Origin of the sequence: Chelatococcus daeguensis (assembly GCF_001887265.1) — a bacterium.
Classification (GTDB): domain Bacteria; phylum Pseudomonadota; class Alphaproteobacteria; order Rhizobiales; family Beijerinckiaceae; genus Chelatococcus_A; species Chelatococcus_A sambhunathii.
In genome coordinates this window covers 1,235,233-1,346,807 of sequence record NZ_CP018095.1, presented here as the reverse complement: position 1 = coordinate 1,346,807, position 111,575 = coordinate 1,235,233, and the positions used below count along the sequence as shown (strand labels likewise).

The following is a 111,575-nucleotide window of genomic DNA, read 5'->3' as shown; positions in this document are numbered from 1 at the left end:
TCCGCCGCCAATGCGGTGGCGGCCGAGGCCGACCTCGTGATCGCGGTGGGCACCCGCCTGCAGGACTTCACCACCGGAAGCTGGGCCCTGTTCCGCAATCCCGACCGGCGCATCCTCGCCGTTAACGTGACGCCCTATGATGCCGGCAAGCACCGGGCGATCCCGCTGGTCGCCGACGCCAAGGTGGCGCTCGAAGCGCTGTCGGCAGCGCTCGGCGGGCACAAGGCGGCGGCGCCCGAGCCGCAACTGAAGGCGGAATGGCTGAAGGCGGTCGATGCCGCCACCATGGCGCCCGGCGACAACGTGCTGCCGTCGGACGCGCAGGTCATCGGCGCCGTGCAGCGCAGCGTCGGCGAAGACACCATCCTCGTCTGTGCCGCCGGCGGCCTGCCCGGTGAGTTGCACAAGTTGTGGAAGGCAAGCCGCCCGAACGGCTACCACCTCGAATACGGCTTCTCCTGCATGGGCTACGAGATCGCCGGCGGGCTCGGCGTCAAGATGGCGCGGCCCGACCGAGAGGTCGTCGTCATGGTCGGCGACGGCAGCTACATGATGGCGAATTCGGAGCTCGCGACGGCGGTGATGCTCGGCCAGAAGATCATTGTCGTCGTGCTCGATAACCGCGGCTACGGCTGCATCAACCGCCTGCAACGCGCCACCGGTGGCGAGAGCTTCAACAACCTGCTCGACACGGCCCGCCATGCGGTACCCTCTGCCATCGACTTCGCCGCCCATGCCGCCTCCATGGGCGCGAATGCGCAGAAGGTGGCGAGCATCGCCGAGCTGGAAGAGGCGATGGCCCGCGCCCGCAAGGCGGACAGGCCGAGCGCCATCGTCATCGACACGGACCCGATGCCGACGACGGAGGCCGGCGGCCACTGGTGGGACGTGGCGGTGCCGGAGGTCTCCGTGCGGCCGGAGGTCAACGCCGCCCGTGCCGCCTATGAAAAGAACCTCAAGAACCAGCGCCCGGCGGATTGACGCCAGGCCTTTCCCGGAGCCTGAGATGAGCGGGGCAGGATCGAGACCGATCGGTCGTGGCGGCGAGCCTTCGACACGGCTCCGTGCGCAGCGCGCCGGCTCGCGTTCCGCTTCGCTCAATGCATCCGGGGAACAGGTTTCTTCTCCAAGCACACCCCCGTTTCCCGGCCCGAATGCGCGAAGCGCAGGCGAGAGCCGGGAACCAGCGGACAACCCGATGCCCGAGAGGGCATCGCCGCAACCACCTTCAGCCAAACCAGCCCCCACGCGGATAGCGCAATGATCCTCTACGGCACCAATCCCATCGCCTGGTCCAACGACGACGACCAGAGCCTCGGCGCCAATATCAGCCTCGACCAGTGCCTGAGCGAGGCCGGCAAGATCGGCTTCGACGGTATCGAGAAGGGCCACAAGATGCCCACCGAGCCCGCCGCACTGAAGGCCGCGCTCGCGCCGCACGGGCTTTCCTTCGTCTCCGGCTGGCACTCGCTCAACCTTCTCGCCCATTCGGTGGAGGAGGAGAAGACGGCGATCAGACCGCATCTCGACCTGCTGAAAGCCATGGGAAGCAAGGTCTGCATCGTCTGCGAGACCTCGAACGCCATCCACGGCAACGATAGGGTGGCGCTGCAAGACCGGCCGGTGCTGCCGGCCGGTGACTGGCCCGCCTTCGGCGCCGCCGTGGAACAGATCGCGCAATATTGCGCCGATGAGGGCATCACCCTCGTCTATCACCACCACATGGGCACCGTGGTGCAGGCGGAGGAGGAGATCGACGCGCTGATGGCGCATACGGGGCCGGCGACGCATCTCCTGCTCGATACCGGCCATTGCTGGTTCGGCGGCGGCGACCCGGCGCGCGTCGCGAAGAAATACATGGACCGGGTCGCCCATATCCACGCCAAGAACGTGCGCCCCGCCATCCGCGCCGAGGTCGAGAAGGAGGGTCTCTCCTTCCTCGAAGGCGTGCGCCGCGGCGTCTTCACCGTTCCGGGCGACCCGGAGGGCGGCGTCGACTTTCCGCCCGTACTCAGGATCGCCGCAGAGCACGGCTATCAGGGATGGCTCGTCATCGAGGCCGAGCAGGACCCAGCCGTGCGCAACCCTTACGAATACCAGTCGATGGGGCTGAAGGCGCTGAAAGCCATGGCGCGCGAGGCGGGGCTGGACAAGGCGTGATGGCAGGAAGAGACAGCCCGGAACAGGCGGAGACGATGCAATGACCCAGCTCTTGCGCAAGCCCACCGGCACGACGGGCAAGGTGCACGACATCACCCCGACGAGCGCCGGATGGGGCTATGTCGGCTTCGGCCTCTACCGGCTCGTGCCCGGCGAGACGGCGGCGGAGCCGACCGGCGACACCGAGGTGATCCTGGTGCTCGTCGAGGGCAAGGCCGAGATCGGCGTCGGCGACAAAAGCTTCGGCGAGCTTGGCGAGCGCCTGAACGTCTTCGAGGGCACGCCGCCGCACGGCGTCTATGCGCCGAACGGCACCACCTGGTCGGCGCGGGCGACGACGCCTTGCACGCTCGCCATCTGCACGGCGCCCGGCAAGGGCGGGCACGAGGCCCGCGTGCTGACCGGCATCGAGAAGGTCACGCGCGGCAAGGGCGCCAACACCCGCTACATCCATCCCATCGCCATGGAGGACAGCGACGTCGCCGACAGCCTGCTGGTGACGGAGGTGTTCACGCCGCAGGGCAACTGGTCGAGCTACCCGCCGCACCGGCACGACGAGGACCGCTATCCCGAGATGACCTATCTCGAGGAGACCTATTACCACCGCCTCAACCCGGCGCAGGGCTTCGGCATTCAGCGTGTCTTCACCGAGGACGGCACGCTCGACGAGACCATGGCGGTGAGCGACGGCGACGTGGTGCTGGTGCCGCGCGGCCACCATCCCTGCGGCACGCCCTACGGCTACGAGATGTACTACCTCAACGTCATGGCGGGCCCGATCCGCAAATGGCGTTTCCAGAACCACCCGGACCACGACTGGATTTTCCAGCGCGACAAGTGATGCAAACGGCCCTCGCCTCCACCGTCATGGCCGGGCTTGTCCCGGCCATCCACGCCTCTGACATAGCTCAGGCTTCAGGGCGTGGATGCCCGCGACAAGCGCGGGCATGACGGTGGGGAAACAGGGCCGTTGGTGTGGCGGCGCGCCGCCAAGATAGAAGCCCCCGACCCAAGGACGACACCCATGCTCAATATCGGACTGCTCGGCGCAGGCCGCATCGGCATCACCCACGCCCGGGCCGTGATCGCCCTCCCCGACGCGCGCATCGCGGCCGTTTTCGATCCCGTCGATGCGGCCGCCGACGCGGCGCAGGCGCTGACGGGGGCGCGGCGCGCCAGCGTCGAGGAGATCATGGCGGACAAGGACATCGCCGCCGTCATCGTGGCGACGCCGACGGACCTGCATGCGACGCAGGTGGAAGAAGCGGCGCGCGCAGGCAAGGCGATCTTCTGCGAGAAGCCGATCGACCTTTCCAGCGCCCGCGCCGAGGCCTGCCTCGCCGTGGTGCGCGAGCACAATGCCAGGCTGATGCTCGGCTTCAACCGCCGCTTCGACCCGAGTTTCGCTCGCCTCAAGGCGGAGGTCGAGGCCGGCGCGGTGGGCAAGGTCGAGCTCGTGCAGATCACGAGCCGCGACCCCGCTCCGCCGCCGGTCGACTACATCAAGCGCTCGGGCGGGCTCTTCCGCGACATGATGATCCACGACTTCGACATGGCGCGCTTCCTGCTCGGCGAGGAGGTGACGGAAGTCTTCGCCACCGGCGCCGCCCTCGTTGATCCTGCCATCGGCGCAGCGGGCGATGTCGACACGGCGACCGCGACACTGAAGACGGCGAGCGGGCGCATCGCCGTCATCACCAATTCGCGCCGGGCGAGCTACGGCTACGACCAGCGCCTCGAGGTGCATGGCGAGAAGGGCATGATCCAGGCGGGCAACGAGACGGCTACGACGCTGACGCGCGCCAATGCGTCCGGCTTCACCAGCGACCCGCTGCTCGACTTCTTCATGCAGCGCTATGCCGAGGCCTACCGGCTCGAGCTCGCGGCCTTCTGCCGGCTGGCGGCTGGCGAAGACATCGCGGTGCCGACGGGCGAGGACGGTCTGGCCGCGCTCAGGCTGGCCGATGCCGCGGTGACGTCGCTGGCCTCCGGCCGGTCGGTCAGGCTCTGATGCGCGCCACGCGTGCGACGCGCCGCCGCAAGGCTGCCACGCACGCGGGACGGTGGCCCCCGGCACCTGAGGGCGTTATACAATCGGCGTGACCGATCATCCGGGGGATCGCTTGACCGACGCCAGCGCCCAATCGGCGCTCGCCGCCTCACGGGGCCGGCGCGCCGAACTTCTGATCGACGCCGTCGCCGACATCGCGCTCTTCGTACTCGACACCGGAGGCGTGATCACGACGGTGAATGCCGGCGCTCGCACCATCACAGGCTGGCGCGAGGACGAACTGCTCGACGAGAACTGGGTGAAGCTGTTCCCGGCCGACGCGGCGGCCGCTGGCCTGCCCGCGGAGGCGCTCGCCGCGGCGGCGGCCGAAGGGCGACACGAATTGCGGCGGCCCTTGCAGCGCAAAGACGGTGGCACCTTCGTCGCGCAGGCCAGCCTGACGCCACTCGGCGACCAGGGCACGCCCATGGGCTTTGCGCTCGTCATCCGCGACATCTCTGCCAGCGCCACGGCGGAGGAAACGCTCAAGGCGCGCGAGGCCCATCTGCGTTCCATCCTCGAGACCGTGCCCGACGCGATGATCGTCATCGACGAGCAGGGCCTGATGCAGTCCTTCAGCGTGGCGGCCGAGCGCCTCTTCGGCCTCTCGGCGGCCGAGGTCATCGGCCGCAACGTCAGCATGCTGATGCCCTCGCCCTACCGCGAGCGGCACGACGGCTACATCGAGCGCTACCTGACGACCGGCGAGCGGCGCATCATCGGCATCGGCCGCGTCGTGGTCGGCCAGCGCAGCGACGGCTCGACCTTCCCGATGGAACTCGCGGTGGGCGAGATGGTGTCAGGCGGAGCGCGTTATTTCACGGGCTTCATCCGCGACCTGACGGAGCGGCAGAAGACGGAGACACGGCTGCAGGAGCTGCAGGCCGAGCTCGTCCACATGTCCCGCTACACGGCCCTCGGCGAGATGGCTTCGACGCTGGCGCACGAGATCAACCAGCCGCTCACCGCCATCACCAACTATCTCAAGGGTTGCCACCGCCTGCTCGGGCAGCTGGAGGGCGAGCGCATCGCGCTGCTGCGCGACGGCGTGAACGAGGCCGCCGAGCAGGCGCTGAGGGCGGGACAGATTATCCGCCATCTGCGCGAGTTCGTCGCCCGCGGCGAGAGCGAGCATCGGCTGGAAAGCCTGCCCAAACTCATCGAGGAGGCGAGCGCGCTTGCCCTCGTCGGCGCCCGGGAAAAGGGCGTGCGCGTGACCTTCGGCCTCGACCCGCAGGCCTCCGAGGTCTTCGCCGACCGAATCCAGATCCAGCAGATCCTGCTCAATCTGATCCGCAACGCCATCGAGGCGATGCAGGATGCCCCTGTGCGCGAGCTTTCGGTCACGACCCGCGCGCTGCCCGACGAGCACCTCGTCGAGATCGCCGTGTCCGACACGGGCACGGGCCTGTCGGAAGAGGTGCGCAACCGCCTCTTCGAGCCCTTCGTGACGACCAAGCAGCACGGCATGGGCGTCGGCCTGTCGATCTGCCGCACGATCGTTGCGGCCCATGGGGGTCGGATCTGGGCAGAGACGGAGGCCGGTGCCGGCACCACGTTCCATTTCACATTGCGGACGGCTGGAGAGGAGGAGTTCATCCATGGCACCTGAGGCGGTGGTTCACGTGGTCGACGACGATCTCGCCGTGCGCCAGTCGCTGTCCTTCCTGCTTGCCTCGGACGGCCTGCCGGTACGCCTGCACGAATCGGCTACCGCCTTCCTCGCGAGCGCCGTGCAAGCCCAGGCGGGCTGCATCGTCACGGACGTACGCATGCCCGGGCTCGACGGCATCGCCTTCCTGCAGGAGCTCAGGCGCCGCGGCAGCACCTTGCCGGTCATCGTCATGACCGGGCACGCGGATGTGCCGCTCGCGATATCCGCGATGAAGGCTGGTGCCGTCGACTTTCTCGAGAAGCCGTTCGACGACGACCTGTTCCTCGCCGCCGTCCGCACCGCGCTCGACCGCAATGCCGAAGAGGCGCGCCGCGTGGCAGAGGCGAGCGCCCTCAACGAGCGCCTCTCGACGCTCAGCGAGCGCGAGCGGCAGGTGCTCGCAGGGCTCGTCGACGGCAAGGCCAACAAGGTCATCGCCTTCGAGCTCGGCATCAGCCCGCGCACGGTCGAGATCTATCGCGCCAACGTGATGGCCAAGATGCAGGCGGCGAGCCTGTCCCAACTCGTGCGCATGGTCCTCGTGGGCGAGGGCGCCGGCGAGCGCCGGGATGCGTGAGCCGCGCCGCGGGCGAGGAGGCGAGTAGGTAGATTTCCGTAATTGGAGCATGGCCCGGTCTTGAGGCACATCAAGCCGTTGCTCGCGTCGACGGCGTAGGGTGTTCCCAATCGCCAAGACCATACGGGACGTGTTGATGTCGCTGGTTGGGGGACCTGTCCTCATCGTCGATGACGATGCGGCGGTCCGCGCCTCGCTCAAATTCGCGCTGGAGCTCGAAGGGCTCGATGTGCGCCTCTACGAAAGCGCCCCGCAGCTTCTGGCGGAGAAGGCGCTTCCGCCGCACGGCTGCATCGTGGTCGACTATTCGATGCCCGGCATGAGCGGCCTCGAACTCATCGATGCCCTGCGCCTGCGCCACATCGGCCTGCCCGCCATTCTCATCTCCGGCAAGGTCAATGACGACCTGCGCCGCCAGGCGGAGCGCCACGGCTTCCGCCAGGTGCTGGAGAAGCCGCTCGAAGACAGCCAGCTGCTCGACGGCATCCGCACGGCCCTCGCCGACGCGCCCTGATCCCCCTTCATTCCCTGCGCGAGGCCGGTGCCCGCGTGGCGCTGGCCTGCGCGTGCCATTGGGCTGCGACAGGCGGTCATCAGGGGTTTCCCTTAGGTATCGAGCGGAATTTTCCGCATGCCGCGTCCGGGCTACCCATCATGCAACAAGTCATTTGGGTGCCCTCGAGGAGGTGCAGATGCAGATCGTGATGAACACCCCCGCCGCCAGGCACTTCGACGCAGCCGTCCTGTCCCGCGCCGCGGTCGCGCAGGGCCGGCGCCCGGCCGGCGTCGGCTCCGTGCGGACCCTCGACAAGGACGAGGAGCTGTTCGCCGAGGGCGATCCGGCCGTGTCCTTCTACAGGGTCACCCAGGGGGTCGTGCGCACGTCGAAACTCCTCAGCGACGGCCGGCGGCAGATCGACGCCTTCCACTTCCCGGGCGACGTCTTCGGCGTCGAAGCCGGCGCCGAGCACCGCTTCAGCGCCGAGGCGGCCAGCGCCGCCACCGTCGTCGCCTACCGCCGGCGCGATCTCGACGACCTCCTCTTCGACGAGACCTTCTCGCGCGAGGTGCTCGGCGCGATGATGCATGCGCTCGAGCGGGCCCAGCGCCACATGCTGCTGCTCGGCCGCAAGTCCGCCATCGAGAAGATCGCAACATTCCTCGTCGACATGGCCGAGCGGCTCGCCGGCGCCGATGCCGTCGAGCTCCCCATGTCGCGGCTCGACATCGCCGACCACCTGGGCCTCACCATCGAGACCGTATCGCGCTCGCTGACCGAGCTCGAGCGCAAGGGCATCATCGACGTACCGGCCAGCCGCCGCACGATCGTCCTGCGCGACAAGGCGGCTCTCGCCCGTCTCAACGGTTGACCTCCAGTCCCTCTCGGCTCTGCCGGGCCGGCCCTTGATCGTCCGAAAGGTGGCAGACCCTTTCGGACGATTTTTTTGACTTTCCGGAGCGCTGGCAGCGCGCGGTACCGGCCGCCCACTTTGGAGCCGTGCAGATTACTTTGGAGCCGTGCAGATTCTTGCGCTGGTTCCCGGATCGCATTCCGCTATCGCTGCTGCGTCCGGGAAACGAGGTTGTGCGGCGTAGGCTGCGCATGGTCTGGCCGAAGGGTTGCCCTCCACCACAGAACATCCTCGCCCCCGGACGCACCGCAGCACGAAATGATGCGGTACTGAGCCGGGGTCCACCCGCCGGCGCTTCGCTCAACGCGTCCGGGAAAGGCCTGCGTGCGGGGCGTCCCTCTCCTCACACCGCGCGGCTGTGGGCGCGGCCGCCCTGGCCGAGATAGGCGTCGAAGGCGGCGGCGATGGTGCGCACGAGGAAGCGGGCCTCGTCGGGCACGCGCACGACATGGCCTTCGATACGGGCGAGCCCGTCGCGGACCACGTCGCCGAGCCGCGGCGCGTTCATGAGCGGCGCCGGATCCGTGCCGTGCCGGGCGCAGATGGCACCCACGTCGACGGCCAAATCACACATGAGACGCTCGATGATGTCGGCCCGCAGCCGGTCGTCGGCGGTCAGGGCGTAGCCCTTGACGGTGGCGAGGCCCCTCTCCCCAATCAGCCTGGAATAGCGGCGCGGCAGCGGCTCGTTCTGCACATAGCCCTGGGGCAGGCGGCCGATGGCGGAGGCGCCGAAGCCGACGAGCACGTCGCAGGCGTCGCTCGTATAGCCCTGGAAATTGCGGTGCAGGCGCCCTTCCCGCTCGGCGATGGAGAGTTCGTCGTCCGGCAGGGCATAATGGTCGAAGCCGATGCGGCGGTAGCCGCCCGCGCACAGGACCTCGGCGATCGCCTCTGCCTGCCGCCGCCGCTCGGCGCCGTTCGGCAAAGCCGCCTCGTCGATGAGGCGCTGGTGCGGCTTGAAGGATGGAACGTGCGCATAGCCGAAGACGGATAAGCGCGCCGGCCGCAGCGCCAGGCACTGGCGCGCCGTCTCGCGGCAGGATTGGACGGTCTGGTGCGGCAGGCCGTAGATCAGGTCGAAATTGACGGCCGTGATGCCCGCTTCGTGCAGCATCTCGACCGAGGCGGCCGTGACGGCATAGCTCTGCACACGGTTGATGGCTTGCTGCACCAGGGGGTCGAAGCTCTGCACGCCGAGGCTGGCGCGGTTGACGCCGCCCTCGCCGAGGGCCTGCGCCATCGGCCGCTCGAGGCGTCGCGGGTCGATCTCGACGGCGACTTCCGCATCGGGGCCGAGATCGAAGCGCCGGCGCAGCAATGCCATCAGCGCCAGGAACTCATGCGGCGCGACGATCGTCGGCGTGCCGCCGCCGAAATGCACGTGGCCGACCGTCAGGGGATGCGGCACGCAACCGGCCACCGTGTCGATCTCTCGGCAGAGCTCGGCGACATAGGCCGAGATCGGCGCATCCGAGCGCATCACGGTGGTGTTGCAGCCGCAATACCAGCACATCTGCCGGCAGAACGGCACGTGCAGATAGAGCGAGGCCGACAGATCCGGCGACAGTTCGCCCAGCCAGCGCGCATAGACGTCTGCCGTCACGGCATCCGAGAAATGCGGAGCGGTGGGGTAGCTCGTATAGCGCGGCAGGCGCTCGTCGCCATAGGCGGACGCCTTGTCCTCGTTCATCGACCAACCTCTCGAACGACTTGCCGGCGCGAAGGCCCGGCGTTGCCCGACCATGACGGCACGCCCGGCGGACGTCCTTGCGGTTGATCAAATCTCGGCTTCCGCCTCCGTATGCGCGAGATAGACGAGGAAGCCGAGCACCTGCGACAGCGCGGCAAGGTCGTTGTCGATATGTTCGCTGAGGAAGGCGACGAAGGCCTCGGCCGCCGTCGGCAGCGTGCGGTCCAGCATCGTCTGGATCTCGAAGCGGCGGCGGTGGAGGAGCTCGGAGCGCACCGGGCGGGCGACGAGCCGGCCCGAAACGAGGCCCGAGACCATCGACAAGGGCGAAGCGACGAGCACGCCGCCCTTCGTCTCGACGAAGCGGCGCTGCGCGGAGACGAAATTGGTGATGAGCACCGGCTCCAGCGCCACTCCCTCGTCGGCGCAGGCCATGTCGACGAGCTGGCGCAGCGTCGTGTTCGCCTCCGACAAGGTGATGGGATGGTCGCGCAGGTCCTGCAGCGTCAGGCTCTCGCGGGCGGCGAGCGGATGGTCCGGCGTCATCACGGCAAGGATCGGCGCCGGCCAGGCGCGCTGCACCTTGACGTCCGGCGACGGCGCGAGGCCGAAGGTGACGCCGATGTCGACATCGCCGTTCTGCACGAGGCGCGTCACCGCCGTGAACGGGACGACCGCGAGGTCAAACCGGATGCCCTCGTAGCGGCGGCGGAAGGCGACGATCGCCTCGGGCATCATGTCGAGCGCGAAGCCCTCCGTCGTCGCGATCCGCACCTCGCCGCGGGCGAGGCCCTCGAGCTCGCGGATGCGGCCCACCACCCGCTCGCCTTCCAGCGCCATGCGCCGCGCATAGGTGGCGAGTAGGCGGCCGGCCTCGCTCAGCACCATGCCGCGCGGCCGCCGCTCGAACAGGCGGCTGCCGAGGTCGCGCTCAAGCTTGGCGATCTGCCGCGAGACGGCGGAGGCGGCCACGTTGAGCCGGCTCGACGCCTCGCTCACGGAGCCGGTGCGCACCACCTCCAGAAAATAGCGCAGGGCCGTGCCTTGCATGACGCGTCATCCTCTGCCTTGCCAAATCGGCAATGAAAGTTTCGAAACAATATAATTGCAGAAAGTGTAGTCGTGTTCTGAAAATATGCGCTCGGACCGGCTTGGCCGGCTCGCAACGGAGGAGGGCGAAAATGCCCCCTCCAGCCAAGGGAACGGGGAACAACCGGTCAGAGCCGGTGACGGAGCCGCCGCGCGCGAGAGGCGCAGGCGCTGCGTCATAATTGGCGTCGGGGTTGCCACGTTCCGCCAGAAAGAGGGTGAACATGCGCAACCTGATCAAGCTCACGACCCTTGCCGCGGTCAGCGCCCTGGCGCTCTCCGCGCCGGCCTTCGCCGGCAAGAGCGACAATTCCGTCGTCATGGCCTATGACCAGGCGCCGGAAAGCGTCGATCCGTTCTTCAACAACGTCCGCATCGGCGTGATCATCGGTCAGCACGTCTGGGACACGCTGATCTACCGCGATCCCATCACGAACGACTACAAGGGCCAGCTCGCCAAGAGCTGGAAATGGGTCGACGACCGCACGCTCGAGGTCGAGCTGCGCGAGGGCATCAAGTTCCACAACGGCGAGGAATTCGACGCCGACGACGTCGTCTACACGCTGAACTTCGTCTCGAAGCCCGAGAACAAGGTCACCACCCAGCAGAACGTCAGCTGGATCGAGAAGGCCGAGAAGCTCGACAAATACAAAGTCCGCATCACGACCAAGAAGGTCTTCCCCGCGGCCATCGAATATCTCGCCGGGCCGGTGGTGATCCACCCGAACGAATATTACGAGAAGGTCGGCCCGGCCGGCCAGAACGACAAGCCGGTCGGCTCCGGCCCCTACAAGGTGACGGAATACGTCCCCGGCAAGTCGATCGTGCTCGAGACGAACCCGGATTATTTCGCCGATTCGCCGAAGCCGAAGCCCACGATCGGGAAGGTCGAGATCCGCTTCATCCCGGACCGGCAGACGCAGATGGCCGAGGCCATCTCGGGCGGCGTCGACTTCATCATGCACGTGCCGAAGGACCAGGCCGAGCAGCTCGAGGCCGCGCCCCACCTGCAGGTCGTCTCGGGCGAGACGATGCGCATCGTCTTCATGCAGATGAATTCGCAGGAGGGCACGCCCGCCCCCGCGCTCAAGGACGAGCGCGTGCGCAAGGCCATCATCCACGCCATCGACCGCGAGACGATGGTGAAGGAGATCGTCGGCAAGGGCTCGCGCGTCATCAACACGATCTGCTTCCCCTCGCAGTTCGGCTGCACCGACCACGGCGCGCCGAAGTATCCGTACGACCCGGAGAAGGCCAAGGCGCTCCTCGCCGAAGCGGGCTTTCCCAACGGGCTCGAGCTCGACATCGTCGCCTATCGTGAGCGCAACCAGACGGAAGCCATCATCGGCTACCTGCAGGCGGTCGGCATCAAGGCCAACCTGCGCTTCCTGCAATATGCCGCGATGCGCGAGCAGATCCGCGGCAACAAGGCGATGCTGACGCACCAGACCTGGGGCTCGTTCTCGGTCAACGACGTCTCGGCCTCGACGCCGGTCTATTTCGCCATGGGCGACGACGACATCTCGCGCGATCCTGAAGTGCGTGACGCGCTGAACAAGGGCGACAACTCGGTCGACCCGGCCGTGCGCAACGCCTCCTACAAGGAAGCGCTGACCCGCATCGCCGAGAAGGCCTATGCCGTGCCGCTCTATTCGCTGCCGGTCTATTACGTCGCCACGGCAGACCTCGACTTCCGCGCCTATCCGGACGAGATGCCGCGCTTCTGGGAAATGACCTGGAAGAAGTAAGGACCGCCCGAGTAGCTGGGGACTGTTCCAGCTGAACGTCGGAGCGTGCGCGCCCTGTTCCCTCCCCCCTTGTGGGGAGGGTTAGGGAGGGGGGCGGTGCCAAACGAACGGCGGCACACTCGCCGGTGACGACCCCCACCCCTACCCCTCCCCACAAGGGGAGGGGAGTTGGCGCCCAACCGGAGCAAGAGCCCGGAGAACGGCCCATGATCGGCTATATTCTGAAACGACTGGGGCTGGCGCTGCTCGTCGCGCTCGCCGTCTCGGCCATCGCCTTCTTCCTCTTGCGCATGTCGGGCGATGTCGCCATCGCGATCGCCGGCGAGGGCGCGCGGCAGGAGGACATCGAGCTCGTGCGGCGCACCTACGGCCTCGACCGGCCCCTCGTGGTGCAATATGTCGAGTGGCTGTGGAACACGCTCCGGGGTGACTTCGGCACGTCGATCTACTTCAAGACCGATGTCGCCACGCTCGTCTTCGCCAAGCTGCCGACGACGCTGCTGCTCGGCGTCCTCTCCCTCGGCTTCGCGCTCCTCGTCTCGATCCCGCTCGGCGTGCTCGCCGCCGTCTATGCCAACAGCTGGATCGACCGCCTGGCGCTCGCCATCGCCGTCGTCGGGCAGGCGCTGCCCAACTTCTTCTTCGCCCTCATCCTCGTGATGCTGTTCTCCATCACGCTGCGCTGGCTGCCGGTCTCGGGCTCGAAGACATGGGCGAATTTCATCATGCCGACCATCGCGCTCGGCTATTACGTCGCGCCGGCCTTCATGCGGCTCATCCGCGCCGGCATGATCGAGGTGCTGTCGGCGGACTACATCCGCACCGCCCGCGCCAAGGGCCTGCCGACGCGCAAGGTCATCTTCAAGCACGCCCTGCGCAACGCGGTGGTGCCGGTCGTCGCCCTCACGGCCGTGCAGCTCGGCTTCCTGCTCGGCGGCTCGGTGGTCATCGAGACCATCTTCGCCCTCGATGGGCTCGGCTACCTCGCCTACCAGAGCATCACCTTCAAGGATTTTCCCGTGATGCAGGTGATCGTCCTCATGCTCTCCGTCCTCTACGTTCTGCTGACGCTCGCGGCGGATATCGCGAACGCCTGGCTCGACCCGCGCATCCGGGTGGCATGACATGACGAGCGAACCGCTTTCCCTGCCCGCCGCGGCAGAGCCCACCGCCTACTCCCGCCTCATGCGCCGCGTGCTGGGGCAGAAGGCCTTCGTCATTGGCATCGGTATCGTCGCCGCCATCGTGCTCATCGCGCTCCTTGCGCCGGTGCTCGCGCCGCACGATCCCTATCTGCAGAACCTCAGCGCCCGCAACGTGCCGCCCTTCTGGTACGCCAAGGGCTCCTGGGTCCACCCGCTGGGCACCGACCAGCTCGGGCGCGACTATCTCTCGCGCGTCATCTACGGCGCGCGCATCTCGCTGCTCATCGGCATCAGCGTCGTCATCATCTCCGGCCTCATCGGCACGACGCTGGGGCTCGCGGCCGGCTATTTCGGCGGCAAGGTCGACATGCTCGTCACCTTCCTCGTCACCACGCGCCTGTCGATGCCGGTGATCCTCGTGGCGCTCGCCGTCGTCGCCATGATCGGCGGCTCGCTGTGGATCGTCATCCTGGTGCTCGGCTTCCTGAAATGGGACCGCTTCGCCGTCGTCATGCGCAGCGCGACGCAACAGGTGCGCTCGCTCGACTATGTGGCGGCGGCGGAGGCGGCCGGCGCCTCGACGACGCGCATCGTCCTGGGCGAAGTGCTGCCCAACATCGCCCCGCACCTCATCGTCGTCGCGACTCTGGAGGCGGCGAGCGCCATCCTGCTCGAAGCCGCCCTCTCCTTCCTCGGCCTCGGCGTGCAGCCGCCCCTGCCCTCCTGGGGCCTGATGATCTCGGAGGCGAAGGCCTACATGTTCTTCTCCTTCTGGCTCATCGCCATCCCCGGCACGGCGCTGGCGCTGCTCATCTTCGCCATCAACCTCGCCGGCGACGGCCTGCGCGACATCATCGCCCCCGAAGGACGGAGCTGACGGCATGGCCAATTCCAGCGACATCGTTCTCGAGGTCGACGGCCTCAGCGTCGACATCAGGACCGCGGGCGGCACGCTGCACGCCGTGCGCGACATCTCCTTTTCCGTGAAGCGCGGCGAGACGCTCTGCCTCGTCGGTGAATCGGGCTGCGGCAAGTCCATGACCTCGCTCGCGATCATGGACCTCCTGCCGAAGGCCGCGACGAAGACGGCGCGGCGTCTCGCCTTCGCGGGCGAGGACCTGTCGCGCGCCGGCAAGGGCCGCATCAACGCGCTGCGCGGCAACAGCATGTCGATGATCTTTCAGGAGCCGATGACGGCGCTCAACCCCGCCTACACCATCGGCAATCAGCTTGTCGAAGCCTATTGCCTGCACAAGAAGGCCTCGGAGGTGGAGGCGCGCGAGCGCGCCGTCTTCCTGCTCGGCAAGGTCGGCATCGCCAATGCCGCCGAGCGCCTCGGGCAATATCCGCACCAGCTCTCGGGCGGCCTGCGCCAGCGTGTCATGATCGCCATGGCGCTGATGTGCGGGCCGGAACTGCTCATCGCCGACGAGCCGACGACGGCGCTCGACGTCACCATCCAGGCCCAGATCCTGCGCCTGCTCGCCGACCTGCAGCGGGAGCTCGGCATCGCCATGGTGCTGATCACGCACGACCTCGGCATCGTGGCGCGCATCGCCGACCGGGTGGCGGTGATGTACGCCGGCCAGATCGTGGAGGAGGGCCCGACAGCCTCCCTCTTCAACGCCCCGCGCCATCCCTACACGCAGGGGCTGATCGCGTGTATCCCTGTGCCCGGCCGCACCGAGCCCGGCGGGCGCCTCGGCGTCATTCCCGGCGTCGTGCCCTCGCTCGTCGGGGAGGTGCGCGGCTGCAGCTTCCGTGATCGCTGCACCAAGGCCCAACAGGCCTGCCTCGACGCCCCGCCCGTGCGCGAGACCGCGGACGGCCACCGCTGGCGCTGCATCCTGGAGAACGCGGCATGACGGCTCTCATCGAAGCGCACGACCTCACCCGCTCCTTCGAGGTGAGCCGTGGCATGTTCAAGGGCAAGCGCACGCTCCATGCCGTGAACGGCATCTCGCTCGACATCCGCCAGGGCGAGGTGCTCGCCATCGTCGGAGAATCCGGCTGCGGCAAGTCCACCCTCGCGCGCATGCTGCTCGGCCTCCTGCCGCCGAGTGCCGGCGCGATCACGCTCGAGGGGCAGGACATCCGCAGCCTCGGCCGCAAGGGCATGGCCCGGCGCGTGCAGCCGGTGTTCCAGGATCCCTATTCCTCGCTCAATCCGCGCCGCACCATCGCCTCCATCGTGGCCTTGCCGCTCGAGGTGCACGGCATCGGCACGGCGGCCGAGCGGCGGAAGATGACGATCGAGATGCTCGACAAGGTCGGACTGCCGCAGCGCTTCGCCGACCGCTATCCGCGTGAGCTGTCCGGCGGCCAGCGCCAGCGCGTCGCCATCGCGCGCGCGCTCGTCATGAAGCCCGAGGTGGTCGTCTGCGACGAGCCGACCTCGGCGCTCGACGTGTCGGTGCAGTCGCAGATCCTCAACCTCCTGATGGACCTCAGGCGCGAGCTCAACCTCACCTATGTCTTCATCAGCCACAACCTCGCCGTCGTCGAGCACATCGCGACGCGCGTCGCGGTGATGTATCTTGGCCGCGTCGTCGAGCTCGCCGAGACGGCGGCGCTCTTCAAGGCCCCGCGCCATCCCTACACCAAGGCGCTGCTCGCCTCGGTGCTGACGCCGGAGCCCGGGCTCGGCATCCCGGACACGGGGCTCGGCATCGCCTTTCCCGACCCGCTCAACCCGCCCTCGGGCTGCCCCTTCCACCCGCGCTGCCCCGAGCGGCTGCCGCAATGCGCGAGCGTGGTGCCGCAGATCCTGCGCGACGAGACGGGCGCCGTCGCCTGCCATCTCCACGGGCAAGGCCCGGCGCCCCACTGAAGGAGAGGCGCCATGCGCCTTGCTGCAGCGAACCCGACGGGCGACATCACCGGCAAGGCGCCGGAGCTGTGCCGCCTCGACGCCGGAACGCTCGCCCGTCTCGTAAAGCGGCGGGACGTCTCGGCGCGCGAGGTGATCGGCGCCTTTCTCGACCATATCGCGGCGATCAACCCGACCTACAACGCCATCGTGTCCCTGCGCCCGCGCGCGGACATCCTCGCCGAGGCGGATGCGGCGGACGCTGCGCTCGCCAGGGGCGAGGCGGCGGGTCCGCTACACGGCCTACCGCAGGCCATCAAGGACCTCGCGCCGACGAAGGGCCTCACCACCACCTTCGGCTCGCCGCTCTTCGCCGATTTCGTGCCGCCGGCCGATGCCATCGCGGTGGCCCGCATGCGCGCCGCCGGTGCCATCATCATCGGCAAGACGAACACCCCGGAATTCGGCCTCGGCTCGCACACCTACAACCCCGTCTTCGGCGCGACCCGCAACGCCTATGCGCCCGCCCGCACGGCCGGCGGGTCGAGCGGCGGGGCGGCCGTGGCGCTCGCCACGCGCATGCTGCCCGTCGCCGATGGCAGCGACTTCGGCGGCTCGCTGCGCAACCCGGCTGCCTACAACAACATCTTCGGCTTCCGCCCGTCCCAGGGCCGCGTGCCGAGCCTGCCCGCGCCGGAAGGCTTCTTCACCCAGCTCGGCACCGAGGGGCCGATGGCGCGCAATGCGGCGGACCTCGCGCGGCTCCTTTCCGTCCAGGCGGGGCACGATCCGCGCGCGCCGCTGTCGCTCGACGGCAGCGGGCACGACTACGAAGCCGCGCTCGATACCGACCTCAAGGGCAAGCGCATCGCCTGGCTCGGCGACCTTAGCGGGCACCTTGCCATGGAGGACGGCATCCTCGCCCTGTGCGAGGGCGGCCTGCGGCACCTTGCCGACGCCGGCCTCGTCGTCGAGCCACACGTGCCGGCCTTCGACTTCGAGGCCCTGTGGCAGGCCTTCGTCGCGCTGCGCCATTTCATGGTCGGCGGCAAGCTGAAGGCGCTCTACGACGATCCGGAGAAGCGCGAGAAGCTCAAGTTCTCCGTGCGCTGGGAGATCGAGGGCGGCCAGCGGCTGAGCGCCGATGCGCTCTACGAGGCGAGCACCGTGCGCTCGGCCTGGTACGCGAGCGTGCTCAGGCTCTTCGAGCGCTTCGACTATCTCGCCCTGCCGGCGGCGCAGGTCTTCCCCTTCCCGATCGAGGAGGAATGGCCGAAGGCGATCGCCGGCCGGACGATGGACAGCTACCACCGCTGGATGGAGGTGGTGGCGCCCGTCACCCTCTCCGGCTGCCCGGCCGTTTCCGTCCCCGTCGGCTTCAATGCTGCCGGCCTGCCCATGGGCATGCAGCTCGTCGGGCGGCCGCGCGACGACCTCTCCGTGCTGCAGCTCGTGCGCGCCTACGAGCAGGTCTCTCCCTTTCCGGCAGTGGCGCCGTGAGCCCCGCCGTTCCACCCGCAAGGAGTGCCAGACACCATGACCCGTGAAGCGGCCATCGCCCGCGCCGAAGACTACTTCGATTCTGGAGCCCTCAAGACCGACCTGGCGCGCCTCGTCGCCATGCCGACAGAGAGCCAGAACCCGGAGCGCGCGCCCGTGCTGCGCGACTATCTCGTCAAGGAGATGGTGCCTGCCCTCGAGGCGCTGGGCTTCGCCTGCCGCCTCCTCGAGCACCCGAAGGCGCGCGCCCCCTTCCTCTATGCCGAGCGCATCGAGGATCCCGCCCTGCCGACCATCTTCGGCTACGGCCACGGCGACGTCATCCGCGGCCTCGACAAAGACTGGAAGGAGGGTCTCTCGCCCTGGCAGTTGACGGAGGTGGGCGACCGCTGGTACGGCCGCGGCGTCGTCGACAACAAGGGCCAGCACGTCATCAACATCGCGGCGCTGAAGGCCGTCTTGGAGACGCGCGGCAAGCTGGGCTTCAACGCCAAGTATCTCATCGAGATGGGCGAGGAGATGGGCTCGCCCGGCCTGCGCGAGCTCTGCGCCGAGCAGAAGGAGCTGTTCAGGGCGGACGTGCTCATCGGCTCGGACGGGCCGCGGCTCAACGCCGAGCGGCCAACGGTCTTCCTCGGCTCGCGCGGCGGCGTGACCTTCGACGTGACGATCGACGCCCGCGAGGGCGGCCACCATTCCGGCAACTGGGGCGGCCTCCTGTCGGATCCCGCCATCCAGCTCGCCCACGCCATCTCCACCATCGTCTCGCCGACGGGGCAGATCCGCATCCACGAATGGGTGCCGAAGGAGCTGCCCGAGAGCGTGCGCCGCGTGCTCGCCGACTGTGAGGTGGATGGCGGCCCGGACGGCCCGACCATCGATCCCGAATGGGGCGAGCCCGGCCTCAGCCCGGCCGAGCAGGTCTTCGGCTGGTGCTCCTTCGACGTGCTCGCCATGAAGGCCGGCAATCCCGAGACGCCGGTCAATGCCGTGCCGCCCAAGGCCTGGGCGCGCTGCCAGCTGCGCTTCGTCGTCGGCGTGGATCCCGAGGAGGTGCTGCCGGCCCTGCGGCGCCACCTCGCCCGGCACGGCTTCACGATGGTCAAGGTCGAGAAGAGCCGCGACGAGATCTTCCACGCCACCCGGCTCGATCCGGAGGACCCGTGGGTGACCTGGGCGGTCGGCTCCATCGCGCAGACCACCGGCAAGAAGCCGGCGATCCTGCCCAATCTCGGCGGCTCGCTGCCCAACGACATCTTTTCCGAGGTGCTCGGCCTGCGCACTATCTGGGTGCCGCACTCCTACCCCGGCTGCTCGCAACATGCGCCGAACGAGCACCTGCCGGTCGCGATCGCGCGCGAGGCTCTCGGCCTCATGGCCGGGCTCTACTGGGATCTCGGCACGGGCAAGACGCCGCCGGTGTGAGGCGACCGGCGAGGAGCCGCCGCCGCGTGATGCCCGCGCCCGCCGCGGGCATCCAGGCCGTGACGCTCGCGCGGGATTGAAAGGCGTGGATGGCCGGGACAAGCCCGGCCAAGACGGGTGGAGAGGTTGTGCCACGCTCCCCGCTCCGTTTGCGCAGCCGTCTCCACGTCATGCCCGCGCTCGTCGCGGGCATCCACGCCGCCGACGCTCGCGCAGCGGGGTTGAAAGGCGTGGATGGCCTCCCTCAAGCCCAATCGATGCGATGATGATCTTCATCTCCCCGAACAGCCTTCGGCGATGTCTCCGGGCTGAACAACGAGCCCGGACGTGACGACCGAGGGGCGGCCCGCGCCTGTCGCAACCTCGTTTCCCGCACGCATGCGGCGAAGCGGAATGCGAGCCGCGAATCAACGCAAGAACTTGCCGAAGGCTCCGAATGAAGGGGCCCCGGATCGGCGCCGCATCGTGTCAGGCTGCGGCGCGTCCGGGGCACAAGGTTCTTCTGCTTGGGGAGCCGGGACCCCTCCCCGTCACGCCGCGTTCGCCGCCGGGCGCCGCATGCGCCGCAGCGCCATGCCGATGAGCGGGCTCAGCACCACGAGGATGGTGAAGACGCCGAGCGCGCCGGCAATCGGCCGCTCGAAGAAAGCGAGGAAGCTGCCGTCCGACTTGATCATCGAGGTCACGAAGTTCTCCTCGATCATCGGCCCGAGCACGATGCCGAGGATGCATGGCGCAACGGGAATGTCGTTCTCCTCCATGAGGAAGCCGAGCACGCCGAAGGCGAGCATGATGACGATGCCGTAGGCCGTGTTGTTGACGGCGAAGGCACCAACCATCGAGAAGCCGAGGATGAGCGGCATCAGCACGCGCCGCGGCACGCGCAGGATGACCGTTGCCCCCTTCATGACCGCCCAGCCGAGCGGGATCATGAAGAGATTGGCGAGGATGAAGATGAGGAAGACGGCGTAGATGCTCTCGGGATTGTTGATGAAGAGCGTCGGTCCGGGGTTGAGCCCCTTGATGAAGAGCACACCGATGACAACGGCCGTGATGGAATCGCCCGGAATGCCGAAGACGAGCGCCGGCACCCACGCGCCGCCAAGGGCCGCATTGTTGGCCGACGTGCTCTCGACGATGCCCTCGACATGGCCCTTGCCGAACTTCTCGGGCGTCTTCGAAAACTTCTTCGACATCGCATAGGCGACCCAGGCGGCAATGTCCGCTCCCGCGCCGGGCAGGATGCCGATGGCCGTGCCGAGCGTGTTGCCCCGCACCTGCTGGCGCCAGTAGGTCTTGATCATCCCGCCCCAGTTGCGGAACAGGTTGCCGACCCGGCTCTGCGTCACCTTGAGGTCGGTTGCGCCATGCACCATGGCCCGCAGCACCTCGGAGACCGCGAAGAGGCCGATCATCGCCGGGATGAAGTCGATGCCGCCCATCAGCTCCGTATAGCCGAAGGTGAAGCGCGGCACGCCGGCCGGGTTGTTGAGGCCGACGGTGGCGACCAGCAGGCCGATGAAGAGGCTGATGAGGCCCTTCAGGGGCGAGACCGCGCCGATGAAGATGGCGCAGGTGAGGCCCAGCACCGCGAGCCAGAAATATTCGAAGGACGAGAACCGGAGGGCCACCTCGGCAAGGGCCGGCGCGGCGACGATGAGGACGGCCGTGCCGAACAGGCCGCCGATGGCCGAGAACAGGAGGTTGGCGCCGAGCGCCGTCTCCGCCTCGCCCTTGCGCGTCATGGCGTAGGCCTCGTCCGTATAGGCGGCGGAGGCGGGCGTGCCGGGAATGCGCAGCAGGGTGCTCGGAATGTCGCCGGCGAAGATGGCCATGGCCGAGCAGGCGATCATCGCGCCGACGGCCGGCAGTGGATCCATGAAGAAGGTGATCGGCACGAGCAGCGCGATCGCCATCGTCGCCGTCAGGCCCGGGATGGCGCCGATGACCATGCCGAAGGCCGAGGCGAGCAGGACGGAGATGAGCACGCCCGGCGTGGCGACGAGCCCGAAGGCTTTCTCGATGGCTTGCATGGGCGCCTCAGAGGAACGGTGCGAGCAATCCGCGTGGCAGCGGAACGCGCATCAGAACGACAAAGAGCTGATAGATCACGAGGATCGTTGCCGCACTGACGAGGAGCGCCACCCACCAGCGCACGCCCAGCATGAGCATGCCCACCATCAGCACGATCGCCATCGCGGGAATGAAGCCGATGCGGTCCGCGAACAGGCAATAGCCGACGACGAGCGCTATCGTTGCCAACCCCTTCGTCCAGCCGGCCGACGTGATACCGGCCATGCTGTGCTCCAGATCAACCGCGGCGAGCGAGGCCCTGCGCCGCCAGGCGCCGAAGGCGAGGAGGATGCCGCAGATCGCGAGCGCACCCGCGATCAGCACCGGGAAGACGGCGGCGCCATATTCCTGGCCGGGAATGGCGGGGAAGGACTGCGCGTGCAGGATGACCGCCACCCCGAGCATCGTCAGGATGAAACCGATGATGATGTCCGACTTGACCATGAACGGTAACTCGCGGCGCCTGATGAATGGTGCGGGCCGGATCGAATCGGTTGCCCGTGGCAGGCGCGGGCCATGCCCCGGGCAACCTCGATGACGCGCCTGATTGTGAGGCGCCTGACCCGTCGGGCGCCCTACTTGGCGAGCCCCAGTTCCTTCATGACGGTACCGAGCGATTCGTTGCTCTGCTTCATGAAGGCAACGAACTCGTCCTTGGGCGCCCAGGACACGCCGAAGCCACGGCCCTTCATGAAATCCTGGAACTCGGCGCTCTTGTAGATCTTGTCGAGCGCGGCGACGAGCTTGTCCTGAATGTCGGCCGGCAGCCCCTTGGGAGCGGCGAAGCCGCGCCAGGCGCCGAGCGTCCAGTCGATGCCGGCCGCTTCCTTCAATGTCGGCAGATCGGGGAAGGCGTCGCTGCGCTTGTCGGCCATGATGGCGAGGCTCTTGACGCGGCCTGCGTCGATGAGCGAACGCGCCTCCGGCACTGAGCAGGTGACGACCTCGACGCCGCCGGCCACGAGATCCTGCAGGCCCGGGGCGGCGCCGTTCGAGGGCACCCACGGGGCTGCGTTCGGCGGAATGCCGTCCATTGCCAGCATGCCCGCGAGGGCGAGATGCCAGATGCCACCCTGGCCGGTACCCGAGGCCTTGAACTTGCCCGGGTTCGCCTTGATGGCGGCGAGCAGTTCCTTGACATCCTTGTAGGGCGCGTCGGCACGCACCTGCACGCCGGCGGGGTCGATGTTCATGAGGGCGAGCGGCGTGTAGCTCTCGTAGGTGAGCTGCGTCAGCCCCTGCCAGTGCATCATGCCGATCTCGACGGTGATGATGCCGAGCGTATAGCCGTCCGGCGCAGCGTCGGCGATGGCCGCGTGCCCCACCACGCCCGAGCCGCCCGTGCGGTTGACGACATTGACCGGCTGGCCGAGTTCCTTCTCGAGGAGCGAGCCGACGATGCGGGCCGTCGCATCGGTACCGCCGCCCGCACCCCACGGCACGATCATCGTGATCGGCCGCTCCGGATAGGCCGCCAGCGCCGCGCCCGGCAGGGCGAGCGTTGCCGCGGCCGCCGCGGCGACAAGCGTTTTCAGGAAAGTCCTGCGCATCAAGGTCTCCTCTCTCGAACTGTTTCCGGTCCCGTGGAGCAGCCGCTTACCGGCTCGCCCTTGTCCATCGCCTTCTGGCGAATTGGTTCTTTAAATCGTTACAATAGGGGAGGCGCGAGGTCCTGTTCAAGCGACTTTCGCGAAAATCGCAGCGCCTTGCGTAGGCGTCGTCCCGGCCGCGGCGGTGGCTACCAAAACGCAAGAAGCCGCGCCCGCGGCAGCGGTCACGGCTTCGGCCGAAGGATATTGGAGAAGCTCAGTCAGCAATCTGGCGGAAGGCCAGCCTGTCGAGCGCGGCGACCTTGCCGGCCGCATCCGCCTCGCTTGCCGCCGCAGCTTCCTCGAGCATCTTGAGCGTGTTCTCGCGCGCCGTGCGGGCCACCTCGCTCGTGAAGGGCTCGCCAAAATAGCGGTCGATGAAACCGTCGAGCGCGCAGACGAGGAGCTGTCGCACCGCCGCATCGGGAGCGCCGGGGGCCATGTCCTTGGCACACAACTCGCGCAGGGACGAATAGGTGCGCAGACCCTCATTCTGCTGGCGGAACCACTCAAGCAACGCGCGCGTGTTCATCGCTCCCTCACAGTGCACGTTAAAAAGGGACGCTATCCCAAAAGACGGCACGGATCAAATTTTTTAGACGGCCATCGGCCAGGACGCATGCGCAGCACCCCCAATCGCCCGGGCTGAGCCTTTCCCAGCGTCGTGGCCGGACTTGTCCCGGCCATGACGCGCTAGGGACTGCGCATGGCGTGCTGCATGCGGCGCCTGCCGATCGCGCCCGACCGCCGGTCGCCCAACTGCCGCTCGCCAGACCGCCTATTTCCGACGGCCGACTGCCCACTCCCAACCGCCACTCTTCTCAGAAATCCGACTTGCCGCCGTGCCTTGCCGACCATTCGGCCGGGGCGTGCAGGAACTTCTCCACCTCGTCGAGGGTGCTTGCAGCGAAATAGCCGCGCTCGCGCGCCTCGGCGAGCACGTCCCACCAGGTGGCGAGGGCGTGCATCTTGATGCCGTGCTCCGCGAGCGTCGCCGTGCTTTCCTTGAAGATGCCGTAGTGGAAGACGACGAAGGTGTGCTGCACGTCAGCCCCGGCGCGGCGCAGCGCCTCGGCGAAGGCGAGCTTGGAGCGCCCGTCCGTCGTCAGGTCCTCGACGAGGAGGACGCGCGCGCCTTCCTTGATGTCACCCTCGATCTGCGCATTGCGGCCGAAGCCCTTGGCCTTCTTGCGCACGTAGAGCATCGGCAGCATCAGCCGGTCCGCCAGCCAGGCGGAGAAGGGGATGCCCGCCGTCTCGCCGCCGGCCACAGCGTCCAATGATTCGGTGCCGATCTCGGACAGGATCTGCTCGGCGGCGAAGTCCATCAGCCGCCGGCGCAGGCGCGGGAAGGAAATGAGCTTGCGGCAGTCGACATAGACCGGGCTCGCCCAGCCCGAGGTGAAGATGAAGGGCTTCTCGGCGTTGAACTGGATGGCCTGGACCTCCAGCATCATACGGGCCGTCTGTGAAGCGATGAATGACTTGTCCATGGTCCCTCGGCCCCCGGTTTGGTTGTCCAATCAGGCGACGGCAGCCGCGGCGCTGTCCGCGTCGTCAACCGCCCACGACACCGTCTCGCCACCACGGAAGACGTGCACCGCCTCGCCTGCGGGAAGAGCGACATCCTCGGCGACCATCCGCGGCCGGCGCACGAGGGTGATCGTTCCCTCGTTGGCGGGCAGGCCATAGTGGCGCGGGCCGTTGAGGCTCGCGAAAGCCTCGAACCTGTCGAGAGCGCCCTCCTCCTCAAAAACCTGCGCATAGCACGCAAGCGCGACCGGCGCCACGAACAGCCCGGCGCATCCACAGGCCGCCTCCTTCGCGGTACGGGTATGCGGGGCGGTGTCGGTGCCGAGGAAGAAACGCGGATTGCCCGACGTCGCCGCCTGGCGCAGCGCCTGCCGGTGCACCTCACGCTTGGCGATCGGCAGGCAGTAGTAGTGGGGGCGGATGCCGCCCTGGAAGATGGCATTGCGGTTGAAGATGAGGTGGTGCGGCGTGATGGTGGCGCCCACACGCTCGCGCGCGCCGGTGACGTAGTCCACGCCCTCCTTCGTCGTCACGTGCTCCAGCGTGACCTTGAGACCGGCAAAGCGCTGCACCAGCGGGTCGAGCACCGTGTCGATGAACACCGCCTCGCGGTCGAAGATATCGACGTCCGGCCGCGTCACCTCGCCATGGATGAGCAGCGGCACTCCCGCCTTCTCCATGGCGGCGAGCACGGGATGGATCTTCTCGATATCGGTGACACCGAAATGCGAGTTGGTCGTCGCGTGCTGCGGGTAGAGCTTCACCGCGGCGATGCGCCCGCTCTCGTAGCCGGAGAGGACGTCGGTCGGGTCGGTGTCGTCCGTCATGTACAGCGTCATCAGCGGCTCGAAGCAGCTGCCCGCCGGCAGGGCGGCCATGATGCGCGCGCGATAGGCATCGGCCATCGCCGTCGTCGTCACCGGCGGCACGAGGTTCGGCATGATGATGGCGCGGCCGAACTGCGCGACGGTGAAGGGCAGCACCGCCTTCAGCATGGCGCCGTCGCGCAGGTGCACGTGCCAGTCGTCCGGGCGGCGGATGGTGATGGTCTCGGTCATCTTACGGCTCCTTCGTCAGGGCCTCATAGAGCAGATCGACGCCGGCAAGGAAATCGGCAATCGCCATCGCCTCGTCCGGATTGTGCGAGCCATGCTCGTTGCGCACGAAGACCATGGCCGCCGGAATGCCGGCATTGGCGAAGACGGCCGCATCATGCCCCGCACCGCTCGCGATGGTCTCGGCCGGCAGGCCAAGACGGCGCGAGGCTTCGACGAGGTGCTTCACCCAGCCCTCGTCCATGCGCCCGGGCGCCGCGTCCTGCCGCCGGTCGAAGACGAACTTCACGCCCCGGTCCCGGGCGATGTTGGCGCATTCCGTCTCGAAGAGCACGTAGAAGGCTTCGAGCGTCTCCCGGCTCTGGCTGCGGATCTCGAAGGAGAAGGCGACCTCGCCCGGAATGCGGGTCGAGGCGTGATCCTCGGGGTTCGTCGCAACGATGCCGACGGTGACGACGAGATCGAGGCCGCGCTCCAGGAGAACGCGCCAATGCTCGTCGAGCCGCGAGACGAGCTCCGCGAGCGCGAAGACCGCATCCTTGCGCAGCCAGCGCGGCACGGCGCCGGAATGGCCGGCCTGGCCCTGGCACAGGATGCGCTGGTGGCGGATGTTGCCGCGGATGCCGGTGACGACCGCCGTCGGCCATGCGCGGGCGACCATCACGGGGCCCTGCTCGATATGCAATTCGAGGAAGGCGGCAATATCGCGCTTGTCGACGAGGGGCGTGCCCTCCCTCACCTTCTCGACGTCGATGCCGACACCGGCGAGCGCCTCGGCGAGGCTGCGCGCGCCGTCCCGCTGCCTGAGGTCGAGGTCCTGCGGCTTCAGCGCCCCGAGCAGGGCCAACGAGCCGATGTAAGGCTTGCCGAACCACGGCGATTCCTCGCCGCGCAGGCCGATGACGCGTACGGGCCGCGGTGGTGTGATGCCCTCGCTCTTCATTCGCGCCAGCACCATGAGCCCGGCGAGTACGCCCGCCACACCGTCGAAATTGCCGCCGCGCGGCACGGAATCGAGATGGGAGCCGACAAGGATGTAAGGCCCGGGCGCCTCGTCGGGCAGAGAGACGACAAGATTGTCCCCGGCATCGCGTGTGGCAAGAAGGCCCTCGCGCCCGGCAAGGCGCTCCATGACAGCCATCGCCGCCGCCTCGCCCTCGCCGAAGGCTTGGCGCGTGATGCCGACCCCATCGAAGCCGAGTTGGTGCAGTTCGGCAAAGACCTCCACGGCCAGCGCCTCCCAGTCGCGCTCGTTGCGCGTCGGATGAGCGAGCGGTTTCACAGCACGGCCTCCGCCTCTTCGGGCGCCGTGTTGCCATCAGCGACCGCGCCGACAAGCGCGTTGACATCGGCAATGCCACGGCGGGCGCAGAAGGCCGAGAGCCCCTCGATGACGTCGATCATAGCCGTCGGGCGCACGAAGGTGGTCGTGCCGACCTGCACGGCGCGGGCGCCAGCGAGCAGGAATTCCACCGCGTCCTCAGCGGTGGCGATGCCGCCGCAGCCGATGACGGGAATGGTGAGCTTGTCGGCGCACTGGTAGACCATGCGCAGGGCGATGGGCTTCACCGCCGGCCCCGAGAGGCCACCGAGCACGTTGCCGAGCTTGGGCCGGAAGGTCTCGGTGTCGATGCGCATGGCGAGGATGGTGTTGGCGACCACGACCGCATCCGCACCGCCCACCTCCGCTGCGCGGGCGACGGCGACGATGTCGCCGGTGTTCGGCGTCAGCTTCACCCACAATGGCAGGGCAGTCGCCTTGCGCATGGCGGCCGTCACCGTTTCGGTCAGGCGCGGCTCCATGGCGAAGGAGCGGCCGTCCTCCTCGATGTTGGGGCAGGAGATGTTGGCCTCGATGGCGGCGACACCGGCCACCGTCAGGTCGCGCGCCATGGCGGCGAAGTCGTCCACCGTCGGAGCCGAGATCGAGACGACGAGCGGCGGGGAGAAGGCCCGGTAGAACGGCACCACGTTGTCACGGAAATAGTCGAGCCCCTTCGAGGGGATGCCGATCGAGTTGATCAGGCCCTCGGTGGTCTCGCACACCCGCGGCACGGGATTGCCGGCGCGAAACTCACGCGTGATCGTCTTCGTCACGAAGGCGCCTAGGCGATTGAGGTCGATCACCTTGTCGAGCCCTTCGGCAAAGGTGCCCGAGGCCGGCATGACGGGGTTCGCAAGGCGCAGCCCGCCGACGTCGACGGCAAGGGAGACGGAGGAACCGGCGGGAGACGACATGGCCGTTACCATGAGGTGGCCTCCTTCAGATCGAACACGGGCCCGTCCCAGCACACGCGCTTGTCGACGAGATCCCCGTCGACCTCGAACTTGCGCACGCAGCAGAAGCACATGCCGATGCCGCAGGCCATCTGCTGTTCGAGCGCCACCTGGCCGGCGATGCCCGCCTCGCGGGCAAAGTCCTTGGCGAGGCGGAACAGGCGGTTGGAGCCGCAGGTGAAGATGGCATCCGCCCTTCCCTGGCGGGCCAGCCCGGCGAGAATCTCCCGTACATTCTCGGGCGTACTGGAGCCGTCGCTGTCGAGCACGGGGCGCACGTCGGCACCGACGGCCGCGAAGCGGTCGACAGACATGACGAGATCGGGTCGGCGGGCGCTCAGGATGGCGGTGACGCCGATGCCCTTTTCGGCCGCAGCCTCGGCGAGCGGGGCGAGCGTCGCGAGGCCGACGCCGCGGCCGAGCACGACGATGTGGCGCCAGTCGTCGTCGAGGCTGAAGCCGACGCCGAGCGGGCCGAGCACGCGGAACGGGTCGCCGGGCTTCAAGGTCGCGAGGGCGCGGGTGCCGAGTCCGGCGACCTTGTAGAGGAATTCGAGCGTGCCCGCCTCCGGGTCGGCCTTGTAGGTGCTCATCGGCCGGCGCAGGTAGGGCTTGTCCGCGCCGCTCGCGGGGCACAGGAGGTGGAAGAACTGGCCCGGGGCGGCGAGCGTCGCCGGCCTGCCGGCGCGCAGCACGAGGTGTCGGTACTCGTCGTTGACGGCCGTGTGACTGAGGACCACGGTCTCGGCATCGGCAACGGGGGCATCGTTCGCGGTCCACACGGACCGCGTCTCGAGGCTTTGCAACATGTTTTCTTCTCCCAGGTCTGCCGGGTCAGTAGCCCAGCAGCCGCGGCAGCGCCGTCGATATGGACGGCACGTAGGAGATCACGAGCAGCACGGCGATGTTCGTCAGCACGAACGGCCAGATGCCCGCGATCACCGTCTCAACCGGTTTGCGCAAGGCCGACGACGTCACAAAGAGGTCGAGGCCAAAGGGCGGCGTGATCATGCCGATGCAGATGTTCAGGCAGACCACGAGCCCGAAATGGATGGGGTCGATGCCGAGCGCCGTCGCCACCGGGAAGATGGCGGGCAGCAGGATGACCATGATGGAATTGGGATCGATGAACATCCCCGCGATCAACAGCACGACGTTGATGATCAGCAGGAAGACGATCCAGTTCACCTGCCAGTCGTTGAGCAGCATGAGAAGCTGATCCGGCAGGCGTGCAAGCGTGACGAAATAGGAGAGCAGCGAGCCGACCGCCAGCAGGATGAAGATGGCGACGATGGTGAGCGCGCTCTGTTCGGCAACCTGCATCACGTCCCGCCACCCAAGCTGGCGGTAGATGACCATCTCGACGAGGAGGGCATAGGCGACGGCGACCGCCGCGGCCTCGGTGGCGGTGAAGAAGCCGGAATAGATGCCGCCGAGGATGATGACCGGCATGCCGAGCGCGAGCAGCGAGGCCTTCACCGCCTCGAAGCGCTCCGCGCTGCTCGCCCGCGGGGCGGGCTCGATGCCCGCACGGCGCGTGACGAAGGCGACGTAGAGCATGAAGGCGAGGGCGAGGACCACGCCGACGGCAAGGCCGCCGGCAAACAGCGCCGCGACGGAGGTGCCAGTGAGCCAGGCATAGACGAGGAGCGTGATGCTCGGCGGGATGAGCAGCGCACATTCCGCGCTCGATGCGATGAGGCCGAGCGAGAAGCGCTCCTTGTAGCCGGCGCGCATCAGCTCGGGATGGAGGAAGCGCCCGAGCGCGGCGACGGTGGCCGGCGCGGAGCCGCAGACCGAACCGAAGGCCATGCACGAGACGACCGTGGTGTGACCGATGCCGCCGGCGCGATGGCCGAGGTTCTTCTTGACGAGGTTCATGAGCCGCTCGGCGATGGTGCCGTGGGCCATGAGATCGGCGGCGAAGATGAAGAACGGAATGGCGAGCAGCGTGCCGACATTGACACCGCCGACCATCTTCTGGGCGATGACGATGTCCGGCAGGTTCGGGAATTCCGCAAGGCGGGCGAGCACGCTCGGCACGCCCATGACGAGCAGCATCTCGAACCCGAGAACGAGAAGCAGGGCAGCCAGTATGCAGAGCAGGATCAACACGGGAAAAGCGCCCTCTTCGATACGTCGGACCGTCCGCCGCAGTGGTTGGGTTCAGTGGTCCTGGCCACGGTCGGCGAGCGCGAAGCGGTTCTCGACGCCGACAAGCTCAAGCAGGTAGCGCAGGCCCAGCAGCACGAAACCGACCGGCAGGGCCGCATAGAGCCAGACCATGGACACATCGAGCGTCGGGCTCGTCTGGCCGGAATTGACGATGAAGCGCGCGAAATCGTAGCCGACCTTCGTCAGATAGGCACAGAAGGCAAGGCCGACGGCATTGATGACGAAGGCCACGACGCGCTGCACGCCCGCCGGCATCCGCCGGTAGAGCGCTGTCATGGCGATGTGACGGCCTTTCTCCAGCGTCAGTCCGAGGCCGAGAAAGACGAGCCAGGCGAGCATGAACAGCGCCGCCTCCTCCATCCAGGCGAAATGGAGGGATTGCGAGGGCGCGAAAACACGCACCAGCACGTTGACCACATAGCCGGCCGACATGGCCACGAGCAGAAGGCCGATGATGTTGCGCTCGAAGGTGCGCAGGACGGTCATTGCGGTGCGGAGCATGGGGTCGCGCCCTCGGGTTTCGTCGCAAGGCTCAGTTGGCGAGGCCGAGCTTCTTCGCTTCCGCCTCGTAGACCTCCATGACGGCCTTGCCCTCGGCGCCGGCGCGCTCGAGATAGGCGTCACGGGCGGGCGGGAACATCCTGGCGCGCCAGTCGGCCCGCTCTGCGTCGCCGAGAACGCGCACGTTCACGCCCGCTTCCTTGATCTGGTTGAAGGCCAGCGTCTGCACCTCTTCCTTCAGAGTCTCGACCTGCGGGCGCACCTCGAGAAAGGCCTTGACGATGACGTCTCGGTGGCCTTCCGGCAGGCTGTTCCACCAGGCTGGATTGAAGAGGACGAGGTCCTCCATGGCGCCGTGGTTGGAGACCACGAGGTCCTTCTGCACCTCGTAGTACTTCATGGTCGAGATCGTATCGAGCGGGTTCTCCTGTCCGTCGACGACCCCAGTCTGCAATGCCGTGTAGAGCTCGCCGAAGGGAATGGCGATGGCGGCGGCGCCGACGCCCGCGAACTGCTGGATAAGTATCCGCGAATCCATGACGCGGAACTTCTGGCCCTTGAAGCTGTCGACGCCGGCGAGCGGCTTGGCGGAAGTGACGCTCTTGCGCCCGTTCGGCCAGATGGCGATGGCGACGAGGCCGCGCTTGGTGAACGAATCGAGGATCGCCTGGCCGAAAGGGCCATCGCGCAGCGCCTGCGACTTGGCGCGGTCCTCGGGCATGATGAAGGGGATGTCGAGCACCGAGACGACGGGATTGAAGCCGCCGAGGAAGGCGGCCGGCATCACCGTGCCCTCGGACGAGCCGAGCTGGGCGCCCTCGACCATCTGGCGGGCATTGCCGAGCTGCGAGGCGGGATAGAGCTGGAACTCGACCTCGCCGTTGGTGCGCTCCTTGACGAGCGCAGCGACCTTTTCAAGCCCCTTGTGGCGCGGCTGGGTGGCGGCCTCGAGATGGCCGATCTTGGCGACGTACTTGGCCTGCTGGGCCTGGGCGGCGAAGGTCCCCGCAATGACCAGCCCGGCCGCGAGCAGAACGACTCTGCGCGTGAGCATCCGTTTCTTCCTCCGGCTATACGGAAGTCGAAACGATATCGCTTTTTTGAGTGTTGTCTAATTTTTTTTACGCGTCGCGCACACCGGCCTCGACCCGCTCGACAACGTGTCGCAGGCGCTCCGCACCTTCGCGGCCTTTCGCAGCCCTGCGCCACAGGGAAGCGATGAGGTTGTCGAACAGCTGCACGGCGTCCGGTGCCTCGGTGACCATGGCGACGCCATTGCGGATGTTGGGATGGTCGGCGAAGCGGAAGGGGCTCATGGCGACGAAGGTGCGCTCCTTCTGCCGGAAGATCTGGAAGGTCTGCTGCGGCAGGGTTTCCTCGACGATGCCGATCTGGATGCCGATGGGCTCCTCCTCGAGGAGATCGGCAAGACGCAGGATCTCGCGCCGCGCGATCGCCCGCCGTTCGGCCGCCTCCTCCTCCGGCAGGTCGAAACGGCCGATGACGCCGCTGCGCAAGAGCCGTTCGATGTCCTGCAGCCCGACGATGCTGACGATGCCGGGCCGCCGGCGGCTGGCGTGACCGCGCCGCTCGCGCAGGATGCGCACCAGTGCCTCGACCTCGGGAGCGACCTCCTCCTCGCCGACGTCGCCGACCACCGTCTCGCGGATGGCGAGTTCGACGGCATGGGCATATTCGTCCGACGACAGCAGGTACGAGAACGGCGCGAAATGGGCGAGGATCTGTTCGGCCCCCTCCTCCAGCTGGCGCATGCGCTCGAAATAGGCCACCGCGTTGTCGTAATACTCGACGCTGACGCCCAGCAGCGAGGCAACCGAGACATCGAGGAGGTCGGCGATGCGCTGGATCGTCTCGATCTTGACCACCTCGCCCTTCTCCAGGCGGTAGATGGCTGCACGCGACATCTCAAGACGGTCCGCGACCTGCTCCGCCGTGATGCCACGCCCCAGGCGATAGGCGCGCAGGCGCAGGCCAATCTCCAAAAATCGCGAATTGTTCTCTTTCATGAGACACAATTAGCAAAATTGGATATGCTGCGCCAGTTGCGACGCCCCCGAGTATGGGAAGCCTCCCACGCCGCCGCGTCGACCACCCCGCTACTGGGAGCTGCGCGGCGAGTAGCCGTATTTGCGCTTGAAGTTGCGGTAGAAGGTCGAGACGTCGTTGAAACCGCTGTCGAAGGCGATGTTGATGATTTTCTTCTCAGACGACGACGCCAGCTCCTTGCGTGCCGCCTCGAGCCTGTAGTGCAGGATGGTGTCGCGCAGCGACAGTCCCGATTCCTCGAAGATCTTGTACAGCTTGCGCTGGGAAATGTTGAACTGGCGGGCGATGCGCCCGGCCCCCAGGTCGTGATTGTCGATGTTCTTCTTGATGTATTCGATGATGTCGTTGGCGAGGCGCGCCTTGTTGCCGCCATCGCTGCGCGCCGTCTGGTCGCGGAGGAACGTCTTGAGCATCTCGACGATGTTCTGGCGGATCGAGACATCCACATAGTCCGAGATATGCGAATTACCATACTTCAGGAGGAAGCGGGAGAAGAACTGCATGTATTCGCGCAACGAAACGGATTCGATGCTCGCCGCCTCCCCCTTCAGCGCCCCGGCGAAATCCGTCATCGACGACAGTTCCAGCCACTGGAAGGTGCACCGCCCGTCCTCACCCGCCATCATATCGATCGACAATAGTGCCCGCGCGTCGAACACAACGATGCGTTCGCCACCCACATCGAACGCGCCATGCTCCAGCGTCAGCCGCATGGCACCGTTCTGTACGGCCGTCATGACGATGCAGGGCGCCTTGCCTGCAACCTGCACCACTTCGCGCAGAAGACGCCCCGGCGGCAACGCCATGCTGCAGACGCGCATGTCGTTATACTTTATCCAATCGATGGCTGCCCTGAACTCACCATCCAGCATGAAATCGCATTTGTCGACCCCGACAAGGGCCGACATATCCGACTGAAACTCGCCATCTATTCTATTATAAGTTGTCCTAATTACGACATTAACATCGCTCAATTCATTTTGTTTTATCATTTTATTTCTCTCGACTGACGTCGTAGCGAAAAGTTACCCCTCAAAACTGAACATCAAATGCTCATACAGCAATGCAACCAGCGCGCTAATAATAGCATTTTATGCAACTTTGCATAGAATGCGAGCCTTCTCCGGCGCCATTCGCATACGGCCTGTAGACCGGCTGATGGCCGATGGTCGCGTTGCCAACCGCTCGTGCTACAAGAGCGCCTCGGGTGATCCGAAAGCCGGTCGCCGCATCCCGGTGAGGGCCGAATCAATGACGCAGGCCATTCCCTTCGAAGAGGAGATGGAGGCCCCGATCGGGCGGACCGAGGCGCTCACGCCGCTCGTGCGGCGGCTCGTCGCGCCGAACGGCGGCCCCTTCACCTATCGCGGGACGTGCAGCTACATCGTCGGCCGCGGCCGGGTCGCCATCATCGACCCGGGGCCCGACGACGCCACCCATGTGGCGCGGCTGCTCGATGCCGTGCGGGGCGAGACGGTGACGCACGTCGTCGTCACGCACACTCACCGGGACCACTCCCCGGCTGCGGCCGCGGTGCGCGCAGCCACCGGCGCCCTCGTCGTCGGCTGCGGACCCCATGTCGCGTCGCGCCCGCTGGCGCTCGGCGAGGCCAATGCGCTCGATGCCTCGGCAGACCACGCCTATGCGCCCGATGTCGTCCTCGCGGACGGCGAGGCCGTGGCCGGCCCGCACTGGACACTCACGGCGCTCGCGACGCCCGGCCACACGGCCAATCACCTCGCCTTCGCGCTGCCCGAGGAGAACACCCTGTTCTCGGGTGACCACGTCATGGCCTGGTCCACCACCATCGTCGCGCCGCCGGACGGGTCGATGCAGGCCTACATGGCCTCGCTCGCGAAGCTGAAGATGCGCGAGGAGACGATCTACCGGCCCGGCCACGGCGGCCCCGTGCGCGAGCCGCAGCGCTTCCTGCGCGCCCTCGTCCACCACCGGCGGCAGCGCGAGGCCGCGATCCTCAACCGGCTTGCGGCCGGCGACGAGACCATCGCCGAGATCGTCCCGTCCCTCTACGAGGGGCTGCCGCCGACGCTCTTCGGCGCAGCCGGGCTCTCCGTCTTCGCCCACCTCGAGGACCTGGTGGCGCGCAGACTCGTCGCCTGCGATGGCGCGCCGACGCTCACGGCCCGCTACCGGCTGGCGTGACGGTCAGAACTGCGCCGCCCTCGCCTGCAGCTCGAACTCGGTGATGAAGCGGGCGATGCGCTCGGCATTGACGCCGAAATCGTGCACGCCATAGCGGGAAGCCGAGCGCACATCGACCCTCGTCCCCTCTGCGCGCGGCGTCACCCGGATCACAATGTCGTCCGGAAAGCGCAGCAGGAAGGTGTGGTCGACGGCATCGATCTGGCCGCGCCCGGTACGCCCGCCGGGCTGCCGCACCTCCGCGATGTCCCAGCCGAGCGTGCGTGCCACCCTCTCGGCGACCGACAGCGCATCCTCTGGCGACAGCTCGGCATAGATCGGGACGACGTCCGCATAAGCGTCGCGCTGCGGCAAGCGCTCGTCCGCCGCGATCTCGCGGGGCACGTGGCCCGCGCGGGCGGCAAGCACCTGCGCCGAGCGCGAGAAGGTGGGCGGGTCGAGGATATCGGTGCTGATGTCGTTCATCCGCGGCAGGACGACGGCCTTGAAGCCGAGGAATGCCGGCCAGCCGAGCACAACGAGGGCCAGCACGGCGCCCCGCACGGCGAGGGTAAGCCCCTGCTGCCCCTCCTGCCAGATGAAAACGAAGGCCGCGACCGCGAGGGCGAGAGCAACGAGCGCCAGCGCGACCGCGCTTGCGATGACCGACAGGCCGGCGAACCATTCGACGAGGCCGAGGCGGGTCAGCAGCACGCCCGCCGCCGCCACGAGCAGGGCGAACCAGCCGACCCTGCGGCTCCAGACGGCCGCTTGCGACAAAGGCTCCTCGACGATCAGGCGGCGCATAGGACGGCTCGCGGCAGGAGAGACGACGGCAGGAACGGCCGGGACGACCGCGTAGCCATGGATGGCATCGCATGGCGGCGGGCGCAACGGCATCGGCGTCGCGGCGGCATCATCGTGCAGTCGGGCGGTGTTTTCATCGCCGCGCAGATGGGTTAAGGCCTTGGGGCAAGCATGGGGACGGGCCGACACTGATGACAGAAGGCGTTCAGCAGGGCGACGCGCTGATACGAACCTGGCTGCGCTTCGTCCGCATGAACCAGCGGCTCTATGCGGCCATGAACCAGGAGTTGCGCCGGCTCGACCTGTCGATTCCCCAGTTCGACGTGCTATCCACCCTGACCGAGCGCGAGGGCATCACGCAGCAGGAGCTGGCAGAGCGCCTCTATGTGACGAAGGGCAACGTCTCCGGCCTCGTCGACCGGCTCGCGGCGAGCGGCCTCGTCGTGCGCCAGCCCATTGCCGGGGACCGCCGCTCCTATGCGCTCCATCTGACGGAGAAGGGGCGTGCGCTTGCCGAGCGCGGCATCGCCGCCCAGCGCGCCTATGTTGAGCGGACCCTGGGCGTTCTTCCGCACACCGATATCGCGGAATTGGAACGTGTGCTCCTTGCCTGGCGCGATATCCTGCGCCGCGACGAGGAGGACCGGAGCGACCCTGCCGGCAGGCCGGGGCGCATCCGCTCTCCCGCGGCCGAATGAACGGGCCGCAAGACAAGCTCGTATGAACCCTGGGAGGGGCCGTGGATCTCCTGACGCAACCCGCGCATGCCATCCTCTCCTGCCTCGAGCGCGGCGAATTGTCGAGCGTCGCGCTGCTCGACATGACGCTCACGCGCATTGCCACCGAGAACCCGGCGCTGAACGCCATCGTGACACTCGACACGATCGCGGCACGCAGCGCCGCCGAAGAAAGCGACGCCCGCCGGGCCGCGGGCAAGGCCCGCGCACTCGACGGGCTCGTCATCACCATCAAGGATGCCTTCGACGTCGCCGGCATGGTCTCGACCGCCGGGGCGCCGAGCTTCCGCGACCGGGTGCCCGAAGCGGATGCGGCGGCCGTCGCACGGCTGCGCGAAGCCGGCTGCGTCATCCTCGGCAAGTCGAACGTGCCGCTTTTCTCGGGGGATTTCCAGACGTACAACCCCGTCCACGGCACCACCAACAATCCCTGGGACATCACGCGCTCCACGGGCGGCTCGTCGGGTGGGGCGGCCGCTGCCGTCGCGACCGGCATGAGCGCCTTCGAGCTCGGGTCGGACCTCGGCGGCTCGCTGCGCTGGCCGGCGCATGCCTGCGGCGTCTTCGCCCTCAAGCCGACCTGGTCTCTCGTCTCGACACTCGGCCACGTGCCGCCCGCGCCAGGCACGCCCAAGGAGGGCGACCTCGTCGTCGCCGGCCCCCTCGCCCGCTCGGCGGAAGACCTAGCGCTGATCCTGCCCGTCATCGCGCGCGACGGCCGGCCGATCGACGTGCCGCGTCTCGACGGGCGCGGCCTCAGGGTCGCCGTCTGGCTCGATGAGCCCCTGGCGCCGGTCGATGCCGAGGTGGCGGCCGGGGTCGCCCATGCCGCATCCCTGCTGGCCGAGGCCGGAGCCATCGTCGACGAGCGGGCGCGGCCGGGCTTTTCCTTCGCCGAGACCTTCGAGGTCTACGCGCTTCTCAACCACGCCATCGTGGCGGCCGGCCTGCCGCAGAAGGTGCGCGACAGGCTGGCGGCCGATGCCGCCAGCTACGCTCCCGGCGACCTGTCGCACCGGGCCCTGCAATCGCGCGGAGCACGGCTCGACGTCACCACCTGGCAAAGGCTGCTGGAGCGCCGGCGCGCGCTCAAGGAGCACTGGGCCGTCTTCTTCAGAGACTGGGACGTGGTGCTGATGCCACCGGCGCCGGTGGCGGCCATTCCGCACGACCAAACGCCGGACATCCACGCCCGCACGATCGCCGTCAACGGTACGGAGCGCCCCTACTTCGACTTCCTCCTGTGGTCCTCGCTCGCGAGCGTTGCGCATCTGCCGGCGGCGGTGGTACCCGTGATGCGCACGGCGGCCGGCCTGCCGACGGGGGTACAGATCGTCGCGGCAGAATGGGCCGATGCGACGGCCATTGCCGTCGCCCGCCTCCTGGAGGAACGCGGCTGCCGCTTCGTGCCGCCCGGCCGGAACGCCTGAAAGACAAGTCCCGGCCTGTCGGAGCGCCAGCGCACATCCCGTGCGGCGTCGGCTGGTTAGCGTCTCGATCCGCACGGCGCTGTTAACCCTGTCGCGGAGTCGATCGCGATATAACACGCCTTTGCCGCAGTGCCGCCAAGCGCCCGACGCGATCGGGCGCGATGGTGACGAACGTCGCGCCGCACGGCAGGCGGCGCACCCAGCCGGCCGGCCGCCGGCAGAGCCATGAGACCGAGCAGATGACCGAGATCCCTTCACGTTCCGAAGATAAGGCCGGGAAGACGGCCGTGGCCACCGCCCGGATCACCCCCGCTTGCCAAGGCAAGGCGGATGCGCCAACGTTTCGTGCCATCGGGATTCCGGCGGTGGCGGCCGCGGTGGAGCAATTCCGCCGTGGCAGGCAGAGGAAGGCCGAGCGGCTGCCCGACTATCTGCGCGACGGACCCTTTGCCAGCTGACAGGACCTTCGTGAAATATGCCGACCCGGCGAACTCTTCTCAAAGCCTTCGCCGGGACGGTCGTTGCAGGTGCCGGGTTCGCCTCCTACGCCTTGGCGGTCGAGCCGGGCATGCGGCTCATCGTCAAGCGCTACTGGATTACGCCGCGCGGCTGGCCGTCGGACATGGAGCTGACGCTGGCCGCCATCGCCGACCTGCACGTCTGCGAGCCGCATATGCCCGCCGCCCGCGTCGCGGAGATCGTCGCGGCGACCAATGCGCTCAAGCCGGACGTGACGGTGCTGCTCGGGGATTACATCGGCACGCACCGTTTCGTGACGCGACGTCTCGAACCGGAGGAATGGGCCGAGCCGCTCGGCCGGCTCGCGGCGCCGCTCGGCGTCTATTCGATCCTCGGCAACCACGACTGGTGGCACGCCATCGCGCCTGGCATGCCAGCGGACGGGGCGCGTACCATGCGGCGCACGCTCGAGGGCGTCGGCATCCCGGTGCTCGAGAATGACGCCGTCCGGCTGAAGAAGGACGGCAGGGCCTTCTGGTTGATCGGCCTCGGCGACCAGATCGCCCACATTCTCGGGCCGGACAGATTCCGCGGTGTCGACGACCTGCCCGCGGCGCTCGCCCAGGTCCACGACACCGCGCCCGTCATCCTGCTCGCGCACGAGCCGGACATCTTCCCCACCGTGCCGGCGCGCGTCAGCCTGACGCTGGCCGGCCATACCCACGGGGGGCAAGTGCGCTTACTCGGCTACTCGCCCGTCGTACCGTCCGCTTACGGCAATCGTTATGCCTATGGCCTCGTGGCCGAGCGCGGCCGCACGATGATCGTCTCCGGCGGCCTTGGCACGAGTATCCTGCCCATGCGCCTCGGTGTGCCGCCGGAGATCGTGCTCATCCATCTCGGCGGCCAGCCGGGGCCGCTGACGTGAGCGCCGCTATTTGACGATGACGCGCGCGCCGACCTTGGTGCGGTTGTAGAGGTCGATCACGTCGATGTTGCGCATGCGGATGCAGCCGGAGGACACGGCCTGGCCGATCTTCTCGGGCTCGTTGGTGCCGTGGATGCGGTAAAGCGTGTCGCGACCGTTCTCGTAGAGATAGAGCGCGCGGGCACCGAGCGGGTTGTTCGGCCCGCCCTCGGTAAAGCGCACGTGCGGCCAGCGGGCCTTCATCTCGGCCGGCGGATTCCAGTTGGGCCACTCGGCCTTGCGGGCGACCTCGGCCGTGCCGGTCCAGCCGTAGGCCTCGTCGCCGACGGCGACGCCGTAGCGGATGGCCTTGCGGTCAGGCAAGACGAAGTAAAGCAGGCGCGACTTCTGGTCGACGACGATGGTGCCGGGGGGCTCGCCGGTTGGATCGTCGATCATGTAGCGGCCGAACTGCGGATCGACGTCTGCCTGGGGAACGAGCGACATCCACTCGCGGTCACGCGCCGAGACATCCGGGTCGGGCACACCCTTGAAATTGCAGCCGGCCAGCGACATGCCGATCACCACGACGGCACCCAACATCCTCAAGAACATGCCAATCGCCCCCAAACGATCATCGATCGGGCGTAAGATGCGATTCGACGCGCCCGATTCGCGGTGCTGTATGGCACATGCGAACGGCGTAGCAACGGCCGCCGACAAGAAAACGACCCCGATCGGCAAATACTCGCCAAGCGTGACATGGACACAACGCCCGCCGCCTGCAAAGCTGCATCCTCTCCTGGGATATCGCCGTGACGACGCTCCTCATCTCCCCCCCTTCCTCGATGGCCCACGCGACCCCGCCAGGCCATCCGGAACGGCCGGAGCGCCTGCGGGCCATCGAGCAGGCGCTGGAGCAGGAGAAATTCGCCGATCTCGTGCGCATCCGCGACGTGCCGGCTGCGGATCGGGATGCCATCTGCCGCGCGCATCCGCCAAGGCACGTGGATGCCCTCATCGCCGCCGCGCCGCGCGAGGGAGTGGTCAGCATCGATGCCGACACGACCATGTCGGCAGGCACGCTGGAGGCCGCCGTGCACGCCGCGGGCGCGGCCATCCTCGCGGTGGACGAGGTGGTGGGCGGCTCGGCCACCAATGCCTTCTGCGCCGCCCGCCCGCCCGGCCACCACGCCGAGAAGGCGACGGCGATGGGCTTCTGCTTCTTCAACAATGCAGCCATCGCCGCGCGACACGCGCAGAAACGGCATGGCCTCCAACGCATCGCCATTCTCGACTGGGACGTGCACCACGGCAACGGCACGCAGGACATCTTCTGGGACGACGCGAGCGTGCTTTACTGCTCGACGCACGAGATGCCGCTCTATCCCGGCACCGGTGCCGCCTCCGAGCGCGGGGCGCACGACAACATTGTCAATGCCGTGCTGCATGCGGGCGAAGGGGGCGAGAGCTTCCGCGAGGCGCTCGAAGTCGCCATATTTCCGCGCATCTCCGCTTTCCGGCCGGACCTCATCGTCATTTCCGCCGGCTTCGACGCCCACTGGCGCGACCCGCTCGCCAACATCAACCTGACGGAGGAAGACTTCGCTTGGGCGACGCGCGAGCTCATGGACATCGCCGACCGGCAGTGCGGCGGGCGCATCGTGTCGCTGCTCGAAGGCGGCTACGACCTGCAGGGCCTGGCGGCTTCCGTGGCCGCCCACGTGCAGTGCCTGATGCGAGGGTGAGTTTCGACGTCGCGAGGGACGGCTGTCGGAGCGAGTTGCTTCCCCTCCCCCTTGTGGTCGAGAGGGAGAAGAGCGGTGCCTAGTCCCTCGCCGACGGTCAAAGAAAGGAGACCCGTCATGCGCGCGCCTGTCGCGGGCATCCCTGCCCTGACGTTACGCAAGGCGGAAAAGCGTGGAGGCCGGGACGAGGCCGGCCATGACGCGGGAACGGTGTGTCGTTGTCCTCGCGGGGGAGCCGTGCCCTGCCAGGCCCCTCACCCCTCCAGGATGACCGTATCAGCGATTTCGATGCCGAAGCCGCTGAGGCCGACATAGGCGCGCGAGCTGGAAGCAAGGTTGCGGATCGAGGTGACGCCGAGGTCACGCAGGATCTGCGCGCCGAGGCCGACCTCGCGCCATTGCTGGGTGCGGGCGAACTCGGAGCCGGTCGCATCCTCGCTGACGACGGTCAGCGGCACGCCGGCTGTGCCGTCGCGCAGATAGACGATCACGCCCCGCCCTTCCTTGGCGAACTGGCCGAGCACCTTGTTGAGCGTCCTGCCACCACCAAAGACGTCGGCCACCACATTGGCCCGGTGCAGGCGCGCCGGCACGCCCCGGCCGTCGCCGATGTTGCCGTAGACGAAGGCGAAGTGGTTCACGGTATCGAAAGGCGTGACATAGGCATGGCCGGTCATCTCGCCGATCTCGGTCGTCACCGGGAAGGTGGCGACACGCTCGACCAGCTTTTCGCGCGCCTGGCGATAGGCGATGAGGTCGGCCACAGAAAGGCGCTTCAGGCCGTGCGTCGTGGCGAAATCGTCGATCTCGCGCCCCTTCATCACCGTGCCGTCGTCGTTGGCGAGTTCGCAGATGACGCCCACCTCGGGCAGCCCCGCGAGACGGCAGAGGTCCACCGCCGCCTCCGTGTGGCCCGAGCGGATGAGCACGCCGCCGTCCTTGGCGATGAGCGGGAAGACATGACCGGGGCGCACGAAATCGCCCGCCCCCATGTTGTTGTTGGCGAGGGCGCGCACCGTGTTGCTGCGTTGCTCGGCCGAAATCCCGGTGGTGAGGCCGTGGCGCACGTCGACCGAGACGGTGAAGGCCGTGCCGAGCGGCGCGTCGTTGGCTGCCACCATGGGGTCGAGCCTGAGGCGCCGTGCGTCGGCGCCGGTCAGCGGTGCGCAGACGATGCCGCAGGTGTGGCGAATGATGAAAGCCATTTTCTCCGGCGTGCAGAGCGAGGCGGCGACGACGAGGTCGCCCTCATTCTCACGGTCGTCGTCGTCCGTCACGACGACGATCTCGCCGCGGGCGAAGGCCTCGATCGCCTCGGTCACCGTCTGGGTCATGAAAGCCTCCTCGCGCACCGGAGAACCGCTCCGGGCGTCGATGAAATCGTTGGGAGTGACGGCGCCACGGGTCACCTCGAGAATGAGGCGCGCCGTCTCGCGCGATAGCCAGGCGCCATCGTCGCGGCACAGCTGCGTGACCGCGCCGGGCGTGACGCCGATGCGGCGCGCAAAATCCACGCGCGTCATGTTCTCGCGGATAAGCCAGTCGGCCAGTCTCATAAGGCGACGCTAACGCCGGCGGGATTTTAGTTCAACTAAAATCGCCGAGTTGCGAGATGGCGCCGACTTGGCTCCCGCCCCTGCTCGCCGTCCTGCCGGTTCTCGTCGCACGGCTGTTCGAGTACCGCGGAGCGCAACCTTCCCGCTGTCATGGCCGGGCTTGTCCCGGCCATCCACGCCTTTCGCCCCTGCGCGAGCGTCACGGCGTGGATGCCCGCGACGAGCGCGGGCATGACGTCGGGAAACGGGCTCGCACTATTTAGTTTCACTCAACCGCCCATCGGCCAGGGCGTCGTCTCGCCCACCTGGCCGCGGTGACGCAGGAAGTGGTCGGCAATAACGCAGGCGACCATGGCCTCGCCCACGGGGACGGCGCGGATGCCCACGCAGGGGTCGTGCCGTCCCTTGGTCACCACATCCGTCTCGGCGCCGAAGCGGTCGACCGACAGGCGCGGCTGCAGGATCGAGGAGGTCGGCTTGACGGCGAAGCGCGCCACCACCGCCTGGCCCGTCGAGATGCCGCCGACGACACCGCCGGCATGGTTGGAGAGGAAGAGCGGCTTGCCGTCGTTGCCGAGGCGCATCTCGTCAGCATTCTCTTCGCCCGTCAGCGCCGCGGCCCCGAAGCCTGCGCCGATCTCGACGCCCTTGACCGCGTTGATGCTCATCAATGCCGCGGCGAGGTCGGCATCGAGCTTGCCGTAGATCGGCGCGCCGAGGCCGGGCGGCACGCCCTCGGCCAAGATCTCGATGACGGCGCCGATGGACGAGCCCTTCTTGCGGATGCCGTCGAGATAGTCGGCGAAGAAGGCCGCCGCCTCGGCGTCCGGGCAGAAGAAGGGGTTGCGGCCGGTCTCGTCCCAATCCCAGCGGGAGCGGTCGATCCGGTGCGGGCCCATCTGCACGAGCGCGCCGCGCACGAGGAGCCCCGGCACGACCTTGCGGGCGACGGCACCGGCAGCGACGCGCATCGCCGTCTCGCGCGCCGAGGAGCGGCCGCCGCCGCGGTAGTCGCGGATGCCGTATTTCACGTCATAGGTATAGTCGGCGTGGCCCGGACGATACTTGTTCCGAATCTCGCCATAGTCCTTCGAGCGCTGATCGACGTTCTCGATGGTGAGGCCGATGGGCGTGCCCGTCGTCATCTGCACGCCGGTCTTCTCGTCGGTGAAGACGCCGGAGAGGATGCGCACCTGGTCCGGCTCCTGGCGCTGGGTCGTGTAGCGCGACTGGCCCGGCCGGCGGCGGTCGAGGTCATGCTGGATATCGGCCTCGGTCAACGGAATGCGCGGCGGGCAGCCATCGACGACGCAGCCGATGGCAGGCCCGTGGCTCTCGCCGAAGGTGGTGACACGGAAGAGGTGGCCGAAGCTGTTGTGGGACATGGATCTCGCCGCCGTAATGCTCGGCGCGTCTTACGCGCGCGGGGACGCATCGTCAAACGGCCCGGTCCGGACCACCGGCGCAGCCGGGCCTCCCTCCCCTCGCCTGCGGCGGGGAGGGATTGGGGGCGGGGGGCCTCGCCACCCTCGATGGCGTTTCGGATCTTTCTGCGGGTAACGACTGAACGCCTGCCTGCGGCGCCGCCCCCCACCCCTCCCCCTCCCCGCCACTTCGTGGGGGGAGGGAGAAGAGGGAGCCGACGGTTCATCGTTTCGCGACGTGCCTAACCATCAGCACGGCTTCAGACGCGTTGGCCTAGATGCCAGCCCGCTCAGGCCGGCTCCCAGCGGTGGTCGCCGGCGTCGAAGACGAGGATGCGGCCCTGCCAGATGTCGATGTGCGGCGCCTCGTGCGTCGCGACGCGGGAGAGGAGTGTCAGCACGGCGCGGGCGACGCCGCCGTGCGAGACAACGAGGGTGTCGCGGGTCAGGCTCTCGAGGAGCGGCCGAACCCGAGCCGCGACCGCGGCGTAGCTCTCGCCGCCCGGGGGCGTGAAGTGCCAGCAGTCGCGCTTGCGGGCGGCATAGAGGTCGGGCTCGCTCGTGCGCAGCTCCTTCCACGTCCGCCCTTCCCATTCGCCGAACGAGATCTCGGCGAGGCGCGGCTCGAGATGGTAGCCCTGCCGCGGCAGGCCAATGGCGTGGCGCAGCAGTTCCATCGTCTCGCGCGTGCGCGCGAGGGGGCTCGCGATGAAGTCGAGGCCCTCGCAATCGGGCACGAGACCGCGCAGCAGGCGCCCCGCCGTCTGGGCCTGGCCGCGTCCGGTGTTGTTGAGCGCCGTGTCGCGCTTGCCCTGCAGGCGCCCCTCGGCGTTCCAGTCCGTCTCGCCGTGGCGGACGAAGAAGAGACGCGGCCTTGCCGTCATTCCTTGCCGAGCACGATGTCGGGCGCGTCGGGGTTCTTCATGCCGACGACATGATAGCCGGCATCGACATGGTGAATCTCGCCGGTCACGCCGCGCGACATGTCGGACAGGAGATAAGCCGCCGTCTCGCCCACTTCCTCGATGGTCACCGTGCGGCGCAGAGGCGAGTTGTACTCGTTCCACTTGAGGATGTAGCGGAAGTCGCCGATGCCCGAGGCGGCGAGCGTCTTGATCGGCCCGGCAGAGATGGCGTTGACGCGGATGCCCTGCGGGCCGAGGTCGGCCGCGAGATAGCGCACACTTGCCTCGAGCGCCGCCTTGGCGACGCCCATGACATTGTAGTGCGGCATCCACTTCTCGGCGCCGTAATAGGTCAGCGTCAGCAGGGAGCCGCCGTCCGTCATCAGCTTCTCGGCGCGCTGGGCGACGGCCGTCAGCGAGTAGCAGGAGATCAGCAGGCTCTTGGAAAAGTTCTCCTGGCTCGTATCGACGTAGCGACCGGTAAGCTCGTCCTTGTCTGAGAAAGCGATGGCATGGACGAGGAAGTCGAGCTTGCCCCAGCGCTTCTCCACTTCTGCGAAGACAGCATCGATGGTCGCCCCGTCGGTGACGTCGCAATGCCCGATGACCTCGGCGCCGAGCTCCGCCGCAAGCGGCTCGACGCGCTTTTTCAACGCATCGCCCTGGTAGGTGAAGGCGAGTTCGGCCCCATGGGCGTGCGCGGCCTTGGCAATGCCCCAGGCAATGGAGCGGTTGTTGGCCACTCCCATGATGAGCCCGCGCTTGCCGGACATGATGGACGGGCGTGTCGCTGAGTTGTCTGCCATGGCCGTTCGAAATCTGATCTGTCTGAAAGCCGGATGGTCCGGAGCGGACGCGCATCATTAGCCGAGAGCGACGGCGGACGGAAGCCTCGGCGCGCCACTTCGATGTGACAAGCCTTTCGCCTGGGCATAAGCGGCAGAGCCGCGGGCAGCACACGCCGAACTGATTCGGGTGGCCAGGAGAAGTGGCGATGCCTACGGGCACCGGCGGGTTTTCAAGCTGGGCACGGCCTCCCGTCCCGCTTTGCCGCGTCTGTTCGAGCAACGAGGTCCTCTCGGCGAACGACCTCGCTTCCCGACTGTCGTGCGCGAAGCGCGGGCGAGAGCCGGGAATCAGCACAAAAAGCCGAGCCGAAGGCTTGCCCGTACCGCTCAGCTCTTGGCCGAGGCCGCCTCGCGCCACTTGCGCATGAGCGCGTCGAGCGCCGGGTCGGCGGCATCCGGCAGGATGATGTCGAGCGTGACGATAAGGTCGCCCGGGCCGTCCTTCTGAGGGATGCCCTTGCCGCGCAGGCGGAAGCTCTTGCCGCCGCTCGACATCGGTGGAATCGTCATGCTGACGGCGCCATCGAGGGTCGGCACGCGCACCTTGGCGCCGAGCACCGCATCGGCCAGCGGCACCGGAAGGCGTAGGCGCAGGTTCTTGCCCTCAACCCGGAACTGCGGATGTGGCGCGACATGGACCGTGAGCAGGACATCGCCCGGCTCGCCGCCGAAGGGGCTCGGCTCGCCGAGGCCGCGCAGGCGGATGGTCTTGCCGTCGCTGACACCCTTGGGCAGGTTGACCTCGACCTCGCGGCCGGTGGTGAAGTTGATACGCCGCTTGCCGCCATGAACCGCCTCCTCGAGCGTGACGGTGATGTCGGCCTTCACGTCCTCGCCGCGCGGATGATGGGTCCGGCCGCGACCCGCGCCGGCCGTGCGGCCGGCATTGCGCATCGCCTCGCCGAAAAGGTCCGAGAAAAAGTCCTGCGGGTCGAAACCGGCGCCGGCGCCGGAGCGGCGGAAGTCGAAACCGCCGTGCTGGCCGCGCCCGGCGCCTGCGCCCGAGAACCCGTCGAAACCCTGGAAACGCGGCTTGCCCTCCGCGTCGATCTCACCGCGGTCGAACTGGGCACGCTTCGCCTTGTCGCCGAGGATCTCGTAGGCGGCATTGACCTCGGCGAACTTCTCCTTCGCCTTGGGATCATCCTTGTTCTGGTCGGGATGATAGGCCTTGGCGAGCTTGCGGAACGCCTTCTTGACCTCCGCGTCGCTCGCCGATCTGGCAATACCGAGAATGCTGTATGGATCGCGCATGGATATTCCGTCAGGGAGCGGGGCACCGCAACCAATCCCCTCCCATATGGGGCAACTGTTGCACGGCTGCAACGGTTATTGCGCGATTCCGGGAGCCTCAGGCGGGCTTGCGCCAGGGTTTCACCTCGGTGATGGACCAGCCGCCGCCGGACGGCCGGCAGGCGGTGCCCTGCATGGCTTGCGCGCCGACCTGCAGCGACAGGTCGGCGAGGAAGGCGCGGCACACGTCGCCGTCCTTCACATAGGGTTGCCCGAGCGGCAGGAAGGCCCCCTTGACGCCGGTTTCCGGATTATCCCAGGAGGCGCTGGTGCCGTTGCCGAAGGGGTCGAGCGCGACCTCGAGAGCGCTTCTGGCGCGACGCCAGTCCTCCGCCGTCAGCTCGGGCGAGAGAGGCGATGGCGCGGGCGCGACCGAACTCGTCGTCGCCACGTCCTCGCCAACGAGGGAGCCGAGCGGAAAGGAAATGCTGCAGCCGCCCGCAGCCAGTGCCGCCACGAGCGCGGCAGCGCGTGCGACGCCACGACCCGCGTGAATGCCTTCGCACAACGACGCTGTTCTCTTATAAGAGCTGCGCATATCGCCCCGGGTCACGAGCCGCCTCGCCGATCCATTCGAATCCGTCAGGAATTTAAGCCGTGGAAGCGTTAACGAGCGGTGACTTCGCCAACGAAACCGATCCCTTCGCGCTCTTCGCCCGCTGGCTGGAGGACGCGACGGCGAGCGAGCCGAACGATCCCAACGCCATGGCGCTCGCCACGGTGGACGCGGACGGCCTGCCGGACGCGCGCATGGTGCTGCTGAAGGGCTTCGACGGGCAGGGCTTCGTCTTCTATACCAATGCCGAGAGCGCCAAGGGGCGCGAGCTCGCCGCGGTGCCGAAGGCCGCCCTCCTCTTCCACTGGAAGAGCCTGCGCCGGCAGGTGCGCGTGCGCGGCCCGGTGGAAAACGTCACCGATGCCGAGGCGGACGCCTATTTCGCCTCGCGCCCGCGCGGCAGCCGCATCGGCGCCTGGGCCTCGCAGCAGTCCCGCCCGCTCGAGAGCCGTTTCGCGCTCGAGAAGGCGGTTGCCGTCTACACGGCCAAGTTCGGCGTCGGCGAGATCCCGCGCCCCGACTACTGGCGCGGCTTCCGCGTACGGCCGGTGGCGATCGAATTCTGGCAGGACCGGCCCTTCCGCCTGCACGATCGCATCCGCTTCCACCGGCCGGCGCCCGATAGCGCGTGGCAGCGCGAGCGCCTATATCCCTGAGGGGCGAGCCCCTTCGACGCCCCGATCACCAGCAGGACGAACCGCCATGCCCCCATCCACCAATGCGACCCGGCGCGTGATGCTCCTGACCGGGGCGAGCCGTGGCATCGGCCATGCGACGGTCAAGCGCTTCTCCGCCGCCGGCTGGCGGGTCATCACCTGCTCGCGCCACTCCTTTCCGGAGGAATGTCCGTGGGAGATGGGCCCTGAAGACCACATCCAGGTCGATCTCGCCGATCCCGAGAACACCGTGGAAGCGATCGAGGAGATCAAGCGCCGCCTCGAGCCCGAGGGCGCCGTACTGCACGCGCTCGTCAACAATGCCGGCATCTCGCCGAAGGGGCCGGGCGGCTCGCGGCTCGGCACCATGGACACGCGCCTCGAGGACTGGAAGCAGGTCTTCCAGGTGAATTTCTTCGCCCCCATCATGCTGGCGCGCGGCCTCGTGGAGGAGCTCGCCCGCACGCGCGGCTCCGTCGTCAATGTCACCTCCATCGCCGGCTCGCGCGTCCACCCCTTCGCCGGGGCCGCCTATGCCACGTCCAAGGCGGCGCTCGCCGGACTGACGCGGGAGATGGCAGCGGATTTCGGCCCGCGCGGCATCCGCGTCAACGCCATCTCGCCGGGCGAGATCGACACCGCCATCCTGTCGCCCGGCACGGAGAAGCTCGTTGAGCAGATCCCGCTGCGCCGCCTCGGCACGCCTGACGAGGTGGCCAAGGCCATCTACTTCCTGTGCACGGAGGCTTCCTCCTACGTGAACGGTGCCGAGTTGCACATCAACGGCGGCCAGCACGTCTAGAGCGCTCGGCATGCCCGAAGACCGCCGCTATCCGGCCCGCCCCTTCCTCGCCGCGAGCGTCGCGACCTTCCGCGACGGGCGGGTGCTGATCGCGACGCGGGGCCGCCCGCCGATGGAGGCGTGCTGGAGCCTGCCAGGCGGGCTCGTCGAGCCGGGAGAGAGCCTCCACGAGGCCGCGCTCCGGGAACTGCGCGAGGAGGTGGGCGTCGAGGCCGAGATCGCCGCCTTCGTCGACCATGTCGAGATCATCGAGCGGGACGCGACCGGCGTCGTGCATCATTTCGTCATCGCCGCCTTCGCTGCCCGCTGGCGCGCCGGCGAACCGGCCCCCGGTCCTGAAGCAGGCGCGGTGCGCTGGGCCCTGCCGGACGAGGTGGCGCAGTTGTGGACGACACCCGGTCTTGCCGCCATCGTCACCCGGGCCGCCGCCGTTCTCGACGGGGGGCCGCGATGAAACCGGTCGCGCTCGCCGCCTGCGCCGCCATCGCAGCAAGCCTCGCCACGGCCACCTTCTCCCAGACGCTGCCGCCCGCAGCGCAGCCGGAGAGCGGCGTAGAGACGCCCCCACCCTACGATGCCGACATGCAGCGCCTCGCACGTGTGCTGGGCGTGCTCACCTTCATCGATGGATTGTGCGAAGAAGCCGATGCGCAGCAATGGCGCGAGCGCATGACGGACCTGCTCGATGCCGAAGGCGCGAGCCCGCAGCGGCGCGAACGCCTCGCCGGCGCCTACAATCGCGGCTATCGCAGCTACGCCCTGACCTATCGGCGCTGCACCGATGCGGCGCGGGCGGCGCGCGCTCTGCACGTCGCCGAGGGCCAGCGCCTGACGCGCACCCTGGCGACGCGCTTCGGCCAGTGAGGCGTGATGCTGCCGCCGCCGGGCGCGATCCCGCGCCCAGCCATGTCCCCTGTGGATTGCAGGCATTTTCTCCGCGCTGTTAACCTCGCGTAAAGAAGCCGCTAGAGTGCCGGCCCGCGGCTGCTAGAGTGGGTGGACCGGCGGCAGCGCGCCACGGGTTGCGTAACGGCAGGAACATGGACGAATTCAACCAGCACGATGACGACTTCCTCGGGGCCGCCGAGGAGAAGCGCGCTGCGCTCACCTATCTGAGCGAGGCCTTCGCCGAGGCGCAGCTCGACGGCCTCGACGGAGACTGCGTGGCCCATGCCGCGCTGTTCGCCGCCTTTCAGGAACTCGTGAGCACCTATGGCGAGGAAGCGGTGGCGGATTTTGCGGAGCGCCTGCCGGAGCGCATCCGCGGCGGCGCCTTTTCCACCGCCAGCAAGCACTGATGCGTCCGGCCTGACGGGCATCCTCTCGAAACCGGGTTGAGCGGTGCACGCCCTCCCCCTATCTCTCGAGCGAGATCGGACGGAGGGCTGAATGCCGAGGACTTTTCTGCCGGACAGGGGCGTCGTCAGGGTGACGGGCGAGGACGCCCGCAGCTTCCTCGACGGCATCGTCACCAGCGCCGTCGCGGATCTTGCGCCCGGAACGGCCCGGTGGGCCGCGCTGCTGACGCCGCAGGGCAAGATTCTTTTCGACTTTCTCGTCCTCGCCGTGCCGGAGGGTGACGGCGGCGGCTATCTGCTTGATGCGCCGCGGGCGCTCACGCACGACCTCGTCAAGCGCCTCGCCTTCTACAAGCTGCGCGCCAAGGTGATCATCGCCGACGAAAGCGAGGCGCTCGCCGTCGCCGCCCTGTGGGGCGACGAGACAGCGGCGCCCGGCCAGGTCTACGAAGACCCGCGCCTCACCGCTCTCGGGCGACGTGCCATCGGCCCACGGGCGGAAATCGAGGCCTTCGGTGAGGCAGCGCTCGCCGACTACCACGCCATGCGCATCGCGGCGGGCGTGCCGGAGGGCGGCAAGGATTTCACCTATGGCGAAGCCTTCCCGCACGAGGTGCTGATGGACCAGCTCGGCGGCGTGTCCTTCGACAAGGGCTGCTATGTTGGCCAGGAGGTGGTGTCGCGCATGCAGCACCGCGGCACCGCCCGCACGCGCATCGTACCCGTCGTCTTCACCGGGGGATTCGTGCCGGAGGACGGGGCCGCGGTCGTCGCGGGCGAGAAGACGCTCGGCCACGTCGGCTCCTGCGCCCGCGGGCGCGGCCTCGCCATGCTGCGGCTCGACCGCGTGGCGGATGCGCTCGCCGCGGGCCTGACGCCGACCGCCGGCGGCCTCGCCCTCACCCTCGAGAAGCCGGGATTCGCCACCTTCGCCTTCCCCGGCGAATCGGCTCCTGACCCGGCGCGGGGATGACGGTGACGGAGGGGGCCATGAACGACGTGGCGAAGGCGGATCTCATCCTGCACGAGGACGGAAAATGGCGCTGCCGCTGGCCGGGCGTCGACCCGCTCTACGTCACCTACCACGACACCGAGTGGGGCGTGCCGGAGTATGACGACCGCGCGCTCTTCGAAAAGCTGATCCTCGACGGCTTCCAGGCCGGCCTGTCGTGGATCACCATCCTGCGCAAGCGTGACAATTTCCGCAGAGCCTTCGACGGCTTCGATCCCGCGGCCATCGTGCGCTATGACGAGGCGAAGCTCGCGGCGCTGATGCAGGACGCCGGCATCGTGCGCAACCGGGCCAAGATCGCCGGCACCGTGCAGAGCGCCCGCGCCTGGCTCGCCATCATGGAGCGCGACGGCTTCAGCAATTTCCTGTGGGGCTTCCTCGACGGACGGGCGCGGCAGAACAGCTTCTCCGCCATGGCCCAGGTGCCGGCCGAGACGGCAGAATCACGGGCGATGTCGAAGGCGCTGAAACAGGCCGGCTTCAATTTCTGCGGCCCCACCATCGTCTATGCCTTCATGCAGGCGGTAGGCATGGTGAACGACCATCTCGTCGGCTGCTATCGTCGCGAGGAATGCGCCGCGCTCGCCCGCGACACGCGGTGAGCGGCGCGCCCGACGCACCGCCAGGAGCGGCCGCCGGGCTGCCGTCGCCCTAGGCCGTAGACTCATAACCGCGTAGCCAGATGCGGATGGACGCGAGCTTCACGGCGGCGAGGAAGTTTTCCGCCGTCTTGTCGAAGCGGGTGGCGATACGGCGGAAGTGTTTGATCTTGTTGAAGAAGCGCTCGACGAGGTTGCGCGCCTTGTAGAGGTGCCTGGAGAAGCAGATCGGGTCCTTGCGGTTGCGCTTGGGCGGGATGTTCGCCCATGCGTTCCGCTCGGCGACGGCAGCGCGCAGGTCGTTGGCGTCGTATCCCTTGTCGGCCAGCAGCATTGAGCCCGGCGCGAGATGCCCGATCAGGTCTTTGGCACTCGCGAGGTCGCTGGCTTGGCCTGCCGTGAGCTTGAGGAGGATCGGCCTGCCTCGGCTGTCGACGAGCGCGTGGAGCTTGGTCGTGAGCCCGCCTCGGGAGCGACCCAGACATCGATCGACACCCCCCTTTTTGCCGTCGCCCCGTGCTGGTGGACGCGGACGACAGAGGTGTCGATCATCTGCACGTCACCATCGTAAGCCCTTGTGATCGCGTCCATGAGCCGATCCCAGACGCCCGCCTTCCGCCATCGGTTGAAGCGGTTGTAGATCGTGGTCGGCGGCCCGTAGCGCGCCGGCATGTCCGCCCACGGCGCGCCCGAGCGCAGGCACCAGAAGATGCCATTGAGAACCCGCCGGTCATCCACGCGAGGCACGCCCCGCGACTTGTTGGGAAGGTGAGGCCGGATCGCCTCCCATTCGAAATCCGTCAGATCGTAGCGGCCCATCGCAAAGCTCCCGAAAAGGAGCTTGAATCACAATTGCCACCGTCAGGGAACCCAGAGCCGTTTATGGGTTTACGGCCTAGAACTCCCCCTGCAGGCCGACGCGCGCGGCGTGGGACTTGCCGCCGCCATAGGCATAGCCGGCGGTCAGGGCGATGGGGACCGGTGCGTCGAAGCGATAGGCCAGAGAGCCGCCGAAGGCATATTCGCCCTTGAAGGTGGCGAGGTTCATGGCCCAGCTGGTGCGCCCGGGCGCCGACGGCATGGGCGCGGTCGTCATGGCGACGGCGGCGGCGACACCCTGGCGGGCTTCCCTGCGCGTCTCGAGCACGATCCCCTGAAGGATGTCCATGCGCTCGTTCAACGCCGTTTCCACATCCCGCAACTGGCCGACATTGACCGCATCCGTGCGGTCGACGCCCGCCGCGACATGGACGATGCGCCGCTCGTTCCCGACCGCGCCGACCGACACGGTATTGGCCTGGTCGGCCGCCGAGCCGGCGCCGAGCGCGACCGCTCCTTCCGCCGTCGCTTGCGAACCGGCGCCGAATGCCAGCGCATCGGCCTCGCTCGCCACCGCGCCCGGCCCGATGGCCGCCGCATTGGCGCCGGAGGCCGAGGTCGTGCTGTCCCCGACAGCGAAGTGGTTGGCATAGATCGTCGTGGTCGAATCCGTGTGGCCGGCATCGCCGATCCAGACGTTCGCCTGGTTGGCGTTGTCGGCATTGCCGACGAAATAGTTGCGCACGGGCTGTCCCGACCCGCCGCCGCGCAATACCATGTTCTCATCGGCCACGATGGAATCGGGATTCGCCGTGAGTGTGAGGCCGTTCTTGGATGGCGGCTCGCATGAATAGTTTGCGCCGTTGGTGCAGGCGAGTTGCGCGCGGGATTCCCCGGGGCTCAAGCAGGATAAAATCGCGACCGACACGACAAGATACCTGAGCGCGATTGCCCGAATCCCTATTCCCTCTCTTCTCGGCAGGAGCACCTGCATCGTGGGGACGAATTCGATCGTCCGCGGCGACGAGCCACGGAAACGCATCTCTGAAAGTTTCATTATGTTTCTCGCCTGATCGCTGCTTCTTCGCGCGACCCCGCTCTCCCCGAGAAGAGAAGAAAGGCACCATTGCTTATGGGAATTGAAGCATAGGCGCCACATCGAGCGGCCTTGACCGCCCTGATATATCAATTCTCGGGTTGATCAGGTTCATACGCAAAGTAGTGGCGGGACGATTACAATAATTTTCTATTCGCGCCTCGCAATGTGCGTCGCGGTCGGTGGCAAACGGCGCCCTCTCGTCCGCCTTCGAGGCCGAGCGCCGCCGCCATGCCGCCGCCGGCGTCTTGCCCGCATGCCTCATGGTGCTAGGTAGGGAGCGAGCCGAGCGGTTCCGGCCTGTTTCGGCATGCCTGACGGCAAGGAAGAGGAGATCCCTGTTGCACGGATTGTCGCGAGCGTTTTCTCCGGCCCGCCCGACCGTGGAATGCGTGCCCGCAGCACGTGGTGGGCGATGAGCGGCAAGCCAGCCAAGCCCCCGCGCGCCTGGCAGCGCATGCTGTCCGGGCGGCGGCTCGACCTGCTCGACCCCTCCCCGCTCGATGTCGAGATCGAGGACATCGCCCACGGCCTTGCCCGCGTCGCGCGCTGGAACGGGCAGACCGTCGGTCCCCACATCTTCTCGGTCGCGCAGCATTCGCTTCTGGTCGATGCGATCGCTGGGCACGTCTATCCGGAGCTCGACGCCCGGGCGCGCCTCGTCGTGCTCCTGCACGACGCGCCGGAATATGTCATCGGCGACATGATCTCGCCCTTCAAGGCGGTGCTCGGCGGCAATTACAAGGAGGTGGAGCACCGGCTGGCAGCAGCGATCCACCTGCGCTTCGGCCTGCCGGCGACCACGCCCGCGGCCCTCGTGCGGGTAACGAAGCGCGCCGACAGGATTGCCGCCTTCCTCGAGGCGACGCGCCTTGCCGGCTTTGCCCGGGAGGAGGCGCTGACCTTCTTCGGCCGTCCGGCGCCATTGCCGCCGGCGATCGATGCCCTGCTCGCGCCCTGGTCCGCCGGAGAGGCGGAGACGCGGTTTCTCGCCCGCTTCAACGCCCTTGCTCCCTCGCCCTGATCACTGCGCCGGTCCACAGCTCAGTATCGTCGCCGTCATCGAATCGCCCCACTATCGTTCTGGAGATCGGGGAGCGTTTGCGGAGGTTCGACGACGATGCCGGCCCTTCACGTATGCCCCCTCTCGCGCCTCGCCGAAACGGTCGCTGCCGTGCGCGCGAGCCACGTGCTGACCCTGATCAATGCCGCGACGCCCGTCCCGCGGCCGGACGGCATCCAGCCCGAGCGGCACCTCTTCATCGGCGTCAGTGACATCGTTGAGGCGATGGAGGGGCACATTCTGCCCGGCGAGGAGCACGCCCGGCAGGTCATCGGCTTCGTGCGCGGCTGGGACCGGGCAAGGCCCATGGTCGTGCATTGCTATGCCGGTATCAGCCGCTCCACCGCCGCGGCCTATATCGGCCTGTGCGCGCTGCGACCCGACCTCGACGAGTTTCTCCTCGCCGAGCGCCTGCGCCAGGCGGCGCCGAGTGCGACGCCCAACGCCCGGCTGGTGGCGGCGGCCGACAAACTGCTGGGCCGGCGCGGCCGGATGAGCGAGGCCGTGGCCGCCATCGGCCGCGGCGTGGATGCCTTCGAGGGCACACCCTTCGCCCTCCCCCTCGACCGCTGAACGGTCATGACCGAGGCCAGCCCTCCCCGCCCGCGGCCTGCCATCGAGATCGGCCTCGCCGCAGCCATCGTGGCCGTCGAGGGCGACATGCCGCAGATCCTCGTCGCGCATCGTCCGGACGCGGAGATGCCGGCCCTGCCGGCGGGGCCGTTCGATCCCCTGGCCCACCGCACCTTCGAGGTCGGCCTGCGCGCCTGGGTGCGGGAGCAGACGGGCCTGGCGCTGGGCTATGTCGAGCAGCTCTACACCTTCGGCGATCGGGGGCGCAGCGCGGCTGCCGGCGATATCGGCCCACACGTCGTCTCCGTCGGCTATCTCGCACTCACCCGAGGGCTCGCCGGCACGGCAGCACCTGCAGGCGACGCCGGCTTCATGCCCTGGTACGATTTCTTCCCGTGGGAGGATTGGCGCACCGGTCCGCCCGCCATCCTGGCAGCGCACATTCTGCCGCAGCTCAAGGAATGGGCCCGGACGCCGCATGCCGACGACGGCCAGATCAGAGCACTCACGCGCGAGGAGCGCCTGCGCCTGTGCTTCGGCTGCGACGGTAGCCCGTGGGATGAGGAAAAGGCGCTGGAGCGCTACGAACTCCTCTACGAGGCCGGGCTCGTCGCCGAGGCGGCGCGCGACGGCCGGCCCGCGGCACTGGCGCGCGCCAGCCTGCCGCCGCTCGGCAGGCCGCTTGCCTACGACCACCGGCGCATCCTCGCAACGGCCATCAGCCGTCTCAGAGCCAAGCTCAAGTACCGCCCCGTCGTCTTCGAGCTGATGCCCGAGCGCTTCACCCTGACGGCCCTGCAGACGAGCGTCGAGGCTATCACCGGCCGGCACCTGCACAAGCAGAACTTCCGCCGCCTCGTCGAGGCGACCTCCCTCGTCGAACCCACCGGCGAGATGATGCCGACGGCCGGGCGCCCCGCCGCGCTCTTCCGCTTCCGCCGGGAGGTGCTGCAGGAGCGGCCGGCGCCGGGCCTGCGCCTCGGCACGCGGGCCTGACCCGGAAGCGGCATACGCGCCGCCTGGCCTGAGGTGCGCCTGCGCACAGCGAGCCTTGCTTTGCATCGACGACCATCCCGCGGCAAAGTGCACCGATCTTTCCGGGGGGACCGCCGTGGGCGACGATTCGATCATTGCGCTCATCGTTCTGATCGCGCTTGCGGTACCTGTTGCCGCCATTGCCGGCTTCTTCATGGCGCTCGGGCTACGCGGCCGCACGTCGGCCCTCGAGGCACGGCTGGCGGCGCTGGAACTGAAGCTCGCCGAAGCCGGGATCATGGTGCCGGTTGTCTCCGGCGACGCCTTCTCCGGCGTGGAGCGGCCGGCCCCCGCCCCGGAAGAAAAGGCGCAAGTCGCGCCGCGTCCCGAGCCGGCGACCGAACCCGAAGGTCCGCTCGTGCCGGAAGAGCCTGCGGAAGAACCCGCTCCCCATCTGGCGCCCGCAGCCGCTGCCACGGCTGCGCCACAGGCCGGGCTCGAGGAGCGGCTTGGCTCCCGCTGGGCCGTGTGGGTCGGCGGCGTCGCTCTGGCGCTCGGCGGCGTCCTGCTCGTGCGCTATTCCATCGAGGAGGGCTATTTCGGGCCGGCCGCGCGTATCTTCGCCGGCCTCGCCACGGCGCTAACGCTGATCGCGGGCGGCGAGTGGCTGCGACGGCGCGAGCATGCCGGGGAGGCGTCCACCCTTTCCACCGGAGGCGTCGTCACCGCGCATGTGCCGAGCGTGCTGACTGCCGCCGGCACCATGACGGCCTTCGCCAGCGTCTATGCCGCCCATGCGCTCTACGGCTTCATCGGCCCGGCCTTCGCCTTCGCGCTGCTCGGCCTCATCGGCGTCGCGACCATGGTCGCAGCCGCCCTGCACGGGCCGGCGCTCGCCGCCCTCGGCCTTCTCGGCGCACTTGCGGCGCCGCTCCTCGTCACGAGCGACGATCCGCAGCCGTGGCCGGTGGTGATCTATCTCGTCGCCGTGGTCGCGGCGGCCTATGGCCTCGCGCGGCTGCGTCTGTGGCGGTGGCTGGCGTATTCGACAGCGGGCGGCGCCCTGCTGTGGGGCTGGCTCGTCGTGTCCACGGTCGGCAACGCCGACGCCCTGCCCGCCATGGTGCTGGTGCTGGCGCAGACCGTGCTCGCGGTCGTGTTCCTCGTCGCGCTGCCGCACGGCGGCGCCCTTCCCCTCCCGGCGGATGTGGCCGCGGCCGAGACGGAGGGAGAGCCTCCGGCCGAAACCGGCGAGGACGGCGGTGATGCCGAAGGGGCCGCGCCGGCCGAGCCCAAGGCGGACCCGCCCTTCTGGACCTGGCCGCTCGACATTCCGGCCCTCGCCGTGCTCAGCGCCTTCGGCGCGCTCGCCATTCTCGCGGGCGATCTCGCCGGGGGCGGCGGGCGGGCGACCTTCTCGGGCGCGATGGTCGCCATCCTCCTTGCCACCGGCTTCACCTATGCCGCAGCGGCCGGCGCGGGCCTGATCGCGGCCCTCGTCGCGGCGGGCTGCCTCGCCTTCTGGCCCGTCGCGCGCCTCGCCATGCTCGACCCCGGCGGCGCCTCCCTGCCCGGTGGCCCCGCGCTCGCGCCCGGCGAGCAGCCGGCGGCCCTCAGCCTCTATCTCGCCTTCGCCATCGCGGCGGGGGCGGCGCTCCTTGCGGCAGCCGTGCGGCGTCTCATGCGCGGCGAAGACCTACCGCTCGTCGCGGCGGCGTGCCATGCGGCGGCCGGCACCACCGGCGTCCTCGCCCTGCTCGTCATCGCCTACTGGCGCGTCACCGCCTTCGATACGAGCGTGCCCTTCGCGCTTGGCGCGGCCGTCCTTGCGCTCCTGTTCACAGGGGCCGCCCGGCTGCTGCACGGGGACGGCAGCGAAGCCCGGCCGGTCGCGGCGCTCGGCACCGGGGCGATGGCGGCGGCTGCGCTCGCGGCCCTGGCGCTCGGCCTCACCTTCGCGCTCGAAAAGGGCATGCTCACCGTTGCCTTCGCCCTGTCCACACTCGGCACGGCCTTCGTCTCCCAGCGTATCGCGGTGCCGGTGCTGCGCTACGCGGTCGGTGCCACCGGCCTCCTCGTCCTCGGCCGTGTCGTCTGGGACCCGGCCATCGCGGGCGACGCCCTCGGCACCACGCCGATCTTCAACTGGCTGCTGTGGGGCTATGGCGTGCCCGCGCTCGCCTTCGCGCTGGCCGCCCGGGTGCTCGCCATGAGCGGGCGGGACTGGGTGACGCAGTTGTGCGAGAGTCTCGCCATCCTGTTCTGCGCCCTGCTGGTCTTCTTCGAGATCCGCCACGCGCTGCACGGCGGCGATCCCTTCGCGCCCGATTCCGGCTTCGTCGAGATGGGGCTCATGGCGACGGCGGGCCTTGCCTTCTCGATCGTGCTGATGCGGCTCGAGTTGCACCGTGCCGATCCGGTCTACCACTTCGCTGGGCTCGCCTTCGGCGTGCTGACGCTCATCGTCGCCGGCTTCGGGCTCCTCCTCGCCGAAAACCCGTTGTTCACGGACGAGCCCGTCCTCGGCGGCGCCGTCTTCAACACGCTCGTCCTCGCCTATCTCGTGCCGGCCGTCATCGCCGCCGGCCTCGCCTGGCTCGCGCGGGCGCACCGGCCGACCTGGTACGTGCGCAGCGCGCTGGCGCTGGCGCTGCTTCTGCACCTCGCCTTTACCATCAACATCATCCGCTTCCTCTTCCAGGGGCCGCAGATCGGCCTCTGGCGCCAGATGGGCGAGGCCGAGCTGTGGACCTATTCCGCCGCGCTCGTCGTCATCGGCGTCGCCATCCTCGCCGTCGGGCTGTGGCGCAACTGGCGCTTCGCGCGCCTGGCCTCGGCGCCCTATATCCTCATCGCGGTCGTCAAGGTCTTCGTCGTCGACCTGTCGAGTCTCGAGGGCGTGCTCCGGGCCCTGTCCTTCATCGGCCTCGGCCTGGTGCTCGTCGGCATCGGCCTCGCCTACCAGAAGCTGCTGCGCCGGGGCGGCGGCGGCACGCCGGTCGCCAATGACACGGTTTCGTGAAGCGTTGCGCGGAAGGAGCACCCATCTTCGGCGTGCAACCTGCGGCTGCTTCAACCCTGATGGGGTTGCCTCCAGCCGAAGGGAACGCGATAACCCTCATCTGGAGCACATGTCCCCGAGGAATGCACGATGAGCGACCACGCGCCGTCCGATATCGCGACCCTCCCCTTCGAGCGCGCGCTCAAGGAGCTCGAGGAGATCGTCGACCGGCTCGAGAAGGGCAACGTGCCGCTCGACGAATCGATCGCGATCTACGAACGGGGCGAAGCGCTGAAGAAGCACTGCGAGGCGCTCCTGAAGAAGGCCGAGGCGCGTATCGAGAAGATCACCATCGGGCCGGACGGCAAGCCCGGCAGCGAGCCCCTCGACGTCGAGGGCTGATCCTTCAGGACAGGAGGGTGCGATGAGCTGGCTTGGCGGCAAGGACCCCGTGGCCGGCGACGCGCCGTCCTGCGATGCGGTGGAGCTCGTGGTGGTGCCGCGGGTCTCGGACATCGGCGGCTTTGCCGTGCGCCGCGCCCTGCCGACCGTGCGGCGGCGCATGGTCGGACCCTTCATCTTCTGGGACGAGATGGGGCCGGCCGATTTCGCCGTCGGGGACGGGCTCGACGTGCGGCCGCATCCGCACATCGGCCTTGCCACCCTCACCTATCTCTTCGAGGGGGCGATCGTGCACCGCGACAGCCTCGGCAGCGAGGAGATCATCCGTCCGGGCGCCGTGAACCTGATGTCGGCCGGCCGCGGCATCGTCCATTCCGAACGCACCGGCCTCGAGGAGCGCGTCCGCGGCGGCCGTCTCGCCGGCATCCAGAGCTGGGTCGCCCTGCCCGCGGAGCGGGAGGAGGACACTCCCGCCTTCAGCCATTACGACGAGAACGCCCTGCCCGACATCGTCGGCGAGGGCAAGCACGTGCGCATCGTCGCCGGCACGCTCTTCGGCGCGACCTCGCCCGTCGCCACGGCGAGCGAGGCGGTCTATGCTGATGTCGCGCTCGCCGCCGGTGCCAGCATTCCGTTTGATCCGGTCGCCGAGGAGCGGGCGATCTACACCGTCTCGGGCGCGATCGACATTGCCGGCGACCGTTTCGAGGCTCACCGCCTGCTCGTCTTCAAGCCGGGCGATGCCATCACCATCACCGCCCTGACGCCGGCCCGCTTCCTCATGCTCGGCGGGGCGCCGATGGACGGCAAGCGCTACATCTGGTGGAACTTCGTCTCCTCGCGCAAGGAGCGCATCGAGGAGGCAAAGGAGGACTGGAAGCTGGGCCGCTTCGCCGGCGTGCCGGGCGACGACGAATTCATTCCCCTGCCCGAGATGTGAGGGACGCGGCAGCGGCGCCTTTGACCCGCGCCGGACAAGGCCCTATGTCCGGTTGCAGCCAACCCGTACCACCCGCGCGCGAGGACGATTGCCGTGCCCGTCGATACGCCGCTGCTCGATACCATCAAGACGCCCGCGGACCTGCGCCGCCTGCCCGAGACGGACCTGCGTCAGGTCGCGGACGAGTTGCGCGCCGAGACGATCGACGCCGTCTCGGTGACCGGCGGGCATCTCGGCGCCGGGCTCGGCGTGGTGGAACTGACGGTGGCGCTGCACCACGTCTTCGAGACGCCGCATGACCGGCTCATCTGGGACGTCGGCCACCAGGCCTATCCGCACAAGATCCTGACCGGGCGGCGCGAGCGCATCCGCACCCTGCGCAAGGGCGGCGGCCTGTCCGGCTTCACCAAGCGCGCCGAGAGCGAATACGACCCCTTCGGCGCGGCCCATTCCTCCACCTCCATCTCCGCCGGGCTCGGCATGGCGGTGGCGCGCGACCTCAAGGGCGAGCGGCGCCACGTCGTCGCCGTCATCGGCGACGGGGCGATGTCGGCCGGCATGGCCTACGAGGCCATGAACAACGCCGGTGCGATGAACGAGCGGCTCATCGTCATCCTCAACGACAACGACATGTCCATCGCCCCGCCGGTCGGGGCCATGTCAGCCTATCTCGCCCGCCTCGTCTCGGGCGGCGCCTATCGCACGTTGCGCGAGGCCGGCAAGCAGCTCGCCAGGCGGCTGCCGAAGTTCTTCTACGAGAAGGCGCAGCGCGCCGAGGAATTCGCCCGCGGCTTCTGGACGGGCGGCACGCTCTTCGAGGAGCTCGGCTTCTACTATGTCGGCCCCATCGACGGCCACAACCTCGACCATCTGCTGCCGGTGCTGAAGAACGCGCGCGATGCCGAGGCGGGGCCGATCCTCGTCCATGTCGTGACGCAGAAGGGCAAGGGCTATGCCCCGGCCGAGGCCGCCGCCGACAAGTATCACGGCGTCGTCACCTTCGATGTCGTCACCGGCGCGCAGGCGAAGCCGAAGGCCAATGCACCGAGCTATACGAAGGTCTTCGCCGAGAGCCTCGTGCGCGAGGCCGAGGAGGACGAGCGCATCGTGGCCGTCACCGCGGCCATGCCGTCCGGCACAGGGCTCGACCTCTTCGGCAAGGCCTTTCCGCAACGCACCTTCGACGTCGGCATCGCCGAGCAGCACGCCGTGACCTTTGCGGCGGGGCTCGCGGCCGAGGGCTACAAACCCTTCTGCGCCATCTATTCCACCTTCCTGCAGCGCGCCTACGACCAGATCGTGCACGACGTCGCCATCCAGAACCTGCCGGTGCGCTTCGCGCTCGACCGGGCCGGGCTCGTCGGCGCCGACGGGCCGACCCACGCCGGCTCCTTCGACATTGCCTTTCTCGGCTGCGTGCCGAACATGGTCATGATGGCCGCGGCGGACGAGGCCGAACTCGTGCACATGGTGGCGACGGCCGCGGCCCATGACGCCGGGCCCATCGCCTTTCGCTATCCGCGCGGCGAGGGCGTCGGCATCGACATGCCCGAGCGCGGGGTGCCGCTCGTCATCGGCCGCGGACGCATCCTGCGCGAAGGGGGGCGCGTTGCTCTCCTCTCCCTCGGCACCCGGCTCGCCGAATGCCTCAAGGCGGCCGAGCAACTTGAGGCGCGAGGCCTTGCCACCACCGTGGCGGATGCGCGTTTCGCCAAGCCGATCGATACCGAACTCGTGCTCAGTCTCGCCCGCGAGCACGAATGCCTTGTCACGGTGGAGGAAGGCTCCATTGGCGGTTTCGGCACGCAGGTGCTGCATCTGCTCGCCCGCGCCGGTGTGCTCGACCACGGGCTCAAGGTGCGCCCGATGGTGCTGCCGGACGTTTTCATCGACCACGACAAGCCCGAGCGGATGTATGCCGCGGCCGGTCTCGACGCCGCCGGCATCGTGGCGACGGTCTTTTCCGCACTCGGCACCGATGCAGCTGCGATGAGGGCGTAAGACCGGGACGGCTGGAGCGCCCACGTTCGCCGGACGCCTGAAGCGAAGCGGAAGGCGATCCGGCGTCCAGCGCGCGATGTCGCCGAAGGCGGCCGTCTTGCCGGCCTTTTCCTGGCCGTCCCCGATTCCGGTCTCGCGCGAGCATGGCGCGCCGGCGCGGTGCGCTCCCAAGGCGCAAGCCGGTCCTTGGTCGCAAGCGCCGCTCGCCCAGGCCGCCGAGGGAAGAACCCTTGTAGCGTCTTCCTTGCGCGCCTATTCTCCCTATCCTGAGATAGGAAGAAACGGCCATGGCCCTCAACATCAAATCCGCCGAGACGGAGCGTCTCGCCCGCGAGGTCGCGGCGCTCACCGGCGAGACGATCACCGAAGCCGTGCGCAAGGCGCTCGAGATGCGCCTCGAACAGGCGCGGGAGGAACGGGAGAAGGAAATCGCGCGCCAGATGGCCGCTTTGCGCGTGATTCAGGAGGATGTCCGCCGCCTCGGTCCGCTGCCGAAGATCACAAAGCGTGATTTCGACGAGTTGTGGGGGGAACTTGACGACGGCGAGCAGGAATGATCGTCGTCGATACGTCGGCCTTCATCGCCATGCTCACCAATGAGCCGGAAGCCGAAGCGCTCGCTCTGGCGCTCTATGGCGCCGGCGCCCGCTACGTCTCGGCTGTAACGGTCTATGAAACACGGGTCGTCCTGCTGCGGCGAGGCGATGCTCGCTATTTCATCCCCTTTGGCAATCTGCTCACCAGCGCCAACCTCGTCCTGCACACCTTCGATACGGCTCAGTCCAATCTCGCGAGCGACGCCTACCGTCGCTTCGGCCGCGGCTCGGGCCATCCGGCCAGGCTCAATCTCGGCGATTGCGCATCCTATGCCCTCGCCATGTCGCTCGATGCGCCGCTGCTCTATAAGGGCAACGACTTCTCGCAGACGGACGTGCGCTCGGCGCTCGCCACATAAGCTCAGCCCATGCGTAAACGCGCCGATCTTCTTCTCGTCGAACGCGGCTTTTTCGACAGCCGCGCCAAGGCGCAGGCCGCCATCGCCGCCGGGGGCGTGACGGCCGACGGACGCCCCGTGCGTAAGGCGTCCGATGCCCTGCCGGTCGATGCGGCGATCGCGGCGGAGGCGCCGCACCCCTGGGTGTCGCGCGCCGGCGTCAAGCTGGCGGCGGCGCTCGACGCCTTCGCCATCGATCCCGCCGGGCTCGTCTGCCTCGACATCGGCGCCTCGACCGGCGGCTTCACCGAGGTGCTCGTCGCCCGTGGCGCGGCGAAGGTCTATGCGGTCGACGTGGGTCATGGCCAGTTGCACCCGCGCCTTGCCGCCGATCCGCGCGTCGTCTCGCTCGAAGGGTGCGACGCGCGGGGATTGACGGCGACCGAGGTGCCGGAACCGGTCGGCCTCCTCGTGGCGGATGTCAGCTTCATCTCGCTGAAGCTCGTCCTGCCAGCGGTCACGGACCGCATCGCCGACGGCGGCCATCTCGTCGCGCTCGTCAAGCCGCAGTTCGAGGCCGGCCGAGGGCATCTCAAGAAGGGCATCGTGCGCGAAGAAGCCGTGCGCGAGGCTGTGGTGGAGGATATCGCCACGCTCGCGCGCGATCTCGGGCTCACCGTCCTCGGCACCATGGCTTCCCCCATCGCCGGGGGAGACGGCAACGTGGAATATCTGATCGGGGCACGCCGTGGCTGAAACCTTGACCATCACCCGCCTCGGCGCCCGCGGCGACGGCGTCGCCGAGGGGCCGCGGGGGCCGGTCTACGTGCCCTTCGCGCTGCCCGGCGAGGTCGTCACCGCCGAGGTGGACGGAGAGCGCGGCCGGCTCGTCAGCGTCGAGACCGCATCGCCCGACCGGCAGACGGCCGAATGCCCGCTCTTTGCCCATTGCGGTGGCTGCGCCGGGCAGCACTTGGCGCCGCAACTCTACGGGGCGTGGAAGCGCGACATCGTCGTGCAGGCCCTCGCCCATGCCGGCATCGAGACCGACGTCATGCCGCTCGTCGATGCACACGGCGCCGGGCGGCGGCGCGTGACCTTTCATGCCCGCCTGATCGAGGGCAAGGCCGCCGTCGGCTTCATGGCGGCGCGCAGCCATGCGCTCGTTCCCATAGCCCAATGCCCGGTGCTGGCGCCCGGCCTTGCCGCAGCGCCGGAGAAGGCCCGGGCGCTCGCGGCCCTTCTCCTGCCGCGCGGCAAGCCGCTCGACATCCAGGCCACCGAGACGCTCGGCGGGCTCGACATCGATATCCGCGGCCTCGGCAAGGCCGACGACAGGCTGAGCATGGCGCTCGTCGAGGCGGCCCGCACGCTCGACCTCGCGCGCCTGTCGCTGCACGGCGAGATCCTCATCGAACGCCGCCCGCCCGCCGTCGCGATGGGGCCCGCTGCGGTCGTGCCGCCGCCCGGCGGCTTCCTGCAGGCGACAGCCGCCGGCGAGGCGGCGCTCGCCGCCCTCGTGACCGAGGCCTGCGCCGGCGCGCGCCATGTGGCAGACCTCTTCGCAGGCTGCGGCCCCTTCGCTTTGCGCCTCGCGCAGCAGGCCAAGGTGCACGCCGTGGAGAATGGCGCCGAGGCCCTTGCGGCGCTGCAGCGCGCGGCGCGCAACACGCAGGGGCTGAAGCCGGTCACCACGGAGGTGCGCGACCTCTTCCGCCGCCCGCTGCTGCCGCTGGAGCTCGACCGCTTCGATGCCGTCGTCCTCGATCCGCCCCGGGCGGGGGCAGAGGCGCAGGCGCGGCAGATCGCGCTGTCCAGGGTGCCGCTCGCCGTCTGCGTCTCGTGCGATCCCGGCACCTTCGCGCGCGATGCCCGCATCCTGGTCGAGGCGGGCATGCAGCTGACCCGGGTCGTGCCGGTCGACCAGTTCCGCTACACCCATCATGTGGAGGTCGTCGGCGTCTTCACGCGTCCGGCGAAGCAGAAGCACAAGAACAAAGGCAAGGGAGGGCGCCCGTGAGCAAGGGGACCAACGAGGATTTTCTGGCGGGGCTCGCCGCCGTCATCGGCCCGGGCAACGTGCTCACCGCCCCTGACGACATCCTGCCCTTCCTGCGCGAGCCGCGCGACCTCTTCCGCGGCGAGGCGCTCGCCGTCGTCCGGCCGGGCTCGACGCAGGAGGTGGCCGAGGTGGTGCGCCGTGCCCGCGCGGCGGGCATCGCGGTGGTGCCGCAGGGCGGCAACACCGGCCTCGTCGGCGGGCAGATCCCGGATGCGAGCCGGCCGATGGTTGTGCTCAACCTGCAGAAGCTCGACCGGATCCGCGAGGTCGATGCGCTGACCGACACGATGACGGTGGAGGCGGGCGTCACCCTGCTCAGGGCGCAGGAGGCGGCGGAGGCGGCCGACCGGCTCTTTCCCCTGTCGCTCGCCTCGGAAGGCTCCTGCACCATCGGCGGCAACATCGCCAGCAATGCCGGCGGCACCGCCGTCATCGCCTATGGCAACACGCGCGACCTCGTCATCGGGCTCGAGGTGGTGCTGGCGGACGGCCGCATCTGGAACGGCCTCGGCAAGCTGCGCAAGGACAACACCGGCTACGACCTCAAGAACCTCTTCGTCGGATCGGAGGGCACACTCGGCATCGTCACTGCCGCGGTGCTCAAGCTCTTTCCCCGCCCGCAGGGGCGGGCCACCGCCTTCTGCGGACTTTCCTCGCCGCAGGCGGCGCTCGATCTCCTCGCCCTCGCCAAGGCGGAGGCCGGCGGCGCCGTGACCACCTTCGAGTTCCTGCCCCGCCTCGGGCTCGAATTCGTGCTGCGGCACGCGCCCGGCACGCGCGACCCGCTCGGCGAGCCGCACGCCTGGTATGTGCTGATGGAATTGTCCTCGGCCGCCGAAGCGGGGCTCGACGACGCGATGGAGCGCATCCTGACGGCGGCGCTCGAGCGCGGCCTCGTCGACGACGCGGCGATCGCGGCGAGCCTCGACCAGCGCAACGCCTTCTGGAAGCTGCGCGAGGCGCTCTCCGAGGTGCAGCGGCACGAGGGTGGCTCGATCAAGCACGACATCGCCGTGCCGGTGGCCCTGGTGCCGCAGTTTCTCGAGGAAGCGACGGCTGCCGCCGAGGCGCTGGTGCCGGGCTGCCGCCCCCTGCCCTTCGGCCATCTCGGCGACGGCAACGTGCATTTCAACGTCAGCCAGCCCGTGGGCGCCGACAAACAGGGCTTCCTCGCCCGCTGGGAGGAGATGAACGAGGCCGTGCACGCCATCGTGCTCCGGCACGGCGGCTCGATCTCGGCCGAACACGGCATCGGCCGCCTCAAGCGGGACCTGCTGCCCGCCGTCAAGGACCCGGTCGCGCTCGATCTCATGCGCAAGCTCAAGGCGGCGCTCGACCCCGAAGGCCTCCTCAATCCCGGAGCGATGCTGTGACGACCCCGCTCGCGACCGGCCCGATGGCCGAGGCGGAGCTGCCGGCCGTCATCGCCCTGTGGCAGGCGGCCGGCCTGACGCGGCCGTGGAACGACCCGGCCGAGGACATCGCCTTCTGCCGCTCGTCGGGCCATGGCGAGGTGCTGGTGCTGCGCAGGGCGGACGGCGCCATCGTCGCAGCCTGCATGGTCGGCCATGACGGGCACCGGGGCGTCGTCTACTATGTCGCGGTCGACCCGGCCGAGCGGGGCGCCGGCCATGGCCGCGCCATCATGGCGGCCGCGGAGAACTGGCTGAGGGCGCGCGGCGTGTGGAAGCTCAACCTCCTCGTAAGGGCCGGAAACGAGGCCGTGCAGCGCTTCTACGAGCAGCTCGGCTTCGAGGCCCAGCCGCGCCTCTACATGGAGAAATGGCTCGATCCGGGCCGGCGCCCGACGGAACGACAGGAACGATAGGACAGGAGGCCGACGTACATCGTCCGTTCATCTTGCCAGATGTTTCATGGGCCCCGGCGACAGGCAGAAATGCCCCATGATTCGCGATGCGGAGATTTGTAATGCCGTCTGTTTCCTTCCAGCCCTTTTCCCTGAAACGCTCCTTGTCCTTCGTCCTCGGCGCGGCGGCGGCCGCCTTCGTCACTTTCTCCGGCCCGGCCGTGACATCGGCGGAAGCGCGGACCGTCTGCCGGTCGGAGCGTGTGTGCACCCAGCCGAGGCCGGTGCGCGAGGTCGTCACCAATTGCCGCACGGTGCATCGCCCCGGCGTCGGCCCGCGCCGCGTGTGCGAGAAGGAGGTGCGCTGGGTGCGTCGCGGCCCGCCGCGCTGCACGGTGGAGCGCGTCTGCCGGCGCATCTGACGCGCCTCACACATCCTCGTCGAACAATGACAGCTGGACGTTTGGCGGGCGCTTGCGCCCGCCTTTCTCAGGGCGGCATGCGGGGGTTGACACGGCCTCGCCCGCCGGGCTCTGCACGGTCCCGTCGTCCCGGCGGGCGTCGTTGAGGTTCTGCGACACGGAGCGCATGGTCAGGAGGTCGTCCGGGGCCGGCCGCACGAGGCCGAGCGCGGCGAGGCCGGGCTGGGTGCAGTCGAGCCACAATTCGGCATCGTCCGGGGCGATGATCGCCGGCATGCGCGGATGCAGCGCCGCGAGCGTGCCGTTGGCATCGGTGGTGACGATGGCGACAGTGTCGATCTCGCTGCCGTTCGGGCTCGCATAGGTCTCCCAGATGCCGGCGAAGAGCATGAGACGGCCGTCGGCGCGCTCGATCATGAACGGCGTTCTCTTCGCGCCGTCGCGGCGCCATTCGTAGAAGGCGCTCGCCGGCACGAGGCAGCGGCGATGGCGGGCAGCGGCCCGGAAGGCGGCCTTCTCGCCGATCGTCTCGCCGCGAGCGTTGAAGAGGAGCGGAATCGCCGCCGGATCCTTCGCCCAGGCCGGCACGAAGCCCCAGCGCATCAGCGAAAAATGCCGCCGGCCCGCGGCATCGACCGTGACGACGGCGACGGGCTGCGTGGGGGCGATGTTGTAGCGCGGTGGAAATTCGACCTGTTCCTCATAGCCGCACTGCGACTGCACCTCTTCGGGAAAGAGCGTCAGTGCGAAGCGGCCGCACATGGATCCTGACCGTTACGAATTTGTTTGCCTGATGCTGCCACAGTCTCGTAGCGGCGCCGGCAGGGGCAAGGCGGCTGCGGGCACAATGGCGCGTTGTGCACAGGCAAGACGGGGGTCGGGGGTGGCAGCAGTCATGTCCATGGGCAAGGGGAACGTCGACGGCGGCATGCCCTTCGCGGCGGAGCCCGCGCCGTCGCTGTCCACCGATTTCCTCAACCAGTACAATGAAGTGCTCATGATCGTCGAGCTTGCGGCCGACGATGCCGAGTTGATGGAAACGCTCGACGAATGGCAGCCGCGCAGCTACCGGCAGCACTTCGCCAAACATGCGCAGCTGCGTTTCGCGGACGACGCGCTGAGGGCCTACGAGGCGCTGGCACCCGAGCGGCGCCTCGCCTTCGAGAACCTGCGCCTGGCCATGGACGACGTGGTGACCAGCACCATCCGCGCGTTGAAACAGGCCGGCGAGGCCGAGGAACGCGCGGCGATTGCGGCCGCCTCGTCCTCCCTGCTGCGGCGCATGATCGAGGCCGCCGCCAGCTTCATCCGCACCGAGGGGCGCGACTGGCGCAGCTTCAGCCACACCGAGATGCAGGGCACCATCGACCGGCTCATGGCCCATTGGGGACGAGGCTAGCGGGAACTCTCGCCGCGAGCGGCCCTCACAGCCACCGCTTCCAGCGGAAGAAGAGGTAGGGCGCGATGGCCGCGACCACCATGGCGACGAGCGCGACGGGATAGCCGAACCACAGCTCGAGCTCCGGCATGTCCTTGAAGTTCATGCCGTAGATCGAGGCGATGAGCGTCGGCGGCATGAAGACCACGGCCATGACCGAGAACAGCTTGATGATGTTGTTCTGCTCCAGGTTGACGAGGCCGAGCGTCGCATCGAGCAGGAACTGGATCTTGCCCGACTGGAAGGTCGCGTGCTCCTCCAGCGACTGCAGGTCGCGCAGGGTCGTGCGTACCTGCTCGCGCAACTCCACCGGCACGCGCGTCGCGCGGTAGACAACGGAGAGGAACAGCAGCAGCCGCTCGATGGAGACGAGGCTCTCCCGGCTCATGGAGATGAGCGTGCCGTAACGGCCGAGGTCGCGCAGGGTCTTCTGGTATTCGCCATGGCGGCCGGTCATCTTGTCGGCCACGTCGAAGACGGCGTGGGAAATTCTGTCGATGCTGCTGCCGGCCGCCTGAAGGACCTCGGCCAGCCGGTCGATGATGGTCTCGATGAGGCCGGCGAAGACCTCCTCGGCGCTCGCGCCGCAGCCGCCCTGCTTGCCGGCCCGGTTGGCGAACATGGCGAAGGCGCGCGGCTCGTCATAGCGCACGGTGACGAGGGCAGAACCCTTGAGGATGAAGGTGACGGCCGTGATGTCCGGCTCGTCGCTGTCGGCGGCGAAGAGCAGGCGCACCGTCATGTAGCGCGCGCCGTTCTCGCTGTAGAGCAGCTCGGAGGGCTCGATGTCCTCCATGTCCTCGCGGGTCGGGATCTCGATGCCGAGGTGCTGCTCGACGAGGCGATCCTCCTCGCGGGTCGGCGCCACGAGATCGATCCAGACCGCATCGGCCGGAAGGGTCTCGCCCGGCGGCAGCACCTGCCGCTCGAGCCGGCAGACATTGGCGTCGTCAAGCTTCATGGGATCGACCATGCGGTAGACGACGATCATGTCCTGCGCTCCGAAAGCCTGTTACGGCCGATCTCTATCGCATTTCGGGGCGGAGGCGAAATCCGGCGCGCGCCCTGACTCCCTCCCCCTTGCGGGGAGGGGCCCGGGGTGGTGGTCGTGACAAACGATGAGCGGCTTCCAGGCTGTATCACCCTCGCTACCCTCCCCCACAAGGGGGGAGGGTATGACGAATCGTGTGCTCCATGGCAGGAGCGCCGCTGTGCGCTCAATGCGTCGAGCCCGGCACCGGGGGCGTGTCGTCCGGCACGAAGAAATCCGGCATCAGGGGCTTCGAGGGATCGACGCGGTACTGCTCGAAATCAGTGACGCCCTCGGCGGCGAGCACAAGGTCGTCGATGAGGAACTGGCCCGAGAAGCTGCGTGCGGGCTTGTTGAAGACGGCATAGGCCGCATCGGCCATGATCTCGGGCGTGCGGCTGGCCTCCACCATCGCCTCGCCGCCGAGGAGGTTGCGGACGGCGCTCGTCGCAATGGTCGTGCGCGGCCACAGCGCATTGACCGCGATGCCCTTGGGCCGCAGTTCGCCGGCGAGGCCGAGCACGCACAGGCTCATGCCGTATTTGGCGATGGAATAGGCAAGGTGCGGCGCGAACCATTTCTCCTTCATGTCGAGCGGCGGCGACAACATGAGGATGTGCGGGTTGTCAGCCTTCTCGAGATGGGAAATGGCGTATTTCGACACCATGAAGGTGCCGCGCGTGTTGACCTGGTGCATCAGGTCGAAGCGCTTCATGTCGGTGTCGCGCGTGCCGGTGAGCTGGATGGCGCTGGCGTTGTTGACGACGATGTCGAGGCCGCCGAAGGTCTCAGCCGTCCGGGTGATGGCGGAAGCCACCTCCTCCTCGTTGCGCACGTCGACGACGAGCGGCAGCGCCCGCCCGCCCGCCGCCTCGATCTCGGCGGCGGCGGTGAAGATGGTGCCGGGCAGCTTGGGGTGGGGCGCGGCCGTCTTGGCGGCGATGGCGACATTGGCGCCGTCCCGCGCGGCCTTGAGCGCGATGGCGAGGCCGATGCCACGCGAGGCGCCGGTGATGAACAAGGTCTTGCCCGACAATGACATGGCTCAGGTCTCCCCGTCTTCGGCTTTGTTGTTGATGGAATAGCGCGGCGGGCGGCGGCCGTCCGCATCGGTGAAGCCATAGGCTCCGGCGAGATCCCCGACATGGAGGATGTTGCCCGCATGGCGAACAATGCCGGCATCACATGCGAGCGCCGCCACCGCCCGGCCGGCATAGAGCGGGGTTTCGCCCGCCTCCGCCGCCAGGGGAGAGCCGGCGACGCGCTCCGTGCGCACGAAACCGGGCGACAGGGCGAGCGCGGTCACGCCATGGGGGGCGAGCTCGTTCGCCATGGCGAACGTCAGTCGCGCCATCGATGCCTTGGCGAGGTCATAGAAGACATCGCCGAGATAGGCGCCGCCGTCGTCGAAGAGCACGGTAACGAGAAGGCCGGAGCCGGCGCCCACCATGGCCGGGGCGAAGGCCTTCGCCAGGAGGAGCTGGGCATAGACGCCGGTCTCGAACACGGTGCCGAGGCGCGCCGCTGGCCGGCGCCAGAAGGGCGTGCCCCAGGCCGAGCCGTCGGGATAGCGCTCGCCGTCGTAGCCCTCGTTGCCGCCCCACACCGCATCGACGACGAGATCGACGCGGCCGAAGCGGCGCAGCGTCCAGGCGGCAAGACCGTCGACCTCGCGTTCGACCGTATGGTCGCATTGATAGGGATGGCCCCGGCCGCCGAGCGCCTCGACGAGGCGCGCCGTCTCCTCGATGGTTTCGGGTCGCCCGTCGGTGCGCGGGCCGGCCTCGCTCGAGCGGCCCGTCACGATCACCGTCGCCCCAGCCTCCGCAAGCCCGCGGGCGATGCCGCGCCCCACGCCGCGGGACGCGCCGGCGACGACGCAGATGCGGCCGGAGAGGGGACCGTCCGCCACGCCACTCAGCCCGCGAGGGCGGCCTCGGCGTCGGCGAGCGCGGACGCGCCCGTCATCACGGTCTGCGCCAGGCCGCGGGCGCCGGTGGCGATGTTCTCGGCGAAGAAGCGGGCGAGCGCGATGCGACCGGCGTGGGCCGGGTTGGCGTCGCCGGCGGCGCGCGCCTCGCTTGCGGCGAGCGCGGCCATCGCAAGCGCCGTGCCGCCCTGGGCTATGCCGAAGAGGCGCAGATAGGGCGTCGCCGCGGCGAGTGCGTCAGCCAGGCTGTGGCCGGCTAGCGCCTTGAGGAGGAATGAGGTGGCATCGTCGAGCGCCTCCACAGCCTCGCGCAGCCGCGCCGCCGTGGCGCCGAAGGCCTCGTCGCGACTCGCAACGAGCCGGGTGCCGACCTTGCGCATCTCGGCGATGGCGCCGCGCACGGTGGTGCCGTCGGCCAGGGGCAGCTTGCGCATGACGAGGTCGATGGCCTGGATGCCGTTGGTGCCCTCGTAGATCGGCGCGATACGCGCATCGCGCAGGTGCTGGGCGGCGCCGGTCTCCTCGATGAAGCCCATGCCGCCGTGCACTTGCACGCCGAGCGACGCGACCTCGCAGCCGATGTCGGTGGAGAAGGCCTTCGCGACGGGCGTCAGCAGGGAGGCGAGCTCGTGCGCCTTGCGCCGGGCCTCGGCATCCGGCGCGAGGCGGCTGCGGTCGATGGCGGCCGCCGTCATCAGGCAGATGCCGCGCGCAGCGTGGGTCGTCGCCTTCATGGTGAGCAGCATGCGCTGCACGTCCGGATGGTCGGCGATGGGACTCATGCCCTCCCCTGCGCCGGGTGCCCGCCCCTGCCGGCGCTCGCGGGCATAGGACAAGGCCTGCTGATAGGCCCGGTCGGCGATGGCGACGCCCTGGGCGCCGACCGCGAGGCGGGCATTGTTCATCATGGTGAACATGCAGGCGAGGCCGCGGTTCTCTTCGCCGACGAGCCAGCCGACGGCGCCGCCGGCATCGCCGTAGACCATGGTGCAGGTTGGCGAGGCGTGAATGCCGAGCTTGTGCTCGATGGAATGGCAGCGCACGTCGTTGCGCGCGCCGAGCGAGCCGTCGTCGTTGACGATGAATTTCGGCACGAGAAACAGCGAGATGCCGCGGGTGCCGGGCGGCGCATCCGGCAGGCGGGCGAGAACCAGATGCACGATGTTGTCGGTGAGGTCGTGCTCGCCGTAGGTGATGAAGATCTTCGATCCGGTGATGCGATAGGTGCCGTCGCCCGCCCGTTCGGCGCGCGTCCTGACGGCATTGAGATCGGAGCCCGCCTGCGGCTCCGTCAGGTTCATGGTGCCCATCCACTCGCCGGAGACGAGCTTTTCGAGATAGCGCCGCTTCAGGTCCTCGCTGGCGTGGGCCGTCAGGGCCTCGACAGCGCCGGCGGTGAGCAGCGGGCCGAGGGCGAAGGACATGCAGGAGGCGTTCCAGAATTCGACGCAGGCGGTCTGCACCAGGGTCGGCAGGCCCTGGCCGCCCCATTCGGGATCGCAGGGCAGCGCGTTCCAGCCCGCCTCGGCCCAGGCCCTGTAGACCTCCCTCCAGCCCGGAGCCGTCGTCACCTGCCCGTCGGCGAAGTGGGCACCCGTCCGGTCCGCCGGCGCGTTGAGCGGCGCGATGCGCTCGGAGGCGAAGCGCCCGGCCTCTTCCAGCACCTGCTCCACGAGTTCCACGGAGAGGTCGGGATAGAGCCCCTCGGCGATGCTCTCCTCGAGCCCGGCCACGTGCCGCATGGTGAAGGCCAGATCCTCGACCGGTGCCCGATAGGTCATCGCCGCTCCCTCGTCTTGTCCGTGCGGCCATTTGAGGCCGCGCATTTAGTGCGTGCCACGCGGCCCGTTGACGCGCATCATAAGCCGCGTCAAAGGCAGGCAGGCAAGACCAGAGATAGTTTAAACGTGAACGATGATCGATCAACGCCCGTCGCGTCCCAAGACGGGCATGGGCAACGCGTCACCGAGCTGCTGACGGCCGACGCCGGCGGCCTGTCGCGCGCCGCCGACCTGCTGCGGCTCGGCGGCCTCGTGGCCTTCCCGACGGAGACGGTTTACGGCCTGGGAGCGGACGCGACAAACCCGCGGGCGGTGGCCGGCATCTACGCCGCCAAGGAGCGCCCCTCCTTCAACCCGCTCATATCGCACCTGCCGGATATTGCGGCAGCGGAGCGAGAGGGGGTGTTCGGACCGGATGCGGCGCGGCTCGCGGCGGCCTTCTGGCCCGGGCCGCTGACGTTGGTAGTGCCGCGGGCGGAGATGTCGCGCATCTGCGACCTGGCGACGGCGGGACTCGATTCGGTTGCGCTGCGTGTGCCCGGCCTGCCACTGGCGCGGGATCTGCTCACGCTCGTCGGCCGCCCGGTGGCGGCGCCCTCGGCCAACCGCTCGGGCCGCATCAGCCCCACCCGCGCGGACCATGTGCTCGCCGACCTCATCGACCGCATCGACGCGGTGATCGACGGCGGCGGCACCAATGTCGGGCTCGAATCGACCATCATCTCCTGCCTCGACGGCGAGATGCGCCTACTGCGCCCGGGCGGCGTGCCGCGCGAGGCCATCGAAGAGGTGCTGGGGCGCAAGCTCCTCGACGGAGCCGCCCCGACGGACGAGGAGGCGCCACTCGCGCCGGGCATGCTCGAATCCCACTACGCCCCGCGGGCGATGGTGCGCCTCGATGCCGAGGAGGTGCGGCCGGGAGAAGGCGCCCTCCTCTTCGGGCGCAAGCGGCCGCCGGGAATAGAGACCGCAGGCGCCATCCGCAATCTCAGCGAAAGTGGCGACCTCGTGGAGGCGGCCGCCAATCTCTTCGCCCACCTGCGCGGGCTCGACGATGCCCGGGTGCCGGCCATCGCGGTCGTCCCCATCCCGGCACACGGCCTTGGCGAGGCCATCAACGACCGGCTGCGGCGGGCGGCGGCGCCGCGATAAAAAAGACCCGGCCGAGCCGGGCCTTTTCACGCAGCCTCTGCGAAACGCTCAGCCCTTCAGCTTGGCTGCGATCCCAGCGACATGGCGGCCCTGGAAGCGGGCTCCCTCCAGCTCCACGGCGGAGGGCTGGCGGCTGCCGTCGGCGGCGGCGATGGTGGAAGCGCCGTAGGGCGAGCCGCCCTTGATCTCGTCGAGGCCGCTCTGGCCGGCGAAGGAATAAGGCAGACCGACGACGACCATGCCGTGGTGCATCAGTGTGGGGATGAAGGTCAGGATGGTCGATTCCTGGCCGCCGTGCTGGGTGGCGGAGGAGGTGAAGACCGAGCCGACCTTGCCGATGAGCGCGCCCTTGGCCCACAGGCCGCCGGTCTGGTCGAGGAAGTTCCGCATCTGCGCCGTCATGTTGCCGAAGCGGGTCGGCGTGCCGAAGATGATGGCGTCGTAGTCGGCCAGTTCCTCCACCGTGGCGACCGGCGCCGGCTGGTCGAGCTTGAAACCGGCGTTCTTGGCCACCTCCGCCGGCACCAGTTCCGGCACGCGCTTGACGACGACCTCGGCGCCGGCTGCCCGGGCGCCCTCGGCCACGGCCTGCGCCATCTGCTCAATGTGGCCGTAGGACGAATAATAGAGAACGAGAACCTTGGTCATGGCGACATTCCTCTCATGATTGTCGGACGGGTTTGCACGCGGGGCGGATCAGCGTGCCGCAACGGGCCGCGCCGCGATCGGGGAAGGCGAGGCCTTGAGGGCGAAGGCACCATCACCCGCAAGGGCCTGAACGGCAGCGGCGACGACGAGGAAGGCGGGATATTCCCAGCCGCCGTTCGGCGCCGTGAAGAGCCAGCCGTTCGGCACGTGCACCATCAGCGCGCCGAGCAGGATCGGCACGAGCGCAGCCGAGACATAGCGGGCATAAAGGCCGAGAATGAGGGCGGTGCCGCCGATGAGCTCGGCGAGGAAGACCGGCCAGGCGAAGAAGGTGGGAAAGCCAACCTGGCCGAGAAAGCCGGCGAAGCCGGGGATGGTGAAGACGACATACTTCAGGAGCGCGTGGGCGATGAACATAAGGCCGAGGGAAACGCGCAACAGGAACAGCCCATAGGGCGCGGTGCGGGGATCGATCACGAAGAGGCTCCGGGTCTTTAGGTTTTCTGGTAGTACAACGTGAGGGGGATTTTGGGTTTCCCGCCGCGCAAAGCCAGCAGTATGATCGCAAGCTGAAGATTGCACGGGCGCAAGGATGCCGACCGAAACCACCCTCGTCTCCACGGCCGCCGTCCATCAGATCGCCTGGGACGACATCCGCCTCGTGAAGGCCATCGCCGAAGCGAAAGGCATGGCCGGAGCCGCCGAGCGGCTCGGCATCAACCATTCGACGGTGTTTCGCCGCCTGGGCCAGTTGGAGAACCTGCTCGGCGTCAAGCTGTTCGAGCGGCACCGGGCCGGCTATGCGCCGACGCCGCCGGGCGAGGAGATCACGGCGCTGGCCGAGCGCATCGAGGAGGATCTCGCCGGCGTCTCCATGCGCCTTGCCGGCTGCGCCGTCTCACCGGCCGGCGAATTGCGCGTCACCACCAACGACACGCTGCTGATGCACCTGCTGACGCCGGTCTTTGCCGCTTTCCGCGAAGCCTATCCCAACATCCGGCTCGACATCGTCATCGGCAACCAGGCGCTCAATCTCTCCAAGCGCGATGCCGATATCGCTATCCGCGCCACGGACAATCCGCCGGAGACGCTCGTCGGCCGGCGCCTCGCCTCCATCCACTGGGCGCTCTACGGTCGGCGCGAGGCCTTTCCCGACGGCGGGCGCGATCTCGACCTCCTTTCCCTCTTCGAGCAGCCGTGGGTGGCGCTCGGCGACAACTTCTCCACGATGCACGTCGCGCGCTACGTGCGCGACAAGGTGCCGGCGGACAGGATCGTCTACAAGCTCAACACGGTGCTCGGCCTCGCCGAAGCGGTCGAAGCCGGTATCGGCATCGGCCACCTGCCCTGCTTCATCGCCGATACGCGCCCGGCTCTCGTGCGGCTGACGGCCCCGGCGCCGGAATTCGCCGCCGGACTGTGGCTGCTGACCCATCCGGACCTGCGCCATTCTCCGCGGGTGCGCGCCTTCCTCGATTTCTGCGGCGCCGAGATCGCCCGCCGCCGCATCGTCATCGAGGGCGAGAAGCTGCTGCCGGCGGAATAGCGGAAAGGCCAGGCGCCGTCCTGTTCCCCTCCCCCCACGCAGTGGTGGGGAGGGGCTAGGGGGTGGCTCCGCAGGCAGGCGGCGGTCAAATAAGAGCTTAGCGGCGTTTCGCGTCGCGCGGGCGGCACCGCCCCCCCAGCCCTCGCCACCACAAGCGGGGGAAGGGAGCGTGTCGCGCTTCGCCCTACCCGACGAGACGACCTGCTGCCCCTACCCCATCTCCACCACCAGGCGGCCGCGCACCTTGCCGGCGAGAATCTCCGGGGCGACGCGCATGAGGTCGTCGAAGCCGATGGTCTCGGTCATTGTTGCGAGCTTTGCCTTGTCGAGATCGCGGGCGATGCGGTCCCAGACGGCAATGCGGCGCTCGCGGCTCGCCAGCACGCAATCGACGCCGAGAAGCGCCACGCCGCGCAGGATGAAGGGTGCCACCGTGGTGGGCAGGTCCATGCCGCCGGCGAGGCCACAGGCGGCGATGGCGCCGCCGTAGCGCGTCATGGACAGGACATTGGCGAGCGTGGTGGAACCGACCGAATCGATGCCCGCTGCCCAGCGCTCCTTGGCAAGCGGCTTCACCGGCCCCGACAGCTCCGCCCGCTCGATGATCTCGCTCGCGCCCAGGCCCTTGAGGTAATCGGCCTCCTCGGGCCGGCCGGTGGAGGCGATGACGTGCCAGCCGGCCCTCGCCAGAAAGCTGATGGCCGTCGAGCCGACGCCGCCGGCCGCACCCGTCACGATGGCCGGTCCGTCGGCCGGCGTCGCGCCGTGCTTCTCCAGCGCCATCAGGCACAGCATGGCGGTGAAGCCAGCCGTCCCGACGGCCATGACCTCGGCTGCGGAGAGGCCGGCGGGCAGCGGGATGAGCCAGTCCCCCTTTACCCGCGCCTTGTCGGCATAGGCGCCGTAATGCGTCTCGCCGCAGCCCCAGCCGTTGAGGAGAACCGCGTCGCCCGGCTTGAGCGCCGGGTGCTCTGACCTTTCCACGATGCCGGCGAAATCGACGCCTGGGATCATGGGGAAGCGCCGCACCACCGGCGCGCGGCCGGTGATGGCGAGGCCGTCCTTATAGTTGACCGTGGAATGGGTAATGCGGACCGTGACGTCCCCCTCCATCAGATCGGCCTCGTCGAGCCGCGTCACTGCCGCCCGGTAACCGCCGGCGGCATCCTTGTCGACGAGGATCGCCCTGATTTCACCCATGCTCGCTTCTCCTCCTTGGAACCCGGTCGCCATCAGTGTCGCGGCGGCGGCGGCAACGGGCAAGTGTGCCACGCCTCAGCCCTTCGGCTAGGGCGAGCGGCGTCAATGCCCGCGACGAGCGGCATCACGCGGGAAGCGGCGCCCTCTTGTCACGCCGCCTGCGGCACCGGGCGCTCCACCGGCCGCTCCTTGATGGGCAGGTTGATGATCGCCGAGGCGACGCCGAGCGCGACCGATAGCCACCAGACAAAGGTATAGGAGCCCATGCTCTCGTAGAGGATGCCGCCGAGCCACACGCCGAGGAAGCCGCCGACCTGATGGGAAAAGAACGCGAAGCCGTAGAGCATGGCCATGTAGCGCGTGCCGAACATCAGCATGACGAGCGCCGAGGTGGGCGGCACCGTCGACAGCCACAGGAGGCCGATGGTGATGCCGAAGGCGATCGCCGTCACCGGCGTCGCCGGCAGGAGGATGAAGGCGGCGATGGCGACCGAGCGGCCGAGATAGATGAGCGAGAGAAGCCAGCGCTTCGACATGCGCGAGGACAGGAAGCCCGAATAGAGCGAGCCCACCGCATTGGCGAGGCCGATGACGGCGAGCGTCCAGCCGCCGACCCATACCGGGAGCCCGGTATCCTTCAGATAGGCCGGCATATGCGCCGTGATGAAGGCCAGTTGGAAGCCGCAGGTGAAGAAGCCGAGCACGAGGAAGACATAGCTCGGGTGACGGAAGGCCTCCGCCAGCGCCTGCGCGATGGATTGCGAAGGCCCTGCATTGACCGCCGCCGTCGCCGCCGCGCCTCGGGTTGCGAGCGCCAGCGACAGGGGCAGGACGAGCAGCACGCTCGCCGCAAAGACGATCAGCGCCATCTCGAAGCCGAAGGACTGGATGAGGGCGTTGCCGATGGGCGGGAAGAGGAACTGGCCAAAGGAGCCCGCCGCCGTGCCCGCACCGAAGGCGAGCGGACGCCAGCGTTCCGGCAGGAGCTTGCCGAACGCGCCGAGCACGAGATTGAATGAGCAGCCCGACAGGCCGAAGCCGATCATGATGCCGGCACCGAGGTTGAGCAGGCCCGCGGAGGTTGCATAGGCCATCACCACGAGGCCCGCGGCATAGAGCAGCGCGCCGATGCAGATAACCCGCACGGCGCCAAACTTGTCGGCGACGGCGCCGGCGAATGGCTGGCCGAGACCCCACAGAAGGTTCTGCACGGCAATCGCCAGGCTGAAGACGTCGCGGCCCCAGCCATAGGCCTCCGTCATGGGGATCTGGAACAGGCCCGCCGCCGCGCGCGGCCCGAAGGTGATGAGGGCGATGAGGCAGCCGGCGAGAACGATGATTTCCGGCGGGATGGCACGCTGCCCTTCGCGCAACACGGCACTCGTTTGAGTCATGGAAAGCTCCGGAAGACGGGCGACGCGACGCGCCGCAGCTTGTGCGGCAAGCTAGCGCTTCCGGCATGATAATGATATTGAATGTTTATCATCTTAAACATGATGAAATAGCATGAATCTCGAAGACCTGCGCGCCCTCATCGCCGTGGCCGAAACGGGTTCCCTCGCCCGTGCGGCGAGCCGTCTCAATATCACGCAGCCAGCCGTGACGCGGCGCCTGCAACGGCTGGAGGCGGAGCTCGATGCCCAGTTGCTCGACCGGGAGCAGAAGCCGGCCCGGCTGACGGCGGCAGGCGAGCACGCGTACCGCGAGGGCGTCAAGGTGGTGAGCGCCGCCGACCAGTTCGCCAGCGAGTTGCGCGCGAGCCGCATCAAGCCGCCGCTGCGCATCGGCATCAGCAGCGGCATCGCCGATTCGGTACTGTGTCTCGGCATCGATGCCGTACGGCGGACGGTGCCGCAGGCGAAACTGGTCGTCGTGGTCGACTGGACGGAGCGGCTCATCGGCAAGCTCGCCGCCCAGGAGCTCGACGCCGTCATCGGCATGCGGCGCGGCAGCGCCGCCGATCTGCCGGAGTTGTCGCTGCGGCACATCGCATCCGAGGAGGTGGTCGTCGTGGCGCGGGCCGACCATCCGGCCAGCGGGCGCATTTCCATCGCCGCCCTTGCCGGCGATCCCTGGGTCATCAATCCGGACGGCTGCGGCTTCCGCCATCTGCTCGACAGGGCGCTCGCCGCAACCGGCCACACGCTCGATGTGGCGGTTGAACTGTGGGGCGTCGATGTACAGCTGTCGCTCGTCGCGCGTGGCATCGGCCTAGGCCTCGTTCCGGCCCGCCTCGTCACCGCCAGCCCCTGGCGGGACCAGCTCAAGGTGCTCGACGTCTCCGATTTCAACGCCCGCCTCGCCGTCTGGATGATCGCCCGGCGCAACATCGCCCCTTGCACGGCCCATGCCCTCGCCCGGCTGGAGGAAGCCATCGTCGGCGATCTCGGTCCGGTCGTGGCCGCGGCGGAGTAGAGCGGCGGACAAAATGGGTCGCACGCCGCTACAATTCGGGAACAGACCTCGTGTCCCGGATGCATGCAGCGATGGCGCAATGCGATCCGGGGTACGAGCGTGCGCCCGGGCGACGAACGACCCACGAGCCGCTCTCCCTAGCCAGTCCGGGCCACTTCTGCTAAGATAGTTATGCTCATATTGAGCAAATAAGGAACCGCTTCGGCGGTCATTTGTGTACCATCAATATGCTCAACTTGAGCATATAAGGAGACCTGCCATGCACGCGGAAGTCGCGATCCGGGAGACGATCCGCCACGGTTCACCGCTTGCCTTCACGCCCGAGGTCGAGCGCGCCACGGCCCATCTCTACGAGCGCGTGCGCCACATCGTCACGCCGGCCGAGTGGCCGCTGCATGCGCCCTATGTCAAGGCGATCAACGACCTGAAGCGGGAGCGCGGCGCCGTTATCCTCGCCCACAACTACCAGTCGGCCGAGATCTACAACTGCGTCGCCGACATCGTGGGCGATTCCCTGCAGCTCGCGCGCGAGGCAGCCCGCGTCGAGGCCCGCGTGATCGTGCAGTGCGGCGTGCATTTCATGGCCGAGACCGCGAAGCTGCTGAACCCGGACAAGACGGTGCTGATCCCCGACCGGGAGGCCGGCTGCTCGTTGGCGGAATCAATCACGGCTGCGGACATCCGTCTGCTGCGCCAGCGCTATCCCGGCGTGCCGGTGGTCGCCTATGTCAACACATCGGCCGAGGTGAAGGCGGAAGTCGACATCTGCTGTACCTCTTCCAACGCCGTTCACGTCGTCGAGAGCCTCGGCGCGCCGCGCGTCATCTTCCTGCCCGACCGCTACCTCGCCGCCAATGTGGCGGCGCAGACGAAAGTCGAGATCATCGCCTGGCACGGCGCCTGCGAGGTGCACGAGCGCTTCACCGCCGAGGACATCGGCGCCCTGCGCGAGATGCACGAGGGCGTCCGCATCATCGCCCATCCCGAATGCCCGCCCGATGTGGTCGCGGCCTCGGACTTCGCCGGATCGACGGCGCACATGATCGACTGGGTCAAGCGCGAGCGCCCGCGCCGCGTCGTGCTCGTCACCGAATGCTCGATGGCCGGCAATGTCGAAGCTGAAGTGCCGGACGTCGAATTCGTGCGGCCCTGCCACTTCTGCCCGCACATGCAGCGCATCACTTTGCCGAAGATCCACGCCTGCCTGCGCGATCTGACGGGCGAGGTCACGGTCGATCCCGACATCGCCATGCGCGCGCGTCGCGCCGTGGAGCGCATGGTGGCGCTGGGCGTAAGGCCCGCGGCGGTGGCGCCGTGAGCGCGCCCGTTCTCATCGTCGGCGCCGGCCTTGCCGGGCTCTTCACCGCGCTCAGGCTGGCACCGCGGCCCGTCCTCCTCGTCTCGCCCGGCCCGCTCGGGGAAGGCGCGGCCTCGGCCTGGGCGCAAGGCGGCATCGCCGCGGCTGTTGGTGCGGACGACGGGCCGGAGCTGCACGCCGAGGACACCATCGCCGCCGGAGCCGGGCTCGTCGTCGAAGAAGCGGCCCGTGTCCTCTGCGCGGAGGCCCCGGCGCGCATCGCCGACCTCATCGCGCTCGGGGTGCCCTTCACCCGTTCCGGCGACGGCCGGCTGAAGCCCTCGCGCGAGGCTGCCCACAGCCGCGCGCGCGTTCTCGCCGTCGATGGCGACCGCAGCGGCTTTGCCGTCATGCAGGCGCTCGTCGCCGCCATCCGCCGCACGCCGTCGGTCACGGTCATCGAGGGGCATCTGCTCGACGATCTGATCGTCACGGGCGGGCGCGTGCGCGGGGCGATCCTTCGCGCCCGCGATGGCGGGCCCGGCCTTGCCGTCACCGCCCCGGCCACGGTGCTCGCCACCGGCGGCATCGGCGGCCTCTATGCGGTCACCACCAATCCGCCCGGCGCCATCGGCGCCGGCCTTGCCGTCGCAGCGCGGCACGGGGCGCTCATCGCGGATCCGGAATTCGTGCAGTTCCATCCCACCGCCCTCGCCATCGGCCGCGATCCCGCGCCGCTCGCGACCGAGGCCCTGCGCGGCGAGGGTGCCGTGCTCGTCACCCGGGACGGGCGCCGGCTGATGCAGGGCGTGCACCCGGCCCTCGACCTCGCGCCGCGCGACGTCGTGGCGCGCGCCGTCCAGGCCGCCATCCTCGCCGGCGAGCGCGCCTTCCTCGATGGCCGCACGGCGCCCGGCCCGGGCTTTGCAACGCATTTCCCCACCGTCCATGCCGCCGCTGCCGCCGCCGGGCTCGACCCCGCACGCGACCTGCTGCCCGTTGCGCCCGCCGCCCATTTCCACATGGGTGGTCTCGCGACAGACCTTTCGGGCCGCACCAGCCTGCCCGGTCTGTGGGCCGTCGGCGAGGTGGCGGCGACGGGCGTGCACGGCGCCAACCGCCTCGCCTCCAACTCCCTGCTCGAGGCCGTCGTCTTCGGCGCCCGGGCGGCGGAGGCCATCGGTCGCGCGTTGCACGATGCAGGGCATGCCGACGCCGCCATCACCACTTTGCCGCCGGGCCCGCCGGCAGCGTCCGATCCAGTCGCCATCGCCGCCTTGCGCCGGACGATGCAGGAGCGTGTCGGCGTCGTGCGCGACGGCGAAGGCCTTGCGGCGGCCCTCGCCGAGATCGGCCCCATGCGGGCCGGAGCGGACCCCGTCCTTGCCGCCATGGCCGATTGCGCCTTCCTGATCGCTGCTGCGGCGCTGCTGCGGGAGGAAAGCCGGGGCGGCCACTATCGCGCCGACCGGCCGCTCGCCGGCCGTACTCGGCGCACCCTGACGACGATGACCGCGCTCGACGATGCCCTGGTGCCGCGGCAGCGGCGAGCCGTCTGACGCGCCAACGAGGACACTTCCATGCAATTCGGCAATCCCCTTCTCCTCATCGATATCGTGCGCGCCGCACTCATCGAGGATTTCGGCCGGGCCGGCGACATCACCAGCGCCGCGTGCATTCCCGCGCAGCGCACCGCCACCGCGCAGCTTGTGGCACGCAGGGCCGGCCGCCTCGCCGGGCTCGCGGCAGCCGAGGCCGCCTTCCGGCTGACGGATGAGCGCATCCGCTTCACCGCGCATCGCCATGACGGAGACGCCCTCGCCGCCGGCGAGGCGATCGCCACCGTCGCCGGGCCCGCCCGCGCCGTGCTCGCCGCCGAGCGGGTGGCGCTCAACTTTCTCGGCCGCCTCTCGGGGATCGCCACGCTGACCGCAGCCTATGCGGCCGAGGTGGCGCACACACGTACCCGCATCTGCGATACGCGCAAGACGACGCCAGGGCTGAGGGCGCTGGAAAAACATGCTGTCGCCTGCGGCGGCGGGCTCAACCACCGCTTCGGCCTCGACGACGCCATCCTCATCAAGGACAACCACATCGCCGTCGCCGGCGGGGTACGACCGGCGCTCCGGGCGGCAAAGGCCGCCGCCGGCCATCTCGTCAAGATCGAGATCGAGGTCGATACGCTCGACCAGCTCGCCGAGGTGATCGCGGAAGGGGCGGATGTCGTCATGCTCGACAACATGACGCCCGGCATGCTGGCCGAGGCCGTCGCCATGGTCGGCGGGCGCATGCGCACCGAAGCCTCGGGCGGCGTCGACCTCACAAGCGTCCGCGCCATCGCCGAGACCGGCGTCGACGCCATCTCCGTCGGCGCCCTCACCCATTCGGCGCCGGTGCTCGACATCGGGCTCGATATCGCCGTGGACGCTGCGGGTTGAGGTTTCCCCTCCCCCTTGAGGGAGGGGCCAGGGGGTGGGGGTCGTGACGCAAGAGCACAGCCTCAGGCTTTTTGCGCCCCCCTCCCTACCCTCCCCCACAAGGGGGGAGGGAATGCCGCCGCGGCGCACGACCGGGCAGCGAAGGCAAAAAGCTACCGCGGGCCGTAAATGATCCGCGGCGGTGCCGATTTCGAGACGATGCGATGCCGGTGATACGGGCGGTGTGCCGGCCAATAGTCCTGGGCATAGACCACCCCACCCGAATAATGGACATTGGGACCGCCACCGCGCCACGCGGCAACGGGCCATTCCTCGTCCATCACGACGCAATGGCGGCAGCCGTGCTCATAGAAGCCGCCGGCGAGGGCCGCGCCGGGCGCGGTAAGGCAGACGGCGAGTGCCGCAATTCTCACATGCACGATCATCGACGCCTCCGGCCGGGCCTGGAGCCCGTTGCGCGTTCCTGTTCCCGCAACGAAAGGCCGAAAGCCGCGCCGGCGCAACGATAACGCGCCGTTAAGGTAAAGCCGCTCAGCGCTGGCCGGGCCGGAGCTGGTAGAAGACGTGCCGGCCAATGACGTCCTTCTTCTTCAGGCGCTTGGCCCAATACGGGCGCACGTAATCGGCGTGGTAGTGCGTCGCGCCGCCGACATCGGCGAGATAGGTCGTGCCCTCCGTGACCTCGCGGGCGACGCGCACCGCCCGTCGCCACGGGCCGGCCTCGGTGATGCGCAGGGAGCGGCCCTCGCAGGCGAAGGAGAACTGGCACGCCTTGTAGCGGTGGCGGTTTTGATAGACGACGCCGCAGACGGTGGAGGGGTAGAGGCCCGAGCGCACACGGTTGAGCACAACCTGGGCCACGGCGGCCTGCCCCGCCTCGCTCTCGCCACGGGCCTCGAAATAGATGGCTTCGGCGAGGCAGCGCTGCTCGCTCGACATCCGCTCGGGATCGATCAGATCGGCATATTGCGGACGCTCGTCGTTCTTCTCGACGATCGACAGGCCGTCGCCGACACGCACAGCGGCGTAGGACACCGGCGCCCCGGCGATCTCCATGGGCGTCGCATCCGCCGGTGCCGGCGTCGCAGAGGCGAGGCTCTCGGCGCGGGCGACGGCGGGGGTGGCACCGTCGACGACAGTGATGCCTGTGCCGGCGCTGGCTGCGACCGCGGGCGAGCGGGGCGCGAAGGAGCGCTCGGTCATCGTGTCGCTCTCGCTCGACCACGGCTCGAAAGCCACCATCTCGTCCGGCGAGGGGATGTCGAGCGCGCCTGGCATGAGAATGGTGGCGGGCAGCAGGCGCTCGTCGCGCGACAGCAGCATGCGCGACAGCATGGCGGCGCGCCCTTCCCGCTCGCTGCGGCCGAGGCGGCTGAGGCTCGGCCGCAAGGCGACCGGCGGATCGCCCTTGAGGTTGCGATCGACCTCCGGATAGCCCGGGGGCTCCGCCTTCATCTCGTCGCGCGGCGGAGCCTCGAACGCAGCATCATCCGGCTGCGGATCCGACAGATCGAGAGCGGCGATATCGAAAAGATCGCCCGCGCCGCCGGCCGGCCCGCGCAGCAGCGCCTCGCCGAGCGCAGCGGAGGACGGCACGAGGTTGCCGAGCCTGGGGGCGAGGACGGGCGCGAGCGGAGCGGCGCTGATGCCGCTCGACAGGTCCTGCCCGGCGCTCGCGGTGAAGGAGACGAGCATGCCGCCGGCGAGCGCCCACGGCGCCACCGTGCCGCAGATCCACGCCATTCTCGACCGTCGCCAACGCACACGACGCAAACGCATGTCACCCAACGCCGCTCATGACCACCAGGCAAGGACGGACAAGCGTTGCGGCTCCGCCACAGGCAAATGCCCGCCCCTCTCCCGAAAAGTTATCGCGTCGTAACGTTGAGAGACGGTTAAGCGGCGCCCGAGCGATCTGTGCCAAAGCGGACGGTCAGTCGGAAAAGCCCTCCGAGGCGATGTTGAGGACGCGCCCGCAGTGCTTGCAATGCACCGCGTCGGCATCGTGCCGCTCGAGCCCGCAGGATGGACAGGCGTGATAGACCTTCGTGGGCCGGAACAGAGCCCGCGCGAGGTTCACGAACATGGCGACGCCGACAACCATTGTGACCACGGTCAGCATCCGCCCGACCGTATCGGTCATGATGATGTCGCCGAAGCCGGTCGTCGTCAGCGTTGTGACGGTGAAATAGAGGGCGTCGAGATAGTTGTTGATGCCCGGATTGCGGCCGTATTCCCACACGAAGACGACCGACGTGATCATCAAGATGAAGACGGCGAGGTTGACGCCCGCCCTCACCGCCTCCTCGTTCTCGCGGTAGGCGGGGAAGATCGCCGTGATTTCGCGCGACATGTAGGGCGACTGCAGGAAGCGCGAGATGCGCAGGAGGCGCAGGAACGCGAAGTTGTTGGCGAGCACCGGCACCACGAGCGAGAAGATGACGATCGCGTCGACAAGCGAGGCCCCGCGCAGCGGGAACCGCCAGGGCGTCGGCGCGATCGCCATGCGCGCCGCGTAGTCGACGGTCAGCACCGCCGCCACGAGATAATCGATCCAGTGGCGGTCCCCTTCCGGATAGATGACCGTGGCGATCAGAAAATAAAGGATGGTGACCGCATCGAAGCCGATCAGCCCGAGCCGGAACCAGAAGCTCGGCCGGCTGTCGCCGAAATAGAGGATGGCGAGGCGTCGGCGCCATTTCGCGCGCGGGGGCGAGACGGTTTCGGCGAGGGGACGCCGCCGTGCCACCTCCTGCGGTCGGCCTGCGCCTCTCTTCCTCGCCCCGCCCTGCGCCATGACGCCGTCAGGCCTGGCTCGCCGCCCTCGTGCCGAGCGCCGCCTGCGCCGCCGCAAGGCGAGCGATCGGCACGCGGTAGGGCGAGCAGGAGACGTAGTCGAGCCCGGCGCCCTCGCAGAAGCGGATCGAGTCGGGGTCGCCGCCGTGCTCGCCGCAGATACCGAGCTTGAGGTCGGAGCGCGCCGCCCGGCCGCGCTCGGCCGCGAGCTTCACGAGTTCGCCGACGCCCTCCTGGTCCAGCGTCACGAAGGGATCGGCGGGCAGGATGCCGCCGGCCGTGTAGGTGACGAGGAAGGACGCGGCGTCGTCGCGACTGATGCCGAGTGTCGTCTGGGTGAGGTCGTTGGTGCCGAAGGAGAAGAAGGCCGCCGTTTCGGCGATTTCGCCGGCGCGCAGCGCGGCCCGCGGCAGCTCGATCATGGTACCGACCTGATAGGGCACGGCGACCCCAGTCTCGGCCTTCACAGCCGCGGCCATGGCGTCGATGCGGCCCTTGACGAGGTCGAGCTCGGCCCGCGTCATGACGAGCGGCACCATGACCTCGACGGCGACGGGCTCGCCCGTGCGCTTGCCGGCTTCCACCGCCGCCTCGAAGATGGCCCGCGCCTGCATCTCGGCGATCTCGGGATAGCGCACGGCAAGCCGGCAGCCGCGGAAGCCGAGCATCGGGTTGAATTCGGAGAGTTCGCTGGCGCGGCGGCGCAGCTTGTCCTCGTCCACCTTGAGGCTCGCGGCCACCTCGGCGATTTCCGCGTCGGTATGCGGCAGGAATTCGTGCAGCGGCGGGTCGAGCAGCCGGATCGTCACCGGCAGGCCCTGCATGATGGTGAAGAGCTCGACGAAATCGGCCCGCTGCATGGGCAGGAGCTTGGCGAGGGCGGCGCGGCGGCCGGCCTCGTCATCCGCGAGGATCATCTCGCGCACGGCGACGATGCGGTCGCCGTCGAAGAACATGTGCTCGGTGCGGCACAGGCCGATGCCCTCGGCGCCGAAGTTGCGCGCGGTCTTCGCGTCGAGCGGCGTTTCGGCATTCGCCCGCACCTTCATGCGGCGCACGCCGTCCGCCCAGCTCATGAGGGTAGCGAACTCGCCGGAGAGCTCGGGCTCGAGCATCTTCACCTCGCCCGCGAGCACCTGGCCGGTCGAGCCGTCGATGGTGACGACGTCGCCCTTGCTGAAGGTCTGGCCGGCGGCGAGCATCACACCGTTCCGGTAGTCGACGCGAACGGAGCCGGCGCCCGAGACGCAGGGCTTGCCCATGCCGCGGGCGACGACGGCGGCATGCGAGGTCATGCCGCCGCGGGTCGTGAGAATGCCCTCGGCCGCGTGCATGCCGTGGATGTCCTCCGGGCTCGTCTCGACACGCACGAGGATCACCTTGCGACCGGCCTTCTTCGCCTCCTCCGCGTCTTCGGACGAGAAGACGATCTCGCCGCAAGCCGCGCCGGGCGAAGCCGGCAGGCCGCTCGCGATGACGCGGCGCTCTGCCTTGGGGTCGATGGTCGGGTGCAGCAATTGGTCAAGCGCGAGCGGGTCGATGCGCGTGATCGCTTCCTCGCGCGAGATGAGGCCTTCGCTGGCGAGATCGACCGCGATCTTGAGCGCGGCTTTCGCCGTGCGCTTGCCCGAACGCGTCTGCAGCATCCACAGCTTGCCTTCCTCGACAGTGAACTCGAGATCCTGCATGTCGCGGTAGTGCCGCTCGAGCAGTTCGTAGATACGCACGAGCTCGGCATAGGCGGCCGGCATCGCCTGCTCCATCGACGGCCTGTCGGAGCCGGCGGCGAGGCGCGCCTTCTCGGTGATGTCTTGCGGCGTGCGGATACCCGCCACCACGTCCTCACCCTGGGCGTTGATGAGGAACTCGCCGTAGAGCTCCTTCTCGCCCGTCGACGGGTTGCGGGTGAAGGCGACGCCGGTCGCCGAGGTCTCGCCGCGGTTGCCGAAGACCATGGCCTGCACGTTGACAGCCGTGCCCCAGGAGGCGGGGATGGCGTGCAGCTCGCGGTACTTGATGGCGCGGTTGTTCATCCAGGAGCCGAAGACGGCGCCGATGGCGCCCCACAGCTGTTCCTTCGGATCCTGCGGGAAGGGCTTGCCGAGCTCCTTCGCCACGATCTCCTTGTAGCGGGCGACAAGCACCTGCCAATCCTCGGCGAGGAGATCCGTGTCGAGGTCATAGCCCTTGCGGGCCTTGTAGTCCTCCAGCGCCTCCTCGAAATGGTGGTGCTCCACGCCGAGGACGACGTCCGAATACATGGTGATGAAGCGCCTGTAGCTGTCCCAGGCGAAGCGCGCATCGCCGGCCGCAGCGGCGACGGCAGCGACCGTGACGTCGTTAAGGCCGAGGTTGAGCACGGTGTCCATCATGCCCGGCATCGAGGCGCGGGCGCCGGAGCGGACCGAGACGAGCAGCGGGTTGCGTGCATCGCCGAAGGTCTTGCCGGTCAGGCGGCCGACATGGGCGAGCGCCTCCTCGACCTGGGCCGCGAGGTCGCCGGGATAGCTGCGCTCGTGATCGTAGTAATAGGTGCAGACTTCGGTGGTGATGGTGAAGCCGGGCGGCACCGGCAGCCCGAGGTTCGACATTTCCGCAAGGTTGGCGCCCTTGCCGCCGAGGAGGTTGCGCATCCCCGCCTCGCCTTCGGCCGTGCCATCGCCGAAGGTGTAGACCCATTTCGTCATCACCGACCCCGTTCGTGGTCACTCTTCGCGCCTGCAGCACAGGCGCTGAAGGCTTGGCCCATCCGGGCGCAAAAGGCAATGCGCCGAAGGACGGGTGAGTTCCTGCCGCTGCCCCTCAAATCGATTTTGACGGCGGCTCCGCATTGCGCGCTTTCGCCGCAGGCGCGCCCCCCTCCGCCTGGCCCAGCGCGACGATGAGGCGGGCGAGAAGCTCGGACAGTTGCTCGACCTCTCCGGGCGAGAAGGCGGAAAGGATGCGCCGCTCGTTGGCGACATGGTCGACCACGGCCGCATCGACCGTGGCGAGCCCCTTGTCCGTCAGGCGGACGATCACGGCACGCCGGTCCTGCGGCGACGGCTCGCGCGTGATGAAGCCGTTCTTCTCCAGCCGGTCGAGACGGCTCGTCATGGTGCCGGAGGTGAGCATGAGCTGCGACCACAGCGCCGTCGGCGTCAGCGCATAGGGCGCCCCGGAGCGGCGCAGCGAGGCGAGCACGTCGAAGTCGCCCCGGCCGAGGCCGTGGTCGCGGAACACCGCCGCCAGCCGCTCGGAGAGCAGCTGCGCCGCCTGCGACAGCCGGCCGAGCGGCACCATCGGCGAAGGATCGATGTCCGGCCGCTCCCGCCGCCACTGCTCCGCGATGCGCTCCGCACGCTCTGGCCCGATCGCCTCGTCCATCCCGTTTCACCCGCTTGACAGTTATCTTGAATTCAAGATTATTAACTCAAAGATATTCTGCCGTCCGTGGCCGCCCTGCGCAAGGGCGCCCGATGACGCACTGCTCGAGGAACCCGCATGTCCACCGCACTCGCGCTGCTCGTCAGCGTCGGCTTTCTCATCGCCCTGACGGTCAATCTTGCCAAGGGCGCCGCTGCCATCGGCATCACCGGGCCGGAATTCGCCTTCTGGATGGCGCTCGGCGCGGGCGTCGTGCTGCTTGTGTTCGCCGCCGCCCGCGGCGAACGGCCGGCCCTGACGCGCGAACATCTCGTCTATTACGCGCTCGCCGGCCTTCTCGCCGTCGCGGCACCCAACTATATCGGCTTCGAGGTGGCGGCCCGGGCAGGTGCAGCCTATGCCTCGGTGCCCTATGCCCTGTCGCCGCTGATCACCTACGCCCTCGCCGTGTCCGTCAGGATCGACGCGCCGTCCGGCAAGCGCATCGCGGGACTGGTGCTCGGCTGCCTCGGCACGGCGCTCGTCGTCGCCAACATGATCGCGCGGGCCGACGGCACCTCGCCGGCCTGGCTGTTCGCCGCTTTGCTGGTGCCGCTCTCCGTCGCCTTCGGCAATGTGCATCGCACGCTCTACTGGCCGAAGGGCTCCGCGCCGATGGCGCTCGCCGCCGCCATGCTGCTCGCCGGCGCGCTGTGGCTCTCGCCCTTCGTGGCCGTCAACGGCACGCAACTCCTGGCACGCGGACCGGCGAGCGGGTCCGGCGCCATCATCGCGGCGCAGGTCAGCGTCTCGGCGCTGATGTACGTGCTTTACTTCCAGCTGCAGCGTGTCGCAGGGCCGGTCTATCTCAGCCAGATCGGCTATGTGGCGGCCGGCTTCGGCGTGGCCATCGCGGTCGCGGTCTTCGCCGAGACGGTGACGCTCGCGATGCTCGCCGGCCTCGCGCTCATCGCCGGCGGCGTCTTCCTCGTCACGCCCAGGCGCAGCCCGGCCTGATCAGAGTCGGCCGCCGAAGAGCCCGAGGATGCCGACGAGGATGAGGTAGAGCGCGACGATATAGTTGAGCAAGCGCGGCACGATGAGGATCAGCACGCCGGCGATGAGGGCGACCAGCGGCTGGATGACGATGAGATTGGCGGTCATGGCGCTCTCCTGTCAGGGCGTAGTGTCAAGCCCGACAGGCAACGCCGCGCAATCGCCGGTTGTTCCGGCGGTGGCCTTCAGTCCGCCGAACCGCCCTCACGCATCATGCCCGCGCTCGCGGGCGTTCAGCCCCAGGCGCGCATAAGGCGTGGATGGCAACAGCACAGCGCATGCGCGTTGCGTCTCCTGGAAGGGCCGCAAGTCGGACAAGCCCGCCTTGCGTTGAACAAGCCCGGCCATGCCGGCGGCGATCGAGGGCATTCGGTGATCAGCCCTCGATCCTGGAGAAATCCGCCACCTCGCGGGTCGCCTCGCGGATGGCGTTGAGCAGCTTCAGCCGGTTCTCGCGCAGGGCGGGATCCTCGGCATTGACCGTCACCTTGTCGAAGAAGGCATCGACCGCGGGGCGCAGCGCCGCGAGCGCCCGCATGGCGCCCTCAAAATCCTCACGCGCAACGGCTGCAGAGGCGTCGCGCCGCGCCGCATCGAGCGCCACGGCAAGGCCCTTCTCTTCGATCTGGCCGGCCCGGGCAATGAGCGCAAGGTCGGGCGCCCCGCCGTAGCTGCGCCCGTCCTTCTTCTCCTCGATGCGCAGGATGTTGGCGGCCCGCTTGTAGCCGGCGAGCAGGTTCCTGCCGTCCTCGGTGTCGAGGAAGCGGCCGAGCGCCTCCACGCGCCGGACGATGAGCACGAGGTCGTCCTGGCCCTCGAGCGCGAAGACGGCATCGATGAGGTCGTGCCGCGCACCCTTGTCACGCAGATAGACCTTGAGACGGTCGGCGAAGAAGGCGAGGAGGTCCTCGAGCGTCGAGACCTTCGGCGTGCCGGCCGGCAATTCGTAGCTCGACGTCAGCCGGCCGACGACGACGAGATCGTCGAGGAACTGCACGAGCTTCAGCCGGACGCCATTCTCCAGCACCAGCCGGATGACGCCGAGCGCCGCGCGCCTGAGCGCATACGGGTCCTTCGAGCCGGTCGGCTTCTCGTCGATGGACCAGAAGCCGACGAGGGTGTCGAGCTTGTCGGCGAGGGCCACCGCGATGCTGACCGGCGCGTCCGGCACTCGGTCCGACGGGCCCTGCGGCTTGTAATGGTCCTCGACGGCGGCGGCGACCGCCGCATCCTCGCCCTGCTCGGTGGCATAATAGCGACCCATGAGGCCCTGCAGTTCGGGGAACTCGCCGACCATCTCGCTGACGAGATCAGCCTTGGCGAGGCGTGCGGCCCGCTCGGCCTTGTCCGCATCGGCCCCGACGATCGGGGCAAGCTCGCGCGCCAGCGCGGCGAGGCGCGCGACGCGCTCGCCCTGGGTGCCAAGCTTCTCGTGGAAGACGATCGAATCGAGCTTCGGCAGCCGGTCTTCCAGCCTCGTGCGCTTGTCCGTCTCCCAGAAGAACTTGGCGTCCGACAGGCGGGCGCGCACCACGCGGCCGTTGCCGGCGACGATGGCCGCGCCGCCGTCCTTCGCCTCGACGTTGGACACGAGGATGAAGCGGTTGGCGAGCTTGCCCGTCTTGCCGTCGCGCAGCACGAAACATTTCTGGTTGGCGCGGATGGTGGCGCGGATCACCTCCGGCGGCACGGCGAGAAAGTCCTCGTCGAAGGAGCCCATCAGCACGACCGGCCACTCGACGAGGCCGGCCACCTCTTCCAGCAGCCCCTCGTCCTCGACGAGCTCGAGCCCCTGCGCGAAGGCGAGATTCCTCGCCTCGTTGAGGATGATGTCCTTGCGCCGGTCAAGATCGAGCACGACCTTGGCCTGTTCCAGCGACGTGACGTAGTCGTCGTAGCGGCGCACGAGGATGAGGCCCGGCGCCATGAAGCGGTGGCCGAAGGTCACGTCCGAGGAGGCGATGCCGCCCACCTCGAAGCGCACCACGTCCGGCATCTCGGTCTCGGGGCCGAAGGTGCACAGGATGGAGTGCAGCGGCCGCACCCAGCGCAGCGCGCCCGGCTCCGCGGAGGCTTTGCCCCAGCGCATCGACTTCGGCCAGGGGAAGCTGCGGATGACGTCGGGCACGATCTCGGCGACGACCTCGGGCGTGTCGCGGCCCGGGCGCTCGATGACGGCGACGTAAAACTCGCCCTTCTTCGGGTCGGCGACGACCTTCGCCTCGTCGAGAGAGACGAGGCCGGCGCTGTTCAGGAAACCCTGCACGGCGCTCTCGGGCGCGCCGACGCGAGGGCCCTTCTTCTCCTCGCGCACGTCCGGCTGCCGGGCCGGCAAGCCGACGACCTGCAGGGCGAGCCGGCGCGGCGTCACATAGGCCCTGGCGCCCTCATAGACGAGGCCACGCTCGACGAGCGCGTCGGTGACGAGCTTCTTCAGGTCCTCCGCCGCCTTGCGCTGCATGCGGGCAGGGATTTCTTCGCAGAAGAGTTCGAGGAGAAGATCGGGCATAGTTCCGTCAATCTTGCCGCTTCACGAGGAGGCCATGGGTAACACCACCTTCGGCAGCGAACATGCCGTCGATGACGTCGTAAAATTCACTGTCGTCTTTCTCGTATCTGCGCCAAAGCGCATATGACACGAGATCGGCGAACTGAACGAGACACGAGGCAGCCGAGTCGACGAAAAACGGCACATCTGCAAGGTTGTGTAACTTGCCATTGCGATGCCCGGAAAATCGGAACTCGGTCGTCAGCGCCTGAATGCGCGTCTCCATTGTCGACTTGTCGAAGACGATGAGCCCGCGCTGGGAATTGCCGTCGAGATGCATGCGCCGGAGTGTCTTGTCAAAGCGAGATGCAATCTCTTCAAAAGCATATTCCACCGGATCTTCGGGGCTCACGGCTGCCTTATCGACGACAACACCGAAAAGCGCCCATTGCCCATAGAGCCTGCGAACGCAGGCGAGCGCATCCAGCAGCACGGTGCGGCGACGGCTCTGGGGAAATTTCCGCCAGTAACCGCGCCCGGCAAGAATCTGATTGCCGTGAAATTCGAGCTTCTTCGGCTCGGGGTGGTCGAGCGTCGCGGCGAGCTTGTCGAGCTCGGTTTCAAGATAGAAGGTCTGGCGCTCGAAGACGCTCACCCCCGCCAGAACGAAATGTCGCTCGGCGGCATTCTTGGGTGATCCGGCGTCGTCGAGATAGAGGATGTGCATAAGAAAAGCAGCCGAGTGAACACCTGGTTCAGCGGACCGCATAGGGCAGCCCTCTCGACCGCATGTCTGATATGACGACAGACGGTCGAGAAATCAAGGGACGTTGTATCTCACATTCCGCCCCCTTCCGTCGCCAGCCATGCCGCGCCGCAAGCCTTGGCGAGCTCGCGCACGCGCAAGATGTAGCTCTGGCGCTCGGTGACCGAGATGACGCCGCGAGCGTCGAGCAGATTGAAGACGTGGCTCGCCTTGATGCACTGGTCATAGGCCGGCAGGGCGAGCTTGTGGCGCCTGTCGTTGTCGCCGTCGCCCGCCGTGCCCGCCGCGATCAGGCGGCGGCATTCCTCCTCCGCGTCCTTGAAGTGGCGGAAGAGCATCTCGGTGTCGGCATGTTCGAAGTTGTGGCGCGAATATTCCTGCTCGGCCTGCAGGAAGATCTCGCCATAGGTGACCTTGTTCGCCCCCTCGCCACCGTTGAAGTTGAGGTCGTAGACGTTCTCCACGCCCTGGACATACATGGCGAGGCGCTCGAGCCCGTAGGTCAATTCACCCGCCACCGGCGCGCATTCGAAGCCCGCCACCTGCTGAAAGTAGGTGAACTGGCTCACCTCCATGCCGTCGCACCAGCACTCCCAGCCGAGGCCCCAGGCGCCGAGCGTCGGGCTTTCCCAGTCGTCCTCGACGAAACGGATGTCGTGCAGCGCCGGATCGATGCCGATGGCATAGAGCGACTGCAGGTAGAGGTCCTGCAGGTCCTTCGGGCTCGGCTTCAGGATGACCTGGAACTGATAGTAATGCTGCAGGCGGTTGGGGTTTTCGCCGTAGCGCCCGTCCTTCGGCCGGCGTGAGGGCTGCACGTAGGCCGCCCGCCAGGGCTTGGGGCCGAGCGCCCTCAGCGTCGTCGCCGGATGGAAGGTGCCGGCTCCAACCTCCATGTCGTAGGGCTGCAGGATGACGCAGCCGCGCTCCGCCCAGAAGCGCTGCAGGGTGAGGATCAGCCCCTGGAAGGATCGCGCGGGGCTCATGTGGCTATCAGTCATCCGTTCGGCCGCGCTCATCGCCGCCCCTTCATCGAGAACATCCGTCCGCCCGCAGGCGGGATCGCGGCAACCTAGCCGCCGGGCCTTTCAAGTCAACGGCTTCCTCTGCGCATGAAGGCACCTTCCCCCGGCTCACCCCATGGTTGCAGGCCAGGTGCAGCGGCGCACATCGCCAGGAAGAGGCGCAGGGCATGCTCCTGTCGTCGGCGGAACGAACCGCCTACGGAACCGGAGAACGGCCATGACGACCATGACCAAGACCACGCGGGCCACCATGCTCGCCCTCGCCCTCGCCACAGGTGCCGCCGGGATGTTCACCCTCACCGCCGCATCCCCTACCCTCGCCCAGTCCGCCGGCGGCGGACAGGGCGGTGGCGGCGGTGGCGGAGCCGGCGGCCTGGGCAGCTCCGGCGAGGGCGGCAACGATCATGAGATCTACCGTCGCATCCTGGCGCGAGACCGCCTCACCCGCGCCAGCAGTTCCAATTGCCAGCCGGGCGCGGCCTGCAACAGGCGCGTACCGCCGCGTCGACCGCCGCAGCTGCAGGCCGCAAGCGCCGACGATAGCTGCGGCATGCCGCTGCGCGTCGTCTATGACCGCAACGGCCATGCCCTCTGGTACGCCTGCCAACCTCTCCCGCAGCGCTGAACAATCGGAAATCGGGGCCCCCGCCATGCGCACGTTGCTCGCCATCACCGCCCTTGCCGCGCTTTCCGCGGCGCTGACACCCCTCGCCGTCAGCGCCATGGGCAGGGGGCCAGTCATGACGGAGACCGCCGGCTCGCCGGCGGTCTCCCGCTCCGGACGGTCGCAGACCGCACCGTGCCTCAAGCCGATCCGGGTGGTCTATGGCGGCTACGGGGAGCCGGTGGTCTGCCGCGACCGCTGAGCGGCCTCTAAAGGCCGAAGCGTCCCCAGCGCGCCCGCTCCTCCAGCGCGGCGACAACTTCGGCAGGATCGACGAAGGCCGAGGCCTCAGACCTGCCCAGGAGCCCACGTGAGAACAGCGATCGCCGGTCGGCGACCAGCGGCAGGCGCACGTTGTCGCCGAAGCGCTGGCGCATCACCGAACGGAGATCGCCGATGCCGTCGATGATGCCAAGGTCGAGGGCTTCCTGCGCCGACCAGAAGGCGCCCGAAAAGAGCTCGTCGTCGCTGCCATGGAGGCGGGCGCCGCGCCGCTCGCGCACGATGGCGATGAACTTGCGATGGATCTCGGCCTGGATGTCCTTGAGGCGTGCCACGTCTTCCGGCCGCTCGGGCCGGAACGGGTCGAGGATCATCTTGCGGTCGCCCGCCGTGTAGACGCGCCGCTCTATGCCGAGGCGCTCAATGAGCCTGTCGAAGCCGAATCCAGCCGAGACGACGCCGATGGAGCCGACGAGCGAGAAGGAATCGGCGAAGATCTCGTCGGCCGCGAGCAAAAGCATGTAGCCGCCCGAAGCGGCGATATCCTCGGCGAAGGCGAAGACCGGCACTTCCTTCTCGTCGGCCAGGGCGCGCACACGCTGCATGATGAGATGCGACTGCACCGGTGACCCACCCGGCGAATTGACGATGACGGCCACCGCCGCGACATCGCCGAAGCCGAACGCCGTCTCGAGCGACCTCGCCACGGATTCGAGGGTGATGTTGGAGCGCAGCGGCATGGGCATGCCGATGGTGCCCTGCAGGCGCACGACCGGTACCAGCGGCTGGCGGGCGCGGAAGCGTGCGGGCAGGAAGCGTCTCAGGAACAGGGGCGCTGAAACCATGGCACCTTGCGGGATGGCAGTGCAGGGCCGCCAGCATAGCCGCCCCCCGGGGGGAAACAAGGCGCGGATGTTTCCATACATCGTCGGTTCATGTGCCATCACCCATGATGTCCGGGATTTCGCCGGAAAGGCTCCGCCCGAAGCCGGCGAGGAAGGAGGAAGTGATGTTCCGCATGAGCAGGATCGGTGCAGCGGCGCTGTTTGCCGCTCTTCTCGGCCTGACGGCCGCCCAGCCGGCAGCGGCAAGCCCGCTCGCCACCTCGCAGGGCGCCAGCCAGCTGGCCACGACGGCGACAGGCGTCGAGAAAGTGCAGTACTACTACGGCCCGCCACGCCGCTATTGGGGACACCCGCGATATCACCGCCGCCACTGGCGCGGGCATCGCTGGCGCGACGGCCGCTACTGGGGACCGCCGCCGCGGTCGCGCGTCGTCTGCCGCACCGTCTTCACCGATTGGGGACCGCGCCGCGTTTGCCGCAGGTGGTGACCATCAGCCCATCGCGACGGACGCCCTGCCCCGATGCACGGCGTCCGCCTCCGGCGTGAAGCGTCCATCCGGCTCGTGGAGCACGAAGCCGGGCAGCAGCCGCAGCGGGGCGCGACTGCCCCTGCGGGCAGCGACGAGCAGCCGTACGGCAGGCCTGTCAGGGCGGGGGTGGACCGGGCGCACGACAATGTCACCGAAGCGGCCTGCCAGCGCCGCAAGGAGCCCGGCGAGCCCGTCCGCCCGGTGAATGAGAACGAGGCGTCCGTCCGGCACGAGCACGTCTGCAGCGGCGCGCAACCATCCCACAAGAGCGGCGTCGGCCATGACGTGCGCTGCCCGGCGCGCCGCATCGGGCGAGTTCCGCACCCGCCCCGCGGGCCAGAAGGGCGGATTCGTCGCCACGAGATCGGCCGAACATGCGGACAGTCCGGCCTTCCGCCGCATGGCGGCCGGCGCAAGGATATCGGCCTCGCATACCGAGAAGCGGCCTTCGAACCCGTTGAGCACAACATTGCGCCGCGCCAGCGCAGCGAGCGCCGGATCGTTCTCGACGAGCACGACGCGGCAAGACGGGTGAAGCGCCGCGACCATGAGGCCGACGGCACCGACGCCGGCACCGAAATCGGCCACCGTCTCCGCGCCCACCGCACCGCACGCCGCCGCCAGCAGCACGGCATCCGACCCGGCCCGGTGACCCTTGCGAGGCTGCACGAGCCGCAGGCGCCCGTCGAGCATGGCATCCTCGGTCACGTCGCCGCAAGCGGCCGGCTCCCCGTCATGCATCGCGCAGCTCTGCCGCAAACCCCGCATCGCCGAGAAGGCGGCGCGCCCGGACCTCCTCGTCATCGGCAACGAGCAGGCGCCGCTGGAAGGCGCCGATTGATCCCTCGAGGATGCTCATATGCGCATCGGCGACGAAACAGGGGATGTCGGCGGCCTTGAGAAGCGCCTCGGCAGCCCCCAGAAGCACGATATCGTTGGTGCGCATGAGTTCCTTCATTCCCCCGCCTTCCTGCGCCCGAGAGCCTGGCCGGTCCCGCCTTGCGGCAACGGGGCCCGTTGCGGCCCGTCATTGGTGCGTGCAAGGTGCAGCAAATATCGCTATTTGTCGCGGCTGCTGGTGGCGTCAAGTTGGAGGAAGAGAGCGTGGGTGTCGTCGTCCCCATGGAGGAGCGCACGCGGGAGCAGACCGGTATAGACAGGCTGGTGGCGCTGGTCTCCCCCGGCATGGCCCGCGTCAACCAGATGATCCTGTCGCGGACAGGTTCGGACGTGGCGATGATTCCCGAGGTCGCCAACCATCTCATCTCTTCCGGCGGCAAGCGCCTGCGCCCGATGCTGACGCTCGCCACCGCCCAGCTCTGCGGCTACGAAGGCGACGGCGATGTCAAGCTCGCCGCGAGCGTCGAGTTCATGCATACCGCGACACTGCTGCACGACGACGTGGTGGACGAGAGTGACATGCGCCGCGGCAAGCTCGCCGCCCGCATGCTGTGGGGCAACGAGGCGAGCGTGCTCGTCGGCGATTTCCTGCTCGGCCAGGCCTTCAAGATGATGGTCGAGGTCGGCTCGCTCGATGCGCTCGCCGTGCTCGCCGATGCGGCGGCCGTCATCGCCGAGGGCGAGGTGTGGCAGCTGTCGGCAGCCAAGAACCTTGCCACCACCGAGCAGGGCTATCTTGCCGTGGTGGAGGCGAAGACGGCCGCGCTCTTTGCCGCCGCCTGCGAGGTCGGCCCCATTCTCGCCGCCCGCCCGGCCCACGAACGGGCCGCCTGCCGCAGCTACGGCACCAGCCTCGGCATCGCCTTCCAGCTCATCGACGATGCGCTCGACTACGGCGGCTCCAGCGCCAGCCTCGGTAAGAACGTCGGCGACGACTTCCGCGAGGGCAAGATCACTCTGCCCGTCGTGCTCTCACTCGCGCGGGGCGACGAGGCCGAGCGCGCCTTCTGGCACCGCACGCTGGAGAAGGGCGAGGTGCGCGACGAGGACCTCGCCGAGGCGCAGCGCATCATGCGCCGCCACGGGGCCATCGACGACACCATCGCGCGGGCCCGCACCTATGGCGATGCTGCTTGCGAGGCGCTGTCCACCTTCCCTGACGGGCCGATGAAGACGGCGCTCCTCGACGCCGTCGCCTTCTGCATCGCCCGCGCCTACTGACCGTCAGCGCAGAGAGGTCGCGCGCGCCCACCACGCCGGGCGCGCGGCGGCGATCGCGCGGCGCCCACGCGCTGCGGCACGGCAATCGTCGAACAGGCCGAAGACGGTCGCGCCCGAGCCTGACATGCGGGCGAGCCGGCACTCCGGCAGGCTGCGCAGCAGGGCGAGAGCTTCCGCGATCGCCGGCGACAGCGACCTCGCCGGCGCCTCAAGATCGTTGCGCGCCTTGGCGAGCACGGCGAGAACCTCGCTCCGGCCACATCCGTCAGCCGGCGCCACCGGCTGCAGTGTCGGCTCCCTCATCGTACCGGCACGAAGCCCGAGGCCGCGAAAGACGTCGGCCGTCGCCAGCGGCGTGCGCGGATTGACGAGGACGGCGAAGAGCCGCGGCAGGCCGAGCGGCGGTGCGAGGACATCGCCGATGCCGGCCATGACCCGCGCCCGGCCGTCGAGGCAGACGGGCACGTCCGCGCCCGTCGCAACGGCGGCGGCGCGGATGGCCGGGTCGTCGAGGCCGAGGCCGTTGAGCCGCGCCATGAGGCGCAGCGCCGCCGCCGCGTCGGACGAACCGCCGCCGAGGCCGGCCGCAACCGGCAGGCGCTTGTCGAGATGGAAATGTCCGGCCACGAGGCCCGGCCGCCGGGCCATGAGATGGTGCACGGCCCGCAGCACGAGGTTGTCCTGCCCGCCACCCGCGGCCTCCGCGCCCGGGCCGGAGACCGTGAGACCGAGCGGCCGGACGGGATCGAGCGACAGGCGGTCGCCGCAGCCGGCGAAGGCGACGAGGCTTTCGAGCAGATGATAGCCATCCGCCCGCCGGCCGGTGACGTGCAGCGACAGGTTCACCTTGGCCGGCGCACGCTCGACGAGGAGATGGCCGGCGGGGGCGGGAGGAAGGTGCGGCTGCACGGTCATGAGCGGTTATCGGACTGCAGCCGGGTTCTCATCCTGAGGGAGTGCTGACGCTGGCATCTCCCTCTCCGCCGGCCGGGAGAAGGAGACGTGCCACGGCGCCGTCATCCGAAAGCCCGCCCCTCACCCGCCGTTCTTCGGCTTCTCGACGGCCTCGGCGGCCGCGGGCTTTTCCTCGTCCGGCAGGCCCTTCTCGATCTTCTCGAGGATCTTGACGAGGTCCTCGGGCTCGGGGTCGAGGTCGCGCGCGTGGTTCCACTGGAACTTCGCCTCGAGCTTGCGGCCCGTGCGCCAGTAGGCGTCGCCGAGGTGGTCGTTGATCGTGGGGTCGGACGGGCGCAGCTCGATAGCGCGCTCCAGCTCGCGCACCGCATCGTCGTAGCGTCCGAGGCGGTAATAGGCCCAGCCGAGGCTGTCGACGATATAGCCGTCCCGCGGCCTGAGCTCGACGGCCCGCTTCAGCATCTCGAAGGCCTCGTCGAGGTTCATGTGCCGGTCGACCCACGAATAGCCGAGATAGTTGAGCACGAGCGCCCGGTCGCTGCCGACGCTCTCGGGCGCGAGTTCGAGGGCCTTCTTGAAGTCGGCCTCGGCCTTCGGCCATTCCTTCGAGCGCTCGTAGGCGATGCCGCGGAAGTAGAAGAGCGTCCAGCGCGACTGGTCGGGCGTGCCGATGGCCTCGACGGCGCGGGTGTAGACCTCGGCCGCCGCGGCGAAGTCCTTGCGCGAGCGCAGGAGGTTGCCGAGCGCGATCAGGCCCTCGACATCGTCCGGATTGGCGGCGATCAGTTCCTCGAGATGCTTCTGGGCCCTGTCCTTCTCGCCCATGAGCTCCAGCGAGACGGCAATCTGGATGTCGATGCTCGACCTGAGCGGCGAGTTCGCCGGCATCGTCTCGAAAACCTCGATGGCCGAAGCATATTGCTTGAGCCGCTCCAGCATGTCGCCGAGCGTGACGATGGCAAGCTCGTGCTTCGGTGCGAGGAAGGTCGCAAGGCGCAGATAGATGAGCGCCGCAATCTCATCGCCCTGGCTGTTGCCCGCAGCCCCGAGGCCGTAGAGCACCTCGGCCGCCCCCTCCTGGGTGTTGGCGACGAGGGACGGCAGGCGCTCTCCGGCGTCGAGGCGCTTCAGCGCATCCTGCACGATCGGGTTGCGCGGCAGCAGCCGGTCGAAGGCCTCGTAGACGCGCCGGGCCTCCTCCGCCTCGCCGCGCACGGACAGGAGCCGCCCGTAGGCGTCGACGACGCGCAGCGTCGTGCGCTCGACGTCGTAGGCCGCCTTCAGCCGGTTCTCCGCCTCGCGGCGATTGCCGCCGACAGCGGCGATGAGACCCGCGTGATAGTCGCGGAAGACGTTGTAGGAATTTTCGCCCTTGAGCCGCTCGACCGTGTCGAGCGCGCGGCGCAGGTTGCCCGAGCCGACCCAGGACCAGGCTGACAGCAGGGTCGCCGTCAGGTCCGCCGCGCGGCCGCGCCCGCCGCTGCCGAGATACTTGCGCGCGGTGACATAGCGCCGCGCCTTCATCGCCTCGACACCGAGGGCAAGGCGCGCAAGGCCGTTGTTGGCGTCGCGCTGCAGCAGCTGGCGCGCGGCCGAGAAGGCCTCCTCCATATCGCCGTTGGCGAGCAGCGCGACGAAGGCGCGCTCCAGGAGTTCCGGATTGCGGGGATCGTCCCGCAACGCCTCGCGGAAGTAGAGCGCCGCCGCCCGCGTGTCGCGCGCCGATCCGGCGACCACTGCTGCAAGATAGTTGCCCTCGACGCTCTCGGCCGGCCCGGGCAGGCTGTCGATGGCGAGTTCCACGTCCTCAGCTTTGGCCGAGAGCGTGCCCGGCTGCCCGAAGGCCATGACGGAAAAGATGCAGCAAGCCGAAATGGCAATGCGCGAGAAGCGCCTGAAGGTCATGTGAATCACGTGTTCTCTTGCCGCCCTTGCGCCGCTTGCGGGGGAAGCGCGGCGCCTTCTTCTATCACCGCGCAACATGACCTTTTTGCGGTGCATCGGCAATAGCGGCGGGTAAACGAACGACCCGTCGGCATCGAGCCGGGCGCGACGGCCACGGCTCGATGCCGAACGGCCTCACATATTCGGATAGTTGGGTCCGCCGCCGCCTTCCGGCGTCACCCAGGTGATGTTCTGGGCCGGGTCCTTGATGTCGCAGGTCTTGCAGTGCACGCAATTCTGCGCGTTGATCACAAATCGGGGATTGGTCCGCGCCGCCGCGTCGTCATACACCACCTCGTAGACCGCCGCGGGGCAGTAGAGGCGCGCCGGCTCGCCGTAGAGCGGCAGATTCCGCTCCACCGGAATCGTGGGATCGGCCAGCTTGAGGTGGACCGGCTGGTCCTCCTCGTGATTGGTGTTGGACAGGAAGACGGACGAGAGCTTGTCGAAGGATACGATGCCGTCCGGCTTCGGGTAGGTGATCGGCTTGACCTCGTCGATTCGCTTCAAGGTCGCGTGATCGGGCTTGCCGTGGCCGAGCGTGCCAAAGAGCGAGAAGCCGAGGAGTTCGTTCGTCCACATGTCGATGCCGCCGATGGCGACGCCCGCCATGGTGCCGAAGCGCGACCACAACGGCTTGACGTTGCGCACCTTGTGCAGGTCGCGGCCGATATCGGAGCCGCGCCAGCCGGTCTCGTAGCCGGCGAGTTCGTCGTGCTCCCGCCCCTGGCCGAGCGCCGCGAAGACGTTTTCGGCACAGAGCATGCCGGACAGGATGGCGTTGTGCGAGCCCTTGATGCGCGGCACGTTGACGAAGCCGGCGGCACAGCCGATGAGCGCCCCGCCGGGGAAGACGAGCTTCGGCACCGACTGGAAGCCTCCTTCCGTGATGGCGCGCGCGCCGTAGGCAATGCGCTTGCCACCCTCCAGCATGCCCCGGATCATCGGATGGGTCTTGAAGCGCTGGAACTCGTCGAACGGCGACAGGGTCGGGTTCGAATAGTTGAGGTGCACGACGAAACCGATCGAGACCAGGTTGTCGTCGAAGTGGTAGAGGAAGGAGCCGCCGCCGGTGCTGTTGTCGAGCGGCCAGCCGAAGGAGTGCTGGACGAGGCCGGGCTCAAATTTCTCGGGCGGGATCTGCCACAATTCCTTGAGCCCGATGCCGAATTTCTGCGGCTCGCGGCCCTCGTCCAGCGAGAAGCGCCGGATGACCTGCTTCGACAGCGAGCCGCGCGCGCCCTCGCCGAGGAGAGTATACTTGCCGCGCAGCTCCATGCCGCGGGTGAACTCGGCCTTGGGCTCGCCATTCCGGCCGACGCCCATGTCGCCGGTGGCGATGCCGACGACCTCGCCCTTGTCGCCGTAGAGCACCTCGGCGGCGGCGAAGCCCGGATAGATCTCGACGCCGAGCGCCTCCGCCCGCGCGGCGAGATAGCGCGCCACATTGCCGAGCGAGCCGACGAAATTGCCGTGGTTGTTCATGAGCCGCGGCATCAGGGCATTGGGCAGCCTGACGCCGCCCGCGGGGCCGAGATAGAGGAAGCGGTCGGCTGTAACCTGCGTCTTCAGCGGCCGCTCGGGATCCTCGCGCCAGTCGGGCAGCAGCCGGTCGAGGCCGACGGGGTCGATCACCGCGCCCGAGAGAATGTGGGCGCCGACCTCGGAGCCCTTCTCCACGACGACGACGGAGACGTCCCGATCCGCCTCGGCAGCGAGTTGCTTGAGGCGAATCGCAGCAGCAAGGCCGGCCGGGCCTGCGCCGACGATGACGACGTCGTAGTCCATTCGCTCCCGTTCGGGCAGATCCATCAGGCCACTCCTTGGCTTATCAGCACCCCGGCGGATTTTTTATTTGTATACGAACAATTCCATATGTGCTGCAATCATCGATACGCGAAGTCTTCGACCCGTTCCAGACTGCATGTTGCACTGCGGGCGCGACCTCTCGAAGCGGAGGACGGCGGCGATCCGGCACTGGCAAGGTGCCGGTGGCGCCTCTAGAATGCCGGCATGTCGCATCCTCCCGCCGAGATCGGAGCCCGCGAGGCAGCGCTCGAAGCGCTCCTTGCCTTCTATGTCGATGCCGGCGTCGACCTGGCGCTCGACGAGGCGCCGCACGACCGCTTCGCCGAGCCGGACCGGCCGCAGCCGCGCGGGGAACAGGCGCGCCCGGCCCCCGCGCCGTCGGAGCCGCGGCAGCCGGCCGCTCCGGCCTTTGCCGCTGCGGCCTCGGCGGACGAGACGGCGCTTGCCGCCTGCGCCACGGCCCGCGGGGCGACCAGCCTCGACGAGCTACGCGAGGCGCTCGCGGCCTTCGACGGCTGCGCCCTGAAGGCGACGGCGAAGAACCTCGTCTTCGCCGACGGCACGCCAGGCGCCCGCGTCATGCTGGTCGGCGAGGCGCCGGGGCGCGAGGAGGATATCCAGGGCAAGCCCTTCGTCGGCCGCTCGGGACAATTGCTCGACAGGATGCTCTCGGCGATCGGCCTCGACCGCGGCAGCGTCTACATCGCCAACATCGTGCCGTGGCGCCCGCCCGGCAACCGCACGCCGACGCCGCAGGAGGCGGCGATATGCCGCCCCTTCATCGAGCGCCAGATCGAGCTGTGTGACCCGGACGTGCTCGTCTGCCTCGGCGGCCCGTCGGCCCAGGCGCTGCTCGGAGTGCGCGAAGGCATCCTGCGAACGCGCGGCAAGTGGTTCGACTACGAGACGGGCCGGCGCACCATCCGGGCCCTCGCGACGCTCCATCCCGCCTATCTGCTGCGCCAGCCGGCGCAGAAGCGGCTTGCGTGGCGCGACCTGCGCGCCCTGAGGAAGGTGCTCGACGAGACGGCCGGCGCCGCCCGGAGCTGAAACCGCCCGCCGCGGCGGGCGGCGGCGCTTTCGTGGCGAAACCTGCACAATTGTGATGTAATATCTTGCGTCATTCCGAATCGAGGCACGATCCCCGGAGGTGACGACATGGATCTCGACGCGACGATGTTGGCGCGCATCCAGTTCGCTTTTACGGTCACCTTCCACATCATTTTCCCCGCCTTCACCATCGGCCTTTCCGCCTTCATCACCACTTTGCTGGGCCGCTGGCTCTATACGGGCGACGAGCATTACCGCACCCTCGCCCGCTTCTGGACGAAGATCTTCGCCGTGTCCTTCGCCATGGGCGTCGTGTCCGGCATCGTGCTGTCCTACCAGTTTGGCACCAACTGGAGCCGCTTCTCGGTGGTGGTCGGCAACACCATCGGCCCGCTCATCGGCTACGAGGTGCTGACAGCCTTCTTCCTGGAAGCAACCTTCCTCGGCATCATGCTCTTCGGCTGGAACCGGGTGCCGCCGGCACTGCACTTCTTCGCTGCGCTCATGGTGGCGGTCGGCACCTGCATGTCGGCCTTCTGGATCATCTCGGCCAACAGCTGGATGCAATATCCGACCGGGCACGAGGTGCGCGACGGCATCGCCTATCCGGTCGACTGGCTCGCCATCGTCTTCAGCCCCACCTTTCCGCTGCGTCTCGCGCATATGGTGGCCGCGGCCTATCTCACCACGGCCATCGTCGTTCTCGCCGTCGGCGCACGCTACCTGCTCGCCGGGGTGCACGAGCGTCATGGCCGCACGATGATCGGCATGGGTCTCGGCATGACCTTGATCCTCGCGCCGCTGCAGGCCGTCATCGGTGATGCGCATGGCCTCAAGACGGCCAAATACCAGCCGGTGAAGCTCGCCGCGATGGAGGGACACTGGCCGGAGAGCGAGGTGGCCCCGCTCGTCCTCTTCGCCTGGCCGAACGAGCGGACCGAATCGAACGACTTCGAGATCGCCATTCCCCATCTCGGCAGCCTGATCATCACGCACGACTGGAACGGCATCTACCCCGGCCTGAAGGCCTTCCCGTCCGAGGACCGGCCGCCGGTGGTGCCGGTGTTCTTCTCCTTCCGCGTCATGGTCGGCCTCGGTTTACTCATGATCGGGCTCGCCTTCTGGGGCGGCTATCTCTGGCTGCGCGGCCGGCTGTTCACCTCCCGTACATTCCTCCGGGCAGCGTCATGGGCGTGGCCGACTGGCTTCATCGCCATCATCGCCGGCTGGTTCGTAGCCGAGATCGGCCGCCAGCCGTGGGTCGCGACGGGCATCCTGCGCACGGCCGACGCCCGTTCGCCAGTCGCCATGGAGACCGTCGCCTTCACGCTCGCGCTCTTCGTGGTCGTCTATGGCATCGTCTTCACCATGGGCATCCGCTACATCAATCGGCTCATCGTAAAGGGACCGGCACCGGAGGTCGCCGCCGAGCCGAGGGGGCTGCCCAACCGGCCGCTGTCGGCAGCCGAGGAGGCGGCCCGCGCCGCCATGCAACCCGGACAATGAGGAGCGTGCCATGGAGTGGTATCTGCCGATCATCTGGGCCGGGCTGATCGCCACGGCCGTCGCGCTCTACGTCATCCTCGACGGCTTCGACCTCGGCATGGGCATCCTCTTTCCCACGACGCAGGAGGAGGCGCGCCGCGACGAGATGATGAACTCCGTCGCCCCCTTCTGGGACGGCAACGAGACGTGGCTCGTCCTGGGCGGCGGCGGCCTGTGGGTCGCCTTCCCGCAGGCCTATGCCGTCATCATGCCGGCGCTCTACCTGCCGGTCATCGTGATGCTGCTCGCCCTCATCTTCCGCGGGGTGTCGTTCGAGTTCCGCTGGGTGTCGAAGCCCCGGCACCGCATGTGGGATCTCGCCTTCTCCGGCGGCTCCATCGTCGCGGCCTTCGCCCAGGGCGTCATCCTCGGCGGCCTCCTGCAGGGCATCAGGGTGGAGAACGGGGAGTTCGCCGGCGGCTCCTTCGACTGGCTGGCGCCGTTCCCGCTGCTGTGCGGGGTCGGCGTCGTCGCCGGCTACGGCCTCATCGGCTGCTGCTGGCTGATGATGAAGACGGAGGGCCCGACCGCCGACCATGCCCGCCGGCTGGCGCCCGGCTTCCTCATCGCCGTCGGCATCTGCGCGGCGCTCGTCAGCATCTGGACGCCGGCCTCCTTCGAGCGCATCGCCGACCGCTGGTTCGCGGCGCCGAACATCTACTTCCTCTGGCTCCTGCCGGCAGGGACGGTCGTCCTCGGCTTGCTCGCCTGGCGCGGCATGCGCCAGGGGCGGACGGCGCTGCCGTTCTTCAGCACGATCGGCATCTTCCTCCTGTGCTACGCCGGGCTCGCGATCTCCAACTTCCCCTATCTCGTGCCGCCGACGCTGACGGTGTGGGACACGGCGGCGGTGCCGGCGGCGCAGATCTTCCTCCTCATCGGGACCCTGCCGCTCCTGCCCATGATCCTCGGCTACACGGTCTTCGTGTACTGGACCTTCCGCGGCAAGCTGAAGGAGGGCGAGGGCTACCACTAGCCCGGCGTGTACTGCTGCCACGGCATGCCGCGGCCGGTCGTTGGCCGGCGCGGCGCGGCGGGCTATGCTGGTCGGCCTGCCGCTGCAGGCAAGTGAGGCGTCGACGGAAGGCAAGACATGCGCTGGGGTGATTTCCGCCGGTCCGAGAATGTCGAGGACCGGCGTGGCGGCGGTGGAGGCTTCCACATCCCCGGCGGGGGACGCGGCGGCGGCATCGGCATTGGCACCATCCTCGTGCTCGGCCTCATCGGCTGGGCGCTCGGCATCGATCCGCGCATCCTCATCGGCGGGGCCGAGATGCTGTCGGGCGGCGGCTCCTCCTACGAGCAGTCGCAGCCGGGCACGCGCGGCGCGCCGCAGGACGAGGCCGGCCAGTTCGCCGCCGCCATCCTCGGCAATACGGAGGACGTCTGGACGACCGTCCTGCCGCAGCAGGTGAACGTCGCCTACAAGAACCCGCGCATGGTGCTCTTCTCCGGCGCCACCCGGTCGAACTGCGGCTTCGCGCAGGCGGCCATGGGGCCGTTCTATTGTCCCGTCGACCAGACGGTCTACATCGACCTCAGCTTCTTCGACGACATGCGCCGGCGCTTCCGCGCGGGCGGCGATTTCGCCTATGCCTATGTCATCGCTCACGAGGTCGGACACCATGTGGAGAACCTGCTCGGCATCCTGCCCAAGGTGCAGCAGGCGCAGCGCCAGGCCTCGCAGCGGCAGGCGAACGAATTGTCCGTGCGCGTCGAATTGATGGCCGACTGCCTCGCCGGCGTGTGGGCCAATCACAGCGAGCAGCGCTGGAAGGCGCTGGAGCCTGGCGACGTGGAGGAGGCGATGAACGCGGCCGAGGCCATCGGCGACGACCGCCTGCAGAGGGCCGGCCAGGGCTATGCCGTCCCCGAGACCTTCACCCATGGCTCGTCCGAGCAGCGCGTGCGCTGGTTCATGACCGGGCTCAAGGAAGGCCGCGTGCAGGCGTGCGATACCTTCGGCGCAAGCAGGCCCTGACGGTCCGGCACCACCTCATCAGGCAGACTCATGTCCCGTATCGACGAAACGCGCCCTTTCATTCCGCTCTCCATCGCCGTGCTGACCGTATCCGACACGCGCAGCCTCGCCGACGACAGAGCCGGCGACACGCTGGTTCAGCGTCTCGAAGCGGCCGGCCATCGCCTTGCCGCCCGCGCCATCGTGCCGGACGAGATCGACGAGATCCGCGCCACCGTGAAGGGCTGGATCGCCGATCCCGGCATCGATGCCGTCATCACCACGGGCGGCACGGGCTTCACCGGCCGGGACGTGACGCCCGAGGCCATCGAGCCGCTGTTCGAGAAGCGCATGGACGGCTTCTCGGCCGTCTTCCACCGCATCTCCTACGACAAGATCGGCACCTCGACCCTGCAGTCACGGGCGACCGCGGGCGTCGCGGGCGCAACCTACATCTTCGTGCTGCCGGGCTCCCCCGGCGCCTGCAAGGACGCCTGGGACGGCATCCTCGCCGCGCAGCTCGATTATCGCCAACGGCCGTGCAATTTCGTCGAGATCATGCCGCGGCTCGACGAGCATCTGAGGCGTGGAACCGGCAGCTGAACGGACGGGGATCACGCCCCGGTCTCAACCGGCCGCCTCGAAGGCGACCGGCAGCGCCGGCAGCATCATCGGCCGGCGATGGCCGGCGACGACATGAGCCTTCGACAGCAGCATGCGCGGGCCGAGCGGCGCGCGGCCGAACAGCCCCTGGGCCACATGCCGCAAGCGGCCGAGCGGCACGATGCACGAGCCGCCGAGCCACAAGCCCGTCGTCTGGCCGCCTTCGCGGCGCAGGAAGCGCTCCATCACGGCGATCCAGTTCGCCGTCGGCACGTCGCCGGCCTTGAGCAGCATCAGCCAGGGGCCACGTGCTTCGTGCACGCCCGCGCGCCAGCCGGCTTCGCCATCCCCGGCCCGCACGAGCGAAGCGCCCACCGCCTCCGCGACGCGGGCGGCATCCCGGTCCTCGCCGCAATCGATGATGATGGCCTCGCGCACGACCGCCGCCGCGACGCCGGGCACGAGAGCTGCCAGCGTCGCGCCGAGCCCTTCCGTATCGCCATTGGCCATGATCAGGACGGAAATCATGCCGGAAGCCTAGCGCAGGCACCTCGCCATGACGCTGCGGCACGCTGTCTTAGCGGCAGGACCACGGACGGCCCGAATCCTCGGTGGCAGGCGCGAGCCCGCCGGCGCTGGCCGCGCCCAACATCCCGATGCATGCGGCTTGCCCGCCGGGCGAGCGGTCGATACGCTCGCATCGTGCTGTGTGACTGGCGGGATGAGATGGGGAACCATCGGGGAGCGCAGCACTGTTCCGCCATCCGCCTGGGCCAACTCCAAGATCGCGAGTGGAGGCCCCATGGACGCTGTGCTCCTGTTTCTTCTGACATCGCTCGCGCTCGTCGGGAGCCCCGGACCCAACACGCTCAGCCTGGCGGCGCTCGGAGCTGCCCTCGGCATGCGTCGCGTGGTGCCGTACATGCTCGGGCTCGATCTCGGAATGGTCGCCGTCGTGGCTTTGGTCGGCTCGGGCCTCTGGGCGGCGGTGCTTTCCTCTCCCCGGATCGCGCCGGTCGTGACCTTTGCCGCGAGCGCCTATCTCATCTTCCTGGCCTACCGGATCGCCACGGCGCCGCCGCTGAGGACGGCCGCCGCAGGATCGGCCGCGCGTCCCCCTCGCTGGCATGCGGGCGCGACCCTGTCTCTGGCCAACCCGAAGGCCTATGTCGCCGTGGCGGCTGTATTCTCGCGATATTCCGTCTGGCCC

The 111,575-nt window shown here is 68.6% G+C and carries 110 protein-coding genes, 1 pseudogene and 1 riboswitch (2 of these 112 only partly in view); of the genes and pseudogenes, 60 read left to right on the top strand and 51 right to left on the bottom strand.

All coding sequences use genetic code 11. From position 1 onward, the window contains the following. The 8 genes from iolD to BOQ54_RS06400 all read left to right on the top strand — a co-directional run. Positions 1–981: the 3' portion of a 3D-(3,5/4)-trihydroxycyclohexane-1,2-dione acylhydrolase (decyclizing) gene (iolD, locus tag BOQ54_RS06435; RefSeq protein ID WP_063187583.1), read on the top strand. It extends 849 nt beyond the left edge of the window; the window shows 981 of its 1,830 coding nt (coding positions 850–1,830); its start codon lies beyond the left edge, outside the window; the stop codon is at positions 979–981. Positions 982–1,260: 279 nt separating this feature from the next. After that, a complete protein-coding gene (iolE, locus tag BOQ54_RS06430; protein ID WP_071923547.1) occupies positions 1,261–2,160 on the top strand; it encodes a myo-inosose-2 dehydratase in 900 nt (299 codons plus the stop codon). Between the two features lie 40 nt (positions 2,161–2,200). Then, positions 2,201–3,001, top strand: a complete 801-nt coding sequence (gene iolB / locus BOQ54_RS06425; protein ID WP_055459137.1) for a 5-deoxy-glucuronate isomerase — start codon at positions 2,201–2,203, stop codon at positions 2,999–3,001. 183 nt (positions 3,002–3,184) lie between these two features. Next, a complete protein-coding gene (gene iolG, locus BOQ54_RS06420) occupies positions 3,185–4,171 on the top strand; it encodes an inositol 2-dehydrogenase (RefSeq protein ID WP_055459138.1) in 987 nt (328 codons plus the stop codon). Positions 4,172–4,283: 112 nt separating this feature from the next. Beyond that, positions 4,284–5,822 (top strand): PAS domain-containing sensor histidine kinase, encoded by a 1,539-nt coding sequence (locus BOQ54_RS06415; RefSeq protein WP_055459139.1) that lies wholly within the window; start codon positions 4,284–4,286, stop codon positions 5,820–5,822. Further along, positions 5,812–6,441 carry a response regulator FixJ gene (gene fixJ / locus BOQ54_RS06410; RefSeq protein WP_063187593.1) on the top strand — a complete coding sequence of 210 codons (630 nt, stop codon included), beginning with the start codon at positions 5,812–5,814 and terminating at the stop codon, positions 6,439–6,441. Before BOQ54_RS06415 ends, fixJ begins: the two co-directional genes overlap by 11 nt. A gap of 136 nt (positions 6,442–6,577) precedes the next feature. Further along, positions 6,578–6,955, top strand: coding sequence for a response regulator transcription factor (locus BOQ54_RS06405; RefSeq protein WP_019402424.1), 378 nt, complete (start codon positions 6,578–6,580; stop codon positions 6,953–6,955). A gap of 178 nt (positions 6,956–7,133) precedes the next feature. Next, positions 7,134–7,811 (top strand): helix-turn-helix domain-containing protein, encoded by a 678-nt coding sequence (locus BOQ54_RS06400; protein ID WP_071924411.1) that lies wholly within the window; start codon positions 7,134–7,136, stop codon positions 7,809–7,811. Between the two features lie 385 nt (positions 7,812–8,196). Here BOQ54_RS06400 and hemN read toward each other — a convergent pair whose 3' ends face one another. Continuing rightward, positions 8,197–9,546, bottom strand: a complete 1,350-nt coding sequence (gene hemN, locus BOQ54_RS06395; protein ID WP_063187596.1) for an oxygen-independent coproporphyrinogen III oxidase — start codon at positions 9,544–9,546, stop codon at positions 8,197–8,199. Positions 9,547–9,633: 87 nt separating this feature from the next. Then, positions 9,634–10,596 carry a LysR family transcriptional regulator gene (locus tag BOQ54_RS06390; RefSeq protein ID WP_071923546.1) on the bottom strand — a complete coding sequence of 321 codons (963 nt, stop codon included), beginning with the start codon at positions 10,594–10,596 and terminating at the stop codon, positions 9,634–9,636. Positions 10,597–10,859: 263 nt separating this feature from the next. Between BOQ54_RS06390 and BOQ54_RS06385 the strand changes: the two genes are divergently transcribed. The 7 genes from BOQ54_RS06385 (at position 10,860) to BOQ54_RS06355 (ending at position 19,262) form a co-directional block, all read left to right on the top strand. Then, complete coding sequence (locus BOQ54_RS06385; RefSeq protein ID WP_063187599.1) at positions 10,860–12,383, top strand: ABC transporter substrate-binding protein; 1,524 nt, start codon at positions 10,860–10,862, stop codon at positions 12,381–12,383. Between the two features lie 206 nt (positions 12,384–12,589). Beyond that, positions 12,590–13,507, top strand: a complete 918-nt coding sequence (locus tag BOQ54_RS06380) for an ABC transporter permease (protein WP_019402429.1) — start codon at positions 12,590–12,592, stop codon at positions 13,505–13,507. A 1-nt stretch (position 13,508) separates the two neighbouring features. Then, positions 13,509–14,405 carry an ABC transporter permease gene (locus tag BOQ54_RS06375; RefSeq protein WP_055459146.1) on the top strand — a complete coding sequence of 299 codons (897 nt, stop codon included), beginning with the start codon at positions 13,509–13,511 and terminating at the stop codon, positions 14,403–14,405. Between the two features lie 4 nt (positions 14,406–14,409). After that, positions 14,410–15,393 carry an ABC transporter ATP-binding protein gene (locus BOQ54_RS06370; RefSeq protein ID WP_055459147.1) on the top strand — a complete coding sequence of 328 codons (984 nt, stop codon included), beginning with the start codon at positions 14,410–14,412 and terminating at the stop codon, positions 15,391–15,393. Further along, on the top strand, positions 15,390–16,358 hold the full coding sequence (locus tag BOQ54_RS06365) for an ABC transporter ATP-binding protein (RefSeq protein ID WP_055459148.1): 969 nt from the start codon (positions 15,390–15,392) through the stop codon (positions 16,356–16,358). The genes BOQ54_RS06370 and BOQ54_RS06365 overlap by 4 nt, the downstream gene beginning before the upstream one ends. Before the next feature lie 12 nt (positions 16,359–16,370). Next, on the top strand, positions 16,371–17,837 hold the full coding sequence (locus BOQ54_RS06360) for an amidase (protein ID WP_071923545.1): 1,467 nt from the start codon (positions 16,371–16,373) through the stop codon (positions 17,835–17,837). A 36-nt stretch (positions 17,838–17,873) separates the two neighbouring features. After that, complete coding sequence (locus tag BOQ54_RS06355; protein ID WP_071923544.1) at positions 17,874–19,262, top strand: M20 family metallopeptidase; 1,389 nt, start codon at positions 17,874–17,876, stop codon at positions 19,260–19,262. A 530-nt stretch (positions 19,263–19,792) separates the two neighbouring features. Here the strand turns inward: BOQ54_RS06355 and BOQ54_RS06350 are convergent. The 14 genes from BOQ54_RS06350 to BOQ54_RS06285 all read right to left on the bottom strand — a co-directional run bounded on the left by BOQ54_RS06350 (position 19,793) and on the right by BOQ54_RS06285 (position 33,440). Then, a complete protein-coding gene (locus tag BOQ54_RS06350; protein WP_055459151.1) occupies positions 19,793–21,295 on the bottom strand; it encodes a tripartite tricarboxylate transporter permease in 1,503 nt (500 codons plus the stop codon). A gap of 7 nt (positions 21,296–21,302) precedes the next feature. After that, a complete protein-coding gene (locus BOQ54_RS06345; protein ID WP_055459152.1) occupies positions 21,303–21,779 on the bottom strand; it encodes a tripartite tricarboxylate transporter TctB family protein in 477 nt (158 codons plus the stop codon). Between the two features lie 131 nt (positions 21,780–21,910). Continuing rightward, the gene (locus tag BOQ54_RS06340) at positions 21,911–22,885 is read right to left on the bottom strand and encodes a tripartite tricarboxylate transporter substrate binding protein (RefSeq protein WP_063187621.1); all 975 of its coding nucleotides are present in this window, start codon (positions 22,883–22,885) and stop codon (positions 21,911–21,913) included. 256 nt (positions 22,886–23,141) lie between these two features. Continuing rightward, positions 23,142–23,456, bottom strand: a complete 315-nt coding sequence (locus tag BOQ54_RS06335; protein ID WP_063187623.1) for a hypothetical protein — start codon at positions 23,454–23,456, stop codon at positions 23,142–23,144. A gap of 289 nt (positions 23,457–23,745) precedes the next feature. Next, complete coding sequence (locus BOQ54_RS06330; RefSeq protein ID WP_055459155.1) at positions 23,746–24,417, bottom strand: orotate phosphoribosyltransferase; 672 nt, start codon at positions 24,415–24,417, stop codon at positions 23,746–23,748. 30 nt (positions 24,418–24,447) lie between these two features. Next, complete coding sequence (pyrC, locus tag BOQ54_RS06325) at positions 24,448–25,515, bottom strand: dihydroorotase (protein WP_071923543.1); 1,068 nt, start codon at positions 25,513–25,515, stop codon at positions 24,448–24,450. Between the two features lies 1 nt (position 25,516). Further along, positions 25,517–26,794: a hydantoinase/carbamoylase family amidase gene (locus tag BOQ54_RS06320; RefSeq protein ID WP_071923542.1), complete on the bottom strand. Its 1,278-nt coding sequence runs from the start codon at positions 26,792–26,794 to the stop codon at positions 25,517–25,519. After that, positions 26,791–27,762 carry a dihydroorotate dehydrogenase gene (locus BOQ54_RS06315; protein WP_245280518.1) on the bottom strand — a complete coding sequence of 324 codons (972 nt, stop codon included), beginning with the start codon at positions 27,760–27,762 and terminating at the stop codon, positions 26,791–26,793. The genes BOQ54_RS06320 and BOQ54_RS06315 overlap by 4 nt, the downstream gene beginning before the upstream one ends. Next, positions 27,756–28,598, bottom strand: coding sequence for a dihydroorotate dehydrogenase electron transfer subunit (locus BOQ54_RS06310; protein ID WP_055459158.1), 843 nt, complete (start codon positions 28,596–28,598; stop codon positions 27,756–27,758). Before BOQ54_RS06310 ends, BOQ54_RS06315 begins: the two co-directional genes overlap by 7 nt. 25 nt (positions 28,599–28,623) lie before the next feature. Continuing rightward, a complete protein-coding gene (locus tag BOQ54_RS06305) occupies positions 28,624–29,904 on the bottom strand; it encodes a TRAP transporter large permease (protein WP_245316312.1) in 1,281 nt (426 codons plus the stop codon). A gap of 51 nt (positions 29,905–29,955) precedes the next feature. Further along, positions 29,956–30,465 carry a TRAP transporter small permease gene (locus tag BOQ54_RS06300; protein ID WP_063187629.1) on the bottom strand — a complete coding sequence of 170 codons (510 nt, stop codon included), beginning with the start codon at positions 30,463–30,465 and terminating at the stop codon, positions 29,956–29,958. Positions 30,466–30,496: 31 nt separating this feature from the next. Continuing rightward, on the bottom strand, positions 30,497–31,519 hold the full coding sequence (locus BOQ54_RS06295) for a TRAP transporter substrate-binding protein (RefSeq protein ID WP_071923540.1): 1,023 nt from the start codon (positions 31,517–31,519) through the stop codon (positions 30,497–30,499). Positions 31,520–31,586: 67 nt separating this feature from the next. Then, on the bottom strand, positions 31,587–32,492 hold the full coding sequence (locus BOQ54_RS06290; RefSeq protein WP_071923539.1) for a helix-turn-helix domain-containing protein: 906 nt from the start codon (positions 32,490–32,492) through the stop codon (positions 31,587–31,589). Positions 32,493–32,582: 90 nt separating this feature from the next. Beyond that, complete coding sequence (locus BOQ54_RS06285) at positions 32,583–33,440, bottom strand: helix-turn-helix domain-containing protein (protein WP_071923538.1); 858 nt, start codon at positions 33,438–33,440, stop codon at positions 32,583–32,585. A 343-nt stretch (positions 33,441–33,783) separates the two neighbouring features. On the opposite strand from BOQ54_RS06285, the gene BOQ54_RS06280 reads away from it, so the two are divergent. After that, on the top strand, positions 33,784–34,695 hold the full coding sequence (locus tag BOQ54_RS06280; RefSeq protein WP_071923537.1) for an MBL fold metallo-hydrolase: 912 nt from the start codon (positions 33,784–33,786) through the stop codon (positions 34,693–34,695). A 3-nt stretch (positions 34,696–34,698) separates the two neighbouring features. Here the strand turns inward: BOQ54_RS06280 and BOQ54_RS06275 are convergent, their stop codons facing one another. Continuing rightward, positions 34,699–35,481 (bottom strand): DUF1499 domain-containing protein, encoded by a 783-nt coding sequence (locus tag BOQ54_RS06275; RefSeq protein WP_071923536.1) that lies wholly within the window; start codon positions 35,479–35,481, stop codon positions 34,699–34,701. A gap of 191 nt (positions 35,482–35,672) precedes the next feature. On the opposite strand from BOQ54_RS06275, the gene BOQ54_RS06270 reads away from it, so the two are divergent. From BOQ54_RS06270 to BOQ54_RS06255, 4 genes are all read left to right on the top strand, one after another. Continuing rightward, the gene (locus BOQ54_RS06270) at positions 35,673–36,179 is read left to right on the top strand and encodes a MarR family winged helix-turn-helix transcriptional regulator (RefSeq protein WP_055459166.1); all 507 of its coding nucleotides are present in this window, start codon (positions 35,673–35,675) and stop codon (positions 36,177–36,179) included. A gap of 41 nt (positions 36,180–36,220) precedes the next feature. Further along, on the top strand, positions 36,221–37,648 hold the full coding sequence (locus tag BOQ54_RS06265; RefSeq protein ID WP_055459167.1) for an amidase family protein: 1,428 nt from the start codon (positions 36,221–36,223) through the stop codon (positions 37,646–37,648). 161 nt (positions 37,649–37,809) lie between these two features. Continuing rightward, positions 37,810–38,106, top strand: a complete 297-nt coding sequence (locus BOQ54_RS06260) for a hypothetical protein (protein WP_055459168.1) — start codon at positions 37,810–37,812, stop codon at positions 38,104–38,106. Positions 38,107–38,123: 17 nt separating this feature from the next. Beyond that, positions 38,124–39,035 carry a metallophosphoesterase gene (locus tag BOQ54_RS06255; protein ID WP_055459169.1) on the top strand — a complete coding sequence of 304 codons (912 nt, stop codon included), beginning with the start codon at positions 38,124–38,126 and terminating at the stop codon, positions 39,033–39,035. 6 nt (positions 39,036–39,041) lie between these two features. Here BOQ54_RS06255 and BOQ54_RS06250 read toward each other — a convergent pair whose 3' ends face one another. After that, positions 39,042–39,629 (bottom strand): L,D-transpeptidase, encoded by a 588-nt coding sequence (locus BOQ54_RS06250; RefSeq protein ID WP_055459170.1) that lies wholly within the window; start codon positions 39,627–39,629, stop codon positions 39,042–39,044. A gap of 200 nt (positions 39,630–39,829) precedes the next feature. Between BOQ54_RS06250 and BOQ54_RS06245 the strand changes: the two genes are divergently transcribed. Continuing rightward, positions 39,830–40,762: a histone deacetylase family protein gene (locus tag BOQ54_RS06245; RefSeq protein ID WP_071923535.1), complete on the top strand. Its 933-nt coding sequence runs from the start codon at positions 39,830–39,832 to the stop codon at positions 40,760–40,762. Positions 40,763–41,016: 254 nt separating this feature from the next. On the opposite strand, the gene ribB is transcribed toward BOQ54_RS06245, so the two are convergent. The 6 genes from ribB to BOQ54_RS06215 form a co-directional block, all read right to left on the bottom strand. Further along, a complete protein-coding gene (ribB, locus tag BOQ54_RS06240; RefSeq protein ID WP_096335235.1) occupies positions 41,017–42,318 on the bottom strand; it encodes a 3,4-dihydroxy-2-butanone-4-phosphate synthase in 1,302 nt (433 codons plus the stop codon). A 269-nt stretch (positions 42,319–42,587) separates the two neighbouring features. Beyond that, the gene (gene aroC / locus BOQ54_RS06235; protein ID WP_071923534.1) at positions 42,588–43,703 is read right to left on the bottom strand and encodes a chorismate synthase; all 1,116 of its coding nucleotides are present in this window, start codon (positions 43,701–43,703) and stop codon (positions 42,588–42,590) included. A gap of 329 nt (positions 43,704–44,032) precedes the next feature. After that, entirely contained in the window at positions 44,033–44,626 is a 594-nt protein-coding gene (locus BOQ54_RS06230) for a histidine phosphatase family protein (RefSeq protein WP_055459173.1), read from the bottom strand. After that, entirely contained in the window at positions 44,623–45,453 is an 831-nt protein-coding gene (gene fabI / locus BOQ54_RS06225) for an enoyl-ACP reductase FabI (RefSeq protein WP_055459174.1), read from the bottom strand. Before fabI ends, BOQ54_RS06230 begins: the two co-directional genes overlap by 4 nt. Positions 45,454–45,822: 369 nt before the next feature. Then, the gene (locus BOQ54_RS06220; protein WP_055459175.1) at positions 45,823–46,749 is read right to left on the bottom strand and encodes a DnaJ C-terminal domain-containing protein; all 927 of its coding nucleotides are present in this window, start codon (positions 46,747–46,749) and stop codon (positions 45,823–45,825) included. 97 nt (positions 46,750–46,846) lie between these two features. Continuing rightward, on the bottom strand, positions 46,847–47,296 hold the full coding sequence (locus BOQ54_RS06215; protein WP_055459176.1) for an RT0821/Lpp0805 family surface protein: 450 nt from the start codon (positions 47,294–47,296) through the stop codon (positions 46,847–46,849). Positions 47,297–47,385: 89 nt separating this feature from the next. Between BOQ54_RS06215 and pdxH the strand changes: the two genes are divergently transcribed. The 7 genes from pdxH (at position 47,386) to BOQ54_RS06180 (ending at position 51,714) form a co-directional block, all read left to right on the top strand. Continuing rightward, positions 47,386–48,000, top strand: a complete 615-nt coding sequence (pdxH, locus tag BOQ54_RS06210; RefSeq protein ID WP_071923533.1) for a pyridoxamine 5'-phosphate oxidase — start codon at positions 47,386–47,388, stop codon at positions 47,998–48,000. 46 nt (positions 48,001–48,046) lie between these two features. Next, on the top strand, positions 48,047–48,802 hold the full coding sequence (locus BOQ54_RS06205; RefSeq protein ID WP_055459178.1) for an SDR family NAD(P)-dependent oxidoreductase: 756 nt from the start codon (positions 48,047–48,049) through the stop codon (positions 48,800–48,802). 10 nt (positions 48,803–48,812) lie between these two features. Beyond that, positions 48,813–49,256 (top strand): NUDIX hydrolase, encoded by a 444-nt coding sequence (locus BOQ54_RS06200; protein ID WP_071923532.1) that lies wholly within the window; start codon positions 48,813–48,815, stop codon positions 49,254–49,256. Then, on the top strand, positions 49,253–49,666 hold the full coding sequence (locus tag BOQ54_RS06195) for a TIGR02301 family protein (protein ID WP_071923531.1): 414 nt from the start codon (positions 49,253–49,255) through the stop codon (positions 49,664–49,666). The genes BOQ54_RS06200 and BOQ54_RS06195 overlap by 4 nt, the downstream gene beginning before the upstream one ends. 176 nt (positions 49,667–49,842) lie before the next feature. After that, positions 49,843–50,100, top strand: a complete 258-nt coding sequence (locus tag BOQ54_RS06190) for a hypothetical protein (RefSeq protein ID WP_019401472.1) — start codon at positions 49,843–49,845, stop codon at positions 50,098–50,100. Positions 50,101–50,191: 91 nt separating this feature from the next. Next, positions 50,192–51,073: a YgfZ/GcvT domain-containing protein gene (locus BOQ54_RS06185; protein WP_063189618.1), complete on the top strand. Its 882-nt coding sequence runs from the start codon at positions 50,192–50,194 to the stop codon at positions 51,071–51,073. Between the two features lie 17 nt (positions 51,074–51,090). Beyond that, positions 51,091–51,714, top strand: a complete 624-nt coding sequence (locus BOQ54_RS06180) for a DNA-3-methyladenine glycosylase I (RefSeq protein ID WP_055459182.1) — start codon at positions 51,091–51,093, stop codon at positions 51,712–51,714. A 49-nt stretch (positions 51,715–51,763) separates the two neighbouring features. On the opposite strand, the pseudogene BOQ54_RS19480 reads toward BOQ54_RS06180, so the two are convergent. Together BOQ54_RS19480 and BOQ54_RS20355 are read right to left on the bottom strand one after the other, a co-directional pair. After that, a pseudogene (locus BOQ54_RS19480) lies at positions 51,764–52,530 on the bottom strand (IS5 family transposase). A 76-nt stretch (positions 52,531–52,606) separates the two neighbouring features. After that, positions 52,607–53,587, bottom strand: a complete 981-nt coding sequence (locus BOQ54_RS20355; protein WP_280949566.1) for a YadA family autotransporter adhesin — start codon at positions 53,585–53,587, stop codon at positions 52,607–52,609. Between the two features lie 454 nt (positions 53,588–54,041). Between BOQ54_RS20355 and BOQ54_RS06160 the strand changes: the two genes are divergently transcribed. The 14 genes from BOQ54_RS06160 (at position 54,042) to BOQ54_RS06095 (ending at position 67,806) form a co-directional block, all read left to right on the top strand. Beyond that, complete coding sequence (locus BOQ54_RS06160; RefSeq protein ID WP_055459184.1) at positions 54,042–54,650, top strand: HD family hydrolase; 609 nt, start codon at positions 54,042–54,044, stop codon at positions 54,648–54,650. 96 nt (positions 54,651–54,746) lie between these two features. Then, a complete protein-coding gene (locus BOQ54_RS06155) occupies positions 54,747–55,262 on the top strand; it encodes a tyrosine phosphatase family protein (RefSeq protein WP_055459185.1) in 516 nt (171 codons plus the stop codon). 6 nt (positions 55,263–55,268) lie between these two features. Then, positions 55,269–56,258, top strand: a complete 990-nt coding sequence (locus BOQ54_RS06150; protein WP_055459186.1) for an NUDIX hydrolase — start codon at positions 55,269–55,271, stop codon at positions 56,256–56,258. A gap of 115 nt (positions 56,259–56,373) precedes the next feature. Next, the gene (locus tag BOQ54_RS06145) at positions 56,374–59,259 is read left to right on the top strand and encodes a DUF2339 domain-containing protein (protein WP_145979734.1); all 2,886 of its coding nucleotides are present in this window, start codon (positions 56,374–56,376) and stop codon (positions 59,257–59,259) included. Positions 59,260–59,388: 129 nt separating this feature from the next. Then, positions 59,389–59,640, top strand: a complete 252-nt coding sequence (locus BOQ54_RS06140) for an exodeoxyribonuclease VII small subunit (RefSeq protein WP_071923530.1) — start codon at positions 59,389–59,391, stop codon at positions 59,638–59,640. 22 nt (positions 59,641–59,662) lie between these two features. Then, complete coding sequence (locus BOQ54_RS06135; RefSeq protein WP_071923529.1) at positions 59,663–60,580, top strand: pirin family protein; 918 nt, start codon at positions 59,663–59,665, stop codon at positions 60,578–60,580. A 93-nt stretch (positions 60,581–60,673) separates the two neighbouring features. After that, positions 60,674–62,581 (top strand): 1-deoxy-D-xylulose-5-phosphate synthase, encoded by a 1,908-nt coding sequence (gene dxs / locus BOQ54_RS06130; RefSeq protein ID WP_083585917.1) that lies wholly within the window; start codon positions 60,674–60,676, stop codon positions 62,579–62,581. A 287-nt stretch (positions 62,582–62,868) separates the two neighbouring features. Further along, on the top strand, positions 62,869–63,138 hold the full coding sequence (locus BOQ54_RS06125; protein ID WP_019401460.1) for a type II toxin-antitoxin system VapB family antitoxin: 270 nt from the start codon (positions 62,869–62,871) through the stop codon (positions 63,136–63,138). Then, the gene (locus BOQ54_RS06120; protein WP_245316311.1) at positions 63,135–63,536 is read left to right on the top strand and encodes a type II toxin-antitoxin system VapC family toxin; all 402 of its coding nucleotides are present in this window, start codon (positions 63,135–63,137) and stop codon (positions 63,534–63,536) included. Before BOQ54_RS06125 ends, BOQ54_RS06120 begins: the two co-directional genes overlap by 4 nt. Before the next feature lie 9 nt (positions 63,537–63,545). After that, a complete protein-coding gene (locus tag BOQ54_RS06115) occupies positions 63,546–64,271 on the top strand; it encodes a TlyA family RNA methyltransferase (protein WP_071923527.1) in 726 nt (241 codons plus the stop codon). Beyond that, positions 64,264–65,535, top strand: a complete 1,272-nt coding sequence (locus BOQ54_RS06110; RefSeq protein WP_071923526.1) for a class I SAM-dependent RNA methyltransferase — start codon at positions 64,264–64,266, stop codon at positions 65,533–65,535. Before BOQ54_RS06115 ends, BOQ54_RS06110 begins: the two co-directional genes overlap by 8 nt. Further along, on the top strand, positions 65,532–66,950 hold the full coding sequence (locus tag BOQ54_RS06105; protein WP_071923525.1) for an FAD-binding oxidoreductase: 1,419 nt from the start codon (positions 65,532–65,534) through the stop codon (positions 66,948–66,950). Before BOQ54_RS06110 ends, BOQ54_RS06105 begins: the two co-directional genes overlap by 4 nt. 23 nt (positions 66,951–66,973) lie before the next feature. Next, on the top strand, positions 66,974–67,405 hold the full coding sequence (locus BOQ54_RS06100) for a GNAT family acetyltransferase (RefSeq protein WP_055459373.1): 432 nt from the start codon (positions 66,974–66,976) through the stop codon (positions 67,403–67,405). Positions 67,406–67,506: 101 nt separating this feature from the next. Beyond that, positions 67,507–67,806, top strand: a complete 300-nt coding sequence (locus tag BOQ54_RS06095) for a hypothetical protein (RefSeq protein ID WP_055459195.1) — start codon at positions 67,507–67,509, stop codon at positions 67,804–67,806. A 6-nt stretch (positions 67,807–67,812) separates the two neighbouring features. Here BOQ54_RS06095 and BOQ54_RS06090 read toward each other — a convergent pair whose 3' ends face one another. Continuing rightward, positions 67,813–68,568, bottom strand: coding sequence for an SOS response-associated peptidase (locus BOQ54_RS06090; RefSeq protein ID WP_071923524.1), 756 nt, complete (start codon positions 68,566–68,568; stop codon positions 67,813–67,815). A gap of 139 nt (positions 68,569–68,707) precedes the next feature. On the opposite strand from BOQ54_RS06090, the gene BOQ54_RS06085 reads away from it, so the two are divergent. After that, positions 68,708–69,205 carry a hypothetical protein gene (locus BOQ54_RS06085; protein ID WP_063189593.1) on the top strand — a complete coding sequence of 166 codons (498 nt, stop codon included), beginning with the start codon at positions 68,708–68,710 and terminating at the stop codon, positions 69,203–69,205. A 25-nt stretch (positions 69,206–69,230) separates the two neighbouring features. Here the strand turns inward: BOQ54_RS06085 and BOQ54_RS06080 are convergent, their stop codons facing one another. From BOQ54_RS06080 to BOQ54_RS06065, 4 genes are all read right to left on the bottom strand, one after another. Beyond that, positions 69,231–70,235: a magnesium transporter CorA family protein gene (locus BOQ54_RS06080; RefSeq protein ID WP_186438030.1), complete on the bottom strand. Its 1,005-nt coding sequence runs from the start codon at positions 70,233–70,235 to the stop codon at positions 69,231–69,233. A gap of 226 nt (positions 70,236–70,461) precedes the next feature. Continuing rightward, positions 70,462–71,316, bottom strand: coding sequence for an SDR family oxidoreductase (locus BOQ54_RS06075; protein WP_055459198.1), 855 nt, complete (start codon positions 71,314–71,316; stop codon positions 70,462–70,464). A 3-nt stretch (positions 71,317–71,319) separates the two neighbouring features. After that, positions 71,320–72,186, bottom strand: a complete 867-nt coding sequence (locus tag BOQ54_RS06070; RefSeq protein ID WP_063189592.1) for an SDR family NAD(P)-dependent oxidoreductase — start codon at positions 72,184–72,186, stop codon at positions 71,320–71,322. 5 nt (positions 72,187–72,191) lie between these two features. Then, positions 72,192–73,985 carry an acyl-CoA dehydrogenase gene (locus tag BOQ54_RS06065; RefSeq protein ID WP_071923523.1) on the bottom strand — a complete coding sequence of 598 codons (1,794 nt, stop codon included), beginning with the start codon at positions 73,983–73,985 and terminating at the stop codon, positions 72,192–72,194. Positions 73,986–74,111: 126 nt separating this feature from the next. Here BOQ54_RS06065 and BOQ54_RS06060 point away from each other — a divergent pair, with 126 nt between their 5' ends. Continuing rightward, on the top strand, positions 74,112–75,137 hold the full coding sequence (locus BOQ54_RS06060) for an L-threonylcarbamoyladenylate synthase (protein ID WP_432430792.1): 1,026 nt from the start codon (positions 74,112–74,114) through the stop codon (positions 75,135–75,137). A gap of 48 nt (positions 75,138–75,185) precedes the next feature. Here the strand turns inward: BOQ54_RS06060 and wrbA are convergent, their stop codons facing one another. Together wrbA and BOQ54_RS06050 are read right to left on the bottom strand one after the other, a co-directional pair. Continuing rightward, the gene (gene wrbA, locus BOQ54_RS06055) at positions 75,186–75,785 is read right to left on the bottom strand and encodes an NAD(P)H:quinone oxidoreductase (protein WP_055459201.1); all 600 of its coding nucleotides are present in this window, start codon (positions 75,783–75,785) and stop codon (positions 75,186–75,188) included. 48 nt (positions 75,786–75,833) lie between these two features. Then, a complete protein-coding gene (locus BOQ54_RS06050) occupies positions 75,834–76,262 on the bottom strand; it encodes a DoxX family protein (RefSeq protein ID WP_055459202.1) in 429 nt (142 codons plus the stop codon). Between the two features lie 115 nt (positions 76,263–76,377). Between BOQ54_RS06050 and BOQ54_RS06045 the strand changes: the two genes are divergently transcribed. Beyond that, positions 76,378–77,331 (top strand): LysR family transcriptional regulator, encoded by a 954-nt coding sequence (locus BOQ54_RS06045; protein WP_063189589.1) that lies wholly within the window; start codon positions 76,378–76,380, stop codon positions 77,329–77,331. 210 nt (positions 77,332–77,541) lie between these two features. Here BOQ54_RS06045 and BOQ54_RS06040 read toward each other — a convergent pair whose 3' ends face one another. Together BOQ54_RS06040 and BOQ54_RS06035 are read right to left on the bottom strand one after the other, a co-directional pair. Beyond that, a complete protein-coding gene (locus BOQ54_RS06040) occupies positions 77,542–78,531 on the bottom strand; it encodes an MDR family oxidoreductase (protein WP_071923522.1) in 990 nt (329 codons plus the stop codon). 149 nt (positions 78,532–78,680) lie between these two features. Beyond that, positions 78,681–79,925, bottom strand: a complete 1,245-nt coding sequence (locus BOQ54_RS06035) for an MFS transporter (RefSeq protein WP_055459205.1) — start codon at positions 79,923–79,925, stop codon at positions 78,681–78,683. Positions 79,926–80,037: 112 nt separating this feature from the next. Here BOQ54_RS06035 and BOQ54_RS06030 point away from each other — a divergent pair, with 112 nt between their 5' ends. The 4 genes from BOQ54_RS06030 to nadC all read left to right on the top strand — a co-directional run bounded on the left by BOQ54_RS06030 (position 80,038) and on the right by nadC (position 84,681). Then, complete coding sequence (locus tag BOQ54_RS06030; protein WP_055459206.1) at positions 80,038–80,946, top strand: LysR family transcriptional regulator; 909 nt, start codon at positions 80,038–80,040, stop codon at positions 80,944–80,946. 259 nt (positions 80,947–81,205) lie between these two features. Further along, positions 81,206–82,264, top strand: a complete 1,059-nt coding sequence (nadA, locus tag BOQ54_RS06025; RefSeq protein WP_096335285.1) for a quinolinate synthase NadA — start codon at positions 81,206–81,208, stop codon at positions 82,262–82,264. After that, complete coding sequence (locus BOQ54_RS06020; RefSeq protein ID WP_071923521.1) at positions 82,261–83,802, top strand: L-aspartate oxidase; 1,542 nt, start codon at positions 82,261–82,263, stop codon at positions 83,800–83,802. Before nadA ends, BOQ54_RS06020 begins: the two co-directional genes overlap by 4 nt. A gap of 21 nt (positions 83,803–83,823) precedes the next feature. Continuing rightward, positions 83,824–84,681, top strand: a complete 858-nt coding sequence (gene nadC, locus BOQ54_RS06015; protein WP_071923520.1) for a carboxylating nicotinate-nucleotide diphosphorylase — start codon at positions 83,824–83,826, stop codon at positions 84,679–84,681. A gap of 152 nt (positions 84,682–84,833) precedes the next feature. On the opposite strand, the gene BOQ54_RS06010 is transcribed toward nadC, so the two are convergent. From BOQ54_RS06010 to BOQ54_RS05990, 5 genes are all read right to left on the bottom strand, one after another. After that, entirely contained in the window at positions 84,834–85,106 is a 273-nt protein-coding gene (locus BOQ54_RS06010; RefSeq protein ID WP_055459209.1) for a hypothetical protein, read from the bottom strand. A gap of 106 nt (positions 85,107–85,212) precedes the next feature. After that, positions 85,213–86,424: a cell wall hydrolase gene (locus BOQ54_RS06005; protein ID WP_055459210.1), complete on the bottom strand. Its 1,212-nt coding sequence runs from the start codon at positions 86,422–86,424 to the stop codon at positions 85,213–85,215. A gap of 190 nt (positions 86,425–86,614) precedes the next feature. After that, the gene (locus BOQ54_RS06000; protein ID WP_245316310.1) at positions 86,615–87,430 is read right to left on the bottom strand and encodes a potassium channel family protein; all 816 of its coding nucleotides are present in this window, start codon (positions 87,428–87,430) and stop codon (positions 86,615–86,617) included. 55 nt (positions 87,431–87,485) lie between these two features. Then, entirely contained in the window at positions 87,486–90,164 is a 2,679-nt protein-coding gene (ppdK, locus tag BOQ54_RS05995) for a pyruvate, phosphate dikinase (protein ID WP_071923519.1), read from the bottom strand. A gap of 115 nt (positions 90,165–90,279) precedes the next feature. Beyond that, positions 90,280–90,843, bottom strand: a complete 564-nt coding sequence (locus tag BOQ54_RS05990) for a MarR family winged helix-turn-helix transcriptional regulator (protein ID WP_071923518.1) — start codon at positions 90,841–90,843, stop codon at positions 90,280–90,282. A 117-nt stretch (positions 90,844–90,960) separates the two neighbouring features. Between BOQ54_RS05990 and BOQ54_RS05985 the strand changes: the two genes are divergently transcribed. After that, the gene (locus BOQ54_RS05985) at positions 90,961–91,839 is read left to right on the top strand and encodes a DMT family transporter (protein ID WP_071923517.1); all 879 of its coding nucleotides are present in this window, start codon (positions 90,961–90,963) and stop codon (positions 91,837–91,839) included. Here the strand turns inward: BOQ54_RS05985 and BOQ54_RS05980 are convergent, their stop codons facing one another. The 4 genes from BOQ54_RS05980 to BOQ54_RS05965 all read right to left on the bottom strand — a co-directional run bounded on the left by BOQ54_RS05980 (position 91,840) and on the right by BOQ54_RS05965 (position 96,118). Then, entirely contained in the window at positions 91,840–91,986 is a 147-nt protein-coding gene (locus BOQ54_RS05980) for a DUF3096 domain-containing protein (protein ID WP_019401147.1), read from the bottom strand. Between the two features lie 268 nt (positions 91,987–92,254). Continuing rightward, entirely contained in the window at positions 92,255–94,387 is a 2,133-nt protein-coding gene (gene glyS, locus BOQ54_RS05975; RefSeq protein ID WP_071923516.1) for a glycine--tRNA ligase subunit beta, read from the bottom strand. A gap of 7 nt (positions 94,388–94,394) precedes the next feature. Continuing rightward, positions 94,395–95,093, bottom strand: coding sequence for a DUF3800 domain-containing protein (locus tag BOQ54_RS05970; RefSeq protein WP_071923515.1), 699 nt, complete (start codon positions 95,091–95,093; stop codon positions 94,395–94,397). Positions 95,094–95,203: 110 nt separating this feature from the next. Beyond that, a complete protein-coding gene (locus tag BOQ54_RS05965) occupies positions 95,204–96,118 on the bottom strand; it encodes a glycine--tRNA ligase subunit alpha (protein ID WP_186438029.1) in 915 nt (304 codons plus the stop codon). 256 nt (positions 96,119–96,374) lie between these two features. Between BOQ54_RS05965 and BOQ54_RS05960 the strand changes: the two genes are divergently transcribed. Continuing rightward, positions 96,375–96,782 carry a hypothetical protein gene (locus tag BOQ54_RS05960; protein ID WP_071923514.1) on the top strand — a complete coding sequence of 136 codons (408 nt, stop codon included), beginning with the start codon at positions 96,375–96,377 and terminating at the stop codon, positions 96,780–96,782. A gap of 25 nt (positions 96,783–96,807) precedes the next feature. Further along, entirely contained in the window at positions 96,808–97,023 is a 216-nt protein-coding gene (locus BOQ54_RS05955; protein WP_071923513.1) for a hypothetical protein, read from the top strand. Positions 97,024–97,030: 7 nt separating this feature from the next. Here BOQ54_RS05955 and BOQ54_RS05950 read toward each other — a convergent pair whose 3' ends face one another. Then, positions 97,031–97,888 (bottom strand): S49 family peptidase, encoded by an 858-nt coding sequence (locus tag BOQ54_RS05950; protein WP_071923512.1) that lies wholly within the window; start codon positions 97,886–97,888, stop codon positions 97,031–97,033. A 164-nt stretch (positions 97,889–98,052) separates the two neighbouring features. Between BOQ54_RS05950 and BOQ54_RS05945 the strand changes: the two genes are divergently transcribed. Beyond that, a complete protein-coding gene (locus BOQ54_RS05945) occupies positions 98,053–98,376 on the top strand; it encodes a hypothetical protein (RefSeq protein WP_063189567.1) in 324 nt (107 codons plus the stop codon). A gap of 3 nt (positions 98,377–98,379) precedes the next feature. Here BOQ54_RS05945 and BOQ54_RS05940 read toward each other — a convergent pair whose 3' ends face one another. Then, positions 98,380–99,159 (bottom strand): tRNA1(Val) (adenine(37)-N6)-methyltransferase, encoded by a 780-nt coding sequence (locus BOQ54_RS05940; protein ID WP_055459219.1) that lies wholly within the window; start codon positions 99,157–99,159, stop codon positions 98,380–98,382. Further along, positions 99,152–99,376, bottom strand: a complete 225-nt coding sequence (locus tag BOQ54_RS05935; protein ID WP_055459220.1) for a DUF2007 domain-containing protein — start codon at positions 99,374–99,376, stop codon at positions 99,152–99,154. Before BOQ54_RS05935 ends, BOQ54_RS05940 begins: the two co-directional genes overlap by 8 nt. A gap of 146 nt (positions 99,377–99,522) precedes the next feature. Between BOQ54_RS05935 and BOQ54_RS05930 the strand changes: the two genes are divergently transcribed. Then, the gene (locus BOQ54_RS05930) at positions 99,523–100,539 is read left to right on the top strand and encodes a polyprenyl synthetase family protein (RefSeq protein WP_071923511.1); all 1,017 of its coding nucleotides are present in this window, start codon (positions 99,523–99,525) and stop codon (positions 100,537–100,539) included. Positions 100,540–100,542: 3 nt separating this feature from the next. Here the strand turns inward: BOQ54_RS05930 and BOQ54_RS05925 are convergent, their stop codons facing one another. The 3 genes from BOQ54_RS05925 to BOQ54_RS05915 form a co-directional block, all read right to left on the bottom strand. Next, positions 100,543–101,454 carry a 4-(cytidine 5'-diphospho)-2-C-methyl-D-erythritol kinase gene (locus BOQ54_RS05925; protein ID WP_071923510.1) on the bottom strand — a complete coding sequence of 304 codons (912 nt, stop codon included), beginning with the start codon at positions 101,452–101,454 and terminating at the stop codon, positions 100,543–100,545. 120 nt (positions 101,455–101,574) lie between these two features. Then, entirely contained in the window at positions 101,575–103,359 is a 1,785-nt protein-coding gene (locus BOQ54_RS05920) for a tetratricopeptide repeat protein (RefSeq protein ID WP_071923509.1), read from the bottom strand. Between the two features lie 174 nt (positions 103,360–103,533). Continuing rightward, on the bottom strand, positions 103,534–105,210 hold the full coding sequence (locus BOQ54_RS05915; RefSeq protein WP_245280521.1) for an electron transfer flavoprotein-ubiquinone oxidoreductase: 1,677 nt from the start codon (positions 105,208–105,210) through the stop codon (positions 103,534–103,536). 201 nt (positions 105,211–105,411) lie between these two features. Between BOQ54_RS05915 and BOQ54_RS05910 the strand changes: the two genes are divergently transcribed. The 5 genes from BOQ54_RS05910 (at position 105,412) to moaB (ending at position 110,365) form a co-directional block, all read left to right on the top strand. After that, a complete protein-coding gene (locus BOQ54_RS05910) occupies positions 105,412–106,257 on the top strand; it encodes a uracil-DNA glycosylase (RefSeq protein WP_071923508.1) in 846 nt (281 codons plus the stop codon). 108 nt (positions 106,258–106,365) lie between these two features. Further along, on the top strand, positions 106,366–107,763 hold the full coding sequence (locus BOQ54_RS05905; RefSeq protein WP_071923507.1) for a cytochrome ubiquinol oxidase subunit I: 1,398 nt from the start codon (positions 106,366–106,368) through the stop codon (positions 107,761–107,763). A 10-nt stretch (positions 107,764–107,773) separates the two neighbouring features. Beyond that, positions 107,774–108,778: a cytochrome d ubiquinol oxidase subunit II gene (gene cydB / locus BOQ54_RS05900; RefSeq protein ID WP_071923506.1), complete on the top strand. Its 1,005-nt coding sequence runs from the start codon at positions 107,774–107,776 to the stop codon at positions 108,776–108,778. A gap of 117 nt (positions 108,779–108,895) precedes the next feature. Then, a complete protein-coding gene (gene ypfJ / locus BOQ54_RS05895; protein ID WP_071923505.1) occupies positions 108,896–109,783 on the top strand; it encodes a KPN_02809 family neutral zinc metallopeptidase in 888 nt (295 codons plus the stop codon). Positions 109,784–109,813: 30 nt separating this feature from the next. Next, positions 109,814–110,365 (top strand): molybdenum cofactor biosynthesis protein B, encoded by a 552-nt coding sequence (gene moaB / locus BOQ54_RS05890; protein WP_071923504.1) that lies wholly within the window; start codon positions 109,814–109,816, stop codon positions 110,363–110,365. Between the two features lie 24 nt (positions 110,366–110,389). Here the strand turns inward: moaB and BOQ54_RS05885 are convergent, their stop codons facing one another. Next, complete coding sequence (locus BOQ54_RS05885; protein WP_063189550.1) at positions 110,390–110,893, bottom strand: hypothetical protein; 504 nt, start codon at positions 110,891–110,893, stop codon at positions 110,390–110,392. 171 nt (positions 110,894–111,064) lie between these two features. Next, positions 111,065–111,146, top strand: a riboswitch (ZMP/ZTP riboswitch). Positions 111,147–111,167: 21 nt separating this feature from the next. Between BOQ54_RS05885 and BOQ54_RS05880 the strand changes: the two genes are divergently transcribed. After that, positions 111,168–111,575, top strand: partial view of a LysE family translocator gene (locus BOQ54_RS05880; RefSeq protein WP_071923503.1) — the 5' portion only. It continues 210 nt past the right edge of the window; only the first 408 of its 618 coding nucleotides appear in the window; the start codon lies at positions 111,168–111,170; the stop codon falls past the right edge of the window.

Excerpts from the sequence above, each read along its gene's own strand:
- iolE (WP_071923547.1), top strand. The coding sequence starts at position 1,261 with ATGATCCTCTACGGCACCAATCCCATCGCCTGGTCCAACGACGACGAC.
- iolB (WP_055459137.1), top strand. The coding sequence starts at position 2,201 with ATGACCCAGCTCTTGCGCAAGCCCACCGGCACGACGGGCAAGGTGCAC.
- iolG (WP_055459138.1), top strand. The coding sequence starts at position 3,185 with ATGCTCAATATCGGACTGCTCGGCGCAGGCCGCATCGGCATCACCCAC.
- fixJ (WP_063187593.1), top strand. The coding sequence starts at position 5,812 with ATGGCACCTGAGGCGGTGGTTCACGTGGTCGACGACGATCTCGCCGTG.
- BOQ54_RS06405 (WP_019402424.1), top strand. The coding sequence starts at position 6,578 with ATGTCGCTGGTTGGGGGACCTGTCCTCATCGTCGATGACGATGCGGCG.
- BOQ54_RS06400 (WP_071924411.1), top strand. The coding sequence starts at position 7,134 with ATGCAGATCGTGATGAACACCCCCGCCGCCAGGCACTTCGACGCAGCC.
- hemN (WP_063187596.1), bottom strand. The coding sequence starts at position 9,546 with ATGAACGAGGACAAGGCGTCCGCCTATGGCGACGAGCGCCTGCCGCGC.
- BOQ54_RS06390 (WP_071923546.1), bottom strand. The coding sequence starts at position 10,596 with ATGCAAGGCACGGCCCTGCGCTATTTTCTGGAGGTGGTGCGCACCGGC.
- BOQ54_RS06385 (WP_063187599.1), top strand. The coding sequence starts at position 10,860 with ATGCGCAACCTGATCAAGCTCACGACCCTTGCCGCGGTCAGCGCCCTG.
- BOQ54_RS06380 (WP_019402429.1), top strand. The coding sequence starts at position 12,590 with ATGATCGGCTATATTCTGAAACGACTGGGGCTGGCGCTGCTCGTCGCG.
- BOQ54_RS06375 (WP_055459146.1), top strand. The coding sequence starts at position 13,509 with ATGACGAGCGAACCGCTTTCCCTGCCCGCCGCGGCAGAGCCCACCGCC.
- BOQ54_RS06370 (WP_055459147.1), top strand. The coding sequence starts at position 14,410 with ATGGCCAATTCCAGCGACATCGTTCTCGAGGTCGACGGCCTCAGCGTC.
- BOQ54_RS06365 (WP_055459148.1), top strand. The coding sequence starts at position 15,390 with ATGACGGCTCTCATCGAAGCGCACGACCTCACCCGCTCCTTCGAGGTG.
- BOQ54_RS06360 (WP_071923545.1), top strand. The coding sequence starts at position 16,371 with ATGCGCCTTGCTGCAGCGAACCCGACGGGCGACATCACCGGCAAGGCG.
- BOQ54_RS06355 (WP_071923544.1), top strand. The coding sequence starts at position 17,874 with ATGACCCGTGAAGCGGCCATCGCCCGCGCCGAAGACTACTTCGATTCT.
- BOQ54_RS06350 (WP_055459151.1), bottom strand. The coding sequence starts at position 21,295 with ATGCAAGCCATCGAGAAAGCCTTCGGGCTCGTCGCCACGCCGGGCGTG.
- BOQ54_RS06345 (WP_055459152.1), bottom strand. The coding sequence starts at position 21,779 with ATGGTCAAGTCGGACATCATCATCGGTTTCATCCTGACGATGCTCGGG.
- BOQ54_RS06340 (WP_063187621.1), bottom strand. The coding sequence starts at position 22,885 with ATGCGCAGGACTTTCCTGAAAACGCTTGTCGCCGCGGCGGCCGCGGCA.
- BOQ54_RS06335 (WP_063187623.1), bottom strand. The coding sequence starts at position 23,456 with ATGAACACGCGCGCGTTGCTTGAGTGGTTCCGCCAGCAGAATGAGGGT.
- BOQ54_RS06330 (WP_055459155.1), bottom strand. The coding sequence starts at position 24,417 with ATGGACAAGTCATTCATCGCTTCACAGACGGCCCGTATGATGCTGGAG.
- pyrC (WP_071923543.1), bottom strand. The coding sequence starts at position 25,515 with ATGACCGAGACCATCACCATCCGCCGCCCGGACGACTGGCACGTGCAC.
- BOQ54_RS06315 (WP_245280518.1), bottom strand. The coding sequence starts at position 27,762 with ATGGTAACGGCCATGTCGTCTCCCGCCGGTTCCTCCGTCTCCCTTGCC.
- BOQ54_RS06310 (WP_055459158.1), bottom strand. The coding sequence starts at position 28,598 with ATGTTGCAAAGCCTCGAGACGCGGTCCGTGTGGACCGCGAACGATGCC.
- BOQ54_RS06300 (WP_063187629.1), bottom strand. The coding sequence starts at position 30,465 with ATGCTCCGCACCGCAATGACCGTCCTGCGCACCTTCGAGCGCAACATC.
- BOQ54_RS06295 (WP_071923540.1), bottom strand. The coding sequence starts at position 31,519 with ATGCTCACGCGCAGAGTCGTTCTGCTCGCGGCCGGGCTGGTCATTGCG.
- BOQ54_RS06290 (WP_071923539.1), bottom strand. The coding sequence starts at position 32,492 with ATGAAAGAGAACAATTCGCGATTTTTGGAGATTGGCCTGCGCCTGCGC.
- BOQ54_RS06285 (WP_071923538.1), bottom strand. The coding sequence starts at position 33,440 with ATGTCGGCCCTTGTCGGGGTCGACAAATGCGATTTCATGCTGGATGGT.
- BOQ54_RS06280 (WP_071923537.1), top strand. The coding sequence starts at position 33,784 with ATGACGCAGGCCATTCCCTTCGAAGAGGAGATGGAGGCCCCGATCGGG.
- BOQ54_RS06275 (WP_071923536.1), bottom strand. The coding sequence starts at position 35,481 with ATGCGCCGCCTGATCGTCGAGGAGCCTTTGTCGCAAGCGGCCGTCTGG.
- BOQ54_RS06270 (WP_055459166.1), top strand. The coding sequence starts at position 35,673 with ATGACAGAAGGCGTTCAGCAGGGCGACGCGCTGATACGAACCTGGCTG.
- BOQ54_RS06260 (WP_055459168.1), top strand. The coding sequence starts at position 37,810 with ATGGTGACGAACGTCGCGCCGCACGGCAGGCGGCGCACCCAGCCGGCC.
- BOQ54_RS06255 (WP_055459169.1), top strand. The coding sequence starts at position 38,124 with ATGCCGACCCGGCGAACTCTTCTCAAAGCCTTCGCCGGGACGGTCGTT.
- BOQ54_RS06250 (WP_055459170.1), bottom strand. The coding sequence starts at position 39,629 with ATGTTCTTGAGGATGTTGGGTGCCGTCGTGGTGATCGGCATGTCGCTG.
- ribB (WP_096335235.1), bottom strand. The coding sequence starts at position 42,318 with ATGAGACTGGCCGACTGGCTTATCCGCGAGAACATGACGCGCGTGGAT.
- aroC (WP_071923534.1), bottom strand. The coding sequence starts at position 43,703 with ATGTCCCACAACAGCTTCGGCCACCTCTTCCGTGTCACCACCTTCGGC.
- BOQ54_RS06230 (WP_055459173.1), bottom strand. The coding sequence starts at position 44,626 with ATGACGGCAAGGCCGCGTCTCTTCTTCGTCCGCCACGGCGAGACGGAC.
- fabI (WP_055459174.1), bottom strand. The coding sequence starts at position 45,453 with ATGGCAGACAACTCAGCGACACGCCCGTCCATCATGTCCGGCAAGCGC.
- BOQ54_RS06220 (WP_055459175.1), bottom strand. The coding sequence starts at position 46,749 with ATGCGCGATCCATACAGCATTCTCGGTATTGCCAGATCGGCGAGCGAC.
- BOQ54_RS06205 (WP_055459178.1), top strand. The coding sequence starts at position 48,047 with ATGCCCCCATCCACCAATGCGACCCGGCGCGTGATGCTCCTGACCGGG.
- BOQ54_RS06200 (WP_071923532.1), top strand. The coding sequence starts at position 48,813 with ATGCCCGAAGACCGCCGCTATCCGGCCCGCCCCTTCCTCGCCGCGAGC.
- BOQ54_RS06195 (WP_071923531.1), top strand. The coding sequence starts at position 49,253 with ATGAAACCGGTCGCGCTCGCCGCCTGCGCCGCCATCGCAGCAAGCCTC.
- BOQ54_RS06190 (WP_019401472.1), top strand. The coding sequence starts at position 49,843 with ATGGACGAATTCAACCAGCACGATGACGACTTCCTCGGGGCCGCCGAG.
- BOQ54_RS06185 (WP_063189618.1), top strand. The coding sequence starts at position 50,192 with ATGCCGAGGACTTTTCTGCCGGACAGGGGCGTCGTCAGGGTGACGGGC.
- BOQ54_RS06180 (WP_055459182.1), top strand. The coding sequence starts at position 51,091 with ATGAACGACGTGGCGAAGGCGGATCTCATCCTGCACGAGGACGGAAAA.
- BOQ54_RS20355 (WP_280949566.1), bottom strand. The coding sequence starts at position 53,587 with ATGAAACTTTCAGAGATGCGTTTCCGTGGCTCGTCGCCGCGGACGATC.
- BOQ54_RS06160 (WP_055459184.1), top strand. The coding sequence starts at position 54,042 with ATGAGCGGCAAGCCAGCCAAGCCCCCGCGCGCCTGGCAGCGCATGCTG.
- BOQ54_RS06155 (WP_055459185.1), top strand. The coding sequence starts at position 54,747 with ATGCCGGCCCTTCACGTATGCCCCCTCTCGCGCCTCGCCGAAACGGTC.
- BOQ54_RS06150 (WP_055459186.1), top strand. The coding sequence starts at position 55,269 with ATGACCGAGGCCAGCCCTCCCCGCCCGCGGCCTGCCATCGAGATCGGC.
- BOQ54_RS06140 (WP_071923530.1), top strand. The coding sequence starts at position 59,389 with ATGAGCGACCACGCGCCGTCCGATATCGCGACCCTCCCCTTCGAGCGC.
- BOQ54_RS06135 (WP_071923529.1), top strand. The coding sequence starts at position 59,663 with ATGAGCTGGCTTGGCGGCAAGGACCCCGTGGCCGGCGACGCGCCGTCC.
- BOQ54_RS06125 (WP_019401460.1), top strand. The coding sequence starts at position 62,869 with ATGGCCCTCAACATCAAATCCGCCGAGACGGAGCGTCTCGCCCGCGAG.
- BOQ54_RS06120 (WP_245316311.1), top strand. The coding sequence starts at position 63,135 with ATGATCGTCGTCGATACGTCGGCCTTCATCGCCATGCTCACCAATGAG.
- BOQ54_RS06115 (WP_071923527.1), top strand. The coding sequence starts at position 63,546 with ATGCGTAAACGCGCCGATCTTCTTCTCGTCGAACGCGGCTTTTTCGAC.
- BOQ54_RS06100 (WP_055459373.1), top strand. The coding sequence starts at position 66,974 with ATGGCCGAGGCGGAGCTGCCGGCCGTCATCGCCCTGTGGCAGGCGGCC.
- BOQ54_RS06095 (WP_055459195.1), top strand. The coding sequence starts at position 67,507 with ATGCCGTCTGTTTCCTTCCAGCCCTTTTCCCTGAAACGCTCCTTGTCC.
- BOQ54_RS06090 (WP_071923524.1), bottom strand. The coding sequence starts at position 68,568 with ATGTGCGGCCGCTTCGCACTGACGCTCTTTCCCGAAGAGGTGCAGTCG.
- BOQ54_RS06085 (WP_063189593.1), top strand. The coding sequence starts at position 68,708 with ATGGGCAAGGGGAACGTCGACGGCGGCATGCCCTTCGCGGCGGAGCCC.
- BOQ54_RS06080 (WP_186438030.1), bottom strand. The coding sequence starts at position 70,235 with ATGATCGTCGTCTACCGCATGGTCGATCCCATGAAGCTTGACGACGCC.
- BOQ54_RS06075 (WP_055459198.1), bottom strand. The coding sequence starts at position 71,316 with ATGTCATTGTCGGGCAAGACCTTGTTCATCACCGGCGCCTCGCGTGGC.
- BOQ54_RS06065 (WP_071923523.1), bottom strand. The coding sequence starts at position 73,985 with ATGACCTATCGGGCACCGGTCGAGGATCTGGCCTTCACCATGCGGCAC.
- wrbA (WP_055459201.1), bottom strand. The coding sequence starts at position 75,785 with ATGACCAAGGTTCTCGTTCTCTATTATTCGTCCTACGGCCACATTGAG.
- BOQ54_RS06045 (WP_063189589.1), top strand. The coding sequence starts at position 76,378 with ATGCCGACCGAAACCACCCTCGTCTCCACGGCCGCCGTCCATCAGATC.
- BOQ54_RS06040 (WP_071923522.1), bottom strand. The coding sequence starts at position 78,531 with ATGGGTGAAATCAGGGCGATCCTCGTCGACAAGGATGCCGCCGGCGGT.
- BOQ54_RS06035 (WP_055459205.1), bottom strand. The coding sequence starts at position 79,925 with ATGACTCAAACGAGTGCCGTGTTGCGCGAAGGGCAGCGTGCCATCCCG.
- BOQ54_RS06030 (WP_055459206.1), top strand. The coding sequence starts at position 80,038 with ATGAATCTCGAAGACCTGCGCGCCCTCATCGCCGTGGCCGAAACGGGT.
- nadA (WP_096335285.1), top strand. The coding sequence starts at position 81,206 with ATGCACGCGGAAGTCGCGATCCGGGAGACGATCCGCCACGGTTCACCG.
- nadC (WP_071923520.1), top strand. The coding sequence starts at position 83,824 with ATGCAATTCGGCAATCCCCTTCTCCTCATCGATATCGTGCGCGCCGCA.
- BOQ54_RS06010 (WP_055459209.1), bottom strand. The coding sequence starts at position 85,106 with ATGATCGTGCATGTGAGAATTGCGGCACTCGCCGTCTGCCTTACCGCG.
- BOQ54_RS06005 (WP_055459210.1), bottom strand. The coding sequence starts at position 86,424 with ATGGCGTGGATCTGCGGCACGGTGGCGCCGTGGGCGCTCGCCGGCGGC.
- ppdK (WP_071923519.1), bottom strand. The coding sequence starts at position 90,164 with ATGACGAAATGGGTCTACACCTTCGGCGATGGCACGGCCGAAGGCGAG.
- BOQ54_RS05990 (WP_071923518.1), bottom strand. The coding sequence starts at position 90,843 with ATGGACGAGGCGATCGGGCCAGAGCGTGCGGAGCGCATCGCGGAGCAG.
- BOQ54_RS05985 (WP_071923517.1), top strand. The coding sequence starts at position 90,961 with ATGTCCACCGCACTCGCGCTGCTCGTCAGCGTCGGCTTTCTCATCGCC.
- BOQ54_RS05980 (WP_019401147.1), bottom strand. The coding sequence starts at position 91,986 with ATGACCGCCAATCTCATCGTCATCCAGCCGCTGGTCGCCCTCATCGCC.
- glyS (WP_071923516.1), bottom strand. The coding sequence starts at position 94,387 with ATGCCCGATCTTCTCCTCGAACTCTTCTGCGAAGAAATCCCTGCCCGC.
- BOQ54_RS05970 (WP_071923515.1), bottom strand. The coding sequence starts at position 95,093 with ATGCACATCCTCTATCTCGACGACGCCGGATCACCCAAGAATGCCGCC.
- BOQ54_RS05965 (WP_186438029.1), bottom strand. The coding sequence starts at position 96,118 with ATGAGCCCCGCGCGATCCTTCCAGGGGCTGATCCTCACCCTGCAGCGC.
- BOQ54_RS05960 (WP_071923514.1), top strand. The coding sequence starts at position 96,375 with ATGACGACCATGACCAAGACCACGCGGGCCACCATGCTCGCCCTCGCC.
- BOQ54_RS05955 (WP_071923513.1), top strand. The coding sequence starts at position 96,808 with ATGCGCACGTTGCTCGCCATCACCGCCCTTGCCGCGCTTTCCGCGGCG.
- BOQ54_RS05950 (WP_071923512.1), bottom strand. The coding sequence starts at position 97,888 with ATGGTTTCAGCGCCCCTGTTCCTGAGACGCTTCCTGCCCGCACGCTTC.
- BOQ54_RS05945 (WP_063189567.1), top strand. The coding sequence starts at position 98,053 with ATGTTCCGCATGAGCAGGATCGGTGCAGCGGCGCTGTTTGCCGCTCTT.
- BOQ54_RS05940 (WP_055459219.1), bottom strand. The coding sequence starts at position 99,159 with ATGCATGACGGGGAGCCGGCCGCTTGCGGCGACGTGACCGAGGATGCC.
- BOQ54_RS05935 (WP_055459220.1), bottom strand. The coding sequence starts at position 99,376 with ATGAAGGAACTCATGCGCACCAACGATATCGTGCTTCTGGGGGCTGCC.
- BOQ54_RS05925 (WP_071923510.1), bottom strand. The coding sequence starts at position 101,454 with ATGACCGTGCAGCCGCACCTTCCTCCCGCCCCCGCCGGCCATCTCCTC.
- BOQ54_RS05920 (WP_071923509.1), bottom strand. The coding sequence starts at position 103,359 with ATGACCTTCAGGCGCTTCTCGCGCATTGCCATTTCGGCTTGCTGCATC.
- BOQ54_RS05915 (WP_245280521.1), bottom strand. The coding sequence starts at position 105,210 with ATGGATCTGCCCGAACGGGAGCGAATGGACTACGACGTCGTCATCGTC.
- BOQ54_RS05910 (WP_071923508.1), top strand. The coding sequence starts at position 105,412 with ATGTCGCATCCTCCCGCCGAGATCGGAGCCCGCGAGGCAGCGCTCGAA.
- BOQ54_RS05905 (WP_071923507.1), top strand. The coding sequence starts at position 106,366 with ATGGATCTCGACGCGACGATGTTGGCGCGCATCCAGTTCGCTTTTACG.
- cydB (WP_071923506.1), top strand. The coding sequence starts at position 107,774 with ATGGAGTGGTATCTGCCGATCATCTGGGCCGGGCTGATCGCCACGGCC.
- ypfJ (WP_071923505.1), top strand. The coding sequence starts at position 108,896 with ATGCGCTGGGGTGATTTCCGCCGGTCCGAGAATGTCGAGGACCGGCGT.
- moaB (WP_071923504.1), top strand. The coding sequence starts at position 109,814 with ATGTCCCGTATCGACGAAACGCGCCCTTTCATTCCGCTCTCCATCGCC.
- BOQ54_RS05885 (WP_063189550.1), bottom strand. The coding sequence starts at position 110,893 with ATGATTTCCGTCCTGATCATGGCCAATGGCGATACGGAAGGGCTCGGC.